General features: G+C 68.1%; 117 protein-coding genes and 2 pseudogenes (1 of these 119 cut by a window edge). 66 read left to right on the top strand and 53 right to left on the bottom strand.

The features are described from left to right. On the top strand, positions 1-660 hold the end of the coding sequence (gene arc, locus NCO8_RS01435) for a proteasome ATPase (RefSeq protein WP_067492080.1). Its footprint begins 1101 nt before the window's first position; 660 of the gene's 1761 nt are visible here — the last part of the coding sequence; the start codon falls outside the window, past its left edge; it ends in the stop codon at positions 658-660. A 310-nt stretch (positions 661-970) separates the two neighbouring features. On the opposite strand, the gene NCO8_RS01430 is transcribed toward arc, so the two are convergent. The 3 genes from NCO8_RS01430 to NCO8_RS01420 form a co-directional block, all read right to left on the bottom strand. Beyond that, positions 971-1657: a peptidylprolyl isomerase gene (locus NCO8_RS01430; RefSeq protein ID WP_084456316.1), complete on the bottom strand. Its 687-nt coding sequence runs from the start codon at positions 1655-1657 to the stop codon at positions 971-973. A 94-nt stretch (positions 1658-1751) separates the two neighbouring features. Then, positions 1752-2249 (bottom strand): nitroreductase/quinone reductase family protein, encoded by a 498-nt coding sequence (locus tag NCO8_RS01425; RefSeq protein ID WP_067635730.1) that lies wholly within the window; start codon positions 2247-2249, stop codon positions 1752-1754. A 27-nt stretch (positions 2250-2276) separates the two neighbouring features. Beyond that, complete coding sequence (locus NCO8_RS01420) at positions 2277-3395, bottom strand: 50S ribosomal protein L11 methyltransferase (protein ID WP_067635727.1); 1119 nt, start codon at positions 3393-3395, stop codon at positions 2277-2279. Between the two features lie 216 nt (positions 3396-3611). Between NCO8_RS01420 and NCO8_RS01415 the strand changes: the two genes are divergently transcribed. Beyond that, on the top strand, positions 3612-3980 hold the full coding sequence (locus NCO8_RS01415) for an arsenate reductase family protein (RefSeq protein ID WP_067635725.1): 369 nt from the start codon (positions 3612-3614) through the stop codon (positions 3978-3980). 172 nt (positions 3981-4152) lie between these two features. Beyond that, on the top strand, positions 4153-4464 hold the full coding sequence (locus NCO8_RS01410; RefSeq protein ID WP_067492085.1) for a hypothetical protein: 312 nt from the start codon (positions 4153-4155) through the stop codon (positions 4462-4464). Between the two features lie 3 nt (positions 4465-4467). On the opposite strand, the gene NCO8_RS01405 is transcribed toward NCO8_RS01410, so the two are convergent. The 3 genes from NCO8_RS01405 to NCO8_RS01395 form a co-directional block, all read right to left on the bottom strand. Then, positions 4468-5019: an NUDIX hydrolase gene (locus NCO8_RS01405; RefSeq protein WP_067635723.1), complete on the bottom strand. Its 552-nt coding sequence runs from the start codon at positions 5017-5019 to the stop codon at positions 4468-4470. A 9-nt stretch (positions 5020-5028) separates the two neighbouring features. After that, positions 5029-5862, bottom strand: a complete 834-nt coding sequence (yidC, locus tag NCO8_RS01400; RefSeq protein WP_067635721.1) for a membrane protein insertase YidC — start codon at positions 5860-5862, stop codon at positions 5029-5031. Between the two features lie 79 nt (positions 5863-5941). Then, positions 5942-6241 (bottom strand): DUF6412 domain-containing protein, encoded by a 300-nt coding sequence (locus NCO8_RS01395; RefSeq protein WP_245655195.1) that lies wholly within the window; start codon positions 6239-6241, stop codon positions 5942-5944. A 159-nt stretch (positions 6242-6400) separates the two neighbouring features. Between NCO8_RS01395 and NCO8_RS01390 the strand changes: the two genes are divergently transcribed. Further along, on the top strand, positions 6401-7132 hold the full coding sequence (locus tag NCO8_RS01390; protein WP_225282381.1) for a TetR/AcrR family transcriptional regulator: 732 nt from the start codon (positions 6401-6403) through the stop codon (positions 7130-7132). 3 nt (positions 7133-7135) lie between these two features. Here the strand turns inward: NCO8_RS01390 and NCO8_RS01385 are convergent, their stop codons facing one another. Beyond that, the gene (locus NCO8_RS01385) at positions 7136-8317 is read right to left on the bottom strand and encodes a DUF418 domain-containing protein (RefSeq protein WP_067635762.1); all 1182 of its coding nucleotides are present in this window, start codon (positions 8315-8317) and stop codon (positions 7136-7138) included. Between the two features lie 169 nt (positions 8318-8486). Here NCO8_RS01385 and dop point away from each other — a divergent pair, with 169 nt between their 5' ends. From dop to pafA, 5 genes are all read left to right on the top strand, one after another. Next, entirely contained in the window at positions 8487-9986 is a 1500-nt protein-coding gene (dop, locus tag NCO8_RS01380; RefSeq protein ID WP_067635717.1) for a depupylase/deamidase Dop, read from the top strand. 117 nt (positions 9987-10103) lie between these two features. After that, positions 10104-10298, top strand: a complete 195-nt coding sequence (locus NCO8_RS01375) for a ubiquitin-like protein Pup (protein WP_067492090.1) — start codon at positions 10104-10106, stop codon at positions 10296-10298. 65 nt (positions 10299-10363) lie between these two features. Beyond that, positions 10364-11137 carry a proteasome subunit beta gene (gene prcB / locus NCO8_RS01370; RefSeq protein WP_084456337.1) on the top strand — a complete coding sequence of 258 codons (774 nt, stop codon included), beginning with the start codon at positions 10364-10366 and terminating at the stop codon, positions 11135-11137. Next, positions 11134-11901: a proteasome subunit alpha gene (prcA, locus tag NCO8_RS01365; protein ID WP_067492092.1), complete on the top strand. Its 768-nt coding sequence runs from the start codon at positions 11134-11136 to the stop codon at positions 11899-11901. Before prcB ends, prcA begins: the two co-directional genes overlap by 4 nt. Positions 11902-12065: 164 nt before the next feature. Further along, positions 12066-13424 carry a Pup--protein ligase gene (gene pafA, locus NCO8_RS01360; RefSeq protein ID WP_181696425.1) on the top strand — a complete coding sequence of 453 codons (1359 nt, stop codon included), beginning with the start codon at positions 12066-12068 and terminating at the stop codon, positions 13422-13424. Between the two features lie 135 nt (positions 13425-13559). Here the strand turns inward: pafA and NCO8_RS01355 are convergent, their stop codons facing one another. Further along, positions 13560-14192 carry a TetR/AcrR family transcriptional regulator gene (locus NCO8_RS01355; RefSeq protein WP_067635713.1) on the bottom strand — a complete coding sequence of 211 codons (633 nt, stop codon included), beginning with the start codon at positions 14190-14192 and terminating at the stop codon, positions 13560-13562. 137 nt (positions 14193-14329) lie between these two features. Here NCO8_RS01355 and NCO8_RS01350 point away from each other — a divergent pair, with 137 nt between their 5' ends. The 14 genes and pseudogenes from NCO8_RS01350 (at position 14330) to NCO8_RS01290 (ending at position 28926) form a co-directional block, all read left to right on the top strand. Further along, on the top strand, positions 14330-15481 hold the full coding sequence (locus NCO8_RS01350; protein ID WP_067635711.1) for an acyl-CoA dehydrogenase family protein: 1152 nt from the start codon (positions 14330-14332) through the stop codon (positions 15479-15481). Positions 15482-15497: 16 nt separating this feature from the next. Beyond that, entirely contained in the window at positions 15498-16250 is a 753-nt protein-coding gene (fabG, locus tag NCO8_RS01345; RefSeq protein ID WP_067635709.1) for a 3-oxoacyl-ACP reductase FabG, read from the top strand. A 15-nt stretch (positions 16251-16265) separates the two neighbouring features. Then, positions 16266-17423, top strand: coding sequence for an acyl-CoA dehydrogenase family protein (locus tag NCO8_RS01340; RefSeq protein WP_067635707.1), 1158 nt, complete (start codon positions 16266-16268; stop codon positions 17421-17423). Further along, entirely contained in the window at positions 17423-18619 is a 1197-nt protein-coding gene (pcaF, locus tag NCO8_RS01335) for a 3-oxoadipyl-CoA thiolase (RefSeq protein ID WP_067635705.1), read from the top strand. The genes NCO8_RS01340 and pcaF overlap by 1 nt, the downstream gene beginning before the upstream one ends. Beyond that, a pseudogene (locus NCO8_RS32835) lies at positions 18574-19928 on the top strand (AMP-binding protein); the annotation flags it as partial. The gene pcaF and the pseudogene NCO8_RS32835, both read left to right, overlap by 46 nt. A gap of 174 nt (positions 19929-20102) precedes the next feature. After that, positions 20103-20405 carry an AMP-binding enzyme gene (locus NCO8_RS32830; protein WP_369689842.1) on the top strand — a complete coding sequence of 101 codons (303 nt, stop codon included), beginning with the start codon at positions 20103-20105 and terminating at the stop codon, positions 20403-20405. A 137-nt stretch (positions 20406-20542) separates the two neighbouring features. Next, on the top strand, positions 20543-20905 hold the full coding sequence (locus tag NCO8_RS01325; RefSeq protein WP_208115299.1) for a VOC family protein: 363 nt from the start codon (positions 20543-20545) through the stop codon (positions 20903-20905). Positions 20906-20970: 65 nt separating this feature from the next. After that, positions 20971-21966 (top strand): helix-turn-helix transcriptional regulator, encoded by a 996-nt coding sequence (locus NCO8_RS01320; RefSeq protein WP_084456314.1) that lies wholly within the window; start codon positions 20971-20973, stop codon positions 21964-21966. Then, the gene (locus NCO8_RS01315) at positions 21963-22940 is read left to right on the top strand and encodes a helix-turn-helix transcriptional regulator (protein ID WP_067492100.1); all 978 of its coding nucleotides are present in this window, start codon (positions 21963-21965) and stop codon (positions 22938-22940) included. The genes NCO8_RS01320 and NCO8_RS01315 overlap by 4 nt, the downstream gene beginning before the upstream one ends. Next, positions 22937-23965, top strand: coding sequence for a 2-dehydropantoate 2-reductase (locus NCO8_RS01310; protein ID WP_067635703.1), 1029 nt, complete (start codon positions 22937-22939; stop codon positions 23963-23965). The genes NCO8_RS01315 and NCO8_RS01310 overlap by 4 nt, the downstream gene beginning before the upstream one ends. 92 nt (positions 23966-24057) lie before the next feature. Continuing rightward, positions 24058-24324 carry a Sec-independent protein translocase subunit TatA gene (tatA, locus tag NCO8_RS01305; protein ID WP_067492102.1) on the top strand — a complete coding sequence of 89 codons (267 nt, stop codon included), beginning with the start codon at positions 24058-24060 and terminating at the stop codon, positions 24322-24324. Between the two features lie 95 nt (positions 24325-24419). Then, entirely contained in the window at positions 24420-25373 is a 954-nt protein-coding gene (tatC, locus tag NCO8_RS01300; RefSeq protein WP_067492103.1) for a twin-arginine translocase subunit TatC, read from the top strand. Positions 25374-25376: 3 nt separating this feature from the next. Beyond that, entirely contained in the window at positions 25377-28079 is a 2703-nt protein-coding gene (locus NCO8_RS01295; protein ID WP_067635701.1) for a DEAD/DEAH box helicase, read from the top strand. Between the two features lie 88 nt (positions 28080-28167). After that, a complete protein-coding gene (locus NCO8_RS01290) occupies positions 28168-28926 on the top strand; it encodes a DUF4333 domain-containing protein (protein WP_067635699.1) in 759 nt (252 codons plus the stop codon). A gap of 79 nt (positions 28927-29005) precedes the next feature. On the opposite strand, the gene NCO8_RS01285 is transcribed toward NCO8_RS01290, so the two are convergent. Next, positions 29006-29980, bottom strand: a complete 975-nt coding sequence (locus NCO8_RS01285; RefSeq protein ID WP_067635697.1) for a 5'-3' exonuclease — start codon at positions 29978-29980, stop codon at positions 29006-29008. Positions 29981-30130: 150 nt separating this feature from the next. On the opposite strand from NCO8_RS01285, the gene NCO8_RS01280 reads away from it, so the two are divergent. Further along, positions 30131-31258 (top strand): M24 family metallopeptidase, encoded by a 1128-nt coding sequence (locus NCO8_RS01280; protein WP_067492106.1) that lies wholly within the window; start codon positions 30131-30133, stop codon positions 31256-31258. A gap of 11 nt (positions 31259-31269) precedes the next feature. On the opposite strand, the gene NCO8_RS01275 is transcribed toward NCO8_RS01280, so the two are convergent. Then, entirely contained in the window at positions 31270-31668 is a 399-nt protein-coding gene (locus NCO8_RS01275; protein ID WP_067492107.1) for a PPOX class F420-dependent oxidoreductase, read from the bottom strand. 387 nt (positions 31669-32055) lie between these two features. Between NCO8_RS01275 and dprE2 the strand changes: the two genes are divergently transcribed. The 3 genes from dprE2 (at position 32056) to NCO8_RS01255 (ending at position 35505) form a co-directional block, all read left to right on the top strand. Then, positions 32056-32811: a decaprenylphospho-beta-D-erythro-pentofuranosid-2-ulose 2-reductase gene (dprE2, locus tag NCO8_RS01265; RefSeq protein ID WP_067635693.1), complete on the top strand. Its 756-nt coding sequence runs from the start codon at positions 32056-32058 to the stop codon at positions 32809-32811. Positions 32812-33013: 202 nt separating this feature from the next. After that, on the top strand, positions 33014-34249 hold the full coding sequence (locus NCO8_RS01260; protein WP_067635691.1) for a bifunctional cobalt-precorrin-7 (C(5))-methyltransferase/cobalt-precorrin-6B (C(15))-methyltransferase: 1236 nt from the start codon (positions 33014-33016) through the stop codon (positions 34247-34249). A 503-nt stretch (positions 34250-34752) separates the two neighbouring features. Next, positions 34753-35505 carry a cobalt-precorrin-6A reductase gene (locus NCO8_RS01255; RefSeq protein WP_067635688.1) on the top strand — a complete coding sequence of 251 codons (753 nt, stop codon included), beginning with the start codon at positions 34753-34755 and terminating at the stop codon, positions 35503-35505. A gap of 2 nt (positions 35506-35507) precedes the next feature. On the opposite strand, the gene NCO8_RS01250 is transcribed toward NCO8_RS01255, so the two are convergent. The 4 genes from NCO8_RS01250 to NCO8_RS01235 all read right to left on the bottom strand — a co-directional run bounded on the left by NCO8_RS01250 (position 35508) and on the right by NCO8_RS01235 (position 38828). Beyond that, positions 35508-36050, bottom strand: coding sequence for a PadR family transcriptional regulator (locus NCO8_RS01250; protein ID WP_067635686.1), 543 nt, complete (start codon positions 36048-36050; stop codon positions 35508-35510). A 93-nt stretch (positions 36051-36143) separates the two neighbouring features. Further along, positions 36144-37709 carry a precorrin-3B C(17)-methyltransferase gene (gene cobJ, locus NCO8_RS01245; RefSeq protein WP_067635684.1) on the bottom strand — a complete coding sequence of 522 codons (1566 nt, stop codon included), beginning with the start codon at positions 37707-37709 and terminating at the stop codon, positions 36144-36146. After that, positions 37706-38341: a precorrin-8X methylmutase gene (locus tag NCO8_RS01240; RefSeq protein WP_067635682.1), complete on the bottom strand. Its 636-nt coding sequence runs from the start codon at positions 38339-38341 to the stop codon at positions 37706-37708. Before NCO8_RS01240 ends, cobJ begins: the two co-directional genes overlap by 4 nt. A 49-nt stretch (positions 38342-38390) precedes the next feature. Beyond that, entirely contained in the window at positions 38391-38828 is a 438-nt protein-coding gene (locus NCO8_RS01235) for an Lrp/AsnC family transcriptional regulator (RefSeq protein WP_067492196.1), read from the bottom strand. A gap of 129 nt (positions 38829-38957) precedes the next feature. On the opposite strand from NCO8_RS01235, the gene ddaH reads away from it, so the two are divergent. Continuing rightward, positions 38958-39809 (top strand): dimethylargininase, encoded by an 852-nt coding sequence (gene ddaH, locus NCO8_RS01230; protein ID WP_067635680.1) that lies wholly within the window; start codon positions 38958-38960, stop codon positions 39807-39809. A gap of 37 nt (positions 39810-39846) precedes the next feature. On the opposite strand, the gene NCO8_RS01225 is transcribed toward ddaH, so the two are convergent. After that, entirely contained in the window at positions 39847-40938 is a 1092-nt protein-coding gene (locus NCO8_RS01225; protein WP_067635678.1) for an RNA ligase (ATP), read from the bottom strand. 148 nt (positions 40939-41086) lie between these two features. Here NCO8_RS01225 and NCO8_RS01220 point away from each other — a divergent pair, with 148 nt between their 5' ends. After that, entirely contained in the window at positions 41087-42289 is a 1203-nt protein-coding gene (locus NCO8_RS01220; protein ID WP_067635676.1) for a low temperature requirement protein A, read from the top strand. Between the two features lie 47 nt (positions 42290-42336). Then, positions 42337-42777 carry a nuclear transport factor 2 family protein gene (locus NCO8_RS01215; RefSeq protein WP_067635674.1) on the top strand — a complete coding sequence of 147 codons (441 nt, stop codon included), beginning with the start codon at positions 42337-42339 and terminating at the stop codon, positions 42775-42777. Here the strand turns inward: NCO8_RS01215 and cobG are convergent. Both cobG and NCO8_RS01205 read right to left on the bottom strand, forming a co-directional pair. Continuing rightward, positions 42774-44036 (bottom strand): precorrin-3B synthase, encoded by a 1263-nt coding sequence (gene cobG, locus NCO8_RS01210; RefSeq protein ID WP_067635673.1) that lies wholly within the window; start codon positions 44034-44036, stop codon positions 42774-42776. The two genes, NCO8_RS01215 and cobG, sit on opposite strands and share 4 nt — an antisense overlap. A 40-nt stretch (positions 44037-44076) precedes the next feature. After that, complete coding sequence (locus NCO8_RS01205) at positions 44077-44691, bottom strand: dihydrofolate reductase family protein (protein ID WP_067635671.1); 615 nt, start codon at positions 44689-44691, stop codon at positions 44077-44079. Positions 44692-44865: 174 nt separating this feature from the next. Between NCO8_RS01205 and NCO8_RS01200 the strand changes: the two genes are divergently transcribed. The 6 genes from NCO8_RS01200 (at position 44866) to cobN (ending at position 51891) form a co-directional block, all read left to right on the top strand. Further along, positions 44866-45540: a hypothetical protein gene (locus NCO8_RS01200; RefSeq protein WP_067635669.1), complete on the top strand. Its 675-nt coding sequence runs from the start codon at positions 44866-44868 to the stop codon at positions 45538-45540. A 33-nt stretch (positions 45541-45573) separates the two neighbouring features. Next, positions 45574-46725 (top strand): DNA polymerase III subunit beta family protein, encoded by a 1152-nt coding sequence (locus NCO8_RS01195; RefSeq protein ID WP_067635667.1) that lies wholly within the window; start codon positions 45574-45576, stop codon positions 46723-46725. 52 nt (positions 46726-46777) lie between these two features. Continuing rightward, complete coding sequence (locus tag NCO8_RS01190) at positions 46778-47245, top strand: MarR family winged helix-turn-helix transcriptional regulator (RefSeq protein WP_067635665.1); 468 nt, start codon at positions 46778-46780, stop codon at positions 47243-47245. A gap of 72 nt (positions 47246-47317) precedes the next feature. Continuing rightward, positions 47318-47638: a DMT family transporter gene (locus NCO8_RS01185; protein ID WP_067635662.1), complete on the top strand. Its 321-nt coding sequence runs from the start codon at positions 47318-47320 to the stop codon at positions 47636-47638. Positions 47639-47680: 42 nt separating this feature from the next. Then, on the top strand, positions 47681-48034 hold the full coding sequence (locus tag NCO8_RS01180; RefSeq protein ID WP_067635660.1) for a DMT family transporter: 354 nt from the start codon (positions 47681-47683) through the stop codon (positions 48032-48034). 182 nt (positions 48035-48216) lie between these two features. Next, a complete protein-coding gene (gene cobN / locus NCO8_RS01175; protein ID WP_067635658.1) occupies positions 48217-51891 on the top strand; it encodes a cobaltochelatase subunit CobN in 3675 nt (1224 codons plus the stop codon). Here cobN and NCO8_RS01170 read toward each other — a convergent pair. After that, positions 51861-52400 carry a hypothetical protein gene (locus tag NCO8_RS01170; protein WP_067635656.1) on the bottom strand — a complete coding sequence of 180 codons (540 nt, stop codon included), beginning with the start codon at positions 52398-52400 and terminating at the stop codon, positions 51861-51863. The genes cobN and NCO8_RS01170 overlap by 31 nt on opposite strands. 199 nt (positions 52401-52599) lie before the next feature. On the opposite strand from NCO8_RS01170, the gene NCO8_RS01165 reads away from it, so the two are divergent. Beyond that, positions 52600-53451: an acyl-CoA thioesterase domain-containing protein gene (locus NCO8_RS01165; RefSeq protein WP_067635654.1), complete on the top strand. Its 852-nt coding sequence runs from the start codon at positions 52600-52602 to the stop codon at positions 53449-53451. 9 nt (positions 53452-53460) lie between these two features. Here the strand turns inward: NCO8_RS01165 and NCO8_RS01160 are convergent, their stop codons facing one another. Next, the gene (locus tag NCO8_RS01160) at positions 53461-54003 is read right to left on the bottom strand and encodes an IQM protein middle domain-containing protein (RefSeq protein ID WP_067635652.1); all 543 of its coding nucleotides are present in this window, start codon (positions 54001-54003) and stop codon (positions 53461-53463) included. Beyond that, entirely contained in the window at positions 54000-54455 is a 456-nt protein-coding gene (locus NCO8_RS01155) for a hypothetical protein (RefSeq protein WP_067492129.1), read from the bottom strand. The genes NCO8_RS01160 and NCO8_RS01155 overlap by 4 nt, the downstream gene beginning before the upstream one ends. Before the next feature lie 110 nt (positions 54456-54565). On the opposite strand from NCO8_RS01155, the gene NCO8_RS01150 reads away from it, so the two are divergent. The 3 genes from NCO8_RS01150 (at position 54566) to NCO8_RS01140 (ending at position 58385) form a co-directional block, all read left to right on the top strand. Beyond that, positions 54566-55426, top strand: a complete 861-nt coding sequence (locus NCO8_RS01150; RefSeq protein ID WP_067635650.1) for an NAD-dependent protein deacetylase — start codon at positions 54566-54568, stop codon at positions 55424-55426. Continuing rightward, entirely contained in the window at positions 55423-55800 is a 378-nt protein-coding gene (locus NCO8_RS01145; protein ID WP_067635649.1) for a DUF5655 domain-containing protein, read from the top strand. The genes NCO8_RS01150 and NCO8_RS01145 overlap by 4 nt, the downstream gene beginning before the upstream one ends. Positions 55801-55976: 176 nt before the next feature. Next, entirely contained in the window at positions 55977-58385 is a 2409-nt protein-coding gene (locus NCO8_RS01140) for an MFS transporter (protein ID WP_067635760.1), read from the top strand. 44 nt (positions 58386-58429) lie between these two features. On the opposite strand, the gene NCO8_RS01135 is transcribed toward NCO8_RS01140, so the two are convergent. Then, positions 58430-58693, bottom strand: a complete 264-nt coding sequence (locus NCO8_RS01135) for a helix-turn-helix domain-containing protein (protein ID WP_067492131.1) — start codon at positions 58691-58693, stop codon at positions 58430-58432. Between the two features lie 92 nt (positions 58694-58785). After that, positions 58786-59145, bottom strand: a complete 360-nt coding sequence (locus NCO8_RS01130) for a winged helix-turn-helix transcriptional regulator (protein WP_067635646.1) — start codon at positions 59143-59145, stop codon at positions 58786-58788. 124 nt (positions 59146-59269) lie between these two features. Between NCO8_RS01130 and NCO8_RS01125 the strand changes: the two genes are divergently transcribed. Both NCO8_RS01125 and NCO8_RS01120 read left to right on the top strand, forming a co-directional pair. Beyond that, a complete protein-coding gene (locus NCO8_RS01125) occupies positions 59270-60247 on the top strand; it encodes an NAD(P)-dependent alcohol dehydrogenase (RefSeq protein WP_067635644.1) in 978 nt (325 codons plus the stop codon). Positions 60248-60368: 121 nt separating this feature from the next. After that, the gene (locus tag NCO8_RS01120; RefSeq protein WP_067635642.1) at positions 60369-61139 is read left to right on the top strand and encodes an SDR family oxidoreductase; all 771 of its coding nucleotides are present in this window, start codon (positions 60369-60371) and stop codon (positions 61137-61139) included. Here NCO8_RS01120 and dmpG read toward each other — a convergent pair. The 6 genes from dmpG to NCO8_RS32080 form a co-directional block, all read right to left on the bottom strand. Further along, positions 61136-62164 (bottom strand): 4-hydroxy-2-oxovalerate aldolase, encoded by a 1029-nt coding sequence (gene dmpG, locus NCO8_RS01115; RefSeq protein WP_067635640.1) that lies wholly within the window; start codon positions 62162-62164, stop codon positions 61136-61138. The two genes, NCO8_RS01120 and dmpG, sit on opposite strands and share 4 nt — an antisense overlap. 38 nt (positions 62165-62202) lie before the next feature. Beyond that, positions 62203-63111, bottom strand: coding sequence for an acetaldehyde dehydrogenase (acetylating) (locus NCO8_RS01110; RefSeq protein ID WP_067635638.1), 909 nt, complete (start codon positions 63109-63111; stop codon positions 62203-62205). A gap of 85 nt (positions 63112-63196) precedes the next feature. Continuing rightward, complete coding sequence (locus NCO8_RS01105) at positions 63197-63982, bottom strand: 2-keto-4-pentenoate hydratase (RefSeq protein WP_067635759.1); 786 nt, start codon at positions 63980-63982, stop codon at positions 63197-63199. 127 nt (positions 63983-64109) lie between these two features. Beyond that, on the bottom strand, positions 64110-65519 hold the full coding sequence (locus tag NCO8_RS01100) for an MDR family MFS transporter (RefSeq protein ID WP_067635636.1): 1410 nt from the start codon (positions 65517-65519) through the stop codon (positions 64110-64112). Positions 65520-65534: 15 nt separating this feature from the next. Continuing rightward, positions 65535-66572 (bottom strand): ferredoxin--NADP reductase, encoded by a 1038-nt coding sequence (locus NCO8_RS01095; protein WP_067635634.1) that lies wholly within the window; start codon positions 66570-66572, stop codon positions 65535-65537. Positions 66573-67264: 692 nt separating this feature from the next. After that, positions 67265-67672, bottom strand: a complete 408-nt coding sequence (locus tag NCO8_RS32080; protein ID WP_067635632.1) for a tautomerase family protein — start codon at positions 67670-67672, stop codon at positions 67265-67267. Between NCO8_RS32080 and NCO8_RS32825 the strand changes: the two genes are divergently transcribed. Next, positions 67566-68150 (top strand): winged helix-turn-helix transcriptional regulator, encoded by a 585-nt coding sequence (locus NCO8_RS32825; protein ID WP_084456327.1) that lies wholly within the window; start codon positions 67566-67568, stop codon positions 68148-68150. The genes NCO8_RS32080 and NCO8_RS32825 overlap by 107 nt on opposite strands. 55 nt (positions 68151-68205) lie before the next feature. On the opposite strand, the gene NCO8_RS32075 is transcribed toward NCO8_RS32825, so the two are convergent. Continuing rightward, positions 68206-68688, bottom strand: coding sequence for a hypothetical protein (locus NCO8_RS32075; protein WP_210739922.1), 483 nt, complete (start codon positions 68686-68688; stop codon positions 68206-68208). A 1-nt stretch (position 68689) separates the two neighbouring features. Here NCO8_RS32075 and NCO8_RS01085 point away from each other — a divergent pair, with 1 nt between their 5' ends. After that, positions 68690-69307: a uridine kinase family protein gene (locus tag NCO8_RS01085; RefSeq protein ID WP_245655193.1), complete on the top strand. Its 618-nt coding sequence runs from the start codon at positions 68690-68692 to the stop codon at positions 69305-69307. Positions 69308-69755: 448 nt separating this feature from the next. Here NCO8_RS01085 and NCO8_RS31005 read toward each other — a convergent pair whose 3' ends face one another. Next, entirely contained in the window at positions 69756-70103 is a 348-nt protein-coding gene (locus NCO8_RS31005) for a hypothetical protein (RefSeq protein ID WP_157104737.1), read from the bottom strand. Between the two features lie 176 nt (positions 70104-70279). Here NCO8_RS31005 and NCO8_RS01080 point away from each other — a divergent pair, with 176 nt between their 5' ends. Both NCO8_RS01080 and NCO8_RS01075 read left to right on the top strand, forming a co-directional pair. Further along, the gene (locus NCO8_RS01080) at positions 70280-70633 is read left to right on the top strand and encodes an Imm8 family immunity protein (protein WP_067635630.1); all 354 of its coding nucleotides are present in this window, start codon (positions 70280-70282) and stop codon (positions 70631-70633) included. A 926-nt stretch (positions 70634-71559) separates the two neighbouring features. Next, positions 71560-72234 (top strand): hypothetical protein, encoded by a 675-nt coding sequence (locus tag NCO8_RS01075; protein WP_157104736.1) that lies wholly within the window; start codon positions 71560-71562, stop codon positions 72232-72234. Positions 72235-72289: 55 nt separating this feature from the next. On the opposite strand, the gene NCO8_RS01070 is transcribed toward NCO8_RS01075, so the two are convergent. Beyond that, positions 72290-72673: a nuclear transport factor 2 family protein gene (locus NCO8_RS01070; protein WP_067635627.1), complete on the bottom strand. Its 384-nt coding sequence runs from the start codon at positions 72671-72673 to the stop codon at positions 72290-72292. Positions 72674-73445: 772 nt separating this feature from the next. Here NCO8_RS01070 and NCO8_RS01060 point away from each other — a divergent pair. Both NCO8_RS01060 and NCO8_RS01055 read left to right on the top strand, forming a co-directional pair. Further along, the gene (locus NCO8_RS01060; protein ID WP_312032635.1) at positions 73446-74576 is read left to right on the top strand and encodes a sigma-70 family RNA polymerase sigma factor; all 1131 of its coding nucleotides are present in this window, start codon (positions 73446-73448) and stop codon (positions 74574-74576) included. 296 nt (positions 74577-74872) lie between these two features. After that, positions 74873-75733, top strand: coding sequence for a TIGR03619 family F420-dependent LLM class oxidoreductase (locus NCO8_RS01055; RefSeq protein ID WP_067635623.1), 861 nt, complete (start codon positions 74873-74875; stop codon positions 75731-75733). A gap of 41 nt (positions 75734-75774) precedes the next feature. Here the strand turns inward: NCO8_RS01055 and NCO8_RS01050 are convergent, their stop codons facing one another. From NCO8_RS01050 to NCO8_RS32820, 3 genes and pseudogenes are all read right to left on the bottom strand, one after another. Further along, positions 75775-76866, bottom strand: coding sequence for a hypothetical protein (locus NCO8_RS01050; RefSeq protein ID WP_210739923.1), 1092 nt, complete (start codon positions 76864-76866; stop codon positions 75775-75777). Between the two features lie 93 nt (positions 76867-76959). After that, the gene (locus NCO8_RS01045; RefSeq protein WP_245655192.1) at positions 76960-77478 is read right to left on the bottom strand and encodes an MmyB family transcriptional regulator; all 519 of its coding nucleotides are present in this window, start codon (positions 77476-77478) and stop codon (positions 76960-76962) included. Positions 77479-77557: 79 nt separating this feature from the next. Then, positions 77558-77659: pseudogene (locus NCO8_RS32820) on the bottom strand (transcriptional regulator); the annotation flags it as partial. Between the two features lie 99 nt (positions 77660-77758). On the opposite strand from NCO8_RS32820, the gene NCO8_RS01040 reads away from it, so the two are divergent. From NCO8_RS01040 to NCO8_RS32705, 4 genes are all read left to right on the top strand, one after another. Further along, the gene (locus NCO8_RS01040) at positions 77759-78169 is read left to right on the top strand and encodes a hypothetical protein (RefSeq protein ID WP_067635619.1); all 411 of its coding nucleotides are present in this window, start codon (positions 77759-77761) and stop codon (positions 78167-78169) included. Beyond that, entirely contained in the window at positions 78166-78567 is a 402-nt protein-coding gene (locus NCO8_RS01035) for an SgcJ/EcaC family oxidoreductase (RefSeq protein WP_067635617.1), read from the top strand. Before NCO8_RS01040 ends, NCO8_RS01035 begins: the two co-directional genes overlap by 4 nt. A 157-nt stretch (positions 78568-78724) precedes the next feature. Next, complete coding sequence (locus tag NCO8_RS01030) at positions 78725-79777, top strand: SMI1/KNR4 family protein (RefSeq protein ID WP_084456301.1); 1053 nt, start codon at positions 78725-78727, stop codon at positions 79775-79777. 29 nt (positions 79778-79806) lie between these two features. Next, positions 79807-79938 carry a hypothetical protein gene (locus NCO8_RS32705; protein WP_281201855.1) on the top strand — a complete coding sequence of 44 codons (132 nt, stop codon included), beginning with the start codon at positions 79807-79809 and terminating at the stop codon, positions 79936-79938. Between the two features lie 41 nt (positions 79939-79979). On the opposite strand, the gene NCO8_RS01025 is transcribed toward NCO8_RS32705, so the two are convergent. Continuing rightward, positions 79980-80342, bottom strand: coding sequence for a hypothetical protein (locus NCO8_RS01025; protein ID WP_067635613.1), 363 nt, complete (start codon positions 80340-80342; stop codon positions 79980-79982). A gap of 165 nt (positions 80343-80507) precedes the next feature. Continuing rightward, positions 80508-81008: an NUDIX hydrolase gene (locus NCO8_RS01020; RefSeq protein ID WP_210739990.1), complete on the bottom strand. Its 501-nt coding sequence runs from the start codon at positions 81006-81008 to the stop codon at positions 80508-80510. A gap of 223 nt (positions 81009-81231) precedes the next feature. Here NCO8_RS01020 and NCO8_RS01015 point away from each other — a divergent pair, with 223 nt between their 5' ends. From NCO8_RS01015 to NCO8_RS01005, 3 genes are all read left to right on the top strand, one after another. Then, complete coding sequence (locus tag NCO8_RS01015; protein ID WP_067635609.1) at positions 81232-82014, top strand: SEL1-like repeat protein; 783 nt, start codon at positions 81232-81234, stop codon at positions 82012-82014. Between the two features lie 168 nt (positions 82015-82182). Continuing rightward, positions 82183-82980 (top strand): mycofactocin-coupled SDR family oxidoreductase, encoded by a 798-nt coding sequence (locus NCO8_RS01010; RefSeq protein ID WP_067635607.1) that lies wholly within the window; start codon positions 82183-82185, stop codon positions 82978-82980. Between the two features lies 1 nt (position 82981). After that, positions 82982-83809: a mycofactocin-coupled SDR family oxidoreductase gene (locus NCO8_RS01005; RefSeq protein WP_067635605.1), complete on the top strand. Its 828-nt coding sequence runs from the start codon at positions 82982-82984 to the stop codon at positions 83807-83809. A gap of 19 nt (positions 83810-83828) precedes the next feature. Here NCO8_RS01005 and helR read toward each other — a convergent pair whose 3' ends face one another. The 7 genes from helR to NCO8_RS00970 all read right to left on the bottom strand — a co-directional run bounded on the left by helR (position 83829) and on the right by NCO8_RS00970 (position 90802). Further along, entirely contained in the window at positions 83829-86015 is a 2187-nt protein-coding gene (gene helR / locus NCO8_RS01000) for an RNA polymerase recycling motor ATPase HelR (RefSeq protein WP_174550280.1), read from the bottom strand. 120 nt (positions 86016-86135) lie between these two features. Next, positions 86136-86987: an alpha/beta fold hydrolase gene (locus tag NCO8_RS00995; protein WP_067635603.1), complete on the bottom strand. Its 852-nt coding sequence runs from the start codon at positions 86985-86987 to the stop codon at positions 86136-86138. Next, positions 86987-87778, bottom strand: coding sequence for an SDR family NAD(P)-dependent oxidoreductase (locus NCO8_RS00990; RefSeq protein WP_067635601.1), 792 nt, complete (start codon positions 87776-87778; stop codon positions 86987-86989). Before NCO8_RS00990 ends, NCO8_RS00995 begins: the two co-directional genes overlap by 1 nt. Before the next feature lie 23 nt (positions 87779-87801). Continuing rightward, positions 87802-88059 (bottom strand): hypothetical protein, encoded by a 258-nt coding sequence (locus NCO8_RS00985; protein WP_067492154.1) that lies wholly within the window; start codon positions 88057-88059, stop codon positions 87802-87804. Positions 88060-88073: 14 nt separating this feature from the next. Continuing rightward, a complete protein-coding gene (locus NCO8_RS00980) occupies positions 88074-89735 on the bottom strand; it encodes an FAD-binding protein (protein ID WP_067635599.1) in 1662 nt (553 codons plus the stop codon). Between the two features lie 11 nt (positions 89736-89746). Beyond that, positions 89747-90118, bottom strand: a complete 372-nt coding sequence (locus tag NCO8_RS00975; protein WP_067492156.1) for a nuclear transport factor 2 family protein — start codon at positions 90116-90118, stop codon at positions 89747-89749. Positions 90119-90211: 93 nt separating this feature from the next. Beyond that, positions 90212-90802: a TetR/AcrR family transcriptional regulator gene (locus NCO8_RS00970; protein WP_067635597.1), complete on the bottom strand. Its 591-nt coding sequence runs from the start codon at positions 90800-90802 to the stop codon at positions 90212-90214. An 81-nt stretch (positions 90803-90883) separates the two neighbouring features. On the opposite strand from NCO8_RS00970, the gene NCO8_RS00965 reads away from it, so the two are divergent. Further along, a complete protein-coding gene (locus NCO8_RS00965) occupies positions 90884-91894 on the top strand; it encodes a saccharopine dehydrogenase family protein (RefSeq protein ID WP_067635595.1) in 1011 nt (336 codons plus the stop codon). Here the strand turns inward: NCO8_RS00965 and NCO8_RS00960 are convergent. Continuing rightward, positions 91891-93426: an FAD-binding protein gene (locus tag NCO8_RS00960; protein ID WP_067635593.1), complete on the bottom strand. Its 1536-nt coding sequence runs from the start codon at positions 93424-93426 to the stop codon at positions 91891-91893. The two genes, NCO8_RS00965 and NCO8_RS00960, sit on opposite strands and share 4 nt — an antisense overlap. A gap of 195 nt (positions 93427-93621) precedes the next feature. Between NCO8_RS00960 and NCO8_RS00955 the strand changes: the two genes are divergently transcribed. After that, positions 93622-95247 carry a flavin-containing monooxygenase gene (locus NCO8_RS00955; protein WP_067635591.1) on the top strand — a complete coding sequence of 542 codons (1626 nt, stop codon included), beginning with the start codon at positions 93622-93624 and terminating at the stop codon, positions 95245-95247. 51 nt (positions 95248-95298) lie between these two features. Here the strand turns inward: NCO8_RS00955 and NCO8_RS00950 are convergent, their stop codons facing one another. Continuing rightward, positions 95299-95805, bottom strand: coding sequence for a flavin reductase family protein (locus NCO8_RS00950; RefSeq protein ID WP_067492161.1), 507 nt, complete (start codon positions 95803-95805; stop codon positions 95299-95301). 168 nt (positions 95806-95973) lie between these two features. Here NCO8_RS00950 and NCO8_RS00945 point away from each other — a divergent pair, with 168 nt between their 5' ends. Further along, positions 95974-96600, top strand: coding sequence for a PadR family transcriptional regulator (locus tag NCO8_RS00945; protein WP_243749795.1), 627 nt, complete (start codon positions 95974-95976; stop codon positions 96598-96600). Positions 96601-96627: 27 nt separating this feature from the next. Here NCO8_RS00945 and NCO8_RS00940 read toward each other — a convergent pair whose 3' ends face one another. Further along, the gene (locus NCO8_RS00940) at positions 96628-97590 is read right to left on the bottom strand and encodes an alpha/beta hydrolase (protein WP_084456297.1); all 963 of its coding nucleotides are present in this window, start codon (positions 97588-97590) and stop codon (positions 96628-96630) included. A gap of 145 nt (positions 97591-97735) precedes the next feature. Between NCO8_RS00940 and NCO8_RS00935 the strand changes: the two genes are divergently transcribed. Together NCO8_RS00935 and NCO8_RS00930 are read left to right on the top strand one after the other, a co-directional pair. Continuing rightward, the gene (locus NCO8_RS00935; protein ID WP_067492163.1) at positions 97736-98083 is read left to right on the top strand and encodes a hypothetical protein; all 348 of its coding nucleotides are present in this window, start codon (positions 97736-97738) and stop codon (positions 98081-98083) included. Then, positions 98076-98699, top strand: coding sequence for a Dabb family protein (locus NCO8_RS00930; RefSeq protein WP_067635589.1), 624 nt, complete (start codon positions 98076-98078; stop codon positions 98697-98699). The genes NCO8_RS00935 and NCO8_RS00930 overlap by 8 nt, the downstream gene beginning before the upstream one ends. 87 nt (positions 98700-98786) lie before the next feature. Here the strand turns inward: NCO8_RS00930 and NCO8_RS00925 are convergent, their stop codons facing one another. From NCO8_RS00925 to NCO8_RS00910, 4 genes are all read right to left on the bottom strand, one after another. Then, positions 98787-99644: an IclR family transcriptional regulator gene (locus NCO8_RS00925; RefSeq protein ID WP_067635587.1), complete on the bottom strand. Its 858-nt coding sequence runs from the start codon at positions 99642-99644 to the stop codon at positions 98787-98789. 179 nt (positions 99645-99823) lie between these two features. After that, the gene (gene bphC / locus NCO8_RS00920) at positions 99824-100729 is read right to left on the bottom strand and encodes a biphenyl-2,3-diol 1,2-dioxygenase (RefSeq protein WP_067635585.1); all 906 of its coding nucleotides are present in this window, start codon (positions 100727-100729) and stop codon (positions 99824-99826) included. A 26-nt stretch (positions 100730-100755) separates the two neighbouring features. After that, positions 100756-101934, bottom strand: a complete 1179-nt coding sequence (locus NCO8_RS00915) for an acyl-CoA dehydrogenase family protein (RefSeq protein ID WP_067635583.1) — start codon at positions 101932-101934, stop codon at positions 100756-100758. A gap of 33 nt (positions 101935-101967) precedes the next feature. Next, positions 101968-103143, bottom strand: a complete 1176-nt coding sequence (locus tag NCO8_RS00910) for a 3-ketosteroid-9-alpha-monooxygenase, oxygenase component (RefSeq protein ID WP_166655704.1) — start codon at positions 103141-103143, stop codon at positions 101968-101970. A gap of 199 nt (positions 103144-103342) precedes the next feature. Here NCO8_RS00910 and NCO8_RS32000 point away from each other — a divergent pair, with 199 nt between their 5' ends. From NCO8_RS32000 to NCO8_RS00890, 4 genes are all read left to right on the top strand, one after another. Beyond that, positions 103343-103948, top strand: coding sequence for a hotdog family protein (locus NCO8_RS32000; RefSeq protein ID WP_174550279.1), 606 nt, complete (start codon positions 103343-103345; stop codon positions 103946-103948). A gap of 95 nt (positions 103949-104043) precedes the next feature. Continuing rightward, on the top strand, positions 104044-104853 hold the full coding sequence (locus tag NCO8_RS00900; RefSeq protein ID WP_067635581.1) for a mycofactocin-coupled SDR family oxidoreductase: 810 nt from the start codon (positions 104044-104046) through the stop codon (positions 104851-104853). A gap of 60 nt (positions 104854-104913) precedes the next feature. Beyond that, positions 104914-105681 carry a type I methionyl aminopeptidase gene (gene map / locus NCO8_RS00895; protein ID WP_067492171.1) on the top strand — a complete coding sequence of 256 codons (768 nt, stop codon included), beginning with the start codon at positions 104914-104916 and terminating at the stop codon, positions 105679-105681. Between the two features lie 107 nt (positions 105682-105788). Further along, positions 105789-106313 (top strand): DUF8020 domain-containing protein, encoded by a 525-nt coding sequence (locus NCO8_RS00890; RefSeq protein WP_067635579.1) that lies wholly within the window; start codon positions 105789-105791, stop codon positions 106311-106313. A gap of 60 nt (positions 106314-106373) precedes the next feature. Here NCO8_RS00890 and NCO8_RS00885 read toward each other — a convergent pair whose 3' ends face one another. From NCO8_RS00885 to NCO8_RS00875, 3 genes are all read right to left on the bottom strand, one after another. After that, positions 106374-107138, bottom strand: a complete 765-nt coding sequence (locus tag NCO8_RS00885) for a 2-phosphosulfolactate phosphatase (protein WP_067635577.1) — start codon at positions 107136-107138, stop codon at positions 106374-106376. A gap of 143 nt (positions 107139-107281) precedes the next feature. Next, on the bottom strand, positions 107282-108226 hold the full coding sequence (locus NCO8_RS00880; protein ID WP_067635575.1) for an SMP-30/gluconolactonase/LRE family protein: 945 nt from the start codon (positions 108224-108226) through the stop codon (positions 107282-107284). A 271-nt stretch (positions 108227-108497) separates the two neighbouring features. Continuing rightward, positions 108498-109217 carry a DUF8817 family protein gene (locus tag NCO8_RS00875; RefSeq protein ID WP_067635573.1) on the bottom strand — a complete coding sequence of 240 codons (720 nt, stop codon included), beginning with the start codon at positions 109215-109217 and terminating at the stop codon, positions 108498-108500. Positions 109218-109284: 67 nt separating this feature from the next. Here NCO8_RS00875 and NCO8_RS00870 point away from each other — a divergent pair, with 67 nt between their 5' ends. Both NCO8_RS00870 and NCO8_RS00865 read left to right on the top strand, forming a co-directional pair. Beyond that, complete coding sequence (locus NCO8_RS00870) at positions 109285-109665, top strand: PPOX class F420-dependent oxidoreductase (RefSeq protein WP_067635571.1); 381 nt, start codon at positions 109285-109287, stop codon at positions 109663-109665. Between the two features lie 62 nt (positions 109666-109727). Continuing rightward, a complete protein-coding gene (locus NCO8_RS00865; protein WP_067635569.1) occupies positions 109728-111017 on the top strand; it encodes an acetyl-CoA C-acyltransferase in 1290 nt (429 codons plus the stop codon). The last annotated feature ends 206 nt before the right edge of the window (positions 111018-111223 follow it).

Genomic DNA, 111223 nt, shown 5'->3' with positions numbered 1-111223 from the left:
ACCGTTGTGCCGCAGCTGCTTTCGGAGATCGACGGTGTGGAGGGCCTCGAGAACGTCATCGTGATCGGTGCGTCCAACCGCGAGGACATGATCGACCCCGCGATCCTGCGGCCCGGCCGCCTGGACGTGAAGATCAAGATCGAGCGGCCCGACGCGGAATCGGCGCAGGACATCTTCTCCAAGTACCTCACCGAGACGCTGCCGCTGCACGAGGACGATCTGCGCGAGTTCGACGGCGACAAGCAGGCCTGCGTCGAGGCGATGATCGAGAAGGTCGTCGACCGGATGTACGCCGAGAGCGACGACAACCGGTTCCTGGAGGTCACCTACGCCAACGGTGACAAGGAGGTCCTGTACTTCAAGGACTTCAACTCCGGCGCGATGATCCAGAACATCGTCGACCGGGCCAAGAAGTACGCGATCAAGTCGGTGCTCGACACCGGCAACCCCGGTCTGCGTATCCAGCACCTGTTCGACTCGATCGTCGACGAGTTCGCCGAGAACGAGGACCTGCCCAACACCACCAACCCCGACGACTGGGCGCGGATCTCGGGCAAGAAGGGCGAGCGGATCGTCTACATCCGCACGCTCGTCACCGGCAAGAACGCCTCGGCCAGCCGGGCGATCGACACCGAGTCGAATACCGGTCAGTACCTGTGACCATCGGCTGACGTCAGGCCGTGTTCCCGCTGCGGGAGCACGGCCTCCTCAGTGTTTTGTTCGGATTTTTTTCACCGAAACGCTGCGCGCGGATAAGTGAATAGGGCACGCTTCACTTGTCTCTCCCAGTGAGGGAGACCAGTAACGAGGGAGTGTTGCCATGACCGGTTCGGCCGCCGATTTCCTGACCGAAGTGATCCTGCAGACGATCGCCAACCTGTTCAGCTCGATCAGCGCGGGCTGATCCAGCCCGGTTGCGCCGAAGGGCCGCGTCTCCGTTGTCGGAGACGCGGCCCTCGTGCGTTGTGGCTCAGTTCGCGGCGGTGGACACCCGGTCGAGGGCGACCTCGGCCAGCGGGGTGCCGTCCGAGCCGCCGCCCGCCACGCCGCCGTTCGCGATCGTGGTCAGCGCGTCCATGCCGGAGACCACCCGTCCGAACGGGGTGTAGTTGGGTGGCAGCGTGCTGTCGCGGTAGACCAGGAAGAACTGACTGCCGTTGGTGCCCGGTCCCGCGTTGGCCATGGCGACGGTGCCTGCCGGGTACACAGCGCCCGCGAGGTTCTCGTCGCCGAACTTGTAACCGGGTCCGCCGAGGCCGGTGGCCGTCGGGTCGCCGCACTGCAGGACGAAGATGCCCTCGGTGGTGAGCCGGTGACACCGGGTGTGGTCGAAGTAGCCCTCGCCGGCGAGGAAGGCGAACGAGTTCACCGTGCGCGGCGCCGCCGCGGCGTCGAGTTCCAGTTCGACGGTGCCGCAGGTGGTTTCGAGAGTCGCCGTGTAGGCGGCGGCCGGGTCGATGGTGAGCGCGGGCTCGGCAGGCCACTGCTTGCCGTTGGGCTGGCCCGGTGCGGCCGGGCTGCAACCGGGCAGTACCTGCTGCTGCGGCGCGGTCTGCGCGGCGGGCGCGAGGGCGACGAGTGCGGCCGCGGCAACGCCGACGCCGAGCATCGCGCGCCGGAGAGTGCCGATGGATCGAACCTGCGAATGACTGCTCACCTGGGCGGTGTCTCCTCGAAATGGGGTGCTGCCGGACGATGTACCGCGCATCCTGCCAGTCGCGCCCGCCCGGGGCCAGGCTTTGGGATAGGAATCAGCGCGGAGTCAGCTGGACGACCACACCACCCTGTTGCCACGTCTGATAGATGTCGGCTTTGGACGGCTCGCCGTCGGCGGTGTAGCCGATCCCGTTGAACTTGGCGTTCTGCTTGTTGTCCCTGGCGATCACGGTGTACAGGTCGAGCACGGCGGCTTCGTCGGAATGCACGGTGGCGGTGAAGGTCTCGGGTGCACCGCCGCGAGTGAGCCGCACCTCGGCCCCGCCGCGCAGGTTCTTCACCCAGGGGCGCAGCGCGGTACCGATGAGCAGGGTGCCCTCGTGGACCGTGTAGGCCACGGGAATGTCGTAGACCTTGCCGGATTTGCGTCCGGTGACATGCAGGGTCGCCAGACGCTTACCGACGATGCGCGACAGCAGGGGCACCTTCAGCAGTCCGCGCACGAAGGTGTTGACCCGGTTCTGATACGGCCGCAGCGGCTCGGGACCGGTGGTTGTCGGTGTTCCGTAAGGGTTTTGGGAGGGGACGCTCATGGCTCCCAGTATCGCCGCATGCACCGATCAGCGCGCCCGCAGGCGCCACAGCGTGGTCGTCTCGGCGGTGCGGGCGGCGGCCAGCGGGTCGTCTCGATCGCTCGCCCGGGGGTGGCGTGGGCGGGTGGTGAGCTTGCCCATCACGTGCAGGCCCGCGTCGTCGAGCAGGCGGGCGATCTCCTCGGGCGGGCGCAGGCCGAGCAATTCGGCGAGGTCCGACAGCACCAGCCAGCCCTCGCCGTGCGGGGTGAGATGGGCGCGCAGGCCGTGCGCGAATTCCCGCAGCATCGACTGATCCTGGTCGTAGACACCACGTTCCAGGTCGGAGGTGGGGTCGCCGGGCAGCCAGGGGGGATTGCACACCACCAGGTCGGCGCGCCCGGGCGGATACAGGGCGGGGCCGGTGACGGCGATCCGATCCGACCAGCCGAGGCGCTGGGCATTGTCGGCCGCGCACCGCAGCGCGCGGGGATTGATGTCGGTGGCGACGATCTCGGAGACACCGCGCTGGGCCAGCAGGACCGCCAGCACGCCGGTGCCGGTGCCGAGATCGAAGGCGGTGCGGACTTCGGGGTCGAGGGGGGCGTCGGCGACCAGGTCGACGTATTCGCTGCGGGTCGGCGCGAAAACCCCGTAGCCGGGGTGGATGCGGGCACCGAGCGCGGGCACCTCGATGCCCTGTTCGTGCCAGCGCTGCGCGCCGAGGACGCCGAGCAGCTCGGCGAAGGTGACGATTCGGGCGCCGTCGGCGCGACCGTAGGCAGCGGTGCACGCGGCCCGAACGTCGGGCGCGCGGCGCAGATCCAGTTCGTTGGCCGCGTCGAGGCAGATGAGTACCTTGCCGAGAATGCCTGCGCGCGTGCGCTTGCGAGCTCGCTCGCGCTGGTAGAGGGCGCCGAGATCGGTCGGCGCCTGCTTGGCCGGCCTGCGGTCGGCACGGCGACCGAGCGCCTGTAGCAGCTGGCGTCCGTTGTGGTAGTCGCCGCGCCACAGCAGCGACTCACCCGCGCGGATGCGGCGGAAGGCGTGATCGGCCGAGAGGGTGTCGTCGGCGACGGTGACGGTGTTCGGGGCGGGCGTGCCGTTCTCCGAATGCCAGTCGGCGTGGAAGCGGTGGTTGTCTTCGGTCCAGGCGATGGTGGACACGGGGATCTCCCGGTGATCGATGTGCTGTGAGACGCGACGAGCACTTCGACGGGAGACGACAGGGGAAACCGCGGTCGCTACCGCGTCGAAATGCGCGGGTCGGCGTCGCCGAGGACCATGCCGAGCGTCACCACTGCTGCCTTTCGAGGGGAGGAAGGTTCCATTCTGCCGTACAGGCCGGGTGGGCCGCCCACCGGCCGCGATTAGGCTGCGGTCATGACATCTGGACAGACCGAGATCTGGCACAACCCGCGGTGCACCAAGAGCCGGAACGCCACCGCGCACCTCGACGCAAACGGCGTGGAGTACACCGTGCGGCGTTACCTCGACGACCCGCCGACCGTCGAGGAGTTGCGCGCCGTGCTCGCCCGCCTCGGCAAGGAGCCGTGGGACATCACCCGCACCGGCGAGCAGATCGCCAAGGACCTCGGCATGGCGAGCTGGGGCCGCACCGCCGCCGACCGGGACCGGTGGCTCAGCGCGCTGGCCGAGCACCCGAAACTCATCCAGCGCCCGATCGTGCTCACCGCCGACGGCGGCGCCGTCGTCGCCCGTGACGAGGAATCCCTGCGCGCGCTCGACTGAACACCCGCGATTGCCCGGCGATAACTATTCGGGCACGGGCGTAACGTGTCGACCGGATCCGATGATGTAGCTCACATCAGCGCGACACCGTGTCCGCTGCACATCTATTCGGACCGAGCGTGGCCAAGCCTGCGGATCACCGAGCAGCCCGACCACGCGCGTGGAGGTTGACATGAAATCGCTTCGCAAGATCGCTGTCGCGACCACCGCCGCCGGGCTCATCGGCGCGTCGACCATGCTCGCCGCGCCGGCGCAAGCCACCCCACCGGGGCGCTGTTCGGCGAATCCCGTGGCGGCCACCGGCGCCTTCTCGCAGTGCGGGGACCCGGTCTGGCACCAGGTGCGCGTCACCTGCTGGGCGTGGTGGAACTGGTTCAGCAGCTACGAACGCTACGGCCAGCCCGCGTTCCACGGATTCCACTCGCAGACCGCCTGTGACCTGCCCTTCAGCATGCAGACCTGGTCGGTCGTCGTCCACCCCTGACCCTCAGTCCCGGGGGCCTTCGTCCCCGGTGAGCAGGTCGTCGAGGACGGCCCGCGTATCGGGGACGAAGGGCCACGTCGGGTCGCTCAGCGCGGCCCGCAGTTCGGCCTCGGTCCACCACCAGCCGTCCGCGATCTCGGACGGCTGGTGGCGGATCGGACCGTCGTGGCGGTACTCGAAACCGAACAGATGACAACGCAGGTGCCTGCCCGCCCACACACCGTCCCAGGACGCCGTGGCGCGCAGCGGTAGGCGCGTGCCCGGCGTGACGGTGATGCCGAGTTCCTCGCGCAATTCGCGGACCGCCGTGTCGGCCGGGTCCTCACCCGCGTCGACCACGCCGCCCGCCAGACAGTCGTGCATCCCCGCGAAGACGAGTTTGCTGTCGGTGCGCCGATGCACATAGACGCGCGTCCCGTCCAGGGATCGGACGAGGACGCCCGCACTGGCGTGCCAGAGCCCGTCCCGATAGACGACGCCCCGCTCGGCCGTACCCGTCACGCGGCCCTCGGCGTCGTACACGGCGAGCAGTTCGGACTCCGGATGCGGCGACACGGCCCGAGACTAACCGGCCTTTCGTTGTCGCGGTGCCGCGTCGGGCGCCGCGGCCTCGGGCATGAAGGCCCGGCGGAGGAGATATTGCTGGCAGAGGGTCCACACGGCGTTCGTCGCGAAGTACACCAGGACCACGATCGGCAGGATCGCCCCGCTCACCAGCGCACCCGCCGGGAACACCCACAGCGACAACGTCCGCATCACCGAGGCCGTCGGGTTGTCGGCTGCCAGGGGCGTGAGGCGAGCGGTGCAGTGGGTGGCGAGCGCGGCGATCACCACCAGCGCCACCACGAACACAGCCGCCGCCGCGCCGGCCCCGAACAGCGTCGCCGACAACGGCGCACCGAACAGGCGGGCATCGAGAAAGGCCCGGACCTCGTCGGCACCGAAGAAGTAGTTCGCGGTGGCCGCGTTGACCTCCGGCGACAACGGTGTGCTCGTCGCGGTGAACGGGCCGACGGCGAACGCCCCGGTCCGGTCGAACGAGCGCAGCACATGGAACAGGCCGAGGAAGACGAAGGCCTGCGCGATCATCGGCGCGAAACCCGCGAACAGGCGTACGCCGTGCTCGCGGTGCAGTTGGCGGATCTCGGTCATCTGAGCGAGCGGATCGTCCTTGTGGGTGCCGCGGATGCGGTCGATGTGAGGTTGCAGCGTGCGCAGAACCGCTTGCGACCTGGCTTGGCGCACCGCGGTATGGACCAGCAGCGCGCGCACAGTGGCAACGAGTGCGACAACGGCGAGCATCCAGGTGAAGCCGGTGGCCGGGCCGAAGGCGAGGGCGAGGAGTTGGTGCCAGCACCACAGGAGTGCGGACACGGGGAAGTACACGAAATCGAGCATGACGGAACGACCTGTCCGAAAGGCGTGCGAGGGCACGGCGGGGGGTGGGATCACGGAATCCGACAGGCGCGCGGGCCCGTCAGCGGTGATCGATTCCCGGTGCTCGCGGACGTGGACGACCGGCGCCGTCCGGATTGCTCTGCGGCAGGAACGCGCCACGCAGCCTGCGCTGCGCCGAACGGGGCGGACCGGCACACGCGACTCGGACGGGCACGTGCCTGCCGCTGGTGACGGCGACCAGCGCGCACACCATCGCGGCCGCCAGCGCGCCGAAGGCGAGCATGCGCGCGGTCTCGCCGCCGGGGGTCGTCATGAGCACGAAGGCGGGCAGCACGCACGCGAGAACCGCGTACGCCAGAATCATCGCCCGTGCCTGCACGCCGCCGAGCATACCGGCGCGCCCACACTGTGCCGAGGGATCGAGGCCCGTGCTCCGAGCGGCACGTGATCGCGCTACGCTGGCGAGGAACCGGACCGTGGTCACCGGTTGCTGGAACGCGATGTCACGGTCAGTTTTGTGCCGCGTATCGTTGGCACTGTGATCGCATCATCCGCGCAGGCCGAGCAGACCGCAGGCGACGGGCGCGCCACCCGCTGGCAGGGCCACAAGGCCCGCCGCCGCACGGAGATGATCGATGCCGCCATCGAGGTCATCGAGGAACACGGCAACGAGATCTCGGTGCAGCTGATCGCCGAACATCTCGGACTGCCGAGACCGGTGGTCTACCGCCACGTCGGCGGACGCTCCGAACTCGACGCCCTGGCCCGCAGGCGCATCCTCGATCTGCTGCTCGCCGAACTGCTGCCGACCCTGCGCCCCGACGGCACGCTCAAAGAGGTGGTGCGCGCGGTGATCCGCACCTATCTCGGCTGGATCGAACGCCATCCGAACCTGCACCGCTTCCTCAGCGACGCCGCACCGCAGGTGGAGGGCGCCCCCACGCTGTCGCCCGCGGGCCGGGAGATGGGCGGTCAGCTGGCCGACATGTTCTCCGCGACCCTGGCCCGCTTCGGCATCGATCCGGCACGCGCCCGGCCGATGGCGCTGGCCGTGGTCGGCCTGGTCGACGCGGTGATCGCCGGCTGGCGGGCCGAACCGGAACCGGTGCTCGGCGCCGAGCAGATCCAGGGCATCCTCACCGAATCGGTGCTGTCGCTGCTGGAGGGCAACGCGCGCAGCCTCGGTGTTCCGCTGCAACGGGACTCGCTCGTCGCCGACCTGCTCGTCGCCCCCGAGGCGGCCCCGCCGCCCGAGGACCGGCTGCGCTGAGCGTCAGCCGCGGGCCAGCGCGGTGTAGGTGCGCTGCCACAGCCACTCCACCGGCCCGCGCTCGAACCGCCGCAACCACAGGTGGGCGAAGCAGGCGATGAGTGCGACCACCAGCAGGTAGATCCCGATCGTGAACGGCACGCGCGCACCGTCGGACACCCGGGCCGCCAGCCCGAAGCCCCATCCGTAGCAGAGGATTCCGGCGATCAGATTCTGCAGGATGTAGCAGCTCAGCGCGGTCCGGCCGACCTCGCTCAGGCGTGCGCCGGTGAAACCCACGCGCGGATCGCGCAGGTAGTAGCCGGCCACGGCGGCGAGGATGCCGAGCGCCACGAACGGCGCGGTGCCGTACCGGGTGAACAGGACCAGGTCACCACCGCCGAACACACCGACCGCGAAGTCCACCGGCGCGGCGACGCCGAAACCGATCACCATGAGCCACCGGCGAATTCGTGCGCCCTCGGCCCGGAATACGCCCGCCCGGTACAGGTGGGCACCGAGCAGGAACAGCGCGATCGACATCGGGAAGACGAAGATCGTCTCGATGCGGAAGGTGAGGGCGTTGTCGATCCGGAAGGCGACCAGCTCTCCGAACGAGCCGTCCGCGTAGGGGTTCGGGTCGAGCGTCGAGGGGGTGGCGCGCGTGTCGTCCGGTTCGAAGGCGAGTGCGGCCGCGAGCAGCGTGAGCATGCTCACGTGCACGGCGCTCGCCACGATCACCCAACGGCGTTGCGCGCGTTCGCTTGTCGCCAGCAGATAGGCCACGACGAGGCCGGTGACCGCGTACCCCATCAGCACGTCGAATTCCGCGACGAGCAGGAAGTTCAGCAAACCGTCCAGGAACAGCAACGCCGCCCGGATCGGATACTTCCCCGGCCAGCGCCTGCCCGCCCGCCGCGCGGAATCCTGCTGGATTGCCAGCCCGATCCCGAACATCACCGTGAGCAGACCGAGGAACTTGCCCTGCGCGAGTTGCTGCAGCACCCGCTCGGTCCACATCCACCCACCCTCGGCGGCCGCACCGAGCCCGTCGAGATAACCGACGAGGCCCTCGGGATCGGTGAAGATCCAGACATTGGTGCCGAGCGTGCCCAGAATCGCGATGCCACGCAACACATCCAGCGCGGGCAACCGCCGTGGCGCGGCCTGCACCGCGGTCTCGGTCCGCGTAACGATCTCGCTCATGATCCGAGTATCGCGAGCGACGGCTCGGCTCGGATCGCCCGCGAGGACCACCGGAGGTCCCCCGTCCGGGGGACCTCGACCCCGATCGACGAGCCGTGCCGGTGCCCGAGGCGACCCCGTGGGGCCGAGATGACGGTGCGGGGGTGGCACGTCGCCTAGGCTCGACAGCATGCAGCGCATCATCGGAATCGAGGTCGAGTACGGCATCTCGACCCCCACGGAGCCGACGGCCAACCCGATCCTCACCTCCACCCAGGCCGTTCTCGCCTACGCGGCCGCCGAAGGGGTGCCGCGCGCCAAGCGCACCCGCTGGGACTACGAGGTGGAATCCCCGCTGCGTGACGCACGCGGTTTCGACCTCAGCCGGATGAGCGGGCCCGCCCCGGTCATCGACGCCGACGAGGTCGGCGCGGCCAACATGATCCTCACCAACGGGGCCCGGCTCTACGTCGACCACGCCCACCCGGAGTACTCCGCGCCCGAGGTCGTCGACCCGCTCGACGCCGTCATCTGGGACAAAGCGGGCGAACGGGTGATGGAGGCCGCCGCGCGCCACGCCTCGAGCGTGCCGGGCGCACCGCGCCTGCAGCTGTACAAGAACAACGTCGACGGCAAGGGCGCCTCCTACGGCACCCACGAGAACTACCTGATGAACCGCGATACGCCGTTCAGTCACATCATCGCCGGTCTCACCCCGTTCTTCGTCTCCCGCCAGGTGATCTGCGGGTCCGGCCGCGTCGGCATCGGCCAGTCCGGTGACCACGCGGGCTTCCAGCTGTCCCAGCGCGCCGACTACATCGAGGTCGAGGTCGGTCTCGAGACCACCCTCAAGCGCGGCATCATCAACACCCGCGACGAACCGCACGCCGACGCGGACAAGTACCGGCGGCTGCACGTCATCATCGGTGACGCCAACCTGGCCGAGATGTCGACCTACCTCAAGGTCGGCACCACCGCGCTGGTGCTCGACCTGATCGAGGCGGGCGAGGACCTCTCGGAGTTCCAGCTGGCCCGTCCCGTCACCGCCGTGCACCAGATCAGCCACGATCCCACGCTGCGCGCCACCGTGGCCCTCGCCGACGGCCGCGAACTGACCGGCCTTGCGCTGCAACGTCTCTACCACGAGCGGGTCGCGAAGTTCATCGACCGCGAAGGCAACGACGACCCGCGCGTGCGCGACATCGTCGAGAACTGGGCCATGGTGCTCGACCTGCTCGAGCGCGACCCGATGGAATGCGCGAATCTGCTCGACTGGCCGGCCAAACTGCGCCTGCTCGAAGGCATGCGCAGCCGTGAGGGCCTGGGCTGGGCCGCCCCGAAACTGCACCTGATGGACCTGCAGTACTCCGATGTGCGCCTGGACAAGGGCCTCTACAACCGCCTGGTCGCGCGCGGATCGATGAAGCGCCTGGTCAGCGAGCAGGATGTGCTAGACGCCATGACCAACCCGCCGACCAACACCCGCGCCTACTTCCGCGGCGAGTGCCTGCGCCGGTTCGGTGCCGATATCGCCGCCGCCAGTTGGGATTCGGTGATCTTCGATCTCGGTGGCGATTCGCTGGTCCGCATCCCGACGCTGGAGCCGCGGCGCGGTACGAAAGCCCACGTAGGCAAGCTGCTCGAGGCGGCGGAGTCGGCGGCCGATCTCGTCGAACAGCTCACCCACTGAGGCGATCAGCAGCACGACCGGGCGACAATACGATCGCTAATCGACCATGTTGTCGGATCTGCTCGGTAGGGTTGAAGAACGAGCACGATCATTGAGTGGAAGAGGAGGTCGGCTGCCATGGCACAAGAGCAGACCAAGCGCGCCGGGGGTGGCGACGAGGACGAGGGCCCCGAGGGCGACGGTGCGGCAGGACAGGAGCGGCGCGAGAAGCTCGCGGAGGAAACCGACGACCTGCTCGACGAGATCGATGATGTGCTCGAGGAGAACGCCGAGGACTTCGTGCGGGCATATGTGCAGAAGGGCGGCCAGTGACCCAGGGTGACCCGTTGCGTCTGCACGCAGGTCGGACGCTCTCCTCGTTCACCGAACATCTCCGCATGCACGCGCCGGACCTGTTGCCCGCCAACAGGTTCGGCGGCAGCGAGCTCGTCGGCGCGGATTTCGCGCCGCACGGCACGACCATCGTCGCGGTCAACTACCGCGGCGGTGTGCTGATCGCGGGCGATCGCCGGGCCACCCAGGGCAACCTGGTGGCCTCGCGCGACATGGAGAAGGTGTACATCACCGACACCTTCTCGGCTGCGGGCATCGCCGGTACGGCCGGGCTCGCCGTGGAGATGGTGCGGTTGTTCGCGGTGGAACTCGAGTACTACGAGAAGATCGAAGGGGTCTCGCTCACCTTCGACGGCAAGGCCAACAAGCTGTCGAAGATGGTGCGTGAGAACCTGCCCGCCGCCATGCAGGGACTCGCGGTGATCCCGCTGCTCGTCGGTTACGACGATCAGGTCACCGACCCCGACAAGGCCGGGCGGATCGTGTCCTACGACGTGGTCGGTTCGCGCAGCGAGGAACGGTTCGGCTACACCGCCGTCGGTTCGGGCTCGAACTTCGCGAAGTCCTCGCTCAAGAAGCTCTACCGGCGCGGACTCGACGCGGACCAGGCGCTGCGGATCGCGGTGGAGTCGCTGGTCGATGCCGCCGACGACGACAGTGCCACCGGCGGGCCCGACGCGTTGCGCGGGATCTACCCGACGGTGGTGACCATCGACGCCGAGGGCGCGGCCGATGTCACCGAGGAACGTCTCGGTGAGGTCGCCGCGGCGATCGCGGCCGACCGGGAAGCGGCAGTGAACGGGGGTGCCAGCGCATGACGCTGCCTTACTACGCGTCCGCCGAGCAGATCATGCGGGACAAGACCGAACTGGCCCGCAAGGGCATCGGTCGGGGCCGCAGCGTGGTCGTGCTGGTGTACGACAAGGGCGTGCTGTTCGTCGCCGAGAACCCGTCGGCGACCCTGCACAAGATCAGCGAGCTCTACGACCGCATCGGGTTCGCCGCGGTCGGTAAGTACAACGAGTTCGAGGCCCTGCGCCGCGGCGGCATCCTGCAGGCCGATCTGAAGGGGTACCAGTACGACCGGCGCGATGTCACCGGTCGTTCGCTGGCCAACCTCTACGCCCAGAGTTTGGGTTCGATCTTCACCGATCAGCTCAAGCCCTACGAGGTGGAGCTGTGTGTGGCCGAGGTCGGGTACCCGGAACAGGCGCCGACCTCGGTGCTGTACCGGATCACCTTCGACGGGTCGATCGTCGACGAACGCGAGTTCGTCGTGATGGGTGGCACCACCGAACCCATCGTCACCGCGCTCAAGGCCGCCTACAAGCCGGGACTCACCCTGGACGAGGCGTTGAAGGTGGCGATCGGCGCGTTGCAGGCCGGTCAGCCCGAAGCCGACAAGGACAAGCGTTCGCTCGGTGTCGCGTCGCTCGAGGTGGCCACGCTCGAGCAGGCACGTCCGCGCCGGGCGTTCCGGCGCCTGCAGGGCGCCCCGCTCGAGCAGGCCCTGGCCGGGACCACCGGCAAGAAGGTGACCGAGGCGAAGCTGCCCGAACCCGAGGACGGTTCGGACGGCTGACGCCTGGGTGAAGATCGTGATCGGGCCCGTGAACCACCTCGGTTCACGGGCCCGACCTCGTCGTGGGCACACGGTCGTTCGCTGTCCGAATCGTTGTGAACACGTATGCGAATGGGATCTCAGAGCGCCGCGCGGGTACTGGTCATGGCTGTAGTGTCGATAGTGTGCAGCGACGAATCATGGGGATCGAGACCGAGTTCGGTGTGACGTGCACCTTCCACGGTCACCGTCGGCTGTCCCCCGACGAGGTGGCCCGGTACCTGTTCCGCCGGGTGGTGTCCTGGGGCCGTAGCTCTAATGTCTTCCTTCGCAACGGTGCCAGGTTGTACCTCGACGTCGGATCGCATCCCGAGTACGCCACGGCCGAATGCGACAGCCTGGTGCAGCTGGTCACCCACGACCGGGCCGGTGAGCGGGTGCTCGAAGAGCTGCTCATCGACGCCGAACAGCGGTTGGCCGAAGAAGGCATCGGCGGCGACATCTACCTGTTCAAGAACAACACCGACTCCGCGGGCAACTCCTACGGCTGCCACGAGAACTTCCTCGTGGTGCGTGCCGGCGAGTTCTCCCGGATCTCGGATGTGCTGTTGCCGTTCCTGGTGACGCGTCAGCTCATCTGCGGCGCCGGCAAGGTGCTGCAGACGCCGAAGGCGGCCACCTTCTGCCTGTCGCAGCGTGCCGAGCACATCTGGGAGGGTGTGTCCTCGGCGACCACCCGGTCGCGCCCGATCATCAACACCCGCGACGAACCGCACGCCGACGCCGAGAAGTACCGGCGCCTGCACGTGATCGTCGGCGACTCGAACATGGCCGAACCGACGACGATGCTCAAGGTGGGCACCGCCTCGCTGGTGCTGGAGATGATCGAGGCCGGGGTGTCGTTCCGCGACTTCGCCCTCGACAACCCGATCCGCGCCATTCGCGAGGTGAGCCACGACCTCACCGGCCGCAGGCCCGTGCGGCTGGCGGGCGGACGGCAGGCCAGTGCGCTCGAGATCCAGCGTGAGTACTACGCGCGTGCCGTGGACCATTTGCGCAACCGGGACCGCGACCCGCAGATCGACGCGGTCGTCGACCTGTGGGGCCGCACTCTCGACGCGGTCGAGGCGCAGGACTTCGCCAAGGTCGACACCGAGATCGACTGGGTGATCAAGCGCAAGCTGTTCCAGCGGTACCAGGACCGGTACAGCATGGAACTGTCCGATCCCAAGATCGCCCAGCTGGACCTCGCCTACCACGACATCAAGCGTGGACGTGGGGTGTTCGACCTGCTGCAGCGTAAGGGGCTGGCGAAGCGGATCACCGAGGACGAGGCGGTGGACGCGGCGGTCGAGACGCCGCCGCAGACCACCCGGGCCAAGTTGCGGGGTGACTTCATCACCGCGGCTCAGGAGGCCGGTCGCGATTTCACTGTCGACTGGGTGCATCTGAAGCTCAACGATCAGGCGCAGCGGACAGTGTTGTGCAAGGACCCGTTCCGGTCGGTCGACGAGCGAGTCGATCGGCTGATCGCCTCGATGTAGGCGAACCCCCACAGACGGGGGGACCGACAAAACCGGTGGCGCATGGGAGCGAACGCGTAGGCGCCACCGGTTTTGTGCTGTGCGGGGAGCTGCGGTTGTCGGCGCCGCTACACCGCTGTCGGGCAGTGCCGTAGCTCAGTCGGCGACAACCGTCGCATAGGTGGTCTGTAGCCCCGCGATGAACGCTGTCAGTGCCAATTCGAAGCTGTCGTCGTCGATTTCGTCGGCGATCGCGCGGAGCAGGTGGGCCTGGTTCAGGTGGGGATAGCGGTCGCGGTAGACCTGGACATCGTCGGCGAAACCGCCGGCGAACGAGCCGACCGTCGAGCCCATCACCAGGTAGCGGGTCGCGGCGCCGATCATGGTGGCGTAGCGGGGTGGCCAGCCTGCCCCGACGAGGCCGCCGTGGACGGCGTCGGCGGCGCGCAGATTCTCGGTACGGCGGCCGGGGCCCGCGGCGAGGTACGGCACGAAGTTGGGGTGGGTGGCCAGGGCGGCTCGGTAGCTGCGGGCCCAGGCGGCCAGCGCCTCGTCCCAGGTCGCGGTGTCGAAGGCTGAGGTGTCGACACGGCTCATGATGCGGGCGGCGATGTCATCGAGCAGCTCGTCCTTGTTGGGGTAGTGGCCGTAGAGGGAGGCGGCCTGCACACCGAGTTCGGCGGCCAGCTTGCGCATGGAGACCTCGGCCAAGCCGTCGCGGTCGATCAAGGCCAGCGCGGCCTCGCGGATGCGCTCGCGGCTCAACAGCGGTACGCGCGGCCTGGCCAATGCGCCTTCCTCTCCTGCGGAAACTCCTCGGGACACGAACCGTATCACCGCGGGCGGAGAACACCTCTTGATTAACCGAACGCCGTTAGGATACGGTGCCGGAGTAAACCTAACGCTGTTTGGTTCAGGAGTGTCCCGTGGATTTCCAACTCTCGTCGGCGCACAGTGATCTGCGCGATCTCGCCCGCAGCTGGGTGGACAAGGAGGTCGTGCCGCATGCGACGCGGTGGGACCGGGAGGAATCGGTCGACCCGGCGATCGTGGGCAAACTCGGGGCGATGGGGTTCCTCGGCATCGGGATCGACGAGGAATTCGGTGGGTCCGGCGGCGACATGCTCGCCTACTGCGTGCTGCTCGAGGAACTGGGTCGCGGTGACAGCGCGGTGCGCGGCATCGTGTCGGTCTCGCTCGGCCTGGTCGGCAAGTCGATCGCGGCCTACGGCACCGAGGAGCAGAAGCGCCGGTTCCTGCCGTCGCTGTGCGAGGGTGAGCGTCTCGGCTGTTTCGCGCTGACCGAGCCGGGCACCGGCTCCGACGCGGCGGGGCTGATAACCCGGGCGACCCGCGAGGGCGACGACTGGGTCATCTCCGGTACCAAGATCTTCATCACCAACGGCACCTGGGCCGACATCGCCCTGGTGTTCGCCCGCACCGGCGGTCCGGGTCCGAAGGGGATCACCGCGTTCCTCGTGCCCACCGACGCGCCGGGTTTCGGCCGGACCGAGATCAAGGGCAAACTCGGGCTGCGTGGCCAGGCCACCGCCGAACTCGTCCTCGACGGCGTGCGTGTCTCCGACGCGAATCGGTTGGGAGAACTCGGCCAGGGTTTCCGTATCGCGATGGGCGCGCTGGACAAGGGCCGCATCGGCGTCGCCGCCGGGTGCGTGGGTGTGGCGCGGGCCTGCCTGGAGGCGTCGGTGCGTTACGCCGGTGAACGCGAGCAGTTCGGCAAACCGATCGCGGGCTACCAACTCGTCCAGGAACTGCTGGCCGACATCGCGGTGGAAACCGAGGCCGCGCGTTTGCTCGCCTGGCGCGCGGCCGACCTCGTCGACCGGGGTGAGTCGTTCGGTACCGCCGCCTCGATGGCGAAGCTGTTCGCCTCCGAAGCCGCGGTGAAAGCCGCGAACAACGCCATCCAGGTGTTCGGCGGGTACGGCTACATCGACGAATACCCCGTCGCCAAGTATCTGCGCGACGCCCGCGTGCTCACCCTCTACGAGGGCACGACCCAGATCCAGAAACTGCTCATCGGCCGCGCCCTCACCGGCGTGAACGCCATTGTCTGACACAGGAGTACGACTCATGCCCTCGAGAACTGCCTTCGTGACCGGGGCCGCGCGCGGTATCGGCGCGGCGACCGCGGCGCGCCTGGCCGAGGACGGCTGCGCGGTGGCCGTGGTCGACCTCGACCCCGCCGCCGCGATGGAGGCCGCCGGAAAGATCAACGCCGCAGGTGGCACCGCGATCGGTATCGGCTGCGATGTGTCCGACGAGACCCAGGTCGCCGACGCGGTGGCCCGCACCCTCGCCGATCTCGGGTCCCTCGATGTGCTGGTGAACAACGCGGGCGTGCTGCGCGACAACCTGCTGTTCAAGATGTCGGTCGATGACTGGGACACCGTCATGTCCGTGCACCTGCGCGGCGCGTTCCTGTGCAGCCGGGCGGCGCAGAAACACATGGTGGACAACCGAAGTGGGGCCATCGTCAACACCTCGAGTGTGTCGGCGCTCGGCAATCGCGGCCAGGCCAACTACGCCGCCGCCAAGGCAGGTATCCAGGGACTCACCCGGACGCTGGCGATGGAACTCGGCCCGTTCGGTATCCGGGTCAACGCGGTGGCGCCGGGCTTCATCGCCACCGAGATGACCGCGGCCACCGCCGAACGGATGGGTGTGAGCGCCGCGGACTTGCAGGCGAAGACCGCCGAGATCACCCCGTTGCGGCGCGTCGGCACCCCCGCCGACATCGCGAACGTGGTCGCGTTCCTGGCCTCCGACGACGCTGGATTCGTCACCGGGCAAACCCTGTACGTCGACGGCGGACGCCGTCTCTGAATCGCGGAGATCATCATGCAGCGAACAGTTTTCACCGACGAGCACGAAGCGTTTCGTAAGACGGTGCGCGCGTTCGTCGAGTCGCGGGTCGTGCCCGTGTACGACCAGTGGTACGAGGCGGGCATCGTGCCGCGCGAGTTCTATCGCGAGCTTGCCGAGCTGGGTGTTTTCGGGATCGAAGTGCCCGAGGAATACGGTGGCGCCGGTATCGAATCGTTCAAGTTCCAGGCCGTTCTGCTCGAGGAAACGGCCCGTGCGGGTGTGTCTTTCGGTGGCTCGGGTGTGCACGTGGGGCTGTGCCTGCCCTACCTGAAGAACCTTGCCACCGAGGAACAGAAGCACCGCTGGTTGCCGGGTTTCGTGTCGGGCGAGATCATGTTCGCCATCGCCATGACCGAACCGGGCACCGGCTCCGACCTCGCCGGAATGCGCACGACCGCCCAGTTGTCCGAGGACGGTACGCATTACGTGCTCAATGGCGCGAAGACGTTCATCACCGGCGGGGTACACGCCGACCGCGTGATCGTCTGCGCGCGCACCGCGCCGCCCTCGGATACCGATCGCAGACACGGGATCTCACTGTTCGCGGTGGACACGACCTCGCCGGGGTACGCGGTCGGGCGCAAACTGGACAAGCTCGGGCTGAAGGTGTCCGACACGGCGGAACTGTCCTTCACCGATGTACGGGTGCCGGTGTCGGATCTGCTGGGTGAGCCGCACCAGGGGTTCGGTTATCTGGGGCAGAACCTGCCCCAGGAGCGGCTGTCGATCGCGCTCGGTGCCTACGCGCAGGCGAAGGCGGCGATCCGGTTCGCCCTCGAATACACCAGGGACCGCAAGGTTTTCGGTCAGCCGGTGGCGCAGTTCCAGAACACCAAGTTCGAGCTGGCCGCCTGCCAGGCCGAGGTCGACGCGGCCGAAGCGGTGGTGGACCGGGCCCTCGACGCGCTCGACAGCGGCGAGCTCACCCCCGCCGACGCCGCGTCGGCCAAACTGTTCTGCACCGAGGTGGCCTCGCGGGTGATCGACCGCTGTCTCCAACTGCACGGCGGCTACGGCTACATCACCGAATACCCGGTTGCGCGCTTGTACGCCGACAACCGGGTGAACCGGATCTACGGCGGCACCAGCGAGGTGATGAAGATGATCATCGCCAAGAACATGGGTCTGTGATGGCCACCGCGTACCTGGTCGACGGTGTGCGAACTCCCTTCGGCCGCTACGGTGGCGCACTGGCCGAGGTGCGGCCCGACGACCTGGCCGCCCACGTGATTTCTGCTCTGGTGCAACGGTTACCGGCTGTGGACTGGGCAGCCGTCGACGATGTGGTGTTCGGCTGCGCCAATCAGGCGGGTGAGGACAACCGCAACGTCGCGCGGATGGCGGCGCTGCTGGCCGGCCTGCCGGTCGGCGTGCCGGGCGTCACCGTGAACCGTCTGTGCGCCTCGGGGCTGGATGCGGTGGGGTACGCGGCACGCGCGATCCGGGCCGGAGATGCCGACCTCGTGATCGCCGGCGGGGTCGAGTCCATGACGCGGGCACCCTATGTGCTGCCCAAAAGCGCCGCGGCGTGGGATCGCTCGACCCAGCTGGCCGACACCACCCTCGGCTGGCGGCTGGTGAATCCGCGCCTGCACGAGCGGTACGGCACCGACACCATGCCCGAGACGGCCCAGCACGTCGCCGACGAGCACGGCGTTTCCCGCGCCGATCAGGACGCCTTCGCCCTGCGCTCGCAGCAGCGGGCGGCGACCGCGATGGCGCGCGGGCGCCTCACCTGCGAGATCACACCGGTCCCGGTCGCGCAGCGTCGGGGCGAACCGGTCGTCGTCGAGCGCGACGAACATCCTCGCGAGACCAGCGCCGACAAGCTCGCCGCCCTGCCACCGGTGGTGGCGGGGGGTTCGATCACCGCGGGCAACTCCTCGGGCATCAACGACGGTGCCGCGGCGGTCCTGCTCGCCTCCGAAGCCGCCGTACACCGCTACGGTCTCACCCCGCTCGCCCGCGTAGGTGCGGTCGCGGCGGCGGGCGTGCCGCCGCGCACGATGGGCATCGGGCCGGTTCCGGCGGTCGGCAAGCTACTCGCGAGAACGGGTCTCGGCATCGGTGACGTCGACGTGATCGAGCTGAACGAGGCCTTCGCCGCCCAGGCGCTCGCGGTGGTGCGGGCGCTCGGTCTGCCCGACGACGCCGAGCACATCAACCCGAACGGCGGGGCGATCGCCCTCGGCCATCCGCTCGGGGCAAGCGGTGCCCGGCTGGCACTCACCGCGGCGATCGAACTGGCCGAACGCGACGCGCACCACGCGATCGCCACCCTGTGCGTCGGCGTGGGCCAAGGTCTGGCCGTCCACCTGCACCGGTGACCGGCCCGCACAACCGCCGGTCGTGTCGCCTCCGATCGCGCCTGCGGCACGACCGCACCCGGGCGATACGTCCCGGCCGCCACGCCCTGCTGCCCGACCCGCGTGGCACCGCCCTGAGCGGCCTCGATATCGGCCACCGTCGTGCAACCCGACGGCCCAACCCAGCCCCACCCGCAATCCATGACGATCCCGACCCGGTCGGAGTTGTTTCTCGCCCATCACCGCAACAACGTCCGCTCGCACCAGCGGGTTCGGACAACACCTCGCCGACGCCGTCGAACCAAGGAGCACCCGTGAACGCCACCCTCTCCCTGGCGAGCATCCTCGCCGAACCCGCCCGCCGCCGCCCCGAGCATCTCGCCCTGATCGAGGGCGAACACCGCATCACCTTCGCCGATCTGTGGCGGCAAGCCCGTGCGCAGGCCGCCGCGCTGATCGCGCGTGGTGTGAAACCCGGTGACCGGGTGGCGCTGCTGTGCCCGAACACCGCCGATTCCCGCGTGCCTACTTCGCCGTGCTGGCCGCGGGTGCGACGGTGGTGCCGGTGCATCTGCTGCTCACCGCGCCGGAGATGGAATACGTCCTGCGCGACAGCGGCGCCCGCCTGCTGATCTGTCACCCGATGGTCGCGCAGACCGGTGGCGAGGCCGCGCGGGCCGCCGGAATCGAGGTGGTGGCGCCGCAAGACCTTGTCGGCGAGCCGATCCCGAATTTCGTCGCGCGTGGGCCACTCGACACGGCTGTGGTGTTCTACACCAGCGGAACCACCGGCACCCCGAAAGGCGCCGAGCTGAGCCATCTCAACATGGTCATGTGCGCGACGGTGAACACCTTCGACGCCAACGAGATCCACCGCGACGACATCGCCCTCGGCGCCTTGCCGCTGTTCCATGTGTTCGGGCAGACCGTGTCGATGAACTCGCACTGGCGCGTCGGCGGCACCCTGGTGCTGATGCCGAGATTCGACGCCGCGCAGGCGATCGCGTTGATGACGGCCGAACGGGTCAACCTCTTCCACGGGGTGCCGACCATGTACCTGTCGCTGATCGAGGCCGCCGCGACCGCGACCGGTCTCCCCGCGCTGAAGCTCTGTGTCAGCGGCGGTGCCGCACTGCCGGTGTCCGTGCTAGAGGAGTTCGAACGGATCTTCCAGGCACCCGTGCTCGAAGGGTACGGCCTGTCGGAGACCTCGCCGACGGCCGCGGTGAATCAGCCGGTGTACGGCACCGAGGCAGGCACCGTCGGGCACCCGGTATGGGGTGTCGACGTGGAGATCGCCGACCCGGACATCGCCGACCGCATCGAGCTGCTGCCGGCCGGCGAGGTCGGGGAAGTGGTGGTCCGCGGACACAACGTGTTCAGCGGCTACACCGGCAAGCCCGAGGCGACCGCCGCCGCCGTGATCGACGGCTGGTTCCGCACCGGCGACCTCGGCACCAGCGACGAGACCGGCCGCATCCGCATCGTCGACCGGATCAAGGAGATGATCCTGCGCGGCGGTTTCAACGTGTACCCGACGGAGGTCGAGGCAGCACTGATGCGGCATCCACGCATCGCCCAGGTGGCGGTCATCGGGGTGCCCGACGAGCACTACGGCGAGGAGATCGTCGCCGTGGTCGTGCCCGATGGCGAGGTGAGCGAGCAGGAGGTGATCGACTTCGCCAGATCCCGGGTCGCCAAGTACAAATACCCGCGTCGCGTCGAGTTCGTCACCGAACTCCCGCTGGGGCCGACGCACAAAGTGCTCAAGCGGGAACTGCGGCAGCGTTTCGGCTCCGGAGAATGAGCGACGCCACGTAGATTCGGCGCGATCGCCCGGCGGCCCTTGCGTTTCCGGGTGAGATCCGGGCCGGTGGCGAGAAGCCGTTTGTCGTGCCACGCTCGGAGGACAGGTACTTCTCGCCATCGATGCAGGAGGTATGGATGAAGCTGGCCGCCGTCACGATCGACTGTCCCGACCCGGATGCGCTCGCCGAGTTCTACGCGCGGGCCACCGGCTTCGAGCGCAGCCCCGACTCCGATCCCGAGTACATCGAGCTGACCGGCCCGAACGGAGTGTCACTCGGCTTCGAGCGCGTCGCCGACTACCGCCCACCGCAGTGGCCGGGACAGCAGACACCCCAGCAGTGCCACCTCGATTTCGCGGTCCCGGACCTCGACGAAGGCGAAGCCCGGCTGCTGACGCTCGGCGCCACCAAAGCCGAGGTGCAACCGGAACCGGATCGCTGGCGTGTCCTCATCGATCCGGCGGGGCACCCGTTCTGCTTGGTGATCGACGGCGCCTGAGGCCGGTCGACGGCAATCGTGCGCCGACGCGCGAGCCGACGCCCTCGACCATTACCCTCTAACGGGTGGCGATATCCAAGGTCGAGCGGCTGATGAATCTGGTCATCGCGCTGTTGTCGACCCGGCAGTTCCTGAGCGCGGAACGTATCCGTGACAGCGTGGCAGGTTACGAGGAGTCCGCGACCGACGAGGCGTTCAGCCGGATGTTCGAGCGCGACAAGAACGAACTCCGCGACCTCGGCATCCCGCTGGAAGTAGGTCCGGTGGGTCGCTTCTCGACGCTGGAGGGCTACCGGATCAATCGCGATGCCTACGAACTGCCCGATATCGACCTGTCCAGCGAGGAAGCCGCCGCCGTCGCCGTCGCCGTGCAGATGTGGGCGTCGCCGGAACTGGCCGGTGCCGCCGAAGGCGCATTGCTGAAGTTGCGGGCGGCCGGCGTCACCGTGGAGACCGACAACGTTGGCGTCTCGGTGCCCGCGGTGCCCGCCCGCACGCGAGGCTCCGAACCGGTACTGCGCGAACTGCTCGCCGCCATCGACGCGGGACAGGCGGTGCGGTTCGGGCACCACAGCGCCGTCACCGACCCGTTCGTCACCCGCGATGTCGAACCGTGGGGTGTCGTCACCCGCCACGGTCGCTGGTACCTGGTCGGCCACGACCGGGAACGCGACGCGGTGCGCACGTTCCGGCTCTCGCGGATCGGGGGCGAGGTGAAGGCGTACGGGCCGGTCAACGCGGTACACAAACCAGCCGACGCCGACCTGCGCGCCATCGTCGACCGGGTCACCGGCGACGCGCCCGTCACCGGGACGGCCACCGTGTGGGTCGCCAAGGGTCGCGGCCGCGAACTGCGCCGCATCGGCACCGAGGTCGACACCCGTGACCTCGGCGGCCGCCCGGGCTCGGTGCTCGAGGTCCCGGTGCGCTCACGCGACTGGGTGGCCCGGCTCATCACCGGTCTCGGCCCCGATGTGCTGGTGCTCGATCCACCGGAATTGCGCGCCGACGTGATGAACCGGCTACGGTCGGTACTGGACCACACGGAGGTGACATCGTGAGTTCGCGCCTGTCCCTACGACTTTCACGCCTGCTGAACATGGTGCCCTACCTGCTCGCGCACCCCGGCATCAGCGCCGCCGAGGCCGCGGCCGAGCTGGGCGTCACCACCAAGCAGCTGATGAGCGACCTCAACCAGCTGTGGATGTGCGGGCTGCCCGGCTACGGCCCCGGCGACCTCATCGACCTGTCGTTCTCCGAGGAGAGCATCGAGGTCACCTTCTCGGCCGGCATCGAACGCCCGCTGCGCCTGACCTCCACCGAGGCCACCGCACTGCTGGTGGCGCTGCGCTCGATCGTCGAGATGCCGGGCATGGTCGACCCGACCGCCGCGCACGCCGCGATCGCCAAGATCGAATCCGCCATCGCGGGCGGCGATGTCAGTCGCCCACCCGCGCAGGTGCCCGTCGAACGCCCGGTGGTGGCCACCGTGCGCGCCGCCCTCGCCGACGCGCACGCACTGCGCCTGGTCTACTACTCGGCCAGCCGCGACGAGGTCTCCGAACGCGTCGTCGACCCGATCAGGGTCGTGCTCGTCGACAACAACAGCTACCTGCAGGCCTGGTGCCGCCAGGCCGAAGGCGTCCGGCTGTTCCGGTTCGACCGCATCGAGGACGCCACCGAACTCGACGAACCGGCCCGCCCACCGAGCCACGCCGCCGCCGACGCCGCCGCGCTCGACCTGTTCCAGGACGACCCCGACGTTCCGCTCGCCCGCTTACGCATCCGCGCGGACTACGCCTGGGTGCTCGACCAGTACCCGATGCACCGCATCCGGTCGCGCCCCGACGGCAGCATCGAAGCGGGCATGCGGTTCGCCTCGGCCGACTGGATGGCACGGCTGCTGCTCGGGTTCGGCACCGGCGTGAGTGTGCTCGGACCGCCCGAACTGGTCTCGGCGGTGCGTGAGCGCGCCGATGCCGCCCTGGCCGCCTACGCGGCGGCCGGACTGCTGGGGGAGACCGAACCCGCGTGAGTCAGCGAGTCCTCGTCCTCGGCGCGGGTAGCGTCGGGGTTTTCGTCGGTGGTCAGCTGGCCGCGGCGGGTATGGAAGTCATCTTCGTCGGACGCCAGCGGGTCCTCGACGACATCGCCGAACACGGTCTGCGCCTGACCGACCTCGACGGCGGCGCCACCGAAGTCGGCCCCGACCGGTTCGGGCTGGCGCTCGCCCCCGACGAACCCGAACGCGCCGACCTCGTCCTGGTCACCGTCAAATCCGCCGACACGGCCGCCGCCGCGCGCGCCGTCGCGGGGCGATTACGCCCGGGCACCCCGGTGGTGAGCCTGCAGAACGGCATCGGCAACGACACCGTCATCCGCGAGATCCTGCCCACCAGTGTGGTCCTGGCGGGCATGGTGATGTTCAACGTGGTGCACCGGGGCGAGGGCCGGTTCCACCGGGCCAGCGACGGTGTCGTCGCCGTCCAGGACGACCCGGTCGTCGGCCGGTTCGCCGACCGCTTCCGCGAGGCGGGCCTGCCGCTACGCCGCCACCGCGACCTGCGGCCCGTCCAGTGGGCCAAGCTTCTGCTCAACCTCAACAACCCGATCAACGCGCTGTCGGGCAGGCCGCTGCGCGAGGAACTGGCCGACCGCGACTACCGGCGTTGCCTCGCCCTCACCCAGTCCGAAGCCCTCGCGGTGATGAACACTGCGCGAATTCGGCCCGCTCAGCTCACCCCGGTGCCACCGGAGCTGATGGTGCATCTGCTGCGCGTTCCCGACTCGCTGTTCCGGCGGGTGTTCGGCCGGGTCCTCGCCATCGACCCGGTGGCGCGGTCATCGATGGCCGACGACCTGGCACGTGGCAAACGCACCGAAATCGCTTGGCTGTGTGGGGAAATCGTGCGCCTCGGCGAGATGGTCGGACGGCCGACACCGGTCAACCGCAGGCTCGTGGAACTGATCCGGGCCGCCGAATCCGGCGACGAACGACGCTTCAGCGGCAGCCGCCTGTTCGCCGAACTGACCGCCGCCGCACGCGCCGTCGCCCGTTGAACGGGTGGCGAACACCTCCACGGGCGCGGGTCCACGAAACTCCGCGCACAGGTAGCATCGGTAATCACCACAGTCTTTGGAGGTAACTCATAATGGGAACGTTCAGCTGGTCGCACCTGCTGATCATCGCGCTGCTGTTCGTCCTGCTCTTCGGTGCGAAGCGGCTGCCGGACGCGGCGCGCGGTCTCGGCCGGTCGCTGCGGATCTTCAAGAGCGAGGTCGGGCAGATGCAGGCCGAGTCCTCGGCCACGACCACCGCGCCCACCGATGCGGCGCCACAGCAGCAGCTGCCCGCCTCGGCTCCGCAGGTCCAGGCCACTCCGGTCGCGCAGCCGCAGCCGCAGCACAAGACGCTCTGACCCACGCATTCACCCCGGGGCGGTAGCGGCCGCTCCGGGGCGCCGTGCTGTTTGCCGAGCATCCGCCGAACCGAGGGTTAGAGGCCACACCAACCATGCGCATCCCGTTCGATCCACGGCGCAGCAAGCGCAGGACGAATCCCGACGGCACCATGTCGTTGGTCGAGCACCTGCAGGAGCTGCGCACCCGGTTGCTGCTCGCCCTCGCCGCTATCGCGGTCACCACCCTGCTCGGCTTCTTCTGGTACGCCACCCCGCTGTTCGGGCTCGACAGCCTCGGCGAGATCCTGCGCGGCCCCTACTGTGAGCTGCCCGCTTCCGCCCGCGCCACCCTCACGCCCGACGGCGCCTGCCGACTGCTCGCGACCGGGCCGTTCGAACAGTTCATGCTCCGCCTGAAGGTCGGTTTCACCGCCGGTGTGGTGCTGGCCGCGCCGTTCTGGCTGTATCAGCTGTGGGCGTTCATCACCCCCGGCCTCTACGCCAAGGAACGCCGGTACGCCTTCGGATTCGTCGGTGCGGGATCGGTGCTGTTCGTCACCGGTGCCGTGCTCGCCTACGTCGTCGTGTCGCACGCCCTGTCGTTCCTGCTCACCATCGGTGACAACGTGCAGATCACCGCGCTGAGCGGTACGCAGTACTTCGGGTTCATCATCCAGCTGCTCATCATCTTCGGTGTCAGCTTCGAGACGCCGCTGATCGTCATCGGGCTCAACCTCGTGGGTGTGCTGCCGTACGCGAAGCTCAAGGCGTGGCGGCGCGGCATCGTGTTCGGCCTGTTCGTCTTCGCCGCGATCGTCACCCCGCAGGACCCGTTCTCGATGCTCGCGCTCGCGCTGGCACTGACCGTGCTGTTCGAGCTGGCTGTGCAGTTCGCCCGGTTCAACGACGCGCGCCGGGCCAGGCGTGCGGCCGCCGACGGCCTGGCCGGGCTGTCCGACGACGAGGCGTCACCGCTCGGCACCCCCGATCCGGTCGCGCCGAGCGGACCCGTCGAGGACGCACGGAAAACAGAGCGACCGGTGTCGGACTACTCCGATACGCTCTGAGATGTGACCGATTCTCCCGCGCGGACCAGCGAGTTGGCGCAGTTCGCCAGCGAAATCTCGTTCGACCTCGACCCCTTCCAGCGCACCGCGTGCGAGGCCTTGGAAGAGGGGCACAGCGTGCTGGTCTGCGCGCCCACCGGTGCGGGTAAGACCATCGTCGGCGAGTTCGCCGTGCACCTGGCGCTCGCCTCCGGCGGCAAGTGCTTCTACACCACGCCGATCAAGGCGCTCTCGAACCAGAAGTTCGCCGACCTCACCGCCCGCTACGGTCGCGACAGCGTCGGCCTGCTCACCGGCGACCAGTCCATCAACCCCGACGCGCCCGTGGTCGTGATGACCACCGAGGTGCTGCGCAACATGCTCTACGCCTCCTCCGACGCGCTGCGCGGACTGTCGTACGTCGTCATGGACGAGGTGCACTACCTGGCCGACCGGTTCCGCGGCGCGGTGTGGGAGGAAGTGATCCTGCATCTGTCGCCCGATGTGCGGCTGGTCAGCCTGTCGGCGACGGTGTCGAACGCCGAGGAGTTCGGCGCGTGGATGGAGACCGTGCGCGGCGACACCGCGGTGGTGGTCGACGAGACGCGGCCGGTGCCGCTGTGGCAGCACGTGATGGTCGGCAGGCGGATGTTCGACCTGTTCGATACGAAATCCAGCGATCAGAAGGTCGTCGTCGACGAGGACCTGGTCCGGTTCATCCGGCAGCGCGAGGCCAGTGACCGCATGCACGGGTACGGCGGTCCGCGCGGCCGCGGCGCCCGTGGCAATTTCCGGCCGTTGCCGCGCCCGGAGGTGCTGGCCCGCCTCGACGAGGAAGGGCTGCTGCCCGCCATCACCTTCATCTTCAGCCGGGCAGGCTGCGACGGCGCGCTGGCCCAGTGCCTGCGTGCCCGGCTCGATCTGAGCAGGCCGGGCGACGCCGAGGTCGTCGACGAGATCATCGAGAAACACACCGGCGACCTGCCCAAGGCCGATCTCGAGGTGCTCGGGTACTGGGAATGGCGCGAGGCGCTGCAGCGCGGGCTCGCCGCCCACCACGCGGGCATGCTGCCCGCCTTCCGGCACACGGTGGAGGAACTGTTCGTCAAGGGCCTCGTGCGGGCCGTGTTCGCCACCGAGACCCTTGCCCTCGGCATCAACATGCCCGCCCGCACGGTGGTGCTCGAGCGCCTGGTGAAGTTCAACGGCGAGACGCACGCCGAACTCACCCCCGGCGAGTACACCCAGCTCACCGGTCGCGCGGGCAGGCGCGGTATCGATGTCGAAGGCCACGCGGTGGTGCTGTGGCAGCCGGAGGTCGACACCAGCGCGGTCGCCGGTCTGGCTTCTACCCGCACCTACCCGCTGCGCAGTTCCTTCCGGCCCGGCTACAACATGTCGATCAACCTGATCGACCGGATGGGCGCCGAAGATGCCCGCAACCTGCTGGAACGGTCCTTCGCCCAGTTCCAGGCCGACCGCTCGGTGGTCGGGCTGGTGCGCGGTATCGAGAAGAACCAGGGCGCGTTGCGCAAGCTGGAGAGCCAGCTCGGTGGCGTCGACGGTGACTTCATGGAGTACCTGTCGCTGCGGGACCGGATCAAGCAGCGCGAGCGCGACATCCAGCAGCAGGGCCGGGCCGACCGGCGCGGCGCCGCCGTGCGCGCGCTGATCGAACTGCGGCGCGGCGATGTGGTCGCGATCCCGTCGGGCAAGCGTGCGGGGCTCGCGGTGATCCTCGAACCCGATCAGACCCCCGGCGATCCACGACCCCTGGTGTTGACCGAAGACCATTGGGCCGGAAGGATTTCCGCCGCCGACTTCCCGGTCCCCGCCGAACCCCTCGGGCACATGCGGTTGCCGCGCCGGGTCGACCACCGCACCGCCCGCATCCGCCGCGACCTCGCCTCGGCGCTGCGCGGAACCGGCATCTCGGCGCCCGGCCGTGGCAGGCGCAGGCGCAACGATCACGCCCGCGCGGGCGAGGACCGTCAGCTGGCCACCCTGCGCCGCAGCCTGCGCGCCCACCCCGCGCACAGCAGGCCCGACCGCGAACAGCTCAGCCGCATCGGTGAGCGCTACGCGCGGCTGGCCCGCGAGACCGAGTCGATGCGCCAGAAGGTTGCCGCGACGACGAATTCCCTCGCGCGCACCTTCGACCGCATCGTCGGCCTGCTCGAGGAACGCGGTTTCGTCGAGCACGGTGAAGTGACGCCCGACGGCAGGCGGCTGGCCCGCATCTACGCCGAAAGCGACCTGGTCGTCGCGGAATGCCTGCGGCAGGGGCTGTGGCGCGGACTCGGTCCGGCCGAGCTCGCCGGAGTGGTGTCCGCGCTGGTGTACGAATCGCGGCAGGAGTCCGGCTTGCTCACCGCGCACGGCCCGACCGACCCCATCCGGCGTGCGGTCGCCGCGACCATCGAGGTGTGGGGGCAGTTGCGTGCCGACGAGGCGAGGCACAAGCTGCCGCCCACCCGCGAACCCGACCTCGGATTCGTGAACGGCGTGTACAAGTGGGCGCGCGGTGACGCGTTGGCCGAGGCGTTGCTGGCCAGCGGCGATCAGAGCAGCGTGATGTCGGCGGGCGACTTCGTGCGCTGGTGCAGGCAGGTGATCGACCTGCTCGACCAGATCCACAACACCGCCGACGACACCGAGATCGCGAGCACCGCGGCCAAAGCCGTGCGTGCCGTCCGACGGGGTGTCGTCGCGGTGGACGCCGCGTAGATGTTTCGTCTGTGATTTGATTTCCTGGCGTAGCCGGCCTGGCGCGGGGGGCTACCGTGTGTACAACTATGCGAGTGGAGGCGAGTGGATGAGCGGCCCGTACGGACCGAACGGCCCAGGGGAGGGGAGCAACGATCCCACCCAGCACTGGGGGGGTCAGCAGGGGGCCGGTGGCGCCGGTCCCACCCAGCACTGGGGTGGTGCGGCACAGCCGCCGCAGCAGCCGCCCCAGGGCGCCCAGCCGACCCAGCAGTGGGGTGACCCCAACGCCGGACAGCAACCGCAGCAGCAGTGGGGCCAGCCCCAGCAGCCGCAGCAACCGCAGCAGCAGTGGGGTCAGCCGCAGCAACCCCAGCAGCCGCAGCAGTGGGGCCAGCCGCAGCCGCAGCAGCCGACGGGTCCGCAGCAGCAGTGGGGACAGACCCAGCCGCCGCCGCAGGACTGGAACGCGCAGCAGCCCGCAGGCGCCCAGCAGTGGGGCCAGCAGCCGCAGCAGCAGTGGGGTCAGCAGCCGCAGCAGGGTCCCGGGGGCAAGGGTAAGGGCAAGGGCCTGATCATCGGCCTCGTCGTGGCCGGCGTGCTGGTGATCGCCGCCGTGGTCGGCCTGCTGCTCGTCGTGTTCTCGGCCGACGAGCTCGACCAGTCGGCGGTGCAGGACGGTGTCTCCTCGGTGCTCACCGGCTCCTACGGCATCGCGGATGTCTCCGATGTGTCGTGCCCGTCGGGTCAGAAGGTCGAGGTCGACGCGACCTTCACCTGTGACCTGAAGGTCAGCGGTGAGGACAAGAAGGTCACCGTGAAGATCACGAAGGAAGACGGCACCTACGAGGTCGGCCGCCCCAACTAGGCTGTCGTACCGCGGTTTTCAGCCTACCGCCAGGTGGTTTCCGGGCCGCCCGCACTGCATGCGGGCGGCCCGGCGTCGTTCACGCTGTGTGCGCGGCGGCCAGCGCCGTGATCAGCCGGGTGATCGGGCTCTCGGCGTTGTAGGCGGCCGCGAGTTCGCGCAGCCGCTCCGGGTCGGCGGGAACCGAGGGCAGGGCGTCGGGCCCCGACAGCTCGACATCGGCATCGCAGACCACCCGGACCACCGGTGCAGCGGCCTTCAGATAGTCCTGTGCGGCAACGAGTTTGGCCCGTACGCCCTTGGCGAGATCGGAAGCGGGATCGTCGACGGCGGCCATCAGGGCGTCGAGGGAGCCGAACCGGGAGATGAGCTGGGCGGCGGATTTGTCGCCGATGCCCGCCACCCCCGGCAACCCGTCGGAGGCGTCGCCACGCAAGGTGGCCATATCGGCGTAGGCGGGCCCCGCGTTGACCACGGGCACACCGTATTTCGCGGACACCTCGGCGGGCCCGTACAGCTCGGCCTTGGCCAGGCCACGGCCCGCGTAGAGCACCCGCACCGGCGGTGCCGGGTCGTCGCGGACCAGTTGCAGCAGGTCGCGGTCGCCGCTGACGACCACCACGGAATCGGTGCGCTCGCGGTGGGCGAGAGTGCCGAGGACGTCGTCGGCTTCGAGCCCCTCGGCGCCGCCGGTGGCGATCCCGGCCGCCGCGAGCACGTCCAGGATCATCGGCACCTGCGGGGTGAGGGTGTCGGGAACCTCCTCGGCGCCGGGCGCCGCCGTGCTGCTGGTGTCGAGGCGGTGCGCCTTGTACGACGGCACGAGCGCCACCCGGAACGGCGGGCGCCAGTCCAGGTCCAGCCCGACGACGAGCCTGCTCGGCCGGTGTTTGGTGATCAGCGAGGCGACCATGTCGGTGAAGCCGCGCACCGCGTTCACCGAGCGGCCGTCGGCGCCGCGCAGCTTGTCGGGGATCGCGTAGTAGGCGCGGAACCAGAGGCTGGCGCCGTCGAGAATCAACAGGGGTCCACGGGTGCTCTCGGCAACGGTCACCCGGTGATTGTGCCTTGTGGCTCCGACAGGTGAGCACCATCGGCACCGCATCGGCCGTCGCGCGGCGGCTGTGTGGTGCGTTCGCCCGAGATCGCACGTCGTCCGGGCGAATCTGTGTGTCACGCGGCGCGGCGGGTAACGTCGGAGACTATGAGCGCGCACACGAATGCCAGGTTCGCGGCGGATGTCTACGGTCAGCGGCTGGAGCGGGCGGTGGAATTGATGCGGGCGGCGCATCTGGACGCCCTGCTCATCACCCCCGGCCCCGACCTGCGGTACCTCGTCGGTTCCGATGCCGAATCGTTCGAACGGCTCACCTGCCTGGTGATCACCGCCGACGGCGCGACACCGTCGATCATCGTGCCGAAGCTCGAACTCGCCGCGCTCGACGGCTCGGCGGCCGGGGAACTCGGTCTGCGGATCCTCGACTGGGTCGACGGCGTCGACCCGTACCAGCTCGTTCGTTCCACCCTGCACGCCGGTTCACGCATCGCCGTCGCCGACGCCATGCCCGCCCTGCACCTGATTCCGCTGGCCGAGCAGACCACGGGACTGCCGTCCTCGGCCACTCCCGTGCTGCGCCAGTCGCGGATGATCAAGGACGAGGCCGAGATCGACGCCTTACGCCGTGCGGGCGCCGCGATCGACCGCGTGCACGCCCGGATGGGCGAGTTCCTGCGGGCGGGCCGCACCGAGGCCGAGGTGTATGCCGACATCGAGGCGGCGATCGTCGAGGAGGGGCACACCGAGGCGGAGTTCGTCATCGTCGGTAGCGGCCCGAACGGTGCCATCCCACACCACCTCTTCTCCGACCGTGTCATCGAGCAGGGCGACGTGGTGGTGATCGATATCGGCGGACCGGTGACGCCCGGCTACTACTCCGATTCCACCCGCACCTATGTGCTCGGCGAGCCGCGGAAGCAGGTCGCCGAGCGGATGGCGTTGCTCGAGGCGGCGCAGGCGGCGGCGGTGGCCGCCGTGCGACCCGGGGTCACCGCCGAATCCATCGACGCCGCCGCCCGCACCGTGCTGGCCGACGCGGGTCTGGGCGATGCGTTCGTGCATCGCACCGGGCACGGCATCGGCTTGTCGGTGCACGAGGAGCCCTACATCGTGGCGGGCAACGACCTGGTACTCGAACCGGGCATGGCGTTCAGCATCGAACCGGGCATCTACTTCCCCGGGCAGTGGGGCGCGCGCATCGAGGACATCGTGGTCGTCACCGAGGACGGCGTCGAGTCCATGAACCAGCGCCCGCACGGCCTGACCGTGTTGTAAACGGCCACAAGCTATTTGAGCGTGCTCGACGACAGCACCCGGCGCACCTGGATCGCGACGACCACCCGCGTCGGATTCTCGCGCGGCACACGGTAGCGCTCGGTGTAGCGGCGCACGGCCTCGGCGACGTCGTCGGCGTCGGTCAGCACGGTGGCCGGCCCCTCGAGGGTGAGCCACCGCGCGCCGTCGACCTGGCTGACGGCCGCGTACCCACCCCGCGCGGCATTACGGGCCTTCACCGACGCGCCATCGGTGATCACCCGCGCGATGCCGCTGTCCGCGTCCCAGGTGAACCCGACGGCGACGACATGCGGTGTGCCGTCCGCCCGCAGGGTGGTGAGGGTGGCCAGGTGCCGCTCGGCGACGAACGCGAGGGCGGCAGGGGAGAGCTGTGTGGTCGCGGTGGGCATGTGCTCGACGCTAGTCCGTCACCACGCGCGCCCGGTCGGCGGGCGCTACACCCACAGCGGCAGCCGACCGGCCGAGCTCAGGCAGCGCCGAGCGGGTTGCAGGGGCGTTCGCGGGCCTGCCGCTCGAGCGGACTGTCGCGCGGGACCCGGCTGTTCGGGTCGGCTGTCGGTGTCGCAGCCGCGTGGCTGTCACGCGGGACCCTGTTGTTCGGTCAGTTGTCGGGTGTCGCAGCCGCGTGGCTGTCGTGCGACACCTGGCTGTTCGGCAACAGTCGGTGTCACACCGCGTGTTCGAACGCCGGGGTCCCGGTGTGGCTCGGCCGCTCGCGCTTCATGATCGCGGGGCGGCCCGGTGGCGGCAGTGATCCGGGATGACAGACTGGGCGTATGGGTAAGCAGCAGGCGAACCAGGGGCCGGTTCTGGTCTTGGGTGGGCGCAGTGAGATCGGGCTGGAAGTCGCGCGCAGGCTGGCGCCGGGCCGGGTGGTGATCCTCGCCGCCCGCCGCTCCGACGCGCTGGCCGCCGAAGCCGAGCAGGTGCGCGCAGCCGGGGCGACCGCGGTGCACACGGTCGAATTCGACGCCGACGACACCGCGACGCACGCCACGCTGCTCGAGAAGATCGCCGCCGAACACGGTGGCATCGGCACGGCCGTCCTGGCTTTCGGCGTTCTCGGCGACCAGGCCCGCGCCGAACACGACCCCGACCACGCCGTCGCCGTCGTACACACCGACTACGTCGCCCAGGTCAGCGTCCTCACCACCCTCGCGAATCTGCTGCGCGCACAGGGCAGTGGCCAGATCGTCGTCTTCAGCTCCATCGCGGGCGTACGGGTCCGGCGGGCGAACTACGTCTACGGTTCGGCGAAAGCGGGCCTGGACGGGTTCGCCAGCGGTCTCGGTGACGCCCTCCACGGCACGGGCGTCCAGTTGCTTTTGGTCCGATCGGGTTTCGTCATCGGCCGCATGACCGAGGGCATGGACCCCGCGCCCATGGCCAGCACCCCCGACCAGGTCGCCGACGCCGTCGTCCGCGCCCTGAACAAGGGCGCCACCCGAGTCGCCGTCCCCGGCCGCCTAGCGCTGGCCTTCTTCGTCATGCGCCTTCTGCCGCAGTCCATCTGGCGCCGGATGCCACGGTGATTGCCGCCCCGATGGTCCGCTGCGCGCATGTCGCTTCGGCGCCGGATGTTGCGATGACCTCGGCTTCGATGCCGCGGCGTGCGCGCCCCGGTTCGGCGCCGTATGTCGCGGTGGCTGCCGTCCCGACGGCCCGGCGTGAGCGCATCGACACTGCTCTGCGTGCGACAACGATAGTCCGCTCGCAGACGGGTGGGGTACCCCGATGACCAGTGCGGCGTGGTCGGGTGTCCCGATCCGCGTGGTGGGTATCGGCGCGGACGGGTGGGGTGGTCTGGGGGAGCGGGCCAAAGCGGCAGTCGAGGACAGCGAAGTGGTGTTCGGGTCGCCGCGGCAGCTGGCGCTGATACCGGACGGGAAGTTCGAGCGAATCCCGTGGCCGACACCCCTGCTGCCCGCTCTCCCGGAACTGCTTGCGCAGCACAGCGGTCGGCGGCTCACCGTGCTCGCCAGCGGCGATCCCATGTTCTACGGCATCGGTGCCACCCTGGCCCGCATCGTCGGACCCGGCGCGCTCGACGTGTACCCGCAACCGTCGTCGGCGTCGCTGGCGTGCGCCCGGCTCGGCTGGCCGCTGGCCGAGACCCCGGTGGTGAGTGTGGTCGCCCGACCGCTCACCACGGTGCTGCCGGAACTGGCCGACCGCCGTCGAATTCTCGTCCTGAGCGAGAACGAATCGACCCCGGCCGCGCTGGCGGAACTGCTGCGCGACAACGGTTTCGGTGCCTCCACGCTCACCGTGCTCGAACAGCTCGGCGGCGAGAACGAATGCCTGCGTACCGGCACGGCCGACGACTGGCAGCACCCCCCGGGTGACCCGCTCAATCTCTGTGCCATCGACTGCGTGGCCGACCCGCATCACCCCCGCCGCACGAGAATGCCCGGCCTGCGCGACGATTCGTTCACCGGCGACGGCCAGCTCACCAAGGCCGAGGTCCGCGCACTCACCGTCAGCGCCCTCGCCCCGGCCCCCGGCGAACTGCTGTGGGATGTCGGCGGTGGTTCGGGCACCATCGCGATCGAATGGTGCCGTACCCACCCGGCGTGCCGCGCGGTCACCTATGAACGCCTGCCCGCCCGCCGCGATCAGATCACCACCAACGCGCACGCGCTCGGTGTGCCCGGCATCGCGGTGCGCGGCGCGTTCCCCGACACCCGCACCGACTCCCCGGCGCCCGACGCGATATTCCTCGGCGGCGGACTCACCCAGGACGGCGTTTTCGACGCCTGCTGGCAACGCCTGCGGCCCGGCGGCCGTCTGGTGGCCAATGCGGTGACCGCCGAGTCGGAAACGCTGCTGCTGGCCTGGTGCGCGCGCCACGGTGGCACCCTGCGCAAATTCCAGATCTACCGAGGCGAACCGCTCGGCGGATTCACCGCGTGGCGGCCGCAGCTTCCCGTCGCGCAGTGGATCGTCGTCAAACCGCGCGCAAATTCCTGACGGGTCACCCGTCTCTCGCATAACGATGCGACGGGGTGTGCGCCCCGAATTTGCTCTTTTTCGCGGGACCACCCGATGCGACTGTTCAGTCCGCACGTGGTCTCGCGCACCACCGGCCGAACATCGCTCACACACGGCTTATGTGTCCGATGGCATCGAGATGCTGGGCAATCGCCCAGTGCCGCTGCCGGACTCGAAACCGTTGCCCGCCTCGCCGGTGCGGCCGCACCGGCGACCAGGGCGCGGGCGGCGAACATGCTGGTCAACCGTCCATGTCGCAACTGTGCCGATCACGGTCAGATCACGACCAGATCACGGCCGAACAGTGAGTGCATCTGCAAGCTCACCCAGAAAGTTATGCACCGAAGGTGTAACACTTCCTCAACGGGGGTATGGTCGGGCGCGGCCCCGGGCAAAACTCGGAGCCTCGATTTCGATGGACGGAGTTGTATGCGGTGCACCAGGTCGACCACCCCTGACCGGGACGACGTCAGCGGGCAGTCCTGAGAGTTCTGATCCTCGGCGGTACGGGCGAGGCTCGTGAGCTGGCGAACCTGGCGTCCGGTGAGCGTGGAGTCGATATCGTCTCCTCGCTGGCGGGACGTGTCGCCAACCCGCGATTGCCGGTCGGTCCGGTGCGCATCGGCGGATTCGGTGGTGTCGAGGGCCTCCGAACCTGGCTACGCGAGAACCGTATCGATGCCGTCGTGGATGCCACCCACCCCTTCGCGGCCCAGGTCAGTACCCATGCGGCGACCGCGGCCGCCGACCTCGGCCTGCCCGCGCTGCACCTGCGCCGCCCCGAATGGGTGCCGCGCCGGGGCGACCTGTGGACGCGGGTACCCGATCTCGCCGGGGCCGCCTCCGCCCTGGCCGACCGGGGCGAGAACGTGCTGCTCACCATCGGCCGCCAAGGTGTCGGCGCCTTCGCGGGCTGTCGCAGGCAGCGTTTCGTCATCCGATCGATCGACGCGCCGACCGGCCCGCTGCCACCGCGCTACGAATTGTTGCTCGCGCGTGGGCCGTTCACCTTCGACGAGGAGCTGGTGCTGATGTCGCGTCATCGCATCGACGTCCTGGTCACCAAGAACAGCGGCGGCGCGCAGACCGAGGCGAAGATCGCCGCGGCGCGCACGGCAGGCGTGCCGGTCGTCATGATCGAACGCCCACCCCTGCCCGCGGGCGCGAACGTCGTCGACGAGGTCGGCGCCGCCCTCGACTGGTTGCGGCTCGCGACCGCGCACAGCGTTTCCTGAGCTCAGCGCGGCGGTTGCCCGGCAAAGACGGCGGGCAACTGGTCGAACCACTGCAGCACCGCGCGCTCGTAGCAGATCCCGAATTCGAGAGTGGCCCGCTGGTAGGGCGCCAGAGCGGTCGCGTCCTCGTCGAGATACCGGTCGAGCCGGTCCTGGTGGATGTTGCGGTTGGCGGTGATGATCCGGTCGCGGTGCGTGGGATCGAGGTGCTCGCCGAACGACAGTGTGAGCAGCAACGGCACCCGGATCGTCTCGGCGCCGGGATCGCGGGCGATCCATTCGGCGAACGCCTCCCGTCCGGCCTCGGTGATCCGGTAGGGAATGCGCTCTCGCGCACCTCGTTCGCCCTTGGTCACCAGGCCCGCGGTGTCCATTGTGGCGAGTTCGCGGTAGACCTGGCTCTGGGTGATGGTCCAGAAGTCGCCGATGCGTTGCTGGGCGAGAGTCGCCAGGTCCCAGCCCGACATCGGACCCTCGTGCAGGAACCCCAGCAGTGAAGCCGCGGTGGAGTTCAGCGGGCGGCGGCGGGTCGCGGTGTCGGTCAACGGTCAACTCCCTTCGAACTACATTCCTATGTGGAATGTTAGGCCAGGGTGGGGGTCGCGCCAAGGTTGCCCGTGTCGCGGCGTGTCGTGGGTCTAGGCGTTCTCGTAGCGGCGCGCCGTGAAGACGCGGGTCCCCTCAGGCGTGTCGAAGGCCGTCGTAGTAGAGGCGCCGATGATGAGCAGGGTGCGCATGTCGACCTCGTCGGGGTTCAGGTCGGCGAGGGTCACCACCCGCACCGATTCCGTCGGCCCGCCGACATCGCGACCGAGCACCACCGGCGTCTCCGGGTCACGATGGGTCAGCAGGATCTCGCGCATCGCGCCCACCTGCCAACGTCGCTGCGTGGAGGCCGGGTTGTAGATCGCGATCGCCATATCCGCCGCCGCGACAGCCGAAAGCCGTTGCGCCACAACCTCCCACGGCTTGAGCCGATCGGAGAGCGAGATCATCGCGTAGTCGTGGCCCAGCGGTGCCCCGACCCGGCTCGCCACCGCGTTGGCCGCCGTGAGCCCCGGCAGCACCCGCACCGGCACATCCTTGAACTGTGGTTCGGCCGACACCTCGAGCACCGCCGAGGCCATCGCGAACACCCCCGGATCACCGGAGGAGACCACGGCGACCCGCGCACCCCGCTTGGCCAGATCGAGTGCCATCGCGGCGCGCTCCGACTCGACCTTGTTGTCGCTGGCGTGCCTGCGCTGGCCGGCCCGCTCGGGGACACGGTTGATATATGTCGTGTAGCCGACGAGATCGGTCGCCTCGTCCAGAGCGGCCGTGACCTCCGGCGTGGTCCAGTCGGTTGCACCGGGCCCTAGGCCGACGACCACGACTTCACCAGTCGCGCTTGCTGATTCGTGGTGCGAACTCGTTTCGATCCGCGCCGACCCGTCTGTCGGCGCGCCGCGGTGCTGTCCGCCGAGGAGGGACGCGACCCCGGTGGTCGGGGTCGGCCCGGGAACCAGCGTGATCGAGAAGTACGGCACCTCGGCCTCGTCGACGTCGGCGGCCGCGAGCACCCGCTGACGGGTGCTGCTCGCGCGCTCGACGTAGTAGGCGTCGTCGAGGCGACCGGCGTCGGCGAGCGCCCGGCGCACACCGGGGAAGGTCCGTCCCAGCTTCATGATCGCCGCGGCGTCGGTCTCGCGCAGCCGCTCGGTGAGTTCGTCGACGGGCATGGTGCCGGGCAGCACCGTGAGTACCTGCTCGCCTTCCACCAGGGGGGTGCCGAGCGCCGCCGAGGCCGCGCTCACCGAGGTGATGCCGGGGACGATCTCGGCGTGGAACCGGTCGGCCAGGCGGCGGTGCATGTGCATGTACGAGGAGTAGAACAGCGGGTCACCGGCCGCGAGCAGGGCGACATCGCGTCCGGCGGCGAGGTGGGCGGCCAGCCGGGCGGCGGCCTGCTCGTAGAACTCGTCGATCGCGCCCTGGTACCCGCCGGGGTGGTCGGTGGTCTCGGTGGTCACCGGGTAGACGAGGTGCTCTTCGATCTGGCCGGGCCGCATGTACGGCTCGGCGATACCTCGGGAGATGCTTCGCCCGTGCCGGGCGCTGTGGAAGGCCACCACGTCGGCGGCGCCGATGAGCCGGGCCGCTTTCACCGTCACCAGTTCGGGATCGCCGGGGCCGAGGCCGATGCCCCAGAGTGTGCCGCTCATTCCTGTTCGCTCGCAATCGCGTTCAGCGCCGACGCGGTGATGGCGCTGCCGCCCCGCCTGCCGCGCACGGTCAGATATTCGACGCCACCGAAGTCGATCAGCGCCTGCTTGGATTCGGCCGCGCCGATGAAACCGACGGGGATGCCGATGATCGCGGCGGGTCGCGGTGCGCCTGCGTCGAGCATGTCGAGCAGGTGGAACAGCGCGGTCGGGGCGTTGCCGATGGCGACCACCGCGCCGTCGAGTTCGGCGCGCAGCAGCTCGAGCGCGGCGACCGAACGGGTATTGCCCATGCTCGCGGCCAGCTCGGGCACGCGCGGATCGGTGAGGTTGCACAGCACCGGGTTGTCGGCGGGCAGCCGCTTGCGGGTGACGCCCGAGGCGACCATGTTGGCGTCGCAGATGATCGGTTTGCCTGCCCGCAACGCGGTGCGCGCGGCCGCGACCACACCGGGGGTGTAGGCGATGTCGCCCGCCAGGTCGACCTGTCCGCACCCGTGGATCATCCGCACCACCACGCGCTCGACATCGGTGGGGAAACCGGCGAGGTCGGCTTCGGCGCGGATGGTCGCGAACGAGCGCCGATAGATCTCGGCCCCGTCGGTGAGGTAACTGGTGCGCACGTCGGACATGCGCACAACCCTAGAACCTGGCCGCGACGTGGTGTTCGGCGCGGTCGGCTCAGGTGCGTGGGCGCTCGAGGATGCGCGACATCACCAGCGAACTCCTGGTGCGCCCCACACGCGCGTTCTCCCTGATCCGCTCCACGGTCACCTCGATCTCGGCCATGTCGGTGGCCATCACGTGCACCAGCGCGTCGGCCTCGCCCGCGATGGTGCACACTCCGACGACCTGCGGGATCGGTTCCAATGTCCGGCGCAGTTCGGCGGGGGAGATGTTGTCGCGGTAGTACACCTCCACGTACGCCTCGGTGGTCCAGCCGAGGGCGGCCGGATTGACCAGGGCGGTGAACCCGGTGATCTGCCCACCCGCCACCATCTTGTCCACCCGCCGCTTCACCGCGGGCGCCGACAATCCGACGGTCGAGCCGATCTCGCCGAAGGTGGCGCGTGCGTTCTTCAGCAGGGCGGCGAGAATGCGGCGGTCGATGTCGTCCATGAGGATCCTCTCGCGCAATGGATCGCCATTTTCCCATCGATACACGCAATGAATCGGTGTTCCCCACGCAACGCGACGACATTTACCGTCGAGGCGTCGATTCGCGCCGCGCAGCCACCGGGAGTTCTGATGACCGCCGTCCTTCCCCTTCCCTCCTCCACTCCGGCGCGGGTGGCCACCCCGCGCCGCTTCGTGATGTGCCGGCCGGACCACTTCGAGGTCACCTACGCGATCAATCCGTGGATGGATCCGGCGGCGCCGGTGGACCGGGCGCGGGCGCTGTCGCAGTGGGAGATCCTGCGCGCGCTGCTCGAACAGCACGGGCATTCGGTGGAGACCGTGCCGGGTGAGCCGGGCCTGCCCGACATGGTGTTCGCGGCCAACAGCGCGATCGTGATCGGCGGTCGCGCGTTGTCGGCCCGCTTCGCCCATCCCGAGCGGCAGCCGGAGGGCCCGGCGTTCCACCGCTGGTTCGCGGCGCGGGAGTTACGTGAGCTGTCCGTTGCAGCCGAAACCAACGAGGGGGAAGGCGATTTCACGTTCGCGGGCGAGCGGATCCTGGCCGGAGTGGGATTCCGCTGCACCGCGGCGGCCCACGCCGAGGTGCAACGGTTCTTCGGCCTGCCCGTGCTCTCGCTCGAGCTGATCGACCCCCGCTTCTATCACCTCGACACCGCGCTGATGTGCCTCGACGAGACCACCATCGCCTACTACCCAGGGGCCTTCAGCCCGCGGGCCCGCGAGGCACTGGCCGTCCATTACCCGGATGCGATCCAGGCGACCGAGGCCGATGCCCTGTCCTTCGGCCTCAACGGGGTGAGCGACGGCCGCCACGTCTTCCTCGACCAGGGCGCGACCGGGCTGATCGCGGCCCTGCGCGAGCGGGGTTTCGAACCGGTCCCGGTCGACATGTCCGAGCTGCGCAAAGGTGGTGGCGGCGTGAAGTGCTGCGTCCTCGAACTGCACACACCCCGGCCCTGAACCGGCCGGGGAGCGCTGGGTTCCCCGGCCGACCCGATCATTCGAACTCGGTGCCGCCGTCGCGCAGCAGGTACGCGTCGGAGACGATCTTGCCGATGGCACGGCCGCCGAGCACGGGCGAGTGCCGCTCGCGCGCGGCACGCACCACGAGCCCCTCGCGGATATTGCCGCCCGACCCGCTGACGGTCTCGGTGCCCTCGGCCAGCTTCAGCAACAACTCCGCGTCGTAGGGGCCTTCGTAGAGGACCGGTACGCGCGGGATGCCGAGGCCGAGTTCGCCTAGTAGGGAGCCGATCTCGTGGTGGTCGAGCCAGCGCACCGGCGCACCCGCCTGCTCGACCGCGACGTCGAACAGGGCGAATCCGAGCGTGTCGTCGTGCGCGGCCGACGCACCGTAGTGCAAGTCCTGCACGCCCGCCCCGAACACCTCACCGAACAGCCCGACCCGGTCGGCGTCGAGGGCGTCGGCGAGCACGCGGGCCGCCTCGTCGAGCCGATGGCTGTGCACCGCCCGCCAGTACAGGTTGCCCTCGGTGCGGATCAGTGCCTGCGACCGGCCACCGATTCCCTTGGACGACACTAAGATCCGGTCCTCGGCGCGCAGATGGGTGAGCAGAAAGGCGGTGCCGTGGATCTTCTCCGTCGCCACCACCGGCTCGCCTTCGGCGAAGATGTCGGGAAACCGCTTGATGTTCTCCACATCGACCCAGCGCAGCAGATCGGGAGCGGGTTCCACTTGTCCCGACATCGAAACCGGAACCGGGGGTACCCATTTGGTCACACCGAGCTCGGCGGCGAAGTCGGTGCGCGCCTCGGCCGCCGCCGCGAGATCCGTGCCCGACAGAGCGCTCGGCGTGCAGACGATGCCCTGGGACACCTCCCCACGCAACCGCACCGCCTTCACCCGATTGCGCTGTGCCCCGGCCAATTTGCCGGTGAGACCCAGCTCGGCGATCAGCGGGTCCGGCACGATCGCCTGTTCCGGAATGTAGACGGCGTGGTCGCCGGTGACGAACTGCCCCTTGGCAACGACGGCCCGGTACAGCCCGACCTGGGCCAGCTCCAACCGGTCGGCGTTCGGGTGTGGGACGACGACGAGCCGCTCGGCCGTCACTCGCAGTGTGGACATGGAAACCCCCTCGTTTCGAGGACGTCAGCGTAGGGCCGTCCCGATCATGGCGTCGAGCGGTTTTCGCGCCGGGGACAGGCCCGCGTCGTCGATGCGACACGACCGAGCGCTGACACGAAGGGTCGCCGCCGGGCCCCATACATGGCGGGTGGCAAACCCGGAGCACACCACCGAGGAACGGCGCGCCAGCTGGACCGAACTCTTCTTCGACTTGGTGGCGGTCGCAGGCATCGGCCAGCTCACCCATCTGCTGCACCGAGGTCCCTCACTCGCCGAGTTCGGGCTGTATGTCGTGCTCTACCTGGCCTTTTGGGTGGTGTGGGCCTGCGTCACCGTGTACAGCAACGTGGCGGGCGAACAGGCCAGGACCACGATGGTGTTCGGCTGCATGTTCGGGCTGTGCGTGATGATGGCCGCCGTCGACGGGCTGCCCGGCGAACACGCCGGGGTGTTCGCGGCGATCTATGTGCTGGTGCGAATCGTGTCGGCGATGGTGTGGCGGCGCGGGCAGGTGGTGGTCGACTGGCCGGTTGCCCAGATCGGCGCGGGCACCGTGCCGTGGGTGGTGTCGCTGTGGGTTCCCGCGCCGTGGAAGTTCGTGCTCTGGGCGGTGGGGCTGGCGATCGACCTGTGGATCATGTTCGCCGTCGATGCCGAACGCAGAATGGTCGACGCCGAACGCCGGATACGGGCCCGCCTGCGCCGGGGACGTGGCCGGGCGCCGCGCGGCGGGCCACGCGGCCACGCGACCCTGCCGAAACTGCAAGCGCTGCACGCCGATTCACCGCATCTGGGGGAGCGGCTCGGTCAGTTCCTGATCATCGTGCTCGGGGAGGGCGTGATCTCGGTGATCGCGGCGGTGTCCGCAGAAGAATGGACCGTGCCCGTCGCGATGATCGGTGTCTGTGCGTTCCTGTCGCTGCTGGCGATGTGGGCGCTGACTCTGCGGTTCGGGTTCGTTCCTCGCATGATGGAGCAGTCGGCGGATGCGTCGCCCCTGCTGCTGCCACGGTTGATGGCGATGCATTGCGCGCTCAGCGGGGCCGTGGCCACCGTGGCCGCGGGGCTCGGTCTGGTCGCCGCGCACCCGTCGGGCCACCTGCCTGCGGGCATGGGCTGGGTGCTGTGCGGCGGGGCGGCGGCGTATTTCCTGGTGTGCGGGCTGGGTGGGGTGCCCAGCGCGGGTTATCTCTGGTTGTTGCGGTGGCCGCTGCCGTGTCTCGTCGTCGCCCTCGGACTGGCCCTGGCGTCTCCACACCTCGGCGGGGTATGGACGGTGGTCGGCGTGACGGTCGTCCTGATCGCCTCGGTGGTGTCGGAGGCTACCCGGGTGACTACGCCGATGGCGTGATCCCGCCGGGACTGCACGGCGAGCCGGACTGTTCTAGGCTCGCCTGCATGGGCGAATCGAACACTCTCGCAGACACTTCGGCGATCACCGAGACGATCACCCGGATGTTCGTGTACTGCGATCGCAAGCGCTGGGACGATCTGGTCACCGAGGTCTTCACCGACGAGGTCGACTTCGACGGCGGATTCGGTGACGGGGTCTCGATCCGCCCTTCGAAGGACATCGCCGCCGACTGGAAGGCGGGCCTGGACGCCCTCGACGCCGTGCACCATCAGGCCGGCAACTACCTGATCGACCTCGACGGCGACGAGGCCACCGCCCACGCCGACTCCATCGCCGTCCACGTGAACAACTCCGCGGCCAACGGCAAGACCCGCACCTTCATCGGCAGCTACGCCCTCGCCGCTCGCCGCACCCCCGCGGGCTGGCGAATCAGCAAGTTCCACTACCTGCTGAAAGTGATCGAGGGCAACGCCGACCTCACCTAGTCCGGTCTGTTGATCCGGTACCCGCCTTCGGTTGCGACGACATCGGTGACAGGTCCGGTCGGGCGGCCACAGCGGCGTTCGCAGCCGGACCAGTGTTGACGGCCGGTCGCCACCACGTCGGCGGCATCGAGGCCGGACTCGGCACGGTCCGCCGCGTCGGCGGGTAGGGTGCGCTCGGCATCGCGGCCAGGCTCGACTGTCGCGGGACGCCCCTCGGTCGGGTCGGGTGGTTCGTCGCCGAGCACGCGCCCGGTTTCGATGGCTTCGGTGAGGTCGGTGCGGACGTCGGTGTGGGACTTGGCGCAGCCGGGGCGGCCCGCGCAGGCGCTCACCTGTAACCACGGGGAGCCGGCGTCGAAGATCAAGCCCATCGGCGCCAGCACCCGCACCACCGTTTCCGCGGTGCCCTCCTCCAGGTCGGGTAGCACCACACTGCGCCACGGCGTGAGGAACACGGGGTGTTCGACGGCGGCCAGGAATTCGGCGACCCGCGCGGGCAGTGTGCCGAGCGGAACACCCGCGCCGAGGGCGATCAGGCCGTTGTCCTGTTCGAGCCAGCCGATCGGAATGTCATGTGTCGCACCTAGTTCCAGGCGCGCACCGGCGGGGGAGCGGTCCAGGGTCTCGGTGACCTTCTCGACACCGCCGGGGATCTCGTGCAACCGCCACTGCCCCGATTCCGCACGCAGGTCGAGGAATCCGCGGGCGGCGTCGAGCATGACCGTGACGGCCTCGTCGGGAGTGACGCGGATGCCGGTGTCGGTCCCGGCGAGCAGCAACGCGAACTCGTCGCCGACGGCCTGGATCCCGATATCGCCGCGCAGAGTGCTCACGTCACCGCGACCGTCGTCAAGGGTGAACAGAACCCGGCCGGGCAGGTCCGCCAGCGCGGCATCGGCCTGCAAGCCCACATCCAGGTCGGTGGCCAGCCCGTGTACATCGGCAAATCCACCCACCCGCCCGGACAGCGGTGAGGCGACGATATTGCGGACTCGCTCGTGCGTGCGGCTCGGCAGCAGGCCCGCTGTGGCCAGCCGGGCGGCCAGTTCGTTCGCGTCCCGTATCCGGCGCAACTGCACATTGCCGCGGGAGGTCAGCTCGAGGCTCCCGTTGCCCAGGTCGTGCGCGGCCTCCGCGAGTACCTGCACCTGCCCGGATTCCAGTCGTCCGCCGGGCACCCGGATCCGCGCCAACGGCCCGTCCGCGGCCTCGTGCAGCCGCAGAACCCCTGGGCAAGAATCGGGAGCGCTCCTGGTCATGATTCCCCAGCCTACGACCACCGCCGGGAGCGATCCGGCGTCAGGGCCGGGTGTAGTGCACCGACACGGCGCCCGAGTCGGGGAGGGTGGTCGCGGCGGCGAGGCGCCAGGTCGACGCGTAGTTGTCGGGGAGCAGGCGCAGGCCGCCGCCGAGGGTGGTGGGGACGATGGTGAGGTAGAGGTCGTCGACCAGGTCGGCGCGCAGTAGACACTGAATGATGCTGGCGCTGTTGGTGATCAGGATGTCGCGTCCGGGGGCCGCTTTGAGCGCGCGCACGTCGGCTTCCGGGTCGCGACCGATTCTGGCGTTGGTCCACGCGGCCTTGTCCAGGTCGGACTGGTCGAGGGTGGTGGTGAAGACGACCTTCTCGACCTTCGCGAGCCATTCGCCCAGCTCACGGGTGCGGGCGGAGCTGGCGGGGTCGGCGGTGATGCCCGGCCAGACTGCGGTGAACCCTTCCCAATTGGTCCGCCCGAGGACGACGGTGTCGGCGCCGCGCCAGATGCCCTCGTAGGTGATCTCGGTCTGCGGGCTGGTGATGTAGTCAATGCACCAGCTCATATCGTCGTCGGGACCGGTGCCGCTGTATCCGTCCATGGACACGGTGACTTCGGCGACGACTCGGCGGCCGGTGCTCCGCGGGGTATTCGACATGGGCGATATCCGTTCTCGTTCGGTTGCTCGTTCAGAGGAACAGACGCCACAACGTGGCCGAACTCATCGGTGATCCGCGCCGCGCTCGTGTTTGCGCACCGGAGGGAAACGGTATCCGCCTAGTGTGAGTGGCGGATCGCCGCCGGAGCAGTGCCGACAGGAGAGGTCAACCGCATGCTGCGTGAATTCGTGGACAAGCGTGTAGTTCCCGCGCTCGACAAGGTCGCCCATGCGCAAGCACCCGTGGTGCGGCGTTACGTCGACTGGCTGGGGAGCAGGCACCCCGACGATTCACCGGTGGAACTCGTGCAGCGGCTGTCGCGCCAGTACCTCGTTGTCGTCACCGCCAGCGGCGTGACGGTGGGGCTCACCGCCGCCGTACCCGGTATCGGCACGCTGATCGGCCTGGCCGCCACCGGTGTGGACACCGCCGTCTTCGTGGAAGCGTCCTCGGTGTTCTCGGTGGGCGCCGCCGCGGCGTACGGCATCGCGCCCGAAGATCCGCGCCAGCAGCGATTGGTGTCGAAGGTGGTGCTCGGCGAGTCGGGCACGAAGGTCCTCGAACAGACAGCAGGTCATACGAAGGGTCAGTGGCTCGGCGTCGTCACCGACCACATCCCGGGTCTGTCGAGCATGCCCGACGGGCCTGCCAAACGATTCATCGTCAACTACCTGGTCAAACGCGGACTGCTGCTCTTCGGCACCCTCATCCCCGCCGGGATCGGCGCGGTGATCGGCGGCTACGGAAACAACGCCCTCGGCCAGCTGGTCATCGCCAACGTCTACCGCCACCTGGGCACCGGTTCGCCCGAGATGGTCGCCGCGGGCACCCGTGATGGTTCGTCTTGACCTTCGAGTCGCTGCAACCCCGATCATGAGCCGGTGCCTGACACCGAACTGATCACCATCGGAGCGTTCGCCCGCGTCTGCGGACTGAACGCCAGCGCCCTGCGCTTCTACGCCGACGCCGGAGTCCTCGTTCCCGCCCTGGTGGACGGGGACACCGGCTACCGCTACTACACCGCCGACCAGGCCGGTCCCGCCTGCCTGATCCGCCACCTGCGCGCCGTCGACATGCCGTTGCCGACTGTCGCGGCGGTGCTCGCCGAACCCGACGCAGCCAGGGCCGCCGACCTCCTCGACGCCCACCTCGCCGAAATGCACTGCCGCCGCAGGGAGTTCGACGCCGCAGCCGCCGCTGCTCACCGGGCGCTCGGCGTGGACCCCCGACCGTTTCCGGACCGAAGCGACCACGGCGCGGTGCCCGGCACCGAACCCGACCAGGCCGTGCGGGTCGGCGGACCGGCGCTCGCGGCAGCCATCGACCAGGTCTCCACGGCAACCCTCACCGATCCGGCCCTGCCCGTGCTCGACACCATCCTGTTCGAAGCCCGCCCCGACGAACTGGTCCTCACCGCCACCGACCGCTACCGGCTGGCCTCGCGAACCCTGCGCCCGATGTCCTCGGCGACGGCGGAGTGGTCCGCGACCATCGATGCCGCCGAACTGCGTGCCACCGCCTCCTGGCTGCGCCGCCGGCACACGGTGATCCTGCGTCCCACGCCCGATTCCCTCGAATTCCACACTGCCGCCGAGGATTCGGCGACGAGTCAGCGCTGTCCTCGCTCGCCCGAGGAGTTCCCCGACTACCGCCGCATGCTGGCAGCCCTGCCCTCGACCCCGACCAGAGTCGTCCTCGGCCGCGCGCACCTGCTGGAAACGCTGGAACGCGCGGACTCACCGATCGTGACTCTGCGCTTCGATTCCCCGGACACGGCCACGATCTCGGTGCCGAGCCCGGACGCGTCGACCCAGGACGGCAGGCCGAACCCGCCCACCGAGCTGCGTGCGACGGTCTCGGGCCCGCCGATCACCATCCACTTCGCCGTAACCACCCTCTACCCGGCGATCGCGGGCGCCATCGGTCCCGACATCATGCTCGACCTGTCCGCCCCCGACCTCCCTGCCCACATCCGCTCCGCCGATGACGGTGACCTCCGCACCCTCGCCATGCCGTGCAAACCGGCCCCTTGATCGCTCGACCTGCCGGGTTGTGGCCCGGCAGGTTCACTGCTAAGTTAACTGCATGCACAAGCATGGACTTACGGAACGGGGAACACCCTCGGTCGGCGACCCGGTCGACGACTGGTTTCGTGCTTCCGCTCTCGTCGCGACCGTCGATTCGGGCCTCGGTAAATGGCTGACGCTGCACCACGGCATCGGGCTCACCGAGTACCACGCGCTCCGGCAGCTTGCCGCCGCACCGGACAAGGAGATCCGGGTCAGCGAGCTGGCCCATCGGATCGGGTTGAATCAGAGTTCGGTGACCCGATTGCTGGGGCGGCTCGAGGCGCGAGGGTTCACGCGGCGGGACTTGTGTTCGGAGGACGGGCGCGGTGTGTACGCCGTGATCACCGAGGAGGGGGAGGCGCTCGTCGGGGACGCGCGCGAACCCTTCCAGCTCCAGCTGGAACGTCTGCTCGACGACGCCGAAGAGCTGTCGCCGATGTTCGATGCGCTGCTCGCGCGTCGAACGGGACGCGAACGCTCCTGACCTGACCTGACATGCCGGGAGGGTCTTCCGCTCGGCATATATATGTATGTACAACCATAGAAAGGCACTATCGTGAACTGGCTCTACCTCGCCATCGCCGTCGTCTTCGAGGTCACCGTCGCCCTGGCCGCCGGAAAAGCGAAGGGCTTCACCGATATTCGATGGACTGTCGCCACCTTGGTCAGCGGCGCGATCGCGACCTACTTCCTGAGCCTGGCGCTGCTCACCTTCGACGTCGGCGCCGGCTACGCGATCTGGACCTCCCTGGCCGGTGTCGGAATCGTCGCTCTCGGAGCGGTGCTGTTCGGCCAACGAGTCGACTGGCGAAAGGCGGTCGGCATCGTGATCGTCATCGGCGGTGTCGTCGGCCTGCAGCTCAGCAGCGGCGTCTGAGCAACCTCGTCCCCACCCGATTTCTCACCGAAAGGCCGAACAATGATCACCGAGAACCGCACCGCCACCGCCTGGCTCGTCCTGCTGCTCGCGGGCGCCTTCGAAGTCGGTTACGCCCTGGCCGTCGGCGGCAGCCACGGATTCACCGTCCTCACCTGGTCGCTGGTCGCGATCGTCTTCTTCCTGCTCACCCTCTTCGCCCTCAGCGTCGCGCTGAAAACGATCGACGTCGGCATCGGCTATGCCGTCTGGGCAGGGATCGGCGCGGTCGGCGCCGCGCTCCTCGGACCGGTGTTCTTCGAGGAAACGCTCACCCCGCTCAAAGCGTTCTGGCTCGCCGTGGTGATTGCCGGAGTGGTCTGGCTCAAACTCGCGGACCGCGCCGAAGCTGCCTGAGCGACCCCCGGACGCGGGCTGGAAAGTTGCGGGCGCATCCGGGCCAGTACCATCGACTTGCTCGGCGGGCGTCGAGGAAACCGGTGGAAATCCGGTGCGGTCGCGCCACTGTGAACAGCCAGACCCTCTCCGGCGAGCACCGCAACCCGATGGGCGCGTCAACCCGAGGAAGGTCTCACCCTGTGATCCTGCTGCTGTCCACCTCCGACACCGACCTGCTGAGCGCCCGCGCGAGCGGCGCCGAGTACCGGTGGGGCAACCCCGCCCGGCTGCTGGTCGAGGATCTCGGGCAGCTGCTCGACGGCGTCGACCTGGTGATCGTGCGCATCCTCGGCGGCAAACGTGCCTGGGAAGAGGGCCTGGACGCGGTGCGGGCCAGCGGTATTCCGATGGTCGCCCTCGGCGGCGAGATCGCACCCGACGCGGAACTGATGGAATGCTCCACCGTGCCGGTCGGTGTCGCCGCCGACGCCCACAACTATCTCGCCGCGGGTGGTGCCGACAACCTGCGTCAGCTCTACAACTTCCTGTCCGACACGGTGTTGCTCACCGGTCACGGGTTCGAGCCGCCGGTCCAGCTGCCCACGTGGGGTGAGCTCGAACGCTCGGCGCGCATCCTCGAACCGCACGCCCCCACGGTCGCCGTCGTCTACTACCGCGCCCAGCACCTGGCGGGCAACACCGGCTACGTCGATGCCCTGTGCACGGCCATCGAAGCCAAGGGTGCCCGCGCGCTGCCCGTCTACGCGGCGTCGCTGCGAACCGCCGAGCCGGAACTGCTCACTCTCCTCGGCCGGGCCGACGCCCTGGTGGTCACCGTGCTCGCCGCGGGCGGCAGCAAGCCCGCCACCGCGTCGGCCGGTGGCGACGACGAGGCCTGGGACGTGGCCGCGCTGGCCGCCCTCGACGTGCCGATCCTGCAGGGCCTGTGCCTGACCAGCCCGCGCGCCCAGTGGGAGGCCAACGACGACGGCCTGTCCCCGCTCGATGTCGCCACCCAGGTCGCGGTCCCGGAGTTCGACGGGCGCATCATCACGGTCCCGTTCTCGTTCAAGGAGTTCGACGAGGACGGTCTGTCCACCTATGTCCCCGATCCCGAACGTGCCGCCCGCGTCGCCGGGATCGCGGTGCGCCACGCCCGCCTGCGTCATATTCCCAACGGCGACAAGCGGATCGCGCTCATGCTGTCGGCCTACCCGACCAAGCACGCCCGCATCGGCAACGCCGTCGGCCTCGACACCCCGGCGAGCGCCATCCGGCTGCTCACCGAAATGCGTTCCGCCGGTTACGACCTCGGTGATATCGACGAGATCCCCGGCCTCGCCGAAGGCGACGGTGACGCCCTGATCCACGCCCTGATCGCGGCGGGCGGCCAGGATCCCGACTGGCTCAGCGCCGAACAGCTCGAGGGCAATCCGATCCGCATCGGCGCCACCGTCTACACCCGCTGGTTCGAGTCGCTGCCCGACGACCTGCGCGAAGCCGTCGTGGAGGCGTGGGGGCCGCCGCCGGGCGAACTGTATGTGGACCGGTCGGCAGATCCGAAGGGCGAGATCGTCATCGCCGCACTGCGTTTCGGCAATGTGGTGCTGATGGTGCAGCCGCCGCGCGGTTTCGGGGAGAATCCGGTCGCCATCTATCACGACCCTGATCTGCCGCCGAGCCACCATTACCTGGCGGCCTACCGGTGGCTGTCGTCGGCCGACGGTTTCGGTGCCGACGCGATGGTGCACCTCGGCAAGCACGGCAACCTGGAATGGCTGCCGGGCAAGACCCTCGGCATGTCCGCGTCCTGTGGCACCGACGCCGCCCTCGGCGATCTGCCGCTGATCTACCCGTTCCTGGTGAACGACCCCGGTGAGGGCACCCAGGCCAAGCGCCGCGCCCACGCCACCCTCGTCGACCACCTCATCCCACCGATGGCGCGCGCCGAAACCTACGGCGACATCTCGCGCCTGGAACAACTGCTCGACGAACACGCCAACATCTCCGCGCTCGACCCGGCCAAACTGCCCGCCATCCGCCAGCAGATCTGGACCCTGATGCGCGCGGCCAAGATGGACCACGACCTCGGCCTGGCCGAACGCCCAGACGAGGACGTCTTCGACGACATGCTCCTGCACGTCGACGGCTGGCTCTGCGAGATCAAAGATGTGCAGATCCGCGACGGCCTGCACATCCTGGGTCAGGCCCCCGAGGGCGAGATGGAACTCGACCTGGTGCTGGCCATGCTGCGTGCCCGCCAGCTGTGGGGCGGCGAACAGAACGTGCCCGGCCTGCGAGAAGCGTTGGGGCTCAGCGAAGCCGGTGACGAGGCGCGCACCCGCGTCGACGTGGTGGAGGCCCGCGCGCGCGAACTGCTCGGCGCCCTGCAAGCGACGGACTGGTCGGTGGACGCGGTCGACACCCTCGTCGACGACTACGCGACCGCGATTCTGGCCGGGGGAGTGGACGATTCGTCCGGAGCGAGCGGCACTGCCACCGCGAACGGCGGCATCGCGGTGAGTGGGCGCCTCGACGCGGTGAAGACCGTGTTGCGGTTCGCCGCGACCGAGGTCGTGCCCCGCCTGCGCGAGACCGGCATCGAGATCGCCCGGGTCCTGCACGCCCTCAACGGTGGTTTCATCCCCGCAGGCCCGAGTGGTTCACCCCTGCGCGGTCTGATCAACGTGTTGCCGACCGGCCGCAATTTCTACTCCGTCGATCCGAAGGCCGTCCCGTCGCGACTGGCGTGGGAGACGGGTCAGGCCATGGCCGAGTCCCTGCTCGCCCGCTACCTGGCCGATCACGGCGAGTACCCGAAGTCGGTCGGTCTGTCGGTGTGGGGCACCTCGGCCATGCGCACCTCCGGCGACGACATCGCCGAAGTCCTCGCGCTGCTCGGCGTGCGGCCGGTGTGGGACGAGGCGAGCCGCCGCGTCACCTCGCTCGAGGTGATCTCCCTGGAAGAACTGGGTCGCCCGCGCATCGACGTCACCGTGCGCATCTCCGGTTTCTTCCGCGACGCCTTCCCGCACGTTCTCGCCCTGCTCGACGACGCCGTCCGCCTCGTCGCCGCCCTCGACGAACCGGCCGACGCCAATTACGTTCGCGCCCATGCCGATGCGGACCTGGCCGAGCACGGCGATGCCCGCCGTGCCACCACCCGCATCTTCGGTTCCAAGCCCGGCACCTACGGCGCGGGCCTGCTGCAGCTCATCGATTCCAAGAGCTGGCGCACCGACGACGACCTCGCACAGGTGTACACCACCTGGGGCGGCTACGCCTACGGCCGCGATCTCGACGGCGCTCCCGCCGCCGACGATATGCGCACGGCGTACAAGCGAATCGCGGTGGCGGCCAAGAACACCGACACCCGCGAGCACGACATCGCCGACTCCGACGACTACTTCCAGTACCACGGCGGCATGGTCGCCACGGTGCGCGCGCTCACCGGGAAGAACCCCGAGGCCTACATCGGCGACTCCACCCGCCCCGACGCGGTACGCACCCGCACCCTGTCCGAGGAAACCACCCGGGTGTTCCGTGCGCGCGTGGTGAACCCGCGCTGGCTCGAGGCGATGCGCCGCCACGGCTACAAGGGTGCCTTCGAGATGGCCGCGACCGTCGACTACCTGTTCGGTTACGACGCCACCACCAATGTCGTCGCCGACTGGATGTACGAAAAGCTTTCCGAGAGCTATGTTTTCGACGATGTGAACCGCAAGTTCATGGAGCAGTCCAACCCGTGGGCGCTGCACGGCATCGCCGAACGGCTGCTCGAGGCGGCCGAGCGCAAGCTCTGGGAGCACCCCGAACCGGAAACCCTGGACAAGCTGCGCCAGATCTACCTCGAGACCGAGGGCGAACTGGAGTAGTCCTGCGCGGCCTGCAGCAGAACCCGGTCGCGGTAGATCCGCAGTGCCGCGATGACGGCCGAGACCGCGGTGAGCAGGCCGCAGGCGATGCGCACCGCATGCGCGACCTCGATCTCGGCGACCGTGCGGTGCAATTCGTCGACCGTGTACATGGCGCGATCCTCGAACAGGATCGGCCAGCGCGGCCACAGGTACAGCATCGACAGCAGGAACATCCCCGAGACGAACGGCACCAGCGACGCGAGCAGCCAGCCGCGGGCGCGCCCCGACCACACACCGGCAGCCACGGCGAGCACTGCGCTCAGGGTCAGGAACATCCCCAGCGGGCGCATCACATCGCCGACCGAGACCACGGCGGTGAATGCCTCGCCCACCTCCAGCGATGCCGGAATGTCGTGGAAGTAGTTCGGGTACAGGAAGACCGTTTCGGCGATCGTGGTGCACACCACCAGGGTCGCCAGCACGGCGTAGACGGTCGCGGCCGTGAGTGCGACAGTGAGTTTTCGCATGGTGTTCTCCTCGTGGGTGTGCTGTCGACGCTAGGCCGACGTCGTATCGGAGACATCCGGTGCCGACCCTGAACTCGGGTCGGGGAACTCACCCAGGTCTCGTGATCGACGGCGAACGCGAGTGGGTTGCCGTAAAACTGCAACGCGTTCTAATCTTGGCCGGAGAGCCCGGGAAACACCCTGGCCGGAAAGGGTCGCCATGACCACCTCACCGGCGTACTTCACCCGCACGGGCGCGGTGTTCGAGCCGACCAGGTTCTCGCTGAGCCTGTGGGGCCCCAAGACGCTGTCGGGGCCGCCGGTGTGCGGGTTGATGGCGCGGGAGGTGGAGGCGCGGTACTGCACCGAGGAGTTCGTGCCCGCCCGGTTCACCGTCGACCTGCACCGCGCGGTGCCCGCCGTGCCCGTGACCGTCGAGAGCGAGCTGGTGCGTGACGGCAAGCGCGTGCGCGCGGTCGCCGTCAGCCTGCGCTCGGACGACGCGGTGGTGGCCAGGGGCAGCGCGTTGCTGCTGAAACGCTCGGCGCAGCCGCCCGGTGCGGTGTGGCGGCCCGACCGGGAGCGGCCGCTGCCGCCGCCGGACGCGCGCGCGGCGATCGAGGAGGGGTTGCACCTGTTCGGCAGCGACGGCCATGCCGACGGCTGGTCGATCCGGATGACCGAGCACCAGAACGACACCCGCAAACGCAAATGGGTGCGCAACATCCCGGTCGTCGCCGGTGAGGAGTCCTCCCCGTTCTGCTACGCCGCGATGACGGGTGAGCAGACGAGTCTGGTCACCAACTGGGGCACCGACGGCATCGGTTTCATCAATACCGATGTGTCGATCACGTTCTCGCGCATGCCGATCGGCGTCGAGATGGGCATCGAGGCGGAAGGTCACCTCAGCGACGACGGGATCGCGGCGGGCGCGGCCGTGCTCTACGACGCCGACGGCGCGTTCGGGATGTGCACCACCACGGCACTGGCCAACGAGAGCCACCAGATTCGCGGCGCCGTCATCGACAAGCTCACCGACAGGGTGATGGCGGAACTGGCGTCGGGGCACTGAGCCCGCCGATCACGGTTCCTGCGAACGCATTTCGAGGGGCAGGTCGCCGGCTTCGATGCCCTGGGCACGCAAGGCGAGCGGAACCTGCCGGGTGAAGCGCCGCGGGGGCCGGTAGTGGGTGCTGTGATCCGACACCAGCAGCACCCGGCCCTGCCGCGCCACGATCTCCCCTGCGGCGGCCACGGGTCCACCGGCCAGGAAACTCGAATGGTGGAACCGGCCGAGCAGGTGCTGGGGTGAGGAGTACAGCGTGCCAGCGGCGTCCATGACGAAGATCGCCCGGCCGCCCTCCGGTGACCACAGGGTACTGGCCGCCGTGGTGTCGAACAGGGCGCCGTCGGCGGTGTGGAGCAGACCGTCGCGGGCTTGGAGCCGGAACCGCAGGCGCGCTTGCTCATCGAGATAGGTGACGTGAGTGCCGTCCCATACCCGGTTCCCCGGCAGGTGCTCACCGGCGAACTCCGGCCGCAACGGCGTCGTCTCGAACACGGTCGGTGCGGAATCCGTTCCGGTGCCGAACAATCGGCGCATGCGGTGGGCGAAGCCCGTCATGCGGGCACCAGGGTGACGATCACTTCGTCGGCCACCGTTTCCGCTTTCACCACGGCCTCGCCGAGGTACAGGGTCGCGGCGCGCGGTCGGCCGTCGGGCAGGGGTACGACCGAGACGGCGTCGACGCGGCGGCCGGTGAAGGCGCTGTAGGGTTCCTCGTCGGTGACATCGAAGGCGGTGTATTTGCCCGATTCGGCGACGTATTCGATATTGACCGGGTCGACGAGCGGTTCGAACGGGTCACGCCACGGCGCCGACCGGATCCGCAGTTCCGAGCCGTCCACCCCGGAATCGAGCAGCAGGGTGGCACCGTTGTGGAAGGTGAACTCGATCGGGCCCTCGGAGCGGTCGACCTCGTCACCGAGGACATAGAACATGCGGCGGACGGCGACAATGGTCCCGTCGACCGCGCCGTTGAGCGCGCTTCGGCCGTGTTCGTCGTTGTCGGACACCAGTTTCCTCTGACATCGCCGGGCAGATGAGTCATCATGTCGCCGCACCCGCTCGCCACGCAACTCCACCGGCGTGCCGCCCCGCGCCCGCCCACTCGTACCATGACTTCATGGGCGAGCCCACCCGGGACCTGGTGGAGCGTGCGGCCGAGCTGCTGGCCGGACGCCGCGTCGTGGTGGTGTCCGGGGCGGGTTTGAGCACCGACAGCGGCATCCCCGACTACCGCGGCCCCGATTCACCACCCCGCAATCCGATGACCTACCAGCAGTTCGTCGGCGACGCCGCCTTCCGGCAGCGGTACTGGGCCCGCAACCACATCGGCTGGCGGCGGATGGACGCCGCCCGGCCGAACCCGGGCCACCGCGCGCTGGCCCGGCTGGAACACGCGGGCGTGGTGTCGGCTGTGATCACGCAGAACGTCGACCTGCTGCACACGAAAGCAGGTGCTCGCCGGGTCATCGACCTGCACGGCACGTATGCCCGCGTGTGCTGCCTGCGCTGCGCGGCGGTGATCTCCCGCATGTCGCTGGCAGAACAGCTGGAGGCGGCCAATCCCGATTTCGCCGACCAGGTTTCGCACGGCGGCGGTATCGAGGTCGCGCCCGACGCGGACGCGGTGGTCACCGACACCGACCGCTTCCGGATGCTCGACTGCGCCCGGTGCGGCGGCATGCTCAAGCCCGACATCGTCTACTTCGGCGAAACCGTCCCCGCCGAGCGGGTGGCGGCGGCCTTCGCCCTGGTCGACGACGCCGAGGCACTGCTGGTAGCTGGATCGTCACTCACCGTGATGTCCGGGCTGCGATTCGTCCGCCGCGCCGCGAAGAACGGTGTGCCGGTGGTGATCGTGAATCGCGGCGCAACCCGCGCCGACGATCTGGCCGCCGTGCGCATTCCGGCCGGCTGTTCGCAGACCCTGTCCACCCTGGCCGACAGTCTCACCACCGCGACCCCGGCCGTACCGCGATGAGCGATTCCGTCGACCCCGCCGTCGAGGCGTACTTTTCGGGCAAACCGCACTCGCGTGAGATCTTCGGAGTACTACGCGAATTGATCGCGAGCAATGGTCCGGTCGAGGTGTCGGTGGCCTCGCAGATCGTTTTCGCCGTCGCGCGGAAGTTCGCGTGGGTGTGGCTCTACAACGTCACGGGAAAGAATCCGGAAGGCACCGTGCAGATCATGCTCGCGCTCGACCGGGAAATGGCGCACGCACCGGTCTACCGGGTGACACAGGTGGGCCGTGCCCGCTGGAATCACCTGGTAGTGGTGCATTCTCTCGACGAAGCTCGCGATCCACGACTGGCGGAGCTGATTGCCGCCGCCTACCGTTTCGGCGCGAAATGAACGGTAACTTGATCCCTCGGTGACGGCCGCGAATCCGACGTGGGTAAGCTCTGGCCACCAGCGCATGAAGAGTTCCACCCGCGGCGCAAAGTTTTCCTCGCAGCGGGGTTGTCGGCCCTTGCGTGGGCCGAATGATCGACACCCACCAGCCAGCCGATCAGAACCAGGGCTTTTCCATGACCGATACCGTCGTCGCCGAACCACGCCTCACGCACCGCCAGACACTCACCATTCTGTCCGGCCTGCTACTCGGGGTGTTCCTGGCCGCACTCGATCAGAACATCGTCAGCGTCGCGATCGTGCGGATCGCGAACAGCCTCGACGGCTTCGACGAACAGGCATGGGCGACAACGGCATACCTCATCACCGCGACCGTCACCACGCCCCTCTACGGCAAACTCGCCGACATCTACGGGCGTAAACCGTTCTATCTGCTGGCGATCGCACTGTTCGTCATCGGTTCGGCGGCCTGCTGCTTCGCCCAGACCATGTATCAGCTGGCCGGGTGCCGCGCCTTCCAAGGCCTCGGGGCAGGCGGGCTGATGTCGTTGGCGTTCACCATCGTCGGTGACATCGTGCCCGCCCGGGAACGGGTCCGCTACCAGGGTTATTTCCTCATGGTCTTCGGCATCGCGACGGTGCTCGGGCCGGTGGTCGGTGGGTTCCTCTCCGACTACGAGAGCCTCGGCGGTATCGAAGGTTGGCGCTGGGTGTTCCTGGTCAACGTGCCGGTGGGTCTGCTCGCGTTCCTGGTGGTGTGGCGGGTGCTCAACGTCGGTCACACCCGGCAGCGCAGCCGGATCGACTGGTTCGGTGCGCTGGCGCTGGTCGTCGGGGTGGTGCCGCTGCTGATCGTCGCCGAGCAGGGCAGGCTGTGGGGCTGGACGTCCCCGAAATCGCTGCTCTGCTACGGCATCTGCGTTGGCGGGCTGCTGGTGTTCGTGATCGTCGAGTTCCTGATGAAGGACGCGGCGCTGATCCCGCTGCGGTTGTTCCGCAGTTCCACCTTCAGCGTCGCCATTCTCGGCGGATTCCTCATCGGTGTAGCCATGTTCGGGGCCATCACGATGGTTCCGCAATACCTGCAGGTGGTGCGGGGGTTCTCGCCCACCGAGGCGGGCCTGCTGATGCTGCCGCTGGTGCTCGGCATCATGGTCGGCGCCCAGCTGTCGGGCCTGATCACCAAGGCCAGCGGGCGCTACAAGGTGCTGCCGGTGCTCGGCGCGCTGATCCTGGCCATCGGCTGCGGATTGTTCGCCCGCATCACCTACGACGGTCCGCTGTGGCAGCCGCTGGCATACAGCGCGATCATGGGTTTCGGGCTCGGTGGTTGCATGCAGACGCTGGTGATCGCCGCGCAGAACGCGGTCGGGCGCACCGAGATGGGTGTGTCGACGGCGGCGGCCACGTTCTTCCGGCAGCTCGGCGGCACCCTCGGCGTCGCGGTCTTCCTCACCGTGCTGTTCGATCGCCTGCCCGGTTCCATCCTGAGCGCGTTCGGCGGCACCCTCCCGCCGGGTTTCGACGCCGCCCGGCTCGAGGCCCTGCAGAGCGACACCAGCGGCATCGCGGCCCTGCCCGACCACCTGCGGATCCCGATCCTCGAGGGTTTCACCGACTCGATGCACACCGTGTTCCTGCTGGCCGCCGATCTGGCGATCGTCGCCTGCCTGGTCCTGGTGTTCATGAAAGAGATTCCGCTGCAAGAGGATCCCGTGCCCGATGAGGCCGACGAAGGTGCCCAGTTGCGGGATGTGAGCCTCTACGACGCACACGAGATGGCGGGCAAACTGCGGCCCGGTGCGACGGGCCGGGTGATCGCGGGACTGCTGCGACGTGACGATGCCCGCCCGGTCCCGTCGGCGACGCTCACCCTGATCGATCAGCACGGTCACCAGGTGGCGCGCGGCAACGGCGACGCCGACGGCGCCTACATGATCGAGGCACCGCGACCGGGCAACTATGTCCTCATCGCGGCCGCCGCCGGTCATCAGCCCGAGGCGGTGAGCGTGTCGATCGGGGAGCGGGCCCAGCACGTCGACCTGATGCTCACCGGGGCGGGTGAGCTCACCGGGGTGGTGCGCTCGGCGCGGCGCGGTGAACCACTGTGGGGTGCGACCGTGACCCTGACCGATCCCGAGGGGGAGGTGGTCGGGGCGGCGATCACCGGCGAGGACGGTACCTACGTCTGCCGTGATGTCGTCAGCGGCACGTACACCCTGGTCGCGGTGGCCGACCACATGCGCCCGACAGCACTCGCCCTGACCGTCCCGGAAACCGGCTCACTGCACCGCGATATCGACCTGGAACCGATGGCCATCCTGACCGGTTCGGCCTGGGTCGACGGCGACCGGCCGGTCGCGGATGTCGAGATCACCGTCCTCGATTCCAGCGGCGACCCGGCCGCCACCACCCGCACCGACGAGAAGGGCCGCTACCTCGTGCCCGACCTGCCCGAGGGGGAGTACACGGTCGTCGCGCGCGGGTACCCACCCGTCGCGAGTCAGGTGGCGGTCACTCGTGGCGAGATCACCCACGACGTCACCCTGGGATACGACAACGAAGAATCGATGCATCGCCGGTAGGTCGTTCCAGCGCCTCGCCGTCGACGAGCACGAACCGGAACGGCTCAGGCGGACTCGGCGACCTGCTCGGCGCGGTAGACCTCGGCCAGCTCGGCGAGCGGGATCGTGAGTGCTTCGGCGAGGCCGACGATGGTGCCGAACGCGGGGGAGGGCATGCGCCCGGACTCGATCTTGCGCAGGGTCTCGGGAGAGATCCCCGCCCGCCCGGCCACCTCGTTCAGTTCGCGATCGCCCCGAGCCGTCCGCAGTCGCCGACCCAGCCGGCGCCCGGCTTCGACCTGGGCGGGACTGAGCGGAAGACGAACCATGCCCCCGATGGTAAGTGCTCACTCACCGAGCCGCCAAGAAAGCTCTCCTGACGGCGCTGATCCGTCCCAGGGCGTCGCGGCACGCCCATGAACTAGCGGGTGGGACGCCAGGGGATTCGGCCGTTGCCGTCGCCGGTGGGTGTCCATTGTTCGGCCCAGTCCCAGACCTGCTGGAGGGACTCGGCCAGGAGGGCGCCCTCGGTGGTGAGCTCGTAGGCGCCGCGCGGTCCGTTCTTGCGGGTCAGGCCCGCGGACTGCAATTGCTGGAGGCGGTCGGACAGCATGCTCGACGAGCAATTGCCCATCCGGCGGCGCAGGTCGAGGAAGCCGAGGGGACCGGGCTCGAGTTCCCAGATCACGCGCAGCATCCACCGCTGGCCGAGCAGGTCGATCGCGGCCACGATCTTCGCGGAGGGTTCTGCCGTCTCGTCACCGCCGGTTGCGCTTCTCATTCAGAAGCACGATAGCTGGTTCTGGATCAGAAGCATTCGGGCGATCGGACGGGGTCCTGAATCCGGAATACCTCGGGGAGTTCCCCGATGTGTGCGGGTGGTCGCGACGCCTAGCGTTGTCGAGGTGAAGGCAATCGTGCAGCAGGTTTACGGGTCGTCGGCGATGTTGGCGGTGGCCGATGTCGGGCGCCCGGAAGCGGGGGCGGGGCAGGTGCTGGTTCGGGTTCGTGCGGCGTCGGTGAATGCGCGGGATTGGCATGTGATGCGGGGGGACCCGAAGATCGCGCGGTGGATGGATCGGTCGGTGTTCCGTCGCAAGGGGCCGGCGAATCCGGTGCAGGGCGGGGACTTCGCGGGGACGGTCGAGGCGGTGGGCGACGGGGTCACCGATGTCGCGGTGGGCGACGAGGTGTTCGGTGAGGCGGTCAGCGGCGCGTTCGCGGAGTACCTCGCGGTACCGCGCGCTCTCCTCGACCGAAAGCCGAAGAACCTGAGCTTCGAGGAGGCCGCGGCCGTACCGCTGGCCGCCAACACCGCCCTGACCTGCCTGCGTCACGTCGACGCCGGAAACCGGGTGTTGATCATCGGTGCCTCCGGAGGGGTCGGCACCTTCGCGGTCCAGATCGCCCGGGCCAGGGGTGCCGAGGTCACCGGGGTGTGCAGTACCCGCAATGTCGAGGCGGCACGGGCACTCGGCGCCGCACATGTCGTCGACTACACCCGCGAGACCGTAACCGGCCGCTACGACACCGTTCTCGACCTGGCGGGCACACGGGGCCTACGCGAACTCCTCCGCCTGGTCGAGCCCACCGGCACCCTCGTTCTGTCCGGTGGTGGCAATTTCGACGGTGGCAGCGTGTTCGGTCCGGTCGGCTTGCTCGCGCTCGGCCAGCTGGCTCGGCCATTCGTGAAACCGTCGATCCGCGGCCCGCTGGCTCAGCAGAGTCCGGAGTCGCTGACAGAACTCCGCGAGCTGATCGAGTCGGGGCAGGTCCGCCCGGCCATCGACCGGACCTACCCACTGGCCGAGACGCCCGCGGCCATCAGCTACATGGAATCCGAACACGCCAGGGCGAAGATCGTGATCACCGTCGCCGCATAAGTCGAATCGCCTGGCGGAGCAGGGTTTCCACCGGGCGTCGGGATCATCCGCCGGTTGCGCTTCTGATTCAGAAGCGCGATAGTTGCTTCTGAATCAGAAGCATGCGGGCGGGAGGAACACGATGGTGGAATCGACGGCGCGGCGGGTGGTGCTGGTGACCGGGGCTTCGCGCGGAATCGGCGCGGATACGGCGAGGCAGTTCGGCGCGACCGGTGCGCACGTGCTCGTGAACTTCCGGGAGAAACGCAAGCGTGCCGAGACCGTCGTCACCGAGATCGTGACGGCCGGCGGTAGCGCCTCAGTGATCGGCGCGGATGTGTCCGAGCCTGATGATGTCGCTGCCATGGCGGCAGATATCCAGCGAACATATGGTCGGCTGGATGTGTTGGTGCTCAATGCTTCCGGCGGTCTCGAGCGTGACGCGGACCCCGGCTACGCGCTGCGCCTCAATCGGGACGCGCAGGTGGATCTCGCGAAGGCGATGCTGCCCTTGATGCCGTCGGGCGGACGCATCATGTTCGTCACCAGCCATCAGGCGCACTTCATTCACGAGAAGCCCGATGTGCCTGCGGGTTACGCACCGATCGCGCGGAGCAAGCGCGCGGGTGAGGACGCCCTGCGCGCGCTGATTCCCGAATTCCGCTCGCGGGGAGTCGGTTTCAGTGTGGTATCCGGCGACGTGATCGACGGCACGATCATCGTCCGGCTGCTGGAACGGCGTGACGCGAGCAGTGTCGCGTCACGCCGTGCGGCGGGCCCGTTGCCGACTGTCGAGGATTTCGCCGCGGCGATCGTGACCGCGGCCGAGTCCGACGACGCCGACGGGCGGACGGTATATGTCGGCGGCGCGGACTATCTCACCTCGAGTGCCGTCGGTAGTGACCGCGGCTAGACCGTGGCTCGGCGTTGCAGTTCGAGGGCGATGTCGATGAGCTGGTCTTCCTGCCCGCCGACGAGTTTGCGTTCGCCTGCGCGGACGAGCATTTCGGCGGCGGAGACGTTGTAGCGTTCGGCTTGGCGTTCGGCGTGTTTGAGGAAGCTGGAATAGACGCCCGCGTAGCCCATCATGAGGGATTGGCGGTCCAGGAGGCATTCCTGCGGCATGGCCGGGCGAACAACATCTTCGGCGGCGTCGGCGATGGCGAAGAAGTCGATGCCGGTGTTGATCCCGAGTTTGTCGCAGACCCCGACGAGGGCTTCGACGGGGGTGTTGCCCGCGCCCGCACCGAAGCGGCGTGCGCTGCCGTCGATGTGAGTGGCACCCGCGCGGATGGCGTAGATGCTGTTGGCGACGGCGAGGTCGAGGTTTTCGTGACCGTGGAAGCCGACCCGGGCGTCGGTGCCGAGCTCGGCGACCAGGGCGGCGACGCGGTCGGAGACCTGATCGAGGACCAAGGCGCCCGCGGAGTCGACGATGTAGACGCATTGGCAGCCGGCGTCGGCCATGATGCGGGCTTGTTTCGCCAGCGCCTCAGGGGTTTGGGTGTGCGACATCATGAGGAACCCGACGGTTTCCAGACCGAGGTCGCGGGCGTAGCCGAAATGCTGGATGGAGACGTCGGCTTCGGTGCAGTGCGTGGCGATGCGGCAGATGGAGGCGCCGTTGTCCTGGGAGATCTTGATGTCTTCTTTGACTCCCACCCCGGGCAGCATCAGGACCGCGATCTTGGCTTGCGTGGCGGTGTCGGCTGCGATTCGCACCAGCTCCTGTTCAGGGGTTTTCGAGAATCCGTAGTTGAACGAGGAACCGCCGAGTCCGTCGCCATGGGTGACTTCGATGACGGGAACACCGGCACCATCGAGCGCGGCGACGATATCGCGGACCTCGGTGGTCGTGAATTGGTGACGTTTGTGGTGCGACCCGTCGCGCAGACAGGTGTCGGTGATGCTGATGTCGAGATCAGCGGAGTACGGCATGGGAATTCCTAACGAGACCGGGGCGGAGGGATGCGCGTTCACACGCGGGCGGCGTGGATCTGATCGGCCATGACTTCGCCGACCTTGGTGGCGGCGGCGGTCATGATGTCGAGGTTGCCCGCGTACGGCGGCAGGAAGTCGCCCGCGCCTTCGACTTCCACGAACACCGAAACCTTCGCCAGGCCGCCGGAAACCACAGAGGGTTCGTCGAATTGGGGTTCGTTCAGAAGCCGGTAGCCGGGCACGTACTGCTGGATGTCGGCGACCATGCGGTGGATCGAGTCGGTGATCGCGGCGTGGTCGGCGTCTTCGGGGATGGCGCAGAAGATGGTGTCGCGCATGATCATCGGCGGTTCGGCCGGATTGAGGATGATGATCGCCTTGCCGCGTTCGGCCCCGCCGATGGTTTCCACACCCCGGCTGGTGGTTTTGGTGAATTCGTCGATATTGGCGCGGGTACCGGGTCCGGCCGACACTGACGACACCGAGGCCACGATTTCGGCGTAGGGCACCGGAACGACTCGCGAGACAGCGGCAACGATGGGAATCGTCGCCTGTCCACCACAGGTGATCATATTGACATTCGGCGCGTCGACCAACGACGCGAGATTGACCGGTGGAACAACCGCCGGGCCGACCGCGGCCGGGGTCAGATCGACTGCCCGAATACCCAATTCGGCGTATCGCGGTGCGGCGGCACGATGCACATAGGCCGAGGTCGCTTCGAAGACAAGGTCGGGCTTCTCCGGTTGAGCGAGCAACCAGTCGACACCCTCGGCCGAGGTCTCCAAGCCGAGCCCACGAGCCCGCTTCAGCCCTTCACTGGCCGGGTCGATCCCGATCATCCACCGGGGTTCGATGGATTCCGACCGCAACAGTTTGTAGAGCAGATCGGTGCTGATATTGCCGGATCCGACGATCGCGGCGGTGACGTTCCCGTTGGCCACGGTAAGCCTCCTCGATATTTGGGCCGGCGAACCGGCGAAGTACTGGTTTACCGCGTCGACTCAGCGGCGGAGAGGTAGCGCGGGCCTAGGCGAAACGCAAACGGACGGAACCGAGTCCGGTGAATTCGGCGTGGAAGTCGTCGCCGGGGCGGGCGTCGATGGCGCGGGTGCAGGAGCCGGGCAGCACGATGTCTCCGGCTTGGAGCCGCACTCCGAAGGTCGCGACCTTGCGCGCCAACCAGGCGACCGCGATCACCGGGTCACCGAGGACGGCGTCGCTGCGGCCTTCGGCGACGACCTCACCGTTGCGGGTGAGGACCGCGTCGATGGCGGTGATGTCGATATCGGCCGGGGCGACGCGTTGTTTGCCGAGGACGAATCCGGCCGAGGAGGCGTTGTCGGAGATGGTGTCGGCCAACCCGATCTTCCAGTCGGTGATCCGTGAGTCGATCAATTCTATCGCGGGTGCGTAGGCGACGGTCGCGGCCAGCACGTCGGCTTCGGTGCAGTCCTCGCCGGGCAGGTCCTTGCCCAGGACGAACCCGACCTCGACCTCGACGCGGGGCAGCAGGTACTGGGAGGTGTCGACGGGGACGTCTTCGAAGACTTCCATCTCGGCGAGCAGGTGTCCGTAGTCGGGTTCGTCGACGCCCATCATCTGCTGCATCGCCTTGGACGACAGCCCGACCTTGTGCCCGACGACCTGGGCGCCGTCACGGAGCCTGCGCTGGATGTTGAGCAACTGGATCTCGTAGGCGTCGACGACGTCGATGCCGGGGTACCGGTCGACCAGCGGCGGCGCGGCCACCCGATTCTGTTCGGCGCGGGCCAATTCGTCCGCGAGCTCGCTGCGCACGGTGGGGCTCAGCATGCTGCCTCCGTCCTTGTCGTCGTGATCATGCATCCCATGCTCCTCGGCAGGAGGGCAGCAGAACGGTCCGCTTCCCGCTGGCCGGAAAGAAATTCGGTGGTCTTCCCGGATCCTGGGAAAGCTGTGCTCACAGCTGGGCGGTGTCGGCCCGGCGAGGCATGAATGCGCAGGCCACGACCATGACCACCGTCATCGCGGCGATGGCGACGAACACGAGATGTATTGCCCCGGCCAGCTTTTCCGGAGCCGGGGCCCCCGCGATCCGAGCGTTGACGATGGCGCCGAACACGGCCACACCCACAGCGCTACCGAGCGAGCGGGCGAACAGTGCGGCCGAGGTGACCACACCCCGCTCCGACCAGGCTGCGCCGGTCTGTGCCGCGATGAGCGTAGGGGTGGCCACCAGCCCCATCCCCGCACCGACGACGAAACAGGATGCCGCCACCTGCCACAGCGCCGAGTGTTCGTCGATGAGCAGGGTCGATGCGGCCCCGATCGTCGCGACACAAGCTCCCGACACCGCACAGGCTCGGAAGCCGAAGCGCAGGTACACCTTTCCTGCCTGCGCGGCCGACAGCGGCCAGCCCAGCGTGAGCGCACCGGTGACGAGCCCGGCAACCAGCGCGCCGGTCCCCAGAACCCCTTGGTTGAACATCGGCACATAGGTGGTGAACCCGAACAGCAGCGCACCACCGAGCATCGCCGCCACCGTGCTCGCCAGCACCACCGGCCGGGTGAAGATCCACAACGGCAGAATCGGCTGTACCGCACGGGTTTCGACCACGACGAAGACCGCCAGCAGCAGTGCGGCTGCGGTGAACACGCCGATCCCCGTCGGCGAATCCCACGCCCAGGCGCGACCACCTTCGAGCAGGCCGAGGACCAGCGCACTCGCACCGGCGGTGAGCAGGAACGCCCCGGCATAGTCGATGCGGGACTGCCGCCGAGGCACCGTTTCGTGGAAGCCGCGCACCAGCATCCACGCGGCGAGCACAGCCAGCGGCAGGTTGATCAGGAAGATCCAGCGCCAGCCGAGATAGTCGGCGAAGACGCCGCCGAGCAGCGGACCGGTCACCGACGCCACCGCCCACACCCCGGCGAGATAACCCTGGATCGTGGCGCGTTCGGCCAGGGTGTAGAGATCGCTTGCGATCACCATGGTCGTCGGCTGGATCGCGCCCGCACCGAGCCCCTGCACCGCGCGGAACACGATCAGCGCGAGCATGCTGCTCGCCAGCCCGCACAGCAGCGAACCGAGCGCGAAGACCGCGATCCCGAACAGCATCACCGGTTTTCGGCCGAACGTGTCGGCCAGCGCGCCGTAGACAGGAACCGTGACGGCCTGGGCGAGTAGATAACTGGAGAACAACCACGGGAACAGCGCGAAATCGCCGAGGCTGTCGGTGATGGCGAGCACCGCGGTGGCCAGGATCGTCGAATCGAGGGCGACGAGCCCCGTCGCGAGCATCAGCGACACGAGCACCGGCCCACGCTCGGACCCGAACCCGACGGATTCCCGCGCGGTATCAATAGCCACAGCGCACCTCCCGGATCAGAAGCGGATGCGGACAGTGCCGGTGCGTGGCCGCGCCTGACAAGCGAGGATGTAGCCGGCGGCGATGTCGTCGTCGTCCAGCACGCCGGTCCTGCCCATCTCGACCTCGCCGTCGAGCACGGTGCAGGCGCACGAACCGCATTCACCTTCCCGGCACGAGTACGGGACATCGAGCCCGCGCGCCAGCATCACGTCGACGAGCGTCCGTTCGCGGGGCCAACGCAGCGCGTGGACGGTGCCGTCGAGCTCCACGTCCACGTCGGCGGCCGTGTCGTCGTCGGCGACGGGTACCGGCTCGGCGAACGGGTCACCTGAGAGCGAGACGAACACCTCGCTGGTCACCCGCTCCCGTGGACGATCCGCCAAGGCCTCGGTCACCGCGGCCATGAACGGGGCGGGACCACACAGGTACGAGTGGAAATCGGCATACGGCGCGGCGAAGTCGGCCAGCGAACCGGCATCCGGCAGGCCGCGTTCGGACTGCAGCCAATGGGTCACCCTGAGCCGGTCCGGGTATCGCCGCGCGAGTTCGGTGAGCGCCCGATCGAAGATCACCGAGCCCCGATCACGGTTGGCGTAGAACAACACCACCTTGCCCCGCCCACCGACCAGCGCCGAGACCAGGATCGACAACACCGGCGTGATCCCACTGCCCCCGGCCCACAACAGCAGATCCTCGTCGAGCGAGGCAGGCGTGAAGGTGCCGGTCGGCGGCAACACGTCGATACTGTCGCCCGGGGACAGGTTGTCGCACAACCAGTTCGAGCCGTACCCACCATCGGTGCGCTTGACCGTCACCTTAGGCGGTTCCCCCGTGAACGGCGAACTCGCCAGCGAATAACACCGCGCCACCGGCGGCTCCCCGGGTATCCGCAGCGTGAGGAACTGACCGGGCCGATACCCGAACCGCTCCTTCGCATCCTCGGGAACCTCGAACACGAACGAACGCGCCTCGGCAGTCTCCTCGACCACCGCCGCGACCCGCAGCGTCACCACCCGCGCACCAAGCGCCACGCCGACACTCGCCCTCGTCACCGATGTCCTCCTACGCTCGCGAACACGTCGCCACGACGGTCCCAGTCCCGTGGCGCCGTGGCAGCCCCGGCTCCCGGTGGTCGGGAGATCGCGGCGACCAACCCGCCCACCGGGAGAGCGGGGGTTCGGCGGTGGAGTCGACCACGAGGAGGTCACGAACGCAGAGGGACGACGCGTGCATCCGGTTCCCGATATGGCCGTAGCTGACAATCGTCACCGGGTGTCCATGCGCGTCGTGACCTTCTTCGGTCATGGTCTCGCCCGCCTCGGTGGGCATTGCGGAAGACGACCCGACGCCCCGCCTGGCCGAATTCGCGCCAAAGCGGGGCCGTGGTTGTCAGCCACCTAGCCAGGGGATTGTGGGTGCTACGGCTCCAGCTCGAGACCGAGCCCGACCTGGTGGCCACCAACCCCTCCGCGAGGAGTCACCACGGGTGTCGCAACCGCGTTGTCACCAGTCCCTTGCTCCTCGCTCGGAGTGATGCCAACTGCGATGTCCTCGGCGCGAGATTCGTTGTCACTCATAGGACTGCTCCTTCGGGCTGATTGTGGTTCGGACCAAGGAAGTATGGCTGTGTCCCTTCGTCGCGACTGCTCGATTGGCGGACCCGTCTTTTCCTCGATCTCCGCGCTCGGTCCGGCACTGCTGCGTCATCACTGCCTCACCGAGGGAACGCTCGTCCCGGCCGCGCCTAGCTGGACACCAACGCGACGATGTCCTCGATCCGTACGATTTCGCCGCCGGCACCCCAGTTGCCTTCCGGAATCTCGTTGATGTGCACCCACGCGGTCGCGGCGTCGGCGAAACGCGCAGGGTCCTCGTCGGCGTCCGCCAGCACCCGGTTGACGCGGCGCACGATGTCGCGGCGCTTGTCGTCGTTCATCGAGCCGGCTGGAACTCCCACTCGCACCACATATTTCGGACTGCCACCGGCCGGGAGTCGCTGACCACCCACGAACCAGGCGTCGATCTCGTTCACCACCAGCCACGAGATGGAACGAGCCGCGGCGGTGTCGGGCGCACCCTCGGCGAGCATCACCTCCGAGACCAGCTGCCCGCCGATCTTCTCCCGGCTCTCCTGGTCGAGTGAACCGCTCACTCGACGACTCGAAGCGCTGGTGGCAGACGGCATCGTGGAACGCCGGGCGTACCAGCAACGACCGCTGCGGCACGAATACCACCTCACCGAGGCGGGACGCGAACTCGTCCCTGTGCTGATGGCGCTGATGGCCTGGGCTGACAAATGGGCCACCTCGTCGGGTGGTCCGTCGGTCCGATTGGTGCACGACGAATGCGGGCACCAATTCACGCCGCAGGTCTGCTGCTCGGAGTGTGCGAAACCGGTAACCGCGCAGAGTGTTACCGCCCTACCCGGCCCGGGTGCGGCCTCGGGGCCGGGGCCACAGTGCTCGCCCGCCTCAACGAACTGCCGGCGCAGCCTGATGGGAAGTTCTGAACCAAGAAAGGCAACTCGCCCCAACCGGTCGCTGACGCGTCTCCGTGTACCACCAATCGGGTCGCAGTCAGCCTCGGACGTCACCATGATCATCAGCCCGAACAGTCGGGTTTCGCGATGATCTGATGGACGTCCTCATAGAGGATGCGGCCCGGGTTTCCGGAGTGGATCCGAGCCTATCCGATTCCGTGTGCGTCCAGGATCCTCGTGTAACCGTCTACACGAGAGATCATCTCAGTGGCCGACGGTTTGAACCAGGCCGCGGCGCCAGGGTGCAAATGCCGGTCGTAAACAGACGGGTCCGCAACGCTCGGATCGACGAGATTACAGTGGTACGAGGCGTTTTCACGCTGGCGGAAATGCTCTTCAGCGGTAGTCAGGCGACCCGCCCGGGATAGCCCGTTCACTAAAGCGAATACTCCTGGAAACCAACCCGAGCGACTCTGCACTACGGCTTGGAAGCGCACGAACAGCAACTCGCTGCCACGATCTCCTATCGGCTCGCGGGAACCGGATTCAGGACCGGTGCGGCCATCTACCGAGCCTCCGACCACCCGACCCGACATTTCTTCGGATGTCACAACGAACAGGTTCTCCCACTGCTTCAGATCGCATCCGACCACCCGCTGGACGGTTTTCCACACGTCACCGTCGGTCACCATGGAGATCATTCGTTCGGATGCCGAGGCCAGACGCTCGAGCCGGAGTGGACGCCAGGCCAGAATGGAGCTTGTGCTGATAGAGGAAATCGCTGTCAAGGTAGCGCAGAGCGTGCCCCGGCTGGGCTCGACCCGACTGGTCGCTGTAGACGGGCCCGGCGGCGCAGGGAAATCCACTCTGGCGGACCGCCTCGCCGTCGCGTGCTGTGCCGAGTTGCTCCACACCGACGACTTCGCATCCTGGGACAACCAACTCGACTGGTGGCCGAGGTTGGAAGCCCAGGTACTGGAACCGCTCGGCCAGGGCCGTCCCGCACGGTACCAGCGGTATGACTGGACTTCGCGCGCCTTTTCGGAATGGCACGAGATGGCGAGCCCAGATGTGCTGATCCTGGAAGGGGTTTCGGCCGCGCGCGCAGCGGTCCGTGCCCGACTGTCGCTGTTGATCTGGGTGGAAACCCCGCGCGATACGCGGCTCAGACGTGGGCTGGACCGCGACGGGGCCGAAGCGCTGCCGTTGTGGCAGCGCTGGATGACTGCCGAGGATGCCCACTTCGCTGCCGACCGGACGCCAGACCACGCGGACGTGATAGTCGACGGCTGGCACCTACAGGAATGAACGCTCATCGGCATGAGCGGATGTTCCTGGCCTCCAACGGATGTGCGGGGTCAGCGGGGAATGCCTGAATATTCCCATGGAACCAGGTTTCGATTTCGATGATCGGATCATAGCGACGCAACAGGATTCGTGCTCTCGCCTACCTTTGAATTCCTCGCTCACTTCCACTACCCGAGCCACTCGGTCGATCAAGGCTGCGCGTTGGCGGCATTGCAAGTGTTCGAAGACTCGCTCACTCTCCGCGTGCCGCGCCGATAGGCAATGCTGGTGCGGTGAGCGACCAACCGCGACACTGGGATCCGATGACAGCATCAGCCTTCGCAAGACGTGCGTTCTCCGTCACCGGCGCTGTGCGGTCGGTCGAAACCCTGGGCCCGTCTGGCTGAGCCGAGGCACGGAAGCAAAATGCGGAATGGCCGAACGAAGGCTGCGGGACCAGTCCCGCTGTTCATGGCCGCAATCCTCTTCCTCGCTGACAGTCGTAGCAGACCAGTCCGAACACCTGCGCCAGCCCAGCGACGAACTCCGACACCTCCTGCGCGCGGCCTCGCCGGATATGGACACTGAGGATCGGGCCGTCTACATACCCGGTACCCGACGCCGACCAGGGGCTGGCGGGGTGCTCAATGTCTGGCCAACGGCGGAGAAGCGCGGCGACGAATTCGGCAATCTTGGGGCTGGCTGGGTCGGGCTTGTGGTCTCGACTGTGTCGTTCGCTGATCTGGTCGAGTGTCTCTCGCAGATGCTGTGCATTGCCTGGTCTGGGGCCTTCCCAGACCAGGAGGTCGTAGCTCATGAACGCATACTTCCCGATCCCTCTGACAATCGCGCCCCGTGCCAGTCAACCCCGGTAACCGGGGATCTGCCATTTCACAGGCACGCACGTTCGTAGCCACCCGATTAGAGCAACTGAGTGCAGTGCACAATCGGACACCGTGCCTCGAGCGGCCGTAGCAGCAAGGAGACCGAATCATGAAAGCGGAGCTGAGGGCGATCGAGATCCCAGACGCCGATCTTCGAACAGGGATTGTGAAGCACCGCGACGCTGTCGCGATTCGCTTCCTCGCGGGGCCGCAAGGGATGAGGGGTGAGGAGTCCTTCGACCTGTTGGTGTGCACTCCTCGATGGATCGCTGAGCAGGTGAACCTGACGGGCATGATCATCGGCCGCCACAAGATCATCGTCGACCGGATAGATCTCGACGCTGTGACCCAGTACCTGCGCGGGTACGTCGCAGGCCTTGATGAACCGACATGGCCCGAACTCGCCGCCAAACTCGCTCGAATCGGCATGTGGGAATTCGAAGACTATTCCGAAGATTGCTGACACCCAATGCGTCACGCGCTCATCGGCAGCAGCGGATATTGCACTCGCGCCGGAGAAGCAGCCTGGCTGGTGAGCGAACTCGGGGCGGCTCGGAACCGGCAGTTCCGGCTCGTTGGCCATCGCGCCAGGCGTTCGAAATTTCGACAAAGCTCGTCAAGCACGCGGTTTGGATGGCCGACCACCGCCCGCATCACGGCATTTCAGTGCGTTGTCGGAGCACGGTCCAGCGTCGCGGAGCGAACTCTCATTCTTTGCAGAACGAGCATGTGCAGCGTGGCCCTCCTGTACAGGACGAGCAGAATACGCCTTCAGAATTGCCGTATGCCTGGACTGCGGCTGCATCATGTTCCAGCAGGCAGGCCTCACACCAGATACAGATATCTATAGTGTCGGTAGTGACCCCGAGCAGTCGCGCCACCTTCTCGCGGGCTACCGCTTGTGCCTCCAGAACAGTGTGGCCCCGAGTCACGCTTCGCACCCCCTCGGGTCCATACACCTCCAGAACCCACATGCTCTCGGGACGTTCGGCGATCGCCGGGTAAACATTGACGGTCATGCTGGCGTTCCTCCCTGTGCGTTCAGCCGAGCGGAACGCCTGTACCAGACTACCGGCGGATAGCACACACAGTGCCCCCATCGGCATTCCAGGATGTTCAGACGTGGCTCGGTGATTGCGATGTGGGCGCAGACCGACTACTGGACCGGCGAGGTGACATGGTCTTCTCACTCTCGTGATCGGGCTTCGAGGAGTGTGCAACCGACACCTCATTGCGGCCAGATGAGCATGCCACATGCTTCACGACGCTCGAGTGGCGCAAGAGACGCTCGAGGATGCCTCGGCCCAGTTCCGGCACCGACTCGGTCGGCGGGGCAGTCCGTAGGCGGCACGAGCGTAGGAGGTGACTGCGAATCGAAGGCTCCGGGTGTTGCCGATCAGCATGCTGAGGTTGTCAGTTCTCCTGCGCCGGAGCACTTCCGGGGGAGCTCTTCGGACTTCTTCGTGGATGCCGTGGGGAGCGGGTTCGGTGTTTCGACCGAACATCGCGGCGGTAGGGTTCGGTGATCATTCCGGGGAGGACAACCGCGTGGCACAGCTTCAGCATCGGATCGACGACATGACCGATGACTCGGGATTCCTCGGCCTTGTCGACCCCCACGCGTACACGTCGTTCGTGGGTGAAGACTGGACCTTGGAAATGCTGTTCGAGCGCTTCGAATCCGAGATACGGCAGCAGACGATGCTGTTCTGGGGAACCGGCGGCGAGGAGCAGTGGCGGATCGACCTTTCGGATTCTCCGGTGGATCCGCGGCTGCCGGTCATCAGGCAGATCACCGGCCCCATCACCGTGACGCGTGGTGAGCTGATCGTGGTCAATCTGGAGACGGTCACCATGGCTGCCCAGTACGCGGAATCCGCCGTGGACGACGACAAGGACATATACGGGTCCGGCATCGAACTCCCCAACGGCGACTACATCTGCACCGTCACCCAACTCACCGATCCCGAGGAGGATCGGACACACGAAGGTCCCGACTTCCACCTCCAGCTGATAGCCGGCCGAACCTCACCATGGTCCGGGGTCGCTTGGTCCGAACTGTGACGAGGCTACTTCTGCTGACGTCAGGTCGTCTGGTTCCTCGTGCGTACCTCATCAGCTAGTTGTCATCCTGTGTCGCTGTCTCATGTTGCACAGTTCCCTGGTGAAAGTAGAGGTTCCAGCTGCCGTCGCGAAGCAGCCAAATCGAGCTGCGAACAGCGGTGCGTTCCTTGCTACGTGTCCGGTAGGTCACGTGAATCACGGTCGGCGCCAGACGTGCGGCTGTGACGTGGTCGATCGTGGGCGCCGAGGAAATGTCGTCGCTCATCATGTCGAGAATCGACTCTCTGTCCCACACCCTGCCGGATGCGCCGAACTCGCGAAAGTCCGCGTCCAGTAGCGCAGCGGAATCGGCTCTGGAGTTTCGAATCTGGCGGTCGGCCAACCGTAGCTCAGCTGAAACCACGTACTCGATCTCGGAATCGTCGTTTATGAGGGCCACGCGGACAGTGTGGGCACCCGAGCACGGAGCGGCAACAGATTTCGTGTGCGGTCCCGACGTCAACCTGGGATGTGGCTCTTCGCCGGTCGAGTGCGTTCAAGCGCGTCGGCTTTCATGCGGGTTTCCGAGCTGATCGGTAGCGTCGCAGGACAGGATCAGCGAGAAGGAAATGAGCGAGACACGCTGGGCGCAGTTGGCGGATCGGATGAGTGTTCTTGTCGCCCGGCTCGTTTGAGTGATGTCAGGGTTGGAAGGTGACTCCGGTGAGTCGTTCACTGTCGGCCCACAATCGCGCGCCCAGTTCGCTGTCGGCGGCGCCTTTCGGGAGTTTCGCGGGTCTCGGTGTGCCGGAGGTCTGATCGCGTCCGGCCGGGCCGATGAATGAATTCGCCGCTGGTGATGTCGGGACTGGTGGCGGCGTACAGCGACGGCCACGCGGCGCCGGCGGGCGAACCCATCAGCATGCGGGCTGCGAGAGGAGTGAGAATGCGGGTCAGTGCTCCTGTGCCGTGTCGTTGAAGGCTGGCCATCGCCGAACCGGGGTGGACGGCGATGGCTTCGATCGCCGTGTGGGTAGTGCGGCGCGCGAGTTCGACGGTGTAGACGATACTGCGCAAGGTTTCGAGGTCTTCCCTAGCGGCGGAGTGACTTTCGGGGAATCCGAGCCCGAGGACTATCCGTTTGGAATCCGGGTCGAGGCGATAGACCCGGACGGCAACCGGATCTCGCTGCGGGAGCAGCGCAAGCCGCGACCGTCCACCCTTCCGGCCTGGTGGCCGAGACGTTCGAGGCCCAGCGCGATCGGCTACGCACCATCGCCTATCGCGTGCTGGGCTCATACGCCGATGCCGAGGACGTTGTCCAGGAAGCTTGGCTGCGCCTGGTCGGTCAGGACACAGCGACGATCGACAACCTGGCGGGCTGGCTGACCACTGTGGTCAGCCACATCAGCCTGGACCTCCTACGCTCCCGCAAAGCCCGCCCCGAAACCGGTTATGGGCAGGAGTTTCCGGGGTTCGTGGTGACGCCCGCCGACGGCCCGACACCGGACGAGCAAGTCGCGCTGGCGGATTCGGTGGGCCTGGCATTGTTTGTCGTGCTCGACACGCTCTCCCCGAGCGAACGCGTGGCGTTCGTCTTGCACGATATGTTCGCGGTCTCGTTCTCCGTAATCGGGCAGATCCTGGGCAAATCCACCGATGCCAGCAAGATGATCGCCAGTCGCGCCCGCCGCAAGGTTCAAGCCACGGATCATCGAGCGGGGCCCGGGCGCGAGCATCGGAACGTTGTCCAAGCCTTCCGCGCAGCGGCCCTGGCCGGTGACTTCGAAGCGCTCCTGCGCATTCTCGACCCGCAGGTGAAGTTGACTGTCGACACTGCCGACGGTGTGGTCGTTACCCTGGGCGCGACAGCGGTCGCGTCAGGCGCCCGCATGTTCTCCGGCGAGGTCGCTCGACAACGGCCCGTGCTGGTCAACGGCGTGCCCGGCCACATGTCCTGGCAGTCTGACGGAACCCCTCTCTCGGTCATCGCCTTCGCCTTCACCGTCACCGATGGCCTGATCGCCGCGCTTCACATCGTGATCGACCCGGCCAAACTTGCTTCGATCCGGTTGCCTGAACCGCCCCTGAACCGACGCCGCCGGCATTGGGTGGTCGGCCCGCGCTTGCGAGTGGCCTCGCGCGGGTCGGCAGAGCAGCACTGCCATCGGGAGATGCGGACGTTCGTGACCGCGTGCCCAACGGCATGTCTGGACAGTCGGCCGTGCCTCTGCTCGCGTCGTCACGACGGCATCGGCAGGATTCGACGAGGGTCCACAGGACCCGATGCGCAGCTACGAGGGCGACGCCTCTGCTCCAGCGTCGACGCGTTTTGCTTCGCGCTACACGCGGATGCTCGTTGAGGAAGACGAGGATTGAGCGCCAACGGCTACGAGGTGAAACTTCGGGGGCCGAGTTGCTCGACGGTGCCGAGATAGCTCCCAGGATCGAACCCCAGTTCAGTGTTGTACCGCCGTCAGGTTCGTCGCCTTGTCTATTCGTGCGAGGTCTATGAGCAGGGCACCCGCTGCGGCCGAACCGACACTCGCGCAGGCCTCTGCCCCAGCGCGGGAATTTCATGAAGCGGGCCGGGGTTGGGCCACCCAGACGGCTATTGCGCTGAGCGGCGCAACGGGCAGCCCGTCGGAAGGACCGGGGTATGAGGTTCGCAGTCAGCTACAGCAGCGCTCACTTCGGTGGCGATCCGGACCAGATCGTCGCCTACGCGCGCCATGCCGAGGCGTGCGGATTCGAGGGCCTTTACCTTCCCGAGCACCTTGTCCTGTACCCGGGAGCGAAGCTCCACGACTTCGAGGTCCCACCCACACTGCCGTTCCTCGACCCCCTCGACACCCTCGCGTATGTCGCTGCGGCGACTGAACGGCTCCTGCTCGGCACTGGGGTGCTCTTGCTGCCGTATCGGCATCCGGTGGTACTCGCCAAGCAGTTGGCGACCATCGACACATTGTCAAAGGGCAGGATGCGGTTGCTGACAATAGGCTTGGGCACGTTGCCGGAGGAAGCGGCGGCGACCGGTGTCGACTTCCGTACACGCGGACGACGTGCTGACGAAGCGATCGACGTCCTGCGTTTGCTGTGGTCCGGCACCGAGGAAGGCGTCAGCTTCCGGGGCGAATTCTTCTCTTTCGACAACCTCGTGCAATTTCCCAAGCCCTACCAGAGCGCGACGCTACCCATCCACGTCGGTGGATCGAGTGCTGCCGCCGCACGTAGGGCCGGGTTGCGTGGTGACGGGTATTTCCCCGGAGGGGCGTTGGTCCCTCAGGAACGTGCGGCGCAGTGGAAACTGGCGCGCTCGACCGCGCAGGAGTCCGGGCGGGACCCGGATGACCTCGAATACACTCGCTGGAGCGGGATCGACATGACCGACGAGCGGCTCGAAGCCTTTGCGGCACAAGGCGTCACACGAATTGTCGTCAGTGCCACAGCGCAGGACCCGAACGAACAATACGACGAACTGTCACGATTCGCAGAACGCTTCATCCTCGGGAGGTCATAACCGTCGATGATCGATCAGCTCGGACAGATTCGATGCAGTAGTCACCTGCTGGGCAACATATCTCGCGGCAGGGTGGTGAGTTCCCGTTTGTATCCAGGTGTTCGGACTGCTTTTCGGACCCGGTCGAGGGTGCTTTGTTCGCCGATGGCCGGCCATAGCGCGAAAAGTTCCCTGTCGCGGCCACGCATGACGGCCTTATCAGCAGTGGGGTCGATCGCGATGAGGCGGTCCACGACGGTGTCCAGCAGGGGATGGTTGCGTTCGGGATCGTGTGGAGTGGCTTCTCGGATGGTGGCGGCCAGCAAAGCCAACTGGTCGAGCTCTGGCAGGAGGCCCTTGGCAGCACCGGTCAGTACCTCCCACAGTCCGTCGACATCGGCCGCGTCGACAAATCCGGTAAACGCGTGGCAGACAAAACTAGGTCCGATCCGCTTGTTCGCTGCGACGGCCACCGCCGCCTTCCAGCCCTGGTGTCGAGCGACACCCTCGATCAGATGTTCTTTGAGCAGGGCCATGCCCGCACGGTCCTGTCCGGCCGCGTAACGCTTCCAGTCGGCGAAGAAGCCTTCGACATCGCCTTGGTCGGCAAGAGCGAAGCCGATATCACGGTGTGCGCGCCAGGCGTATCCGTCGTCTATGCGTGTGGCGAGCGCACGAGCGCCGGCCAGATCTCCGGCGGCGATCCGGTTCAGCACCTGCTGCCGACGAAACCCGCATGACTCGGGCAGGAGCGGGGCAATGCTGTCGACCTCATCCGAGGTCAGTGCGTCGACCGCGATCAATGCGCAAGTCGCGTCCGCGAAGTCGAAGAGACCCTGGCTGCGAGCAAGCATCTGTACCTCGAATCGGTAGTCCCGAGGCCAGCTCAGTACGCGAGTCACCGTCGGCGGCCCGTCTCCCGCGCCCGGGAGGCGGCTGACGAGTTCCTCGAGGACACGGTCGCGGATGGGGACAGCGGCAGCCGGTATCGGGTAGGGAGGGGTGCGCGCAGCTTCTCGCTCGACGTCGGTAATCGGGAGCGTGAGACCGGCGACGAGGGTGTCTTTCAGGCTTGGGAGATTTCCTGACATGCCGACATCGTGCCCCGGGGCGCCGACAGGTCGCCTATCGCTGAACCGGAATGTGGTGATCACGTTCGGGTTCCGTGCCCCTGCATCGCCGAGACGTCCAGCGCGGGCGCTGTTCCAGCCTCCCGCGCGTGGTGGACTCAACCACGGTGCGAGCGTTCAGGGGTGGGCTGCGGCATCTGCGGTGAAGAGCGTGCGCAGCGTGTCCGCGGTGAATTCGTCCATCGAATAGAACAATTCGATGGCCAATTCCGCGAGCGTCACATCCGAGGGTGCGCCGAAGGTGACCATGGTGCTGAACATGCGTAGCTCGCCCAGTGGGGTGGCGATGCGCAGGGGTACAGCGAAAGGTGTGGGTGCGCTGGGATCGGGTTCGGTGTGCGACGGGACGGGGTACTGGGAGACCTCGTCGTACAGTGCGCGCAGGATCGGGTCGCCTGTCGCCCGTACCTGCCGGAGCAGTCGTTCGAGCAGGAGTTCCCTGACCTGACCGTGGTTGATCATGTGTGTGTCGGCATCGGGCGGGCCGGGGTGCAGGGTCAGGCGGTAGACGTTGGGGCGTTCCATCAGCTGCTCGTCGACCTCGTTCGAGAAGAGGCCCATCGCGCGGTTGGTGGCAACGACATTCCAGTACCGGTCCACCGCGACCGCCGGATAGGGTTCGTGCGCGGTCAGCATGGTGTCGAGCGCGGCCCGGGCAGAGTTTGAGCACCATGGCCCGGCTCGGTTTGGCCTTCCCGGTCTCGACGCAGGACAGATGCCGTGCCGAACTGTCGGCGGCCAGCGCCAGCTCCAGCTGACTCAGCCGCCGCCGCTGCCGCCAATCCCGCAGCAGTGTGCCGACGGGGGATTCCTGCATCGAACGCGTCACTCGGCCACGCTATCGGTCCGGCACGACCGGTTGCCATGACCTCGGAGGTCATTGAGACGATGATCGGCCGCTGGCAACGTCGACGCCATGACCACAATGACCACCTTTGAAGCCGGTCCCGGCCTACGCACCGCCTTGCGGGTAGACGGCTGGAGCACCGGCGTTTTCGGCACCTTTCTGTTGGCCACCGCCCCGTTGTTGCGCGAACCGCTCGGCTTGCCGACCTCCTGGTCGGTCCCCTTCGGCGTCGGCATGCTGGGCGGCGCCGCGGCACTGCTGCTCATCGCGCGCCACCCTCGGCTACCGTCTCGCCTGGCTGTCGTCGTTGTCGCGGTCAACGCGCTGTCGGCGATACTCATGGTCGAGCTCGCTGTGATCGACCTGATTCCGTTGACGAATTGGGGCCGGGTCTTCCTGTTCGCGGGCGCGGCGTTCGTCGCGAGTTTCGCCGCCCTCGAGTTCGCGGGCCTGCGCCGCCGGGGGCCGGTGGCGCCATGACCGACGAAACCGCCGTCCTCGCCCTGCTGCGCGCGCAGATGGACGCCTGGGCCGCAGGTGACGGCACCGCCTTCGCCGCCACCTTCACCCCCGACGCCGATTTCGTCTCGGTCATCGGGGAACGCATCCAGGGCCGAACCGAACTCGCCACCGTCATGCAGGAGGGCTTCGACGGGTTCATGAGGGGCACCCGCATGGCCGAACCCGACACCACCACGCTGCGCTTCCCCGCACCGAATATCGCGGTGCTGGTCACCGTGGGCGATCGCCCCATGCCGCCGGGCGCGACCGCGCCGCCCGATGCCCGGTCCGTCCAGACCCGGGTCGCGGTGCGCCACAAAGGAACTTGGCTGTTCACCACCTTCCAGAACACCCGGATCAGCCAGTTCCCACAGTGAGTCGGGAACATGACAGCGCGTTCGCGTTGTCTTCGTGGCCCGCATGCCCCAGGTCGGCCGACTATGAACGGACGTGCCCTACTCAGCCGCGGGCGGCTCGTCGAAATCCTCGCCGTCAGCATGAACTTTGTCGGAGCCTGTCCGTAGCGTGCATGGAATGAATTGGAGGCCGTGGCTGGAGCTTTGGAGTGAGGAACGGATAGCAAGTTGCGATCCCGGTGAGCTGGATGCCGAGGTGGTGCAGCAGCGCTGGCTCGGCTATCCCGCGGCCACCCAGGCCGAGGTCGCAGCCGTCGAGCGGCGTCTCGGCCTGAGGTTGCCACCCTCTTATCGCAGTTTCCTGCTGACCACCGATGGATGGCGCCATGCCGGGGAGTTCGTGCGGAAGATGCGTGACACGACCAACCTGGGGTGGTTGCGTGACCTCGAACCCAACTGGGAGTCCCGGGCCGACCTGATCACCGAAGCCCCAGGTGATGCGCCGGGTAACCCATTCAGTCGCGGGTTGTTGATCTCGTTGCACGCCGACGTCGGGATCCTCTTCCTCGACCCGGCCGACCGCGACGAGGATGGCGAATGGGCCGCCTACAGTGTCTTTGCCTGGAGTGAATTTCCGCAGCGGTATCCATCGTTCACCGCACTCATGAAATCGCTGTACCAAAGCTTCCATCGTCTGCGTCAGCCTGCGGGCAGAACTCGTGACAACTGGACTTCGGTGGCCGAGGAGGCTCGAGGTCAAGCCCTTTCCGGGGACCTCGACAAAGCCATGGTGTCCCTGGAAAAGGCTCAGAATTTCGGCGAGCCGCGCGCCACAGTCCTGAGAACCCAGCTCCAGATGTTCCTCACCACTTCCTCTCCCTACGAGGCCTGCCGGATTCTTTCGCATCTGCTGCCTTCGACGCCGGTCCCGGACGGATTCTTCCGCAGTCCGCTGTTCACCGACGAGTTTCTGCCGTGCATGTTCCTCCAACACGCGCATAAAGAATCCTGGTACGGCTCCGCCCTCGAGATTGCCGAATATTTGGCAAAACGTGCACTCACCGGACACCGCCAAGCCCTCGAAATCGCCCAGAAACACGCCGATGGCAAGCGCTCACATGCCTCCGCCCTTGATATCGCCAAGCTCCTGGAAAACGCGCAAAACGACCCCGGGCTCGAAATCGGACCTGCTATCGACGAGTACCGGGCACGGGTACAGCAGTCCGGCTAGCGGCACTGTGGGATGCGCTCGGGACCGCGATGACGCACTGGCAGCCCCGCACTCCGGATCACATCGCCCCGGTCGCCCTGCTCGCCGACCCTGTGCTGGCGTACAGCCTGACCCCGGAACGCGGTCGCGCGTTGCTGAGTCAACCGCGTGGCGGCCGCTGATCCACGAGATAGGCGAAAACAGTTCTTTCAGTGGTTGTAGATCAGTGTGAAGTACCCGCAGGGTGACCCGGCACGGACGCGATGGCGATCTCGTATTCGGTACTGTCGCGCGCTTCGATCGTCAGCGCGATCGCGCCGTTGACGTCGGTGGCGACAATCCGGCCGTCGATCATCTGGTCCAAGCCGTCGGCGAACTGCTGGATTCCGTCCCAATCGAAAACGGCGGCTCCGTTCTCGACCTCGGCCTGGAATTCGGTCCACGTGAGGCCGTCGGGGAAGCGTCCGATGCCGTCGAACTCCTCGAGGTGCCACCGCCAATCGTTCGACTGGAACCGCGTGAGGATTTCACGCAGGAGCACCGGGGTTCCCCGCTCGGTCCACATGGGAATCGTCTCGACGAGCATCAAGCATCCTCACTGACATGGGCATACGTGTGCCGTCGACGGGCGAGTACTTCAGACCATATCCGAGATCGGTGGTAGTGGAATCCTGCGCAGGCCGCATGCTCGGGCAGCATGGTCACGCGTGTCGATCACGGCGCAGTGACTACTCCTGGTCTCGTCGCCGGCTCAATGCCGGATAAGACCGCCGACCGGAGTGGACGTGACGTGGCCGGTCGCCGGGAGGGTGTGTGCCAGGGCCAGGCCGGAGTCGACAAGGGATGATCGGCGGAGGTGGGCGACTTCGGAGATCGGGGTCCAGGTCGGTTCGACTGTGGCCCCGCTCGTTTCGGCTCTGAGGCGGCCGCCGGTGACGCGGACGAGATAGAAGATGCCGATGTTCTGGTGCTCTTCACCCGAGTGGGCCTCATGCGCCGGGATCACCCTTGAATCGACTCCGAGTAATCGTTCGACAACGCCGGTGAGACCGGTCTCCTCCGCAAGCTCGCGGGTCACGGTGTCGAAGGGGTCCTCTCCCTGCTCGACCCCACCTCCCGGAAGCGTCCAGGTGGTTTCGCCGCTTTCGGCGATGTGGCGAACGAGCAGCACCCGATCATGTTCGCGGCAGACGCCGTATGCCGCGATTCTCGAAGTCACCCGGTGAACTATATCTCCGGGCCCGCGCGGCATCCTGCCGTGGGATTCGCAACCGTTCGCATCGACAGTGGCCGCGATGATCGACTGCCGCACGCACTCACAAGTCGGCAGGTGTGCCGCGTTCGGCCCGTGGCTCTTTCGTAGGCCCGGCCGCGAGTGGTGAACTGGCACAGTAAGTCTACCGAGGGGACGATCATGAGTACCGCACGATTACTGACTTTTCGGCGCTGCCCGATCATCGGAGTGCGAGCAGCCGATGTCTGTTGATCGCCGGCAGCTGGCCGCCGCTGTGTGCATGCTGATCGCGGTGGTGGCGGTGCCGATCGGGCTGATCCTTGTCGTCGGTGGTTTCATCGCCTCCCGTGAGGATCCGAATGCCGGGCCGACCTGCGATGGGAAGGTTATGACGCCTGGCACGGAGTGTTGGAGTTATGGCGATGATTCGTCCGGGGTCACCACCTATGAGCAGGCGGTCGAGGAAAAACGTAGGGGTGCCGAATCCGCGAAGGGGATTCTGCCGACCGGAATCACAGTTCTTGTTGTCGGTGCCGCGGCTGCCACGGTGTGCTACCGGTATACCCGGTCCGCGACCGGCACCCGTGTAGCACCTCAACCTGTTGAGCAGCCTCAGGATCACAGGCCTTCGTTCACCGAGTTGGAGGCTCATGCGACATCTGCGCTCGGCCAGGGAGACCTCGACCGCGCTCTGTATTGGTATCAGGTCGGCGCGGACGCGGGCGATCCGGACGCGATGGGCAAGCTCGCGGCGCTGCTGCGGCAGGACGGAAATATCGCCGAAGCCGAATTCTGGCACCGTCGAGCGACCAAGGCGGGCCAGGCTGCTGCGCCGGAAACCAGCCGTGCCGCGCACGCTCCGGCCGACGACATGAAGGTCCTTCTCGCCATGGTGATGGGCAATCACGCCGCCGCCGGTCGGCTCATCGACTTCGAACAGCGCAGAGATCCCGGTGCTGATCGGGCGGTCTCGATCAGGAGGGCAATCGAGCGTCTTCGCGACGATCGGCATCGGCAAGGCTGAGAGAAGCGAGCAGCGGTCGGTGCGGGTAGCAGGGGGAGATCGACGCGGACGCTCCCGGTAGGTGGGAAGTCTCGTCGCATCGCCCGCTCACCGGGAGAGCCTGGCGATTCGGGGGTCCGGCGAACCTAGCGTCGGCCGGGTGGACACTCGATCTGGTAGGGGCGCCCGATGAATCGCATGCAGGACAGGGTCGCGCTGGTCACCGGTGCGGCGAGGGGTATGGGTCGTGCGCACTGCGTGCGGCTCGCCGAGGAGGGCGCCGATGTCATTGCCCTCGATATAGACGCCGCTGCAACGGAATTGGCGACGACGAAGCAGGCTGTCGAGGCGTTGGGGCGGCGGTGTGTCACCGCTACTGCCGACGTGCGTGAGGCGGACGTGCTCGATGCGGCCGTTGCGGGTGGGGTGCGTGAGCTGGGCAGGCTCGATGTGATCGTCGCCAACGCGGGTATCTATACCGACCTCGCGCCGTCGTGGGAACTGACCGACCAAGCGTGGCAACGGACCATCGATATCAACCTGACCGGTGCCTGGCACACGGTGCGTGCCGGTGCACAGGCCCTGGCCGACGGTGGATCGATCGTGATCGTCAGCTCCGTCAACGGGATCGTGGGCGGGGCCATGGCGGCGCATTATTCGGCGAGTAAGCATGCCGTGGTCGGGTTGGCGCGCACGCTCGCCAACGAGCTCGGCCCGCGTGGCATCCGGGTGAACACCGTGCATCCAGGGTCGGTGGCGACGCCGATGATTCTCAACGACGAGGTCTACGCGAAACTGCGCCCGGACCTGCCGAATCCGACGCGGCAGGACGCGGCCGAGGCGCTGGCCCGCCGCACCCTGCTGCCGGTTCCGTGGGTGGAACCGGTCGACGTCAGCAATGCCGTGCTCTTCCTCGCATCCGACGAGTCCCGTTACGTGACGGGAACCCAGCTCGTGGTGGATGCCGGACTGACTCAGAAGGTGTGACATGGGACGGGTTTCGGGCAAAGTAGCGGTCGTGACCGGCGCCGCGCGCGGTATCGGGCACGCGCAGGCGATCCGGCTGGCCGAGGAGGGTGCCGACATCATCGCGCTCGACCTCTGCGGACCGGTCGACACCGTGGTGACACCACCGGCGAGCCGTGACGATCTCGACGAGACCGTTCGTGCCGTCGAGGCGACGGGTGCGCGGATCGTCGCGACGGTTGTGGACGTGCGCGACGGGTCGGCGTTGCGGGCCGCCGTCGACGCCGGGGTCGGTGAGCTGGGCGGGCTCGACATCGTCTGCGCCACAGCCGGAATCAGTTCGAGTGCGTTCGCCCTCGAGCTGACCGAGCAGCAGTGGCAGACCATGATCGACGTCAACCTCACCGGTGTGTGGCAGACCTGCAAGGCGGCCACACCCCACCTCATCGCCCGTGACGGGGGAGCGATGATCCTGACCAGTTCCATCGCCGGCTTGCGCGGGCTGGTCGGCGTCTCCCACTATGTCGCGGCCAAACACGGTGTCGTCGGTTTGATGCGTTCGCTGGCGAAGGAACTCGCGCCGCACCATGTCCGGGTGAACACCGTGCACCCGACCAACGTGGACACGCCGATGATCCAGAACGACATGGTGCGCAAGGTCTTTCGTCCCGACCGGGAGAATCCGACCCGCGAGGAATTCGCCGAGGCCGCCACCTCGATGAACATGCTGCCCATCCCGTGGGTCGACCCCGTCGACATCGCCAACGCCACCCTGTTCCTGGCCTCCGACGAAGCCCGCTACATCACCGCCGTCACCCTGCCGGTGGACGCGGGCAGCACCCAAAGCTAGGTCGGTGGCCTCCGGAACATCACCGGACCAGGAGGGGTTCCGGAGCCCCGGCAAGGCCGGTGAGTGCGTTCGGGAGGGGGTCGTGGTGGACGACGCCGAGGCGCTGGGTGGCGCGGGTGAGTGCGACGTACAGCTCCGCCGCGCCACGCGGTCCCTCCGCGAGGATCCTTCCCGGTTCGACGACGAGGACGGAGTCGAACTCCAGGCCCTTGGTCTCCGACGCGGGCACGGTGCCCGGCATGCCGACCGGGCCGATCACCACACTCGTGCCCTCCCGGTCCGCCTCGGTACGCACGAATGCCGCGATAGCCGAAGGGAATTCGGTGGCGTCGACCTGTTGCGACCACGGCTGTACACCACACGCGCGCACCGAGTCGGGTGGCCGAACCTCCGGCGCGAACTCGGCGAGCACGGCGGCGGCGACCGTCATGATCTCGGCGGGCGTGCGGTAGTTCACCGTGAGTGAGCGGTACACCCAGCGGCCGGGAACATACGGGTCGAGCACCGTTGCCCACGCGGTGGCGCCTGCCGGTGACCGGCGCTGGGCCAGGTCGCCGACGATGGTGAACGAGCGGCTCGGGCAGCGGCGCATCAGCACCCGCCAGTCCATCTCCGAGAGCTCCTGGGCCTCGTCGACCACCACGTGCCCGTAGGTCCAATCACGGTCGGCCGCAGCACGTTCGGCGAGCTCGCGGGTGTCGCGCTCGAGGAAACGGTCGGCGAGGTCCTCGCCGTAGAGCATGTCCTGGGCGAGCAGGTGATCCTCGTCGTCCATCAGGTCTTCGCGGCTGATCAGGGTGTCGAGCACGCCCTCGGCGTAGGCGGCTTCGGCCTTGCGGGCGCGTTCGGCGCTGTCGTCGGCGGGTGCATCGCGACCGAGCAGGTCGACCAGTTCGTCGAGCAGCGGCACATCCGAGACCGTCCACGCGGTACCATCGGCCCGCCGCAGCGACTCGTCCGCGTTCGCGGCGCGAAGTCGCTCCGGGGACGAATACAGTTCGCCGAGAAGACCTTCCGGGGTGAGAACAGGCCAGCATTCGTCGAGCACAGCGACGAAATCGGCGTTCTCGGCGAGTTCGGCGGTCAGGTCCGCGCGCAGCTGCTCCCACGCCTCGCTGTCCTCGCGCGTCAACCAGCCCTTCCCGATGCGGGCGATCGCCCGTTCGGTGAGCACATAGGTGACGATCTCGGCGAACACCGCCCGCGCCTCGTTGTGCGGACGTCCGCTCGCCCGCGCCTCCTCGCGCGCCCACTCCGCGACGGCCGCGTCGACGCGCACCGTCGCGTCGGCCAGCTCGATGTCCCGCGGCGCCGCGGGGAGGCGTTGCCGGTCCGCGATCGCGGCACCGAGCACATCGAGAATGCGCAGCGAGCCTTTGACACGCGCCGCTTCCGGTGTGTCCTCAGCGGTGGCGTGCAGCCCGGGCATCAGATCGGCGGTGGTGGCGAAGACGACATTCGTTTCACCGAGCGCGGGCAGCACGTGCGCGATGTGGTTCAGGAACGCCGGATTCGGGCCGACCACCAGCACACCTTGGCGTTCCATCCGCTTGCGCTGGGTGTAGAGCAGATAGGCCACCCGATGCAGCGCCACGACGGTCTTGCCGGTACCGGGGCCGCCTTCGATCACGGTGACGCCCGGGTGTTCGAGGCGGATGATCTCGTCCTGTTCGGCCTGGATCGTCGCCACGATGTCGCGCATTCCGTCCCCGCGCGGTGCGTTCACCGCCGCCAGCAGCGCCGCGTCGCCGCCTTCGCCCGCGTCGGGCCTGCCGAGGACCTCGTCGGTGAAGTCGAGCACCCGGCGATCGCGGGTGTGGAACTGCCGTCGCCTGCGCATGCCCTCCGGGTTGGCGGCGGTAGCCACATAGAACGCGCGGGCGGCGGGTGCTCGCCAGTCGAGCAGCAGTGGTTCGAAATCGTCGCCGGCATCGAACAGGCCGATGCGGCCGATGTAGGACCGTTCGCCCGACACCGCGTCCAGCCTGCCGAAACACAGACCGTTGTCGGCGACGTTCAGGCGCTGGATCTCCTTCCCGAGCGCGCGCACCTCGTTGTCGCGTTCCATCGGGGAGTTACCGGTGCCGCGCAGGGCGGCGCTGTAGCGGCCCTTCACCTGTGCGCGCTCGGCGTCGAGCCGCGCGTACAGACGCGCCACGTACTCGCGCTCCGACCGCAGTTCCTCGTCGTGACCGTGTTCCGGCACAAGCCCTCACTTTCGGTGTTTCCGCAGGTGAAATGCTGCGGCCGACGATTATGCGCCACAAAGGGGGCCTTGTGGCAAGGCCCCCTTTACGGTATACAGTGAAGGTGGAAAGAGACGCTGTCAGCGCGTGAGGAACGCCAGCACCGTCGATTCGAATTCTTCCTTCCGCTCGATCATCGCCCAGTGCCCGCAGTTCGGGAACACGTGCAATTCGGCGCGCGGAATCGTGCGCATGGGGATCAGCGCCATGTCGAGCGGGCTCACCCGGTCGTCGCGGCCCCAGGTGACCAGCGTCGGCGCCTGCACCTTGTGCAGCATGGCCCAGGGCGGGGGAGCGTCCGAGGCTTCCATCGCCCGCACCATCGCCGTGAACGCCGCCTTGCTGTACATGCGCCGGGCGCTGTCCAGCGTCGCGGGATCGGTTGCCTGGGTCCAGCGCTCCTCGACGAGTTCCTCGGTCACCATCGCCGGATCGAACACCATCGAATGCAACCACTGCACGAGACGTTCCCGCGTGGGCTCCTCGGTGAACTCCTGCAGCAGCTTGATGCCCTCGCCGGGGCCGGGGCTGAACAGGTTGCGCCCGATCCCGCCGATGGTCACCAGCTTGCCCACCCGATCCGGTTGCGCGATGGCGTAATTCAGTGCCACGCCACCGCCCATCGAGTTGCCGATGATATCGACCCGCTCCAGGCCGAGCCCGTCGACGAAGCGCGCCACCGCGTCCAGGGCGGTCACCATCGGGTGCCCGCCGAAGTCGTCGCTCACGCCGAAACCGGGGAACTCGAGAACCAGGCAGCGGAACCGCTCGGCGAAGGTGGCCAGATTGCCACGGAAGTTGCGCCACCCGGTGACCCCGGGACCGGAGCCGTGCAGCAACAGCAGGGGCGGGCCGTCACCGGCCTCGTGGTAGCGCAGAACCCCTGCGTCGGTGGGCAATTCGCGCAATGTGCCGTCATAGGTGATGCTCATCAGGCGTGGGTTCCCCCGTCGATTCGGATCTCGGTGCCGGTGATGAACGCGCCGTCCTCGGACACCAGCATGGCGATCACACCCGCCACCGCGTCCGGATCGCCCATCCCGGCGCCACCGGACTCCAGCGAGGTCGGCAACACGGGAGACAGCTTGGCGAACAGCGACCAGTCGGCATCGGCGGGCACGTAACCACCGGTGGCATCGGTGATCCCGGACTTGATGCTGCCCGGCGCCACCGACACCGCACGCACACCCTTGCCGCCGTACTCGAGGGCGATGGCATGGGTGAAGGACTGGATGCCGCCTTTGCTCGCCGCGTACGCCGCCATGTACGGGTGCGCGAAGGCCGCCGAGGTGGAGCTGAAGTTCACGATGGTCGAGCGCGGATTGGCCAGCAGCGCGGGCAGTGCCTCACGGACCACCAGGAACGTGCCGGTGAGATTCACCCCGATGATCTGGTTCCACAACTCGAGGGAGGTCTGCTCGGTGTGCGAAGCGCGCAGGATGCCCGCCGCGTTCACCACCGAATCCAGACCGCCCAGGGTGGCGGTGGCCGACCGGACACCCTCGACCACCGATTCCTCGCTGCCGATGTCGAGGGTGAGGACGCTGAAACGTTCACCCGTGCCGCGGTCCTTCGCCTGCGTGGCGGTGGCCGCGAGGCCGTCGGCCGACACGTCGGCGCCGACCACCGTGGCGCCCTCGTCGAGCAGGCGCAACACCGTCGCGCGGCCGATACCGGATCCGGCGCCGGTGACCAGCGTCCGATGACCGTCGAGTCTGTGCATGATGTTCTCCTGGTTCTGTCGCCTCAGCCGAGGCGGCCGGGGACCGGTTCGTTGCGGAGCTGATCGGTCGCCAATTCGCCTGCGGCGACAGCTCGTTCGATGGAATCGCGCAGGGCCGGGCAGGTGGGGATCCAGCTGCTCGGCTCGCCGAGGGCCGCCCGGCGGGCGAACTCCGGGCAGGCGGACTCGGCGTCGTCGAGCCACTGCACGCTGGTGTGACTCGGGCTGAACTTCTCGGCGAGCACCCGGTTTCCGCAGGTGGCGCACTGGATGGGTTGCATGATCTTTCCCCGGGTCAGCGCGCGGCCGCGGCGTGGTCGGCGGCGACATACCCGAACACCATGGCCGGACCGATGGTCGCGCCCGCGCCCGCGTAGTCGTTGCCCATCACCGCGGCCGAGGTGTTGCCCGCCGCGTAGAGCCCGTCGATGACGGAACCGTCGGCGCGCAGCACCTGGGCGTTCTCGTTGTAGACCAGCCCGCCTTTGGTGCCGAGATCACCGATGCGAATCCGCAGCGCGTAGTACGGCCCACGGTCGAGCGGGTCGAGGGTCGGCTGGGGCAGGGTCGGGTCGCCGTAGTAGTTGTCGTACGCGCTGTCACCGCGCCCGAAGTCGTCGTCGTGGCCATTGCGGGCGAACCCGTTGAACCGCTCGACGGTCTCGCGCAAGCCGAGGGCGGGCACACCGATGGCCGTCGCCAGCTCGTCGACCGTCGCGCCGGTGCGCACGAGGCCGCTCTCGAGCCAGGACGCCGGGAACTTCTGGCCCGGCACGATGCCGCCGATCGGGTAGCGGCTCTTGGCTTTCGCGTCGAAGATCAGCCAGGCCGGGTCGTGCGATCCGGCCAGCTGGGCGTGCACGAAGGTGACATAGGGCGCGGCCTCGTTGGTGAAGCGGGTACCCGAGCTGTCGACGATGATCGAGCACGGGATCGACCGCTCCGACACCAGCACCTGGTTGACACCCTCCGGGCGCTGGAACGACGGCATCCACCAGGCGTCGTCCATCAGATCCACTGCGGCGCCGACTTTTTCACCGGCCACGATGCCGTCGCCGGTGTTGTCCGCCGAGGCCGCGCTGAAATTGTCGCGGCCACCGTCGGGCAGGTACTGCTTGCGCATGGCCTGGTTGTACTCGAACCCGCCGGTGGCCAGCAGGACACCGTCGCGGGCGCGGATGCGGATCTCGCGGCCGCCGCGCTCGGCGACCACACCGATCACCGCGCCGGTGTCGTCGGTGATCAGCGACCGCAGTGGGGTGTTCAGCCACAGCGGCACCCCAGCGTCTCGCAGGGCAAGGCGTAGCCGGGCGATCAGTGCGCGGCCGAGTGTGTCCATGTGCCTGCGCAGCACGATGGCCTTGATCGCGCGCAACCCGGTGAGCAGCGCGGTCCAGCGCGCCTTCCAGGTGCGGGTCACCATATTGAGCTGGACGAAGTCCTTGGAGGTGATGAACAGACCCGGCGGGGTGGCGAGGGCGGCCGGGCGCAGCAGATCCTCGTCGGGGCCGAGCTGCTTGAGATCGACGGGCAGCGGTTCGATCGACCGGCCCGCCGGGCGACCACCCGGCGCCTCGGGGTGGTAGTCGGAATAGCCTGTGCACCACTGGAATCGCAGGTGCGGGCTGGCCTCGAGGAACTCCAGCATGCGCGGGCCCTCGTCGATGAAACGGTCGAGATTGGCGGTCGGCACGCGGTCGCCGACCACCGCGTCGAGATAGGCGCGCACGTCGGCGCGATCGTCACGCAGACCCTCCCGCAGCAGGGTCGGATTGTTCGGTACCCAGATACCGCCACCCGAGAGAGCCGTGCTGCCGCCGTAGTAGGCGGCCTTCTCGATGACGAGCGTGTCGAGGCCGCGGTCGGCCGCGGCGAGCGCGCCCGTGAGCCCACCCGCACCGCTGCCGACAACGAGGAAGCCGACCTCGTGATCCCACTGTTGCTGGTTCGCAGTCATTCTCGGGCTCCTCAGCTCACTACCATGTCGTCCTGCGACCAGAACGCCCGCATGCTGGTGATGCGCCCGTCCTCGTCGAAGGTCATCACATCGATCGGTTCGAGCGTGAACGTCTGCTCGCCGAAGCGGGTGACCACCCGGAAGTTGAACGCGGCGCTGTTGCCCGCGACCCGGATGCTCAGCAGTTCCGTCGACGTGTCGAGGGACTCGATGGCGGCGTAGAACTCGGTGATCGCGGCGTGACCGACTCGCACCTCGCTGCCGACCGGGTCCTCCACGGTGGCGTCCTCGCGGTAGAGCGCGACGACGTCGGCGGCCGTCCCGGTGCCGACGGTCTCCACATACCGCCGCACCGTGTCTCGAATGTGGTCCGCTGATGTCATCGTGTCGCTCCTGGAGATGGGTGATGGAGTGGTCGATGAACGCAATCACGCCAGGTGGGCGGGTGGGCGGCGGATTCCCAGCCAGCGGGAGATCTAGGTCGCGACGCCCGTCGCGATGCTGCCGACGATCAGATCGGTGAGGGCTCCGATCGCGGCATCGAGGGAGCAGCGCCGCGCGTTCAGCTCCTCGGCGATCGTTTCGGCCGCACCGAGAATGCCGACGCACCGCAGTCGAAGAGCGTCGGCCGCGAGGTCGCTGTGCGGGATCAGCGCGTCCGTCATCACCGTGAGATAGGCATCGAGCAGGTCCCGCTGGATCGTCTCCATGTCCCGATTCCCCTTGAGCGCGGCGGAGACCGCGCTGAATTCGGGCATGTCGGTGGCGCACGCGAAGTACGCGCCGCTCAGTACGCGCGCGACCCCGGCCGGGGTGGGAGCGGCACTCGCCAGCGCGGTGGCGGTGGCGGTCCGATGGCGTTCGTCGAGCCGTCGATACAGCTCGAGCAGCAGTCCGGGACGGGTGCCGAAGTGGTCGTACACGATCGGCCGGCTCACCCCCGCGGCCTCGGCGAGGCTGAGCAGGGTCAGTGCGTCGGCGCCCTCGGCGCGCACGATCGCCAGCGCGGTCTCGATCAATTGTTCGTGCCTGGCGGGTCTGGACAGGCGCGTCGACGTGGTCGGCATCTTCCTCCCTTGCGTTGTCGCCCCAGTTTAGCTACAAAGTGTAAGTTACAAAATGTAGCTTGCTTGGACGAAGGAGAAGACATGACGCGACAGGCGACATCGGTACTGATCATGGGCGGCTCGGGGCAGGCGGGCGCGGGGACGGCGACGCTGCTGCGCCGGTGGTATCCGGAACTCGCACTCACGATCGCGGGCCGTGACATCGAACGCGCGCGGCGGGTCGCCGAGAGCCTCGGTGGCGCGAACGCGGTCACCATCGACATCACTCGCGCCGACCTCGGTCTGCCCGCCGACGCCGCGTATTCCGCGGTGGTCGCGGCCCTGTGGGACGACCATCTGCACGGGCTCGGCTTCGCCGCGCGCCACGGCGTGCCGTATCTGAGCCTGTCCAGCGGTCTGCTCGACATCGCTCCCGAGGTCGTGGCGGGCAGTGGGCGGGCGAGTGCGGCGCCGATCCTGCTGGCCAGTCACTATCTCGCCGGGATCGTCGTGCTCGCCACCCTCGCTGTCGCGGCGGAGTTCGATCGGGTCGAACGCATCGGAATCGCCGCGGCACTGGATGATTCCGATATCGGGGGACCGGCGGGCATCGCGGATCTGGAGCGCTGGTCGGCAGTCACCACCGCGGGACTGATCCGCCGCGACGGCGTGTTCACCTGGGTGAGCGGCGACGACGCCCGAGCCGACGTACGGGTCGGTGACGGGGTGGTGCTCGCCGGGCAGAGCATTCCGATTCTGGACGTGCCGAGTCTCGCGATGGCCACGGGCGCGCCGAACGTCCGGTTCGACCTGGCGGTCGGCGAGTCCGCGGGCCGACGGCGCGGCGCGGGAGCTTCCCTCGAGGTCGTCATCGACGTCGAGGGAACCGACTTCTCGGGCGCCGCTGCGCGAGTGCGTCGCACACTCGCGCATCCGGACGGGCAGCGTCCGCTGACCGCGCTCGGGATCGCACTCGGGGTCGAACGGTTGCTCGGGCTCCGCGGTGCGGCCGTGCCACCGGGTGTCCACCTGCCCGAGGCGCTGATCGACCCCGCCTACGCCCTCGAACGGATGGCGCACAGTGGCGCCACCTTCGAGGAGACCGGGTCCTAACTGCCCAGCATGTCCAGGACGGCGAGGTGGCTGAACAGCATCGACGCACCGATCGGGTTGCCGCCGCCGGGGTACACCTCGCCGCTCACCGCGGCCATGGTGTTGCCCGCGGCGTACAGGCCGGGGATCGGTTGCCCGTCGCGGTCGAGGACGCGCGCGGCACTGTCGGTGCGCAGGCCGCCCTTGGTGCCGAGATCGGAGATGCCGAAGGCGGCCGCGTGGAACGGACCCTTGTCGATGCGAACCAGTGGTGGTTCGCCGTTGGAGAAGGCACGGTCGTAGGCCTCGTCGCCGCGGCCGAAGTCCGGGTCGACGCCGGTGGCGACCATGCTGTTGAACCGTTCGACGGTGGCCTCGAGCTTGTCGGCGGGCACTCCGATCTTCGCGGCCAGTTCGGCCAGTGTGTCGGCGGTGTGCCACAGGCCCGCGGCGACGTATTTCTCGGTCTCGACCATGGACACGTTGGTGGCCTTGATCGGCGGCACCTCGCCTTCGGTGTCGTCGTAGATCATCCAGAACGGCAACGTCATCTCGCCTGCCTCGAGCCGCCGGATCACCTCGCGGCCGAGCCGGTCGTAGGGGGCGGACTCGTTGACGAATCGTTCGCCGTTCCGATCGACGAAGATGCCGCCGGTGAACCACAGCGCGAACGCCGAACGCCCGTCGGGATGGGTCAGACCGGGCGACCACCAGGCCTGATCCATCAGGTCGGTGTCGGCGCCCGCGGCGATCCCCGCCTGGTGCGCCAGTCCCTGATTTCCCCAGGGCCCCATGGTGTCCCGGGCCTGGCCGGGCACACCGTACTGCTCGCGCAACTGCTGGTTCTGCTCGAAACCGCCCGTGGCGAGCACCACGCCCCGGCGGGCGTGGATCGCGTGGCGCCGCCCGTCGCGTTCGACGATCGCACCGGTCACCACCCCGTCCTCGATCACCAGCTCGACCAGCGGCGAGGACAGGTGCAAGGTGACGTTCGGATAGCCCGACAGCGCCCGCAGGAACCGCCCGATCAGCGCCTGCCCGCCGATCAGCAGCTCGGGCAGCGGTGCCCCGAGCCGGTCGGTGTCGAGCGGACCGCGCAGGGATTCCCGCAGGTCGCCCAGCTCGGCGGCGGGCAACGGTGTGGGCATGATGTGGCGCTGACCGTCGAGCCGCGCCTTGGGCGCCTTGCCGAAATAGTCGGGCCAGGGCAGCATCTGGAACGCGAAATGCTCGTCGGCTTCGAGGTATTCGATGAGGTCGCGACCGCGTCGCACGTAGGTCTGCTGCAGGTCCTCGGGGGTGCGGTCACCGACGACGGCACGGTAGTAGGTGAGCGCGTCGTCGAGGGTGTCGTCGGTGCCCGCCCGCTCGAGGACGGGGTTGCAGGGGTACCAGACGCCGCCGCCGCCGGAATACGCTGTCGTACCGCCGAACTTGTCGGTCGCCTCGACTACTGCGACGGTGAGCCCCTCGCGGGCCGCGGTGTACGCACCCGCGAGGCCACCGCCGGAGCCCGCGACCAGCACGTCCACCTCGTCGTTCCAGTCCACCACTGTTCCTCCTGATACCGCCTGAACTTGTCCCGACGGTAAGCCGGTGTCCGCCGGTGTGACGCGGGTCATCCCGATCACCGGGAGGCGACAACGATCCGGCGAACGTGCCGGTCAGCGGGAAGGCCACCTGCTCGGATGCCGACCGGATCCCTAGCGTCGCGGCGGAGAACCGGTCTCCATCGAAAGGCAGGCACAGTGAAGACCCCATCGTCACCAGGGAAGGGTCCGGCCGAGGTCGACGTGGTCGTCGTCGGCGCGGGCATCGCCGGGCTCTACGCCCTGCACAAGTTCCGCGAGCAAGGACTCACCGTGCGGGTGTTCGAGGTCGCCGACGGCGTGGGCGGCGTCTGGTACTGGAACCGCTATCCCGGTGCCCGCTGCGATGTCGAGAGCGTCGACTACTCGTACTCCTTCGACGAGGACCTGCAGCAGGAATGGAACTGGAGCGAGAAGTACGCCACCCAGCCCGAGATCCTGGCCTACCTCGAACACGTCGCCGACCGCTTCGACCTGCGCCGCGACATCGAATTCGGTACCCGCGTCACCGATATCGTGCTCGACGAGCCGACGCTGCGCTGGCAGGTCGGCACCGACACCGGGCGCGCGGTGTCGGCCCGGTTCGTGGTGCTGGCCACCGGCCCGCTGTCGAACGCCAACACCCCGGCCATCCCGGGCCTCGACACCTTCGCGGGTCGGGTACTGCACACCTCGCACTGGCCGCACGACGGTGTCGATCTGGCCGGGCAGCGGGTGGGTGTGATCGGCACGGGTTCGTCCGGGATCCAGACGATTCCGTGCCTGGCCGAGGAGGTCGCGCGTCTGCACGTCTTCCAGCGCACACCCAATTACAGTGTCCCCGCGGGCAATACGCCGCTCACCGAGGAGCAGCGGCAGGCGCAGAAGGCGAACTACGCCGAGCGCAGGCGGCTGTCGATGGCCAGTGGCGGCGGCTCGCCGCACCAGCCACACCCGAAGCTCGCCGTCGAGGCGACCGACGAGGAGCGTCGCGAGGCGTATCAGCGCCGGTGGGAGCTGGGTGGGGTGTTGTTCTCCAAGACCTTCCCCGATCAGCTCCTCACCCGCGAGGCCAACGACACCGCGCGGCTGTTCTGGGAGGAGAAGGTGCGCGCGGTGATCGACGACCCGCGCGTGGCCGACATCCTGATCCCACGCGATCATCCGATCGGCACCAAACGGATCTGCACCGACACGAACTACTACCAGACCTTCAACCGCGACAATGTCGAGCTCGTCGACCTGCGCGCCACCCCGATCACCGCCATCGATGCCGACGGTGTGCACACCACCGAGACGCACTACCGTCTCGACACCCTCGTGCTCGCCACCGGATTCGACGCGATGACCGGGTCGGTCTCGCGGATGAACATCGTCGGCCGGGGCGGCGTCACCCTCAACGAGACCTGGGCGGACGGCCCGAAAACCTATCTCGGACTGGGTATCCCAGGCTTTCCGAACCTGTTCAACCTCACCGGACCGGGCAGTCCCTCGGTGCTGGCGAACATGGTGCTGCACTCGGAACTGCACGTCGACTGGGTGGCCGAGGCGATCGGGTTCCTCGACGACCGCGGCGCGGTGGCGCTCGAAGCCCGGCCCGACGCGGTCGCGGCCTGGGTGCGGGAATGCGCCGACCGGGCAGCGGGAACCCTGATGCTCGAAGCGAATTCGTGGTACCTGGGCGCCAATATCGAGGGCAAGCCGAGGGTGTTCATGCCGTTCGTCGGTGGATTCGGCGTCTACGGGCAGATCATCGCCGAGGTGGCGGCCGCGGGCTACAAAGGTTTCGACGTTCTCGAGGCGTGAAGCGCCGGTAACGGGGTGGTTCGTCGTCGGACGACCACCCCGTTCGCCGTGTCAGCCGGCGAACCCGCCGAAACCGCCCCGGTAGTACAGCAACGGTCGCGCGCCCTCGGTGGCCCGCAGACCGCTGATCCGGGCCAGCACGACGGTGTGGTCGCCCGCGTCGTGCTCGAGTTCCACCGACGCCTCGATATGGGCGAGCGCACCGTGCAGCGCGGGTGCGCCGTTGCCCGCGGGACTCCACTCGACACCGGCGAACTTGTCGCCGCCGCTCACCGCGAACCGGCCGCACACCGCGCGTTGGTCCTCGGCCAGGATGTTGATGCACAGCGTCCCCGTGCGGCGCAGCAGCGGCCAGCTCGTCGAGCTCTTGGCCGGGCAGAACGACACATACGGCGGGTCGAGCGACACCGACACCACCGACTGGCAGGTGAAACCGATCGGCCGGGTGCCGTCGTGCGCGGCGATCACCGCCACCCCGGTCGCGAAATGCCCGAGCACCGCGCGCAGCTCGGCCGGGCTGGGAACACCTGCGTCGACGACGACATTGTCTGCATTCATACCCCCAGAATCGGTGGCGGGTGGTGCGGCTCTCAAGGTGTCCTCCCGGTGAGCGGTTGCCGACACAGCCGAGGTGACCGGGCCGGTTGCTACCATGCACCGGTGCCGAACACCGACCCCGACCCCGGCGTGCCCAACCTGCCGCCGACCAGTTGGGCGGTCCTGGCGATGCTCTCGTTCGAAGAGGAGATCTCCGGCTACGACCTGAAGAAGTGGGCCGACTGGAGCCTGCGCTACTTCTACTGGACCCCGTCCTACAGCCAGATCTACGCGGAACTGAAGAAGCTCGAACAGCACGGTTTCGCCTCCTCCCGGCTCGACAGCGACAACGCCATGCGGGGGCGCAGGCTGTACCAGATCACCGACGCGGGCCGTGCCGCCGTCACCACCTGGTGGAACGAGGCGCCCGTCGACCCCTCGGTGCTCAAACACCATGTGCTGCTGCGCGTCATGTTCGGCCACCTCGGCTCACCCGAGCGGCTCAAGCAGATCCTGCGCGACCACATCGCCGACGTCGACCAGCTCGAGCAGCGCGCCGCCGTCGACGCCGAAGCCGCCAAATCCGAACCGGGCTGGGCCTATTCGCAGATCGTGCTGCAATGGGCACAGCGCCATTACGCCGCCGAACGCGAACTCGCCCAGCAGCTGATCGACGAGATCGACCAGGCCGCGACGATCCTGGCAGGCGCCGAACACGATGACCGCGCCGAGTACCCGCACCCCACGCCCGGACGCTGGCGTGAGATCGAGCAGCGTGTGCAGGCGGCAGGCGGGCACCCGGACGCGCCCGAGTAGGCATCGCCGGGCGGCCCGGGATCGGGCCTAGTCCAGGCCGAGGGTTTCGCGGATCATCGCCCAGATCTCGGTGCGGGCCGACTGGGTCGCGGCCAGGGACGGGACGGTCAGGAAGCCGTGGAACAGGCCGTCGTAGCGGCGGTGGCGCACCGGCACGCCGTCGGCTTCCAGGCGCGCGGCGTAGGCGTCGCCCGCCGAGCACGGTGGGTCGAGTTCGGCGGTCACCACGACGGCCGGCGCCACGCCCGCGAGGGTTTTCGCGCGGCTGGGGACCAAGCGCACGTCGTCGGTGCCGTGCGGGGCGTACTGCTGCCAGTACCAGCGCATCGCCCGGGTGGTGTTGTAGTGGCCGGTGCCGAAGCGGCGGTAGGACTCGGTGTCGAAATCGTCGTCGATCACCGGGTAGAGCAGGATCTGCGCGGCCACCGCCGGGCCGTTCCCGTCACGCACCGCGAGCGCGACCGTGGCGGCGAGGTTGCCGCCCGCGCTGTCACCCGCCAGCGCGATGCGCGCCGGGTCGCCGCTGTAGGTGGCGATGTGTTCGGCTGCCCACCGGACCGCTGCGAGCATGTCGTCGTGGGCGGCGGGACCGGGATGTTCCGGGGCGAGGCGGTAGTCGACCGCGACGACCACCGCCCCGACACCCACTGCCATGGAGCGGCAGAACTCGTCGTGACTGTCGAGATCGCAGAAGACGAATCCGCCGCCGTGTGCGAACACGATCACCGGCCGGGGCGGCCCGTCGGCGTGAGGTCGGTACACCCGCACCGTCAACGCACCCCCTGGTCCGTCGACGATCACGTCGCTGACCGACGGAAGATCGGGAAGTCGCTGTGGCGCACCACGTCTCGCGAAGATGGCGGCCCGCGCGTCGGCGGCCGACATCGCGGCCACGTCGGGAAATCCCGCGTCGAGGACGGCCAGCATCGCCGCCACCTCGGGATCCGGCACGGCACCGGGCCCCGTGGTCGGGTAGTCACGGATTGTCACTGATCCTCCTGTGAATGTGCCGACGCGGTCGGTCGGCGCGTCGTGCGCCTCACCGTAGGGCGGGAGCCCGGTGCGCCGGACCGGGTTCTCCCGCTGGGCGGAAACAACCCGCCGACCTGCCGCGACGGCTGCTTATCGTCGGCGGATGGACACCACGAACGTCTATGTCATCGACACCGTCGTCACGAGACCCGGCCGGGCCAAGGAGTTCGTCGACACCTATCTGAGCGGGTACGCGCCCGGTGCCCGGGCCCGCGGCATGACACTGGAACGGCTGGTCGTGAGCCCGCCCGTCTGGTTCCCGGACGAGTCCAACACGGTGACCGCCACCTGGGTCCTCGACGGTGCCGCCGGCTGGTGGGCGATGACCTGGCAGGGCCGCCTCGACGAATCGGTGCGGCGCTGGTGGGACGACGTCGACGATCTCGTCCTCGAACGCACCAGGACCACCGGCGCCGCACCCGCCGACATCGAAAGGCTCGGCAATGTTTGACGTCGTCCGGCTCGTTCACCTGACCCCTACGGCCGACGCCGACCGGGTACTCGCGGATCTGCGGGCCCGCGCGCTCGCGTCACCGGCCCGCCGGGTCCTCGTACAGCCGACCCTGCACGGCGTGCGCAACGGCGGGGACATCCTGGTGCACCTGCGCTTCGACGACGCGTCCGCCTGGGAAAGCGTTGCACCACAGTGGGACTCGGTGGTCGACGGGATCGCTCACGTGGACGGCGCCGAGTACCGGGCAGGCATCGGCGGTGCCGCCGAACCGTCCACCGGATCGGTGTATCGGGTTCTGCTGCTGCGTGTCTCACCCGCCACCGCGCCGGAGACGGTCGACCGGTTCGAGGCCGATCTGCTGCGCATGCCCCGCTACATCTCGACCATCCGGTCCTGGCAGCTGAGCCGGACCACGCGCGCGACCGGATCCGCGTCGTGGACGCATGTCTGGGAACAGGAGTTCAGCGACCTCGACGGGCTGGACGGCGCGTATCTCATGCACCCCGTCCACTGGGCCCACGTGGACCGCTGGTTCGACCCTGAGCATCCGGAAGTCGTTGTGCGCGATCGCATCTGCCACAGTTTCTGCGTCAATGAGCCGATGCGTGGGTGAGCGCATCCACGCATCGGCAAGATCTGCACGCCGCCCGCCGCGGACGCACGACCGTCGTCTCCGCGAACCGGGCGGCGCTCCGGCTCCTCAGGCGTAGTCGCGTGCTCGCCGGTCCACCGGCACAAGGGGTCGGGGACCGACATTGAGCGGGCGCGCGTGCTGCTGCAGAGTCGGGCGCACGCGCACCTGCCCGTCGTCGACATGACGCCAGATATTGAGTGCCGTCGTGCGCACCGGGGCACTGAGGCGGTGATCGAACTGCATGCGGTCCACCGGCCCGCACACCGAGACCGCCGCGACGGCGGCCTGCCCGAGGTCGCCGATCGGCGCGGCCATACAGCCGAATCCGGGCAGTGATTCCTCGCGTTCCACCGCGACGCCGTGCGCGCGCACCTTGGCCAGATCCGCGTCGAGCTGGGCCTTCGTGCTGATCGAGTAGCGGGTGCGCGTGCCCGCCTGGGCGGTGAGGACCTCGGCGAGGCGGCGCTCGTCGGCGGAGGCGAGGATCGCCTTGCCGACCGCGGTACAGTGCGCGGGTCGTCGTCCGCCGACGCGGGTGGGCACCGCCGCGGCCAGGTCGCCGCCGATCTTGTCCAGGTACACCACATCCGCGCCGTCGAGTACCGCGAGATGCACGACGAGCCCGGTGGCGCGGTGCAATTCGTGCAGGAAGGGCATGGCGGCGCGATGCAGCCGATCCTGGTGCACCGCGAGCGAACCCAGTTCCATCAGCCGGATGCCGAGCTCGTAGTCACGGCCTTCGCGGCGTAGCCACCGCAACTGCACCAACCGTTCCAGCATGCGGTGCGCCGAGGACCTGGGTAGGCCGGTACGGCGCACGATCTGGGCGAGGGTGAGCCTGCCCGGCCCGTCGAAGGCGTCGAGCAGCAGGGACGCGCGATCGAGAATCGCGCTCGGGGTGGTGGCCTCGGCCTGGATGACCATGAGCTCTCCATTCGGATCAACGAGCTGATGCCTAGCGCATATTTCGATTAGGCATATGCCTATTTATACCACCTTCTGTGGTAGCTGTCACAGGAAAGCGGGGCATCGCATGGCGAAAACACAAAGCCCCCGTGCCGAGCGAGAGGCTCGGAACGGGGGCCGGTAGGCGCGTGTGCCGGTTACATCGCCGCGAGCGGCTCGCTGCCGGACCAGTCGTGGCCCCAGTAGCTGTCGGCGGTGATCTCCTCGGCGGTGTAGTACTGCTCGTCGACCCGCATGCCTTCGGTGCCGAACTCGATGTCCCAGCCGCCGGGCGCGCGGACGTAGAACGACACCATCTTGTCGTTGGTGTGCCTGCCGAGCGTGGAGGACACCGAGAAGCCGTCCTTGCTCACCCGGTCGAGGGCCTGGCCGACCGCGTCGAGGCTGTCGACCTCGACCATGATGTGGATCAGGCCCGGCGCCCCGCCGTGCGGCGCGGGGCACAGCGCCAGGCTGTGATGGCGTTCGTTGACGCCGAGGAACCGGATCCGCACCGGCCCGTATTCCGGCGGCGCGGGGATGCGGAAGGCGCCGCGCGGCAGGAAGCCGAGCACCTCGGTGTAGAACTCGAACGCACCGCCGAGATCCATCGTCGGCAGCACCACGTGGCCCAGACCCTGTGCGCCCGTGACGAATTTCGCGCCGAACGGGGTGACCACGGGGCTGTGGTCGAGCAGCGCGCCGTGGAACACCTCGAGGGTGGCGCCGGTGGGGTCCTGGAAGGTGATGGCCTCCTCGACCCGTCGCGCGTCGGCCTCCTCGACCGACAGCGGCTTCACCGCGATACCGGCCGCCGTCACGGCCTCCTGCACCCGGACGAGGGCGGCGTGGTCGCGCACCTCCCAGCCGATGGTCACCACCGCGTCGGACTCGCCCGGCACCACCACGATCCGGGCCGCGCGCTCGTCCATCCGCAGGTACAGCGCGTCCTCGTCGGGGCCGCTGCCCTGCGCGAAACCGAGGACCTCGAAGGCGAACTTGCGCCAGCGGTCCATGTCGGCGGTCTGGATCTTCACATAGCCGAGGCTTTTGATATCTGTCATGTGCGTTGTCCTTCTTCGGTATTCGCTCAGATCATCGAGCGCAGGTTCGGGGCGGGGTCGATGCCGAGCGAACTCAGCGCCGAGGCGTGGTAGACCGTGCTCGGCACGTGGATGGCGTGGTTGAGGCCGGCGTGCGCGTCGCGCCAGAAGCGCTGCAGGGGCTTGTCCATCCGCAGCGCGTTGCCGCCGGACCGGGCGAAGATCTGGTCCACCGCCATCACCGCCCGCCACGCCGCACGCACCTGGGTGCGCCTGCCCGCCGCGCGATCGGCGAAGCCGACCTCCTTGCCTGCGTCGACCAGGTCCCACACGCGATCCACGTTGGCCAGCAGCTCCTGGCGCGCGGCATTGATATCGGCCGCCGCCTCGCCGATCGCGAACAGCACGTACGGGTCGTCCTTGACGGCGGTGCCCTGGGCGCCGACCCGTTCCCGCTGGTAGTCCAGGTGCGCGGCGAGCGCGCCCTCGGCGATGCCGACCACGGCGGCGCTGATGCCGAGCGGGAACATCGTCGACCACGGCATCTTGTAGAGCGTCTCGGTGACGCCGTACTCGCGCTGCGCGGTCCCGTCAATCACGTGATCGCCGTTCATCACCCGGTAGGACGGCACGAAGGCGTCCTTGACGATGATGTCCTTGGACCCGGTGCCCTTGAGCCCCACCACATTCCACGAGTCTTCGACGATGGTGTAGTCGGCGCGCGGCAGGATCATGTGCAGCATCGTCGGCGGCATCGCCATCTTGCCCTCGGCGTCACCGAGCATGGCGCCGAGGAAGATCCAGTCGCAGTGATCGGTGCCGGAGCTGAACTGCCAGCGGCCGTTGAAGATGTAGCCGCCCTCCACCGGGCGCGCGATGCCGGTCGGCGCGTAGGGCGAGGCCATCCAGGTGTCACTGTCGGAGCCCCACACCTCCTCCTGCACCTTCGGATCGGCGAAGGCCAGCTGCCACGGGTGCACGCCGACGATGCCGCAGATCCAGCCGGTGGCCGGGTCGAGCGAGGCGGCGGCCATCACCGTCTCGGCGAACTCGCGCGGATGGGCCTCGAACCCGCCGTACTTCTTGGGCTGCAGCAACCGGATCGGGCCGGCCGCCTTCAGCATCTTCGCGGTCGCGTCGGGCAGCTGACCGAGGCGTTCGGCCTCGGGGCTCTGCTCGCGCAGGCGGTCGGCGATCGCCATGATGTTGTCGAGCACGTTGGTCATGGGTGGTGCTTTCTCTCGGGTGGGGGGTGCGGATCAGGCGGTGGTGTCGACGACCCGGCCGCGGGCGATGTTGTCGGCCACCTCGGCCTCCCAGCTGGTGACGGCCCGCTCGGTGTCGATCTCGAATTCGAAGCGCTTGGTCATGTCCTCGGTGACCTCGTCGACATCGACGTAGAACTGCTTGTACCAGCGGCGCAGCTGGTAGACCGGCCCGTCCTCCTCCGAGAGCAGCGGGTTGTCGATCGGCGCCTTGTTCTTCCAGATCTCGACGTCCTGTTCGAAGCCGACCTCCACACCGCGCGCGAACTGCGCGGCCATCGCCTCGGCATCGGCATCGGACATGCCCTGCGGCTTCTTCACCATCGCGCCGTACTGGAGCACGAAGGAGTTCTCGCTGACGGGGTAGTGGCAGTTGATGAGGACCGTCTCGATCGTCATGCCGTTGGCCTCGCTCCACAGCCAATCGATCATGTAGGAGGGGCCGAAATACGAAGCGTCCGAACGCAACGTCGAGTTCGGATCGTCGTAACTGGTGCCGACCTCGATGTCGTGGCGCGGCGTCGAGCGCATGTACTGGGTGGCGACGTGGCCCTCGAAGACATTCTTGAAATAGCGCGGGAACGCGTAGTGCACGTAGAAGAAGTGCGCCATGTCGACGACGTTGTCGACGATCTCACGACAGTGTGAGCCTTCGATGAGCATCGAGTTCCACGTCCAGTCGGTCCATTCCGGGCTGCCGTAGCCCTCGATCTCGGGAATGGTCACCGCGTCGGTGGGCTTGCTGCCCTGCGGGTCGTGCCAGATGTAGAGCTGGCCGTTGCGTTCCAGCGTCGGCCAGGAGCGGGTCTTGGCCAGCGGGGGAACCCGGCGCGCGTACGGGATCGCCGTGCACTTGCCGTTGCCGCCCCAGCGCCAATCGTGGAAGGGGCAGGCGATCGAGTCGCCCTTGATGGTGCCGTGGGCGAGGTTGCCGCCCATGTGCCTGCAGAAGCCGTCGAGCACGTGCAGTGCGCCGTCGGTCTCGGACTGGAACACCACCAGGGTGGTGCCGAAAGCCTTGACCTCGTGGGGCACACCGTCGCGGAACGACGAGAGCAGGCCGAGGCAGTGCCAGCCGCGGGCGAAGCGGGTGGGTGCGGCAGCGGCCTCGATCTCCCGGAATTCGGGTGTGGCGGACTGGGTTCGGCCGTTCGGCGGGTTCTCCGGCATCGAAACCTCCATGTTCGGGCGGAGTGGGGATGAGCTGCGCCGATGGTGTGCCCGCGCGGGCCTGGCGGTGATGGGGTCGTCCCGGTCAGTGGACATGTTTTCCCGCCCGCGTCGCGATGTCCCGATCAGCGGGAGAGGAACCGGTCACAACACCGCCGGCCGCCTAGCGTGGCGACCGAGCAGGACGAGAGGAGTGATCGTGAGCGTGCACGCAGGTAGGGCGGTGGCCGTCGATCTGGACACCGAGGACATCCGGTTGTTCGCGGCCCGGGCGTTGTCGCGGGATCCGGCCTACCGGCTCGCCGAACGGCCCGTGGTCCCGCCGACGTTCCTGCCCGCGGGTGGGCGCGTCACGGGTGGCCGGACCGAGACCGATCACCGGTTCTTCGGGCCGCCGCCGCGCGCCGGTGATCGGCTGACCGCCGTCCGCGCGATCGACCGGCACGATCCGGACGGCTCCGAATCTCTCGTCCAGTACTTCGACCGCACCGGCGGGCTCGTCGCCGAGTCGTGGGCGTCGGTCACCGAATCCGTTGTCGCCGAGGAGAGCACACCACACTCGGCCGAACTGCTCGCCACCTACGCCACCGACTGGCTCGGCGCCGAGAACATCCGCCGCTTCCGCACCCGCGTGCTGCGCGCCCTGCCGCCCGGCGACACCGTGACCTGCTCCGGCCACATCACCCAGCACTACATCCAGGACGGCGAGCCGCGCGTCGATGTCACTCTCACCGGTGTCGACGCCTCGGGGGAGATCGTCGTCCGGGCGTGGGCGAGCTTCGCCCATGATCCTGCCGCCACGTAGGGCCCGAAGCCGCCGAAAATCCGGTTTCGTACCGCACGGCCCGTTCCGTGGTGGTGAAGTGTTCATGAAGGACGACGAGGTTCGGAGGTAGGAACGTGGCACGACGGTTCGAGGACAAGGTGGTCTTCGTGACGGGCGCGGCGCGCGGACAGGGCAGGGCCGAGGCGGTGCGCTTCGCCGAGGAAGGCGCCGATCTGATCGCCGTCGACGCCTGCGCGGAATTCGGCAGCACCGGATACGCGGGGGCGACGGAAGACGACCTGGCCGAGACGGTGAAACTCGTCGAGGCCGCCGGTGGCCGGATCGTCGCGAGCAAGGTCGACGTGCGCGATTTCGACGCGCTCTCGGCCGCGCTGGCCGCGGGTATCGAGGAGCTCGGCAGGCTCGACGTGGTGGTCGCCAACGCGGGCATCTGCTCGGCGGCGCTGTCGTGGGAGATCACGCCCGAACAGTGGCGCGAAACCATCGATGTGAATCTGACCGGTGTGTGGCATACCGCGAAAGCCGCTGTGCCGCACCTGATCGCGCAGGGTAGCGGTGGCGCGATGGTGTTCACCAGTTCGGTGGCCGGGCTCAAGGGTATGCCGTTCGTCGGCCACTATGTCGCCAGCAAACACGCCATCACCGGCCTGGCCAAGACCATGGCCAACGAGCTCGGCGGGTACGGCATCCGGGTGAACACCGTGCACCCGGCGGGCGTGGCGACCGGGATGCAGATGGGCGAGATGGGCCCGCTGCTCGAGGAGCACGCGAGCACGCTCGGGCCCATGTTCATGAACGCGCTGCCCAGCTACATCTGTCAGCCGGAGGAGATCGCGGCGGCGGTGGCGTGGCTGTGTTCGGACGAGGCGGGTCAGGTGACGGGCGCGCAGATCCCGGTCGACATGGGCAACCTCAACCGCTGAGCTTGGTATTTTTATACCGACACGGCTAGTGTCGGTATAAAAATACCGAGTGGAGGCGTGATGGTGGAGTTGAAGACTCCCGAGGAGATCGAACGGATGCGGGTGACCGGCCGGTTCGTCGCGGACGTACTGGCCGGCGTGCGCGAACGAGCGCTGGTGGGGGTGAACCTGCTGGAGCTGGAAGCCTATGTGCGCGAACGGATTCGCGAACGTGGTGCGGTGTCGTGCTACTGGGACTACTCGCCCTCGTTCGGGCGTGGACCGTTCCGCAATACGGTGTGCTTGGCCGTCAACGATGCTGTCCTGCACGGGCTTCCGCATGATTACGTGCTGCGCGACGGTGATCTGCTCACCGCCGACCTGGCCGTCACCATCGACGGCTGGAGCGCGGACTCGGCGATCTCGTTCACCGTCGGCACCGGCTCGGCCGACGATCTACGGCTGGTGCGGGCTACCGAGGAGGCACTGGCCGCCGGGATCGCGGCCGCGCAGCCCGGCAACCGGCTGGGCGACATCTCGGCCGCGATCGCCGATGTCGCACGCGGATACGGGTACCCGATCAACACCGAATACGGCGGGCACGGCATCGGGCGGACCATGCACGAAGACCCGCACGTGGCCAACAACGGCAGGGCCGGACGCGGTTTCCTGCTGCGGCCGGGGCTCACCATCGCCATCGAGCCCTGGTTCGCGGCGGGCACCGACAAGGTCTACACCGACGCCGACGGGTGGACCATCCGCTCGGCCGATGGATCGCGCTGCGCCCACAGCGAGCACACGATCGCCGTCACCGCCGACGGGCCGAGCGTGCTGACCTCGCGAAACTGATCGGTAACCTCTGCCGAATCAGACTTATAGCACATAGCAATGGCGCATCATAGGTGGTGTCGAGCTGGTCCCGGGGTAGTCGGATCAGCGCATCGGAGGGACATCCCATGAAATTCACGCAGTTGCTGGCCGCCGGTCTGTTCACCGTCGCCGCGACCGGTATCACCGCCGCCACCGCCCACGGCGCTCCCGTGGCGGGTCCGTCGCTCGCCGGTGTCGACGGCGCCGTCGCCTACTCCGCCGCTCTCGCCTCGGACGGGTCGGAGGCGACGGTCGAATTGACCTCGGGCACTTTCGAACTCACCCCCGGCGCGGGTGTGGCCGTGCTCTCACCGGACGGCGCGCGGGTCGGGTTCATCCCCACCACGGTGGCCGTGGTCGCTGGTCCCGCCGTGCAGGTGATTCCCGAAATCGACGCTACCGCAACGTCACTCACCCTCACGCCCGTCAACGCACCCGCCCCGAACCCGGCGGCACTGCAGCACATCGATCAGACCGGCAATATCGTCGCGGGCGTCGCCATCGGCTGCGTCGTCGGCGCACTCATCGGCCTGATCTTCCTGCTGGTCAGCGCCATTCCGGGGTGCATCATCGGTGCGGTGATCGGCGGGGTGATCGGCGCGAATCAGTAGAACCGTGGCGGTGGGTCAGCGGCCGCGACTCACCGCCCACCGGCCGGCGGGGAGGGCGGCTCAGAGGCTGTGATCGGTGAACGCGCCGTCGGTGAGGACCGGAACGACGGTGTCGGTATCGATCTGCGCCGCGATGTCGACATCGTCGCCGAACCCGCCCGATCGAAGTTCTCGGCCCGACGCACACTCGTCCAGCTCGGTGCCGATGTTCGTCACGGACAGGAAAGCGTGTGCGGCGGAACGCGCTTCGGGCGAAGGGTGACCGCAACCTCGGTCGATCAGCGCGGCCACGAGGGCTCCGGCACCGAGTAGGTCCTCGACAGTGGGCCGAAGTGTCGCGTCGTCCGCCCAGCGCCCACCAGCGGGAACGATCGCGATCGGCTGCTCGGGCATGCCCCACCGCCGCTCGGCGATCCACGTGGCGACCGCATCGGCATTGCGAAGACAGGCCGCGACGACGGGTGCGTCCACGACAGCCGAGGCGATGGTGGAACCGTTGGGGGAGGGTAGGACGAGGCGATCGGTGAACGGTGCTCGGCGGAGCGCCGCTGGAGACAGCGACCACGGATGGGCGGCATCGACAGCACGTCGTCCGACGGCGAGCTCGGCACCGTGCCGCGCGGCGAATTCCTGCGCGGAATCGTCACGCCATCGATAGGGGTAGACGGCTGTGCCCGCCGAGACGACAACAGACACAGCGGTACTGAACGACAACACATCGACCACCACGACACACGCCGCACCCGCGCCGATCACTGCGGCTCCCGTCGGCCCCCAGTCGAGGCGAATCCCGAACTCTTCCTGCCGGGCCCACCTGGGGCTCATGGTTCCGCTCCGATCTCCGCATCGAAACGGATAGTCCGGTCAGTGTTTTCGACTGTTCGGTGACACGAAACCAGCCGGAACGTAGGTGGGACAGCCTTCTGTTCACCGGGAGCGGAAGACCTGCAGTGGTGTCCGGCTAGAGGTCAAAGTTGGTGGGTCGGTGGGGTGAGGTCGAGGGTCGGGGGCGGGCGGAGGCGGCGGAGGGTGCCGTCGATGCTGGTGACGTAGAGGGACCAGGAGGGGCCGTCCGGGGCGAGACGAGCCGAGGTGGGGCCGATCGGCGGTGGGGACGGCAGTGGGGTGGGTGGGGTGGTCCAGCCGGTGACGATGGTGCACCAGGCGCCGGTGGTGGTGTCGACGCGGTAGACGTTGCCCGAGTAGTCGCCGGTGACGTAGGCGGTGCCGTCGGCGGCCACGTCGAGGTCGTCGAGGACGGGGAGGAAGCCGTCGGTGATGGTGGCGACGACCTCGGGTTCGTCCGGTGCGTCCAGTGGGATGCGCAGGAGCTGGGACAGGGCGATGTCGTCGGTGTAGATGGAGCGGCCGTCGGGGGAGACGGCCAGGCCGTTCGGGCGGTGCACGGGGGACCAGGCGAGGGTGAACTCACCGGTCGACGGGCGGTAGCGGCTGATGCCGACCGGCGGCCACGGGACCGACAGCTGGGAGATCAGCAGGTCGCCGTCGGGCAGCAGGAGCAGGCCGTTGGGTTGGACCAGATCGGGGAGCAGGATGGTGACAGTGCCGGTCGGCAGGTCCAATGCGCGCAGGGTGCCGCCACCGTTCGGGGTGCTGCCGTCGCCGGTGACGAAATACAGTGTGTCGCCGGACAATCGCAGGCCCGCCGGATGATCGAGGCCGGACAGGACGAGGGTGACGGTGCCTGCCGCGTCGACGTGCAGGATTTCACCGCGCAGGAGGCCGCTGACGTAGAAGCCGCCCGCTCCGTCGTGCTCGAGGTTCTCGAGCGCGCCCAGGTCGGCGGCGAGCACGTCGGCCTGCCAGCCGTCGGCACAGGAGTGGGATTGTCCCTGGGCGGCGGTCACCGGAATCGCACCGACTACGGCGACGGCCGCGAATGTTGTTGCCACGCAACGCCTGACGAATTGCTTACTGCTCCGCCCCTGCACGGTGGCAGTTTACTGTTCCGCAAGGTACGGCGCCGGTCGAAACCTACGATGCACGCGGTGACGATCGATGCCGGGTTGTCGATGTCGACTACGAATTCCAGGTCGGGGCCGTTCAGATGCTGATGTGCCTTCCGGTCTGTTGCCGACCGATCCGGCCGGTAGCCGAATCCTCCGGTTTCGCGATCAACCCGATGGCGGCCCACCGTTCGGCGAGCGGCTGGGAGCGGGTCGATCAGTCGGTGGTCGCGAGCCATGTGGCCAGCTGGTCCGATGCCGCGGCGTCGGCAGACAGGGCGGCGCGCTCCTCGGCGGTGAGGGAGAGTGCGTTCAATGCGGATTTCCAGTGCGCGAGGCGCTCGGAATCACCTGCGGCGACGGCGAGTTCGGCCAGGGCGGCGTAGGCGCGGGCAATGTCGGTCGCGGCCGCGGTGGCGCCGAAACGGCGTAGACCGGTTTCCAGGGCGCGGGTGGCGGCGCGGTCGTCGTTCTTGAAATCGCGGAAGATGCGGGCATTGTCGAGAACTTTCGGCAGGCCGTCGAGATCGCGGGAACCGCCGTATTCGAGGGACTCCGGTTCGTCGCGCTGGATCACCAGCACCGTATTGCCGACCGGATCCACCAGCGTGAATCGCGACTGGCCGGGCCGGAAACGGGTGATCCGCGGGCAACCCTTCACGGGGATCCTGCCGTATTCGGCGCGCAGCGCGGCGGTGAACTTCGCGTGCCGGTCGGCGACGTCGTCGACCAGCAGCAGCGCCGCGACATGTTCGAGGGGAAGCTCGACCCCGCCGGGGGCGGGCGAGAAATGCAGGGCGGTCCCCTGACCCTCGACCACCCCGTACGCGTACGGCCGTGTCTGCTCGTGGGTCACCGTCCACCCCAGCGTCCGATAGAACGCCAACGTGGCCCCGAGATCACCACTCCACAACATCGGCACTGCGGCATCGCTCATGAATCCGAGCCTACGAACCTTTCCGCCGCACCGCCCGTACCAGTTTTCGCACCGCTAGGCTCGAAGAATGACGAACCGCCTGGGCGAGGTTGCGACCGCGAACTATGTTCTGCTCACCACTTTTCGGAAGGACGGCACGCCCGTCGGCACCCCGGTGTGGGCCGTGTCGCGCGACGACAAGCTGTATGTCTGGACGGTGACCGACAGCTGGAAGGTCAAGCGCATCCGCCGCAACCCCGAGGTGACCGTGCAGCCGTGCGATGCGCGCGGTAAGACGCACGGTGCGGTGGTGTCGGGTACCGCGCGCGTACTCGGCGGGGCCGAAACCGAGCAGGTCCGCTCGTTGCTGCGGCGCAAGTACCGGCTCACCGGCCCGCTGGTGATCTTCTTCAGCAACCTGCGCCGGGGCAAGGACGGCACCATCGGTCTCGAGATCACGCCCGCCTGACCGAAACGGTACCCAGTACCGACGGTATCGGATACCGTGGGGGTTCAGACGAAAGGACTCCCATGGCCGAGAACCGCCGCCGCGCCGTCGTGATCGCGGGTGCCCGCACCCCGTTCGTCCGCGCGTTCACCGACCTGACCCGGCTCGACAGTATCGCCCTGGCCGGTGCGGCGGTGCGTGGTCTGCTCGCGCGCACCGGCATCGCGCCCGCCGAGATCCAGTCCATCGTGTGGGGCGGGGTGATCCTGCCCAGTCATGCGCCGAACATCGCGCGCGAAGTGGCCCTGGATCTGAACCTGGATTTCGGGTGCGAGGGGTACACGGTCACCCGGGCGTGCGCGTCGGGCCTGCAGGCCGTCACCTCGGCGGCCGCGGCGATCGAACGCGGCGAATACGACATCATGATCGCGGGCGGCAGCGACTCCACCAGCAATGCCGAGATCAAACTGCCGCAGAAAGTGGTGCACGCGGTCGCACCCGTCGCGCTCGGGAAACCGTCGGCCAAGGACTACCTCGACGTCGTGCGTCAGCTCGCGCCGTTCACCGACATCCTGCCGCGTCAGCCCAAGATCTCCGAGCGGACCACCGGTGAGGTGATGGGCGAGTCCGCCGAGAAGATGGCAAGGATCAACGGTATCTCCCGCGCCGACCAGGACGCTTTCGCCGCCCGCTCCCACCAGCGCGCCGCCGCCGCTATCGCCTCGGGCCGATTCGATGACGAGGTCGTGCCGATCGAGACGCCGTCCGGCAAACGGATCGAGACCGACGGTCTGGTCCGGCCGAATACGAGCGTGGAGAAGCTGGCCGCGCTGAAATCGGTCTTCGCCGAGAACGGCACTGTCACCGCAGGTAACGCGAGCCCGCTCACCGATGGTGCGTCGGCGGTGTTGTTGATGAGCGAGGAGAAGGCTCGGGCACTGGGGCTCACGCCACTAGCCGCATTCCGTTCGTGGAGCTATGTGAGCGTCGACCCAGCGGACCAGGTCCTCATCGGACCGGCGATCTCGATGCCGCGCGCGCTCGACAAAGCAGGGATGTCCCTGGGCGATATCGACCTCGTCGATATCCATGAAGCCTTCGCAGCGCAGACCCTTTCGGTGCTTCGTATGTTGGAGAGTACGGAGTGGGCCAAGAACCGGCTCGACCGCGATGAAGCAGTGGGGTCCGTCGATATCGACACCTTGAACGTGCACGGCGGCTCCATCTCGCTCGGCCACCCGTTCGGCGCCACCGGTGCCCGAATGGTGACGACCATGGCCAATGAGCTGGCTCGAAGCGGAAAAGAGACCGCGCTGCTGGGCATTTGCGCGGCGGGCGGTATCGGGGCCTCGGCGGTCCTCGAAAGGGTGTGAGGCTGGGGGAGTAGTGAGGCGGCGGGCGGCTGGCCTAGGCGTGCCGCCTGCCGCACCCCCGACTGATCGCACTGCGGTTGCACCGCACCGCTCAAAGCCGCGATCTACCGCACTACCAGCCACGTGGCCCCACTCGAGTCCGCCATGACCGCATTCCCAACCCGCACCCTTCCCGACCTCGAGGAGGGAACGCCGCGAAGCGGCGT

The sequence above is a fragment of the Nocardia coubleae NBRC 108252 genome (genome assembly GCF_001612805.1).
In the GTDB taxonomy this organism is placed as follows: Bacteria; Actinomycetota; Actinomycetes; order Mycobacteriales; family Mycobacteriaceae; genus Nocardia; species Nocardia coubleae.
Note: the sequence above shows the minus strand (reverse complement) of the source record. Positions and strands in the feature narration are given on the sequence as shown.

Coding starts and splice junctions, on each gene's coding strand:
- NCO8_RS01425 (WP_067635730.1), bottom strand. CDS start 2,249: ATGAGCGTCCCCTCCCAAAACCCTTACGGAACACCGACAACCACCGGT.
- NCO8_RS01415 (WP_067635725.1), top strand. CDS start 3,612: ATGACATCTGGACAGACCGAGATCTGGCACAACCCGCGGTGCACCAAG.
- NCO8_RS01410 (WP_067492085.1), top strand. CDS start 4,153: ATGAAATCGCTTCGCAAGATCGCTGTCGCGACCACCGCCGCCGGGCTC.
- yidC (WP_067635721.1), bottom strand. CDS start 5,862: ATGCTCGATTTCGTGTACTTCCCCGTGTCCGCACTCCTGTGGTGCTGG.
- NCO8_RS01385 (WP_067635762.1), bottom strand. CDS start 8,317: ATGAGCGAGATCGTTACGCGGACCGAGACCGCGGTGCAGGCCGCGCCA.
- dop (WP_067635717.1), top strand. CDS start 8,487: ATGCAGCGCATCATCGGAATCGAGGTCGAGTACGGCATCTCGACCCCC.
- NCO8_RS01375 (WP_067492090.1), top strand. CDS start 10,104: ATGGCACAAGAGCAGACCAAGCGCGCCGGGGGTGGCGACGAGGACGAG.
- prcB (WP_084456337.1), top strand. CDS start 10,364: ATGCACGCGCCGGACCTGTTGCCCGCCAACAGGTTCGGCGGCAGCGAG.
- prcA (WP_067492092.1), top strand. CDS start 11,134: ATGACGCTGCCTTACTACGCGTCCGCCGAGCAGATCATGCGGGACAAG.
- fabG (WP_067635709.1), top strand. CDS start 15,498: ATGCCCTCGAGAACTGCCTTCGTGACCGGGGCCGCGCGCGGTATCGGC.
- NCO8_RS01340 (WP_067635707.1), top strand. CDS start 16,266: ATGCAGCGAACAGTTTTCACCGACGAGCACGAAGCGTTTCGTAAGACG.
- pcaF (WP_067635705.1), top strand. CDS start 17,423: ATGGCCACCGCGTACCTGGTCGACGGTGTGCGAACTCCCTTCGGCCGC.
- NCO8_RS32830 (WP_369689842.1), top strand. CDS start 20,103: ATGATCCTGCGCGGCGGTTTCAACGTGTACCCGACGGAGGTCGAGGCA.
- NCO8_RS01325 (WP_208115299.1), top strand. CDS start 20,543: ATGAAGCTGGCCGCCGTCACGATCGACTGTCCCGACCCGGATGCGCTC.
- tatA (WP_067492102.1), top strand. CDS start 24,058: ATGGGAACGTTCAGCTGGTCGCACCTGCTGATCATCGCGCTGCTGTTC.
- tatC (WP_067492103.1), top strand. CDS start 24,420: ATGCGCATCCCGTTCGATCCACGGCGCAGCAAGCGCAGGACGAATCCC.
- NCO8_RS01290 (WP_067635699.1), top strand. CDS start 28,168: ATGAGCGGCCCGTACGGACCGAACGGCCCAGGGGAGGGGAGCAACGAT.
- NCO8_RS01280 (WP_067492106.1), top strand. CDS start 30,131: ATGAGCGCGCACACGAATGCCAGGTTCGCGGCGGATGTCTACGGTCAG.
- NCO8_RS01275 (WP_067492107.1), bottom strand. CDS start 31,668: ATGCCCACCGCGACCACACAGCTCTCCCCTGCCGCCCTCGCGTTCGTC.
- dprE2 (WP_067635693.1), top strand. CDS start 32,056: ATGGGTAAGCAGCAGGCGAACCAGGGGCCGGTTCTGGTCTTGGGTGGG.
- NCO8_RS01260 (WP_067635691.1), top strand. CDS start 33,014: ATGACCAGTGCGGCGTGGTCGGGTGTCCCGATCCGCGTGGTGGGTATC.
- cobJ (WP_067635684.1), bottom strand. CDS start 37,709: ATGAGCGGCACACTCTGGGGCATCGGCCTCGGCCCCGGCGATCCCGAA.
- NCO8_RS01240 (WP_067635682.1), bottom strand. CDS start 38,341: ATGTCCGACGTGCGCACCAGTTACCTCACCGACGGGGCCGAGATCTAT.
- NCO8_RS01235 (WP_067492196.1), bottom strand. CDS start 38,828: ATGGACGACATCGACCGCCGCATTCTCGCCGCCCTGCTGAAGAACGCA.
- ddaH (WP_067635680.1), top strand. CDS start 38,958: ATGACCGCCGTCCTTCCCCTTCCCTCCTCCACTCCGGCGCGGGTGGCC.
- NCO8_RS01225 (WP_067635678.1), bottom strand. CDS start 40,938: ATGTCCACACTGCGAGTGACGGCCGAGCGGCTCGTCGTCGTCCCACAC.
- NCO8_RS01215 (WP_067635674.1), top strand. CDS start 42,337: ATGGGCGAATCGAACACTCTCGCAGACACTTCGGCGATCACCGAGACG.
- cobG (WP_067635673.1), bottom strand. CDS start 44,036: ATGACCAGGAGCGCTCCCGATTCTTGCCCAGGGGTTCTGCGGCTGCAC.
- NCO8_RS01205 (WP_067635671.1), bottom strand. CDS start 44,691: ATGTCGAATACCCCGCGGAGCACCGGCCGCCGAGTCGTCGCCGAAGTC.
- NCO8_RS01200 (WP_067635669.1), top strand. CDS start 44,866: ATGCTGCGTGAATTCGTGGACAAGCGTGTAGTTCCCGCGCTCGACAAG.
- NCO8_RS01190 (WP_067635665.1), top strand. CDS start 46,778: ATGCACAAGCATGGACTTACGGAACGGGGAACACCCTCGGTCGGCGAC.
- NCO8_RS01180 (WP_067635660.1), top strand. CDS start 47,681: ATGATCACCGAGAACCGCACCGCCACCGCCTGGCTCGTCCTGCTGCTC.
- NCO8_RS01170 (WP_067635656.1), bottom strand. CDS start 52,400: ATGCGAAAACTCACTGTCGCACTCACGGCCGCGACCGTCTACGCCGTG.
- NCO8_RS01165 (WP_067635654.1), top strand. CDS start 52,600: ATGACCACCTCACCGGCGTACTTCACCCGCACGGGCGCGGTGTTCGAG.
- NCO8_RS01160 (WP_067635652.1), bottom strand. CDS start 54,003: ATGACGGGCTTCGCCCACCGCATGCGCCGATTGTTCGGCACCGGAACG.
- NCO8_RS01150 (WP_067635650.1), top strand. CDS start 54,566: ATGGGCGAGCCCACCCGGGACCTGGTGGAGCGTGCGGCCGAGCTGCTG.
- NCO8_RS01145 (WP_067635649.1), top strand. CDS start 55,423: ATGAGCGATTCCGTCGACCCCGCCGTCGAGGCGTACTTTTCGGGCAAA.
- NCO8_RS01140 (WP_067635760.1), top strand. CDS start 55,977: ATGACCGATACCGTCGTCGCCGAACCACGCCTCACGCACCGCCAGACA.
- NCO8_RS01135 (WP_067492131.1), bottom strand. CDS start 58,693: ATGGTTCGTCTTCCGCTCAGTCCCGCCCAGGTCGAAGCCGGGCGCCGG.
- NCO8_RS01130 (WP_067635646.1), bottom strand. CDS start 59,145: ATGAGAAGCGCAACCGGCGGTGACGAGACGGCAGAACCCTCCGCGAAG.
- NCO8_RS01120 (WP_067635642.1), top strand. CDS start 60,369: ATGGTGGAATCGACGGCGCGGCGGGTGGTGCTGGTGACCGGGGCTTCG.
- dmpG (WP_067635640.1), bottom strand. CDS start 62,164: ATGCCGTACTCCGCTGATCTCGACATCAGCATCACCGACACCTGTCTG.
- NCO8_RS01105 (WP_067635759.1), bottom strand. CDS start 63,982: ATGCTGAGCCCCACCGTGCGCAGCGAGCTCGCGGACGAATTGGCCCGC.
- NCO8_RS32825 (WP_084456327.1), top strand. CDS start 67,566: ATGGAACGAGCCGCGGCGGTGTCGGGCGCACCCTCGGCGAGCATCACC.
- NCO8_RS01085 (WP_245655193.1), top strand. CDS start 68,690: ATGGAGATCATTCGTTCGGATGCCGAGGCCAGACGCTCGAGCCGGAGT.
- NCO8_RS31005 (WP_157104737.1), bottom strand. CDS start 70,103: ATGAGCTACGACCTCCTGGTCTGGGAAGGCCCCAGACCAGGCAATGCA.
- NCO8_RS01080 (WP_067635630.1), top strand. CDS start 70,280: ATGAAAGCGGAGCTGAGGGCGATCGAGATCCCAGACGCCGATCTTCGA.
- NCO8_RS01055 (WP_067635623.1), top strand. CDS start 74,873: ATGAGGTTCGCAGTCAGCTACAGCAGCGCTCACTTCGGTGGCGATCCG.
- NCO8_RS01045 (WP_245655192.1), bottom strand. CDS start 77,478: ATGCTGACCGCGCACGAACCCTATCCGGCGGTCGCGGTGGACCGGTAC.
- NCO8_RS01040 (WP_067635619.1), top strand. CDS start 77,759: ATGACCACAATGACCACCTTTGAAGCCGGTCCCGGCCTACGCACCGCC.
- NCO8_RS01035 (WP_067635617.1), top strand. CDS start 78,166: ATGACCGACGAAACCGCCGTCCTCGCCCTGCTGCGCGCGCAGATGGAC.
- NCO8_RS01030 (WP_084456301.1), top strand. CDS start 78,725: ATGAATTGGAGGCCGTGGCTGGAGCTTTGGAGTGAGGAACGGATAGCA.
- NCO8_RS32705 (WP_281201855.1), top strand. CDS start 79,807: ATGACGCACTGGCAGCCCCGCACTCCGGATCACATCGCCCCGGTCGCC.
- NCO8_RS01025 (WP_067635613.1), bottom strand. CDS start 80,342: ATGCTCGTCGAGACGATTCCCATGTGGACCGAGCGGGGAACCCCGGTG.
- NCO8_RS01020 (WP_210739990.1), bottom strand. CDS start 81,008: ATGCCGCGCGGGCCCGGAGATATAGTTCACCGGGTGACTTCGAGAATC.
- NCO8_RS01015 (WP_067635609.1), top strand. CDS start 81,232: ATGTCTGTTGATCGCCGGCAGCTGGCCGCCGCTGTGTGCATGCTGATC.
- NCO8_RS01010 (WP_067635607.1), top strand. CDS start 82,183: ATGAATCGCATGCAGGACAGGGTCGCGCTGGTCACCGGTGCGGCGAGG.
- NCO8_RS01005 (WP_067635605.1), top strand. CDS start 82,982: ATGGGACGGGTTTCGGGCAAAGTAGCGGTCGTGACCGGCGCCGCGCGC.
- NCO8_RS00995 (WP_067635603.1), bottom strand. CDS start 86,987: ATGAGCATCACCTATGACGGCACATTGCGCGAATTGCCCACCGACGCA.
- NCO8_RS00990 (WP_067635601.1), bottom strand. CDS start 87,778: ATGCACAGACTCGACGGTCATCGGACGCTGGTCACCGGCGCCGGATCC.
- NCO8_RS00985 (WP_067492154.1), bottom strand. CDS start 88,059: ATGCAACCCATCCAGTGCGCCACCTGCGGAAACCGGGTGCTCGCCGAG.
- NCO8_RS00980 (WP_067635599.1), bottom strand. CDS start 89,735: ATGACTGCGAACCAGCAACAGTGGGATCACGAGGTCGGCTTCCTCGTT.
- NCO8_RS00975 (WP_067492156.1), bottom strand. CDS start 90,118: ATGACATCAGCGGACCACATTCGAGACACGGTGCGGCGGTATGTGGAG.
- NCO8_RS00970 (WP_067635597.1), bottom strand. CDS start 90,802: ATGCCGACCACGTCGACGCGCCTGTCCAGACCCGCCAGGCACGAACAA.
- NCO8_RS00965 (WP_067635595.1), top strand. CDS start 90,884: ATGACGCGACAGGCGACATCGGTACTGATCATGGGCGGCTCGGGGCAG.
- NCO8_RS00950 (WP_067492161.1), bottom strand. CDS start 95,805: ATGAATGCAGACAATGTCGTCGTCGACGCAGGTGTTCCCAGCCCGGCC.
- NCO8_RS00945 (WP_243749795.1), top strand. CDS start 95,974: ATGCTCTCGTTCGAAGAGGAGATCTCCGGCTACGACCTGAAGAAGTGG.
- NCO8_RS00935 (WP_067492163.1), top strand. CDS start 97,736: ATGGACACCACGAACGTCTATGTCATCGACACCGTCGTCACGAGACCC.
- NCO8_RS00930 (WP_067635589.1), top strand. CDS start 98,076: ATGTTTGACGTCGTCCGGCTCGTTCACCTGACCCCTACGGCCGACGCC.
- NCO8_RS00925 (WP_067635587.1), bottom strand. CDS start 99,644: ATGGTCATCCAGGCCGAGGCCACCACCCCGAGCGCGATTCTCGATCGC.
- bphC (WP_067635585.1), bottom strand. CDS start 100,729: ATGACAGATATCAAAAGCCTCGGCTATGTGAAGATCCAGACCGCCGAC.
- NCO8_RS00915 (WP_067635583.1), bottom strand. CDS start 101,934: ATGACCAACGTGCTCGACAACATCATGGCGATCGCCGACCGCCTGCGC.
- NCO8_RS00910 (WP_166655704.1), bottom strand. CDS start 103,143: ATGCCGGAGAACCCGCCGAACGGCCGAACCCAGTCCGCCACACCCGAA.
- map (WP_067492171.1), top strand. CDS start 104,914: ATGGTGGAGTTGAAGACTCCCGAGGAGATCGAACGGATGCGGGTGACC.
- NCO8_RS00890 (WP_067635579.1), top strand. CDS start 105,789: ATGAAATTCACGCAGTTGCTGGCCGCCGGTCTGTTCACCGTCGCCGCG.
- NCO8_RS00885 (WP_067635577.1), bottom strand. CDS start 107,138: ATGAGCCCCAGGTGGGCCCGGCAGGAAGAGTTCGGGATTCGCCTCGAC.
- NCO8_RS00875 (WP_067635573.1), bottom strand. CDS start 109,217: ATGAGCGATGCCGCAGTGCCGATGTTGTGGAGTGGTGATCTCGGGGCC.
- NCO8_RS00870 (WP_067635571.1), top strand. CDS start 109,285: ATGACGAACCGCCTGGGCGAGGTTGCGACCGCGAACTATGTTCTGCTC.
- NCO8_RS00865 (WP_067635569.1), top strand. CDS start 109,728: ATGGCCGAGAACCGCCGCCGCGCCGTCGTGATCGCGGGTGCCCGCACC.